Origin of the sequence: Streptomyces hokutonensis, assembly GCF_000376565.1 — a bacterium.
GTDB lineage: Bacteria > Actinomycetota > Actinomycetes > Streptomycetales > Streptomycetaceae > Streptomyces > Streptomyces hokutonensis.
The window spans coordinates 55,942-167,153 of sequence record NZ_BARG01000024.1 but is presented as its reverse complement, the minus strand read 5'-3'; the positions used below and the strand labels follow the sequence as shown (position 1 = coordinate 167,153).

At 70.9% G+C, this 111,212-nt stretch carries 106 protein-coding genes and 3 pseudogenes (2 of these 109 only partly in view); 36 read left to right on the top strand and 73 right to left on the bottom strand.

All coding sequences use genetic code 11. The annotated features are described in order from the left end of the window. The 5 genes from SSP08S_RS12755 to SSP08S_RS12735 form a co-directional block, all read right to left on the bottom strand. Positions 1–919 carry the 5' portion of an SDR family oxidoreductase gene (locus tag SSP08S_RS12755; RefSeq protein ID WP_019067986.1) on the bottom strand. It extends 95 nt beyond the left edge of the window, so 919 of the gene's 1,014 nt are visible here — the first part of the coding sequence; it begins with the start codon at positions 917–919; its stop codon lies off the left edge, out of view. 53 nt (positions 920–972) lie between these two features. Beyond that, positions 973–2,100, bottom strand: coding sequence for an enolase C-terminal domain-like protein (locus tag SSP08S_RS12750; RefSeq protein WP_019067985.1), 1,128 nt, complete (start codon positions 2,098–2,100; stop codon positions 973–975). Next, positions 2,100–3,911 carry a thiamine pyrophosphate-requiring protein gene (locus tag SSP08S_RS12745; RefSeq protein ID WP_019067984.1) on the bottom strand — a complete coding sequence of 604 codons (1,812 nt, stop codon included), beginning with the start codon at positions 3,909–3,911 and terminating at the stop codon, positions 2,100–2,102. Before SSP08S_RS12745 ends, SSP08S_RS12750 begins: the two co-directional genes overlap by 1 nt. An 11-nt stretch (positions 3,912–3,922) precedes the next feature. Next, the gene (locus SSP08S_RS12740) at positions 3,923–7,000 is read right to left on the bottom strand and encodes an FAD-binding and (Fe-S)-binding domain-containing protein (RefSeq protein ID WP_019067983.1); all 3,078 of its coding nucleotides are present in this window, start codon (positions 6,998–7,000) and stop codon (positions 3,923–3,925) included. Positions 7,001–7,141: 141 nt separating this feature from the next. Then, the gene (locus SSP08S_RS12735; protein WP_026178434.1) at positions 7,142–7,693 is read right to left on the bottom strand and encodes a type 1 glutamine amidotransferase domain-containing protein; all 552 of its coding nucleotides are present in this window, start codon (positions 7,691–7,693) and stop codon (positions 7,142–7,144) included. Positions 7,694–7,935: 242 nt separating this feature from the next. Between SSP08S_RS12735 and SSP08S_RS12730 the strand changes: the two genes are divergently transcribed. The 7 genes from SSP08S_RS12730 to SSP08S_RS12700 all read left to right on the top strand — a co-directional run bounded on the left by SSP08S_RS12730 (position 7,936) and on the right by SSP08S_RS12700 (position 12,402). Next, positions 7,936–8,118 (top strand): hypothetical protein, encoded by a 183-nt coding sequence (locus SSP08S_RS12730; protein ID WP_019067981.1) that lies wholly within the window; start codon positions 7,936–7,938, stop codon positions 8,116–8,118. After that, positions 8,115–8,567, top strand: coding sequence for an MrpF/PhaF family protein (locus tag SSP08S_RS12725; protein ID WP_019067980.1), 453 nt, complete (start codon positions 8,115–8,117; stop codon positions 8,565–8,567). Before SSP08S_RS12730 ends, SSP08S_RS12725 begins: the two co-directional genes overlap by 4 nt. Beyond that, complete coding sequence (locus tag SSP08S_RS12720) at positions 8,560–8,820, top strand: Na(+)/H(+) antiporter subunit B (protein ID WP_019067979.1); 261 nt, start codon at positions 8,560–8,562, stop codon at positions 8,818–8,820. The genes SSP08S_RS12725 and SSP08S_RS12720 overlap by 8 nt, the downstream gene beginning before the upstream one ends. Continuing rightward, positions 8,817–9,554 (top strand): MnhB domain-containing protein, encoded by a 738-nt coding sequence (locus tag SSP08S_RS12715; RefSeq protein ID WP_019067978.1) that lies wholly within the window; start codon positions 8,817–8,819, stop codon positions 9,552–9,554. The genes SSP08S_RS12720 and SSP08S_RS12715 overlap by 4 nt, the downstream gene beginning before the upstream one ends. Next, positions 9,554–9,901 carry a sodium:proton antiporter gene (locus SSP08S_RS12710; RefSeq protein WP_019067977.1) on the top strand — a complete coding sequence of 116 codons (348 nt, stop codon included), beginning with the start codon at positions 9,554–9,556 and terminating at the stop codon, positions 9,899–9,901. Before SSP08S_RS12715 ends, SSP08S_RS12710 begins: the two co-directional genes overlap by 1 nt. After that, positions 9,901–11,649, top strand: coding sequence for a complex I subunit 5 family protein (locus SSP08S_RS12705; protein WP_019067976.1), 1,749 nt, complete (start codon positions 9,901–9,903; stop codon positions 11,647–11,649). The genes SSP08S_RS12710 and SSP08S_RS12705 overlap by 1 nt, the downstream gene beginning before the upstream one ends. A 147-nt stretch (positions 11,650–11,796) precedes the next feature. Then, on the top strand, positions 11,797–12,402 hold the full coding sequence (locus tag SSP08S_RS12700; RefSeq protein WP_019067975.1) for a dihydrofolate reductase family protein: 606 nt from the start codon (positions 11,797–11,799) through the stop codon (positions 12,400–12,402). A gap of 33 nt (positions 12,403–12,435) precedes the next feature. Here the strand turns inward: SSP08S_RS12700 and SSP08S_RS12695 are convergent, their stop codons facing one another. From SSP08S_RS12695 to SSP08S_RS12635, 13 genes and pseudogenes are all read right to left on the bottom strand, one after another. Then, a complete protein-coding gene (locus tag SSP08S_RS12695) occupies positions 12,436–13,545 on the bottom strand; it encodes a sugar ABC transporter substrate-binding protein (RefSeq protein ID WP_019067974.1) in 1,110 nt (369 codons plus the stop codon). A gap of 198 nt (positions 13,546–13,743) precedes the next feature. Further along, a complete protein-coding gene (locus tag SSP08S_RS12690) occupies positions 13,744–14,520 on the bottom strand; it encodes an SDR family oxidoreductase (protein WP_019067973.1) in 777 nt (258 codons plus the stop codon). Further along, the gene (locus SSP08S_RS12685; RefSeq protein WP_019067972.1) at positions 14,517–15,476 is read right to left on the bottom strand and encodes an NAD(P)-dependent oxidoreductase; all 960 of its coding nucleotides are present in this window, start codon (positions 15,474–15,476) and stop codon (positions 14,517–14,519) included. Before SSP08S_RS12685 ends, SSP08S_RS12690 begins: the two co-directional genes overlap by 4 nt. Further along, positions 15,469–16,728: a Gfo/Idh/MocA family protein gene (locus SSP08S_RS12680; RefSeq protein ID WP_019067971.1), complete on the bottom strand. Its 1,260-nt coding sequence runs from the start codon at positions 16,726–16,728 to the stop codon at positions 15,469–15,471. Before SSP08S_RS12680 ends, SSP08S_RS12685 begins: the two co-directional genes overlap by 8 nt. Positions 16,729–16,753: 25 nt before the next feature. Next, entirely contained in the window at positions 16,754–17,533 is a 780-nt protein-coding gene (locus SSP08S_RS12675; RefSeq protein ID WP_019067970.1) for an HpcH/HpaI aldolase family protein, read from the bottom strand. Continuing rightward, the gene (gene iolD / locus SSP08S_RS12670; protein ID WP_019067969.1) at positions 17,530–19,497 is read right to left on the bottom strand and encodes a 3D-(3,5/4)-trihydroxycyclohexane-1,2-dione acylhydrolase (decyclizing); all 1,968 of its coding nucleotides are present in this window, start codon (positions 19,495–19,497) and stop codon (positions 17,530–17,532) included. Before iolD ends, SSP08S_RS12675 begins: the two co-directional genes overlap by 4 nt. Before the next feature lie 55 nt (positions 19,498–19,552). Beyond that, positions 19,553–20,986, bottom strand: a complete 1,434-nt coding sequence (locus SSP08S_RS12665; RefSeq protein WP_019067968.1) for an aldehyde dehydrogenase family protein — start codon at positions 20,984–20,986, stop codon at positions 19,553–19,555. A 43-nt stretch (positions 20,987–21,029) separates the two neighbouring features. Then, positions 21,030–22,034, bottom strand: a complete 1,005-nt coding sequence (locus SSP08S_RS12660; protein WP_019067967.1) for a sugar phosphate isomerase/epimerase family protein — start codon at positions 22,032–22,034, stop codon at positions 21,030–21,032. A 50-nt stretch (positions 22,035–22,084) separates the two neighbouring features. Next, positions 22,085–23,149, bottom strand: a pseudogene (locus SSP08S_RS12655) (LacI family DNA-binding transcriptional regulator); the annotation flags it as partial. A gap of 40 nt (positions 23,150–23,189) precedes the next feature. After that, positions 23,190–24,440, bottom strand: coding sequence for a sugar ABC transporter permease (locus tag SSP08S_RS12650; protein ID WP_019067965.1), 1,251 nt, complete (start codon positions 24,438–24,440; stop codon positions 23,190–23,192). Further along, entirely contained in the window at positions 24,437–25,219 is a 783-nt protein-coding gene (locus SSP08S_RS12645; protein WP_019067964.1) for an ATP-binding cassette domain-containing protein, read from the bottom strand. Before SSP08S_RS12645 ends, SSP08S_RS12650 begins: the two co-directional genes overlap by 4 nt. Continuing rightward, positions 25,216–26,340 (bottom strand): ABC transporter substrate-binding protein, encoded by a 1,125-nt coding sequence (locus SSP08S_RS12640; RefSeq protein WP_019067963.1) that lies wholly within the window; start codon positions 26,338–26,340, stop codon positions 25,216–25,218. Before SSP08S_RS12640 ends, SSP08S_RS12645 begins: the two co-directional genes overlap by 4 nt. Positions 26,341–26,628: 288 nt before the next feature. Next, positions 26,629–29,448: a SpoIIE family protein phosphatase gene (locus SSP08S_RS12635; RefSeq protein WP_019067962.1), complete on the bottom strand. Its 2,820-nt coding sequence runs from the start codon at positions 29,446–29,448 to the stop codon at positions 26,629–26,631. Between the two features lie 250 nt (positions 29,449–29,698). Between SSP08S_RS12635 and SSP08S_RS12630 the strand changes: the two genes are divergently transcribed. Next, entirely contained in the window at positions 29,699–31,231 is a 1,533-nt protein-coding gene (locus tag SSP08S_RS12630; RefSeq protein ID WP_019067961.1) for a hypothetical protein, read from the top strand. A 105-nt stretch (positions 31,232–31,336) separates the two neighbouring features. Here SSP08S_RS12630 and SSP08S_RS55245 read toward each other — a convergent pair whose 3' ends face one another. Both SSP08S_RS55245 and SSP08S_RS55240 read right to left on the bottom strand, forming a co-directional pair. Further along, on the bottom strand, positions 31,337–31,675 hold the full coding sequence (locus tag SSP08S_RS55245; protein ID WP_019067960.1) for a putative quinol monooxygenase: 339 nt from the start codon (positions 31,673–31,675) through the stop codon (positions 31,337–31,339). A gap of 33 nt (positions 31,676–31,708) precedes the next feature. Next, positions 31,709–32,722: an alkene reductase gene (locus SSP08S_RS55240; RefSeq protein WP_019067959.1), complete on the bottom strand. Its 1,014-nt coding sequence runs from the start codon at positions 32,720–32,722 to the stop codon at positions 31,709–31,711. A 184-nt stretch (positions 32,723–32,906) separates the two neighbouring features. Between SSP08S_RS55240 and SSP08S_RS12615 the strand changes: the two genes are divergently transcribed. Then, the gene (locus SSP08S_RS12615; RefSeq protein ID WP_019067958.1) at positions 32,907–33,278 is read left to right on the top strand and encodes a MerR family transcriptional regulator; all 372 of its coding nucleotides are present in this window, start codon (positions 32,907–32,909) and stop codon (positions 33,276–33,278) included. A 106-nt stretch (positions 33,279–33,384) separates the two neighbouring features. Here the strand turns inward: SSP08S_RS12615 and SSP08S_RS61695 are convergent, their stop codons facing one another. Together SSP08S_RS61695 and SSP08S_RS12605 are read right to left on the bottom strand one after the other, a co-directional pair. Continuing rightward, the gene (locus SSP08S_RS61695) at positions 33,385–33,528 is read right to left on the bottom strand and encodes a hypothetical protein (RefSeq protein ID WP_019067957.1); all 144 of its coding nucleotides are present in this window, start codon (positions 33,526–33,528) and stop codon (positions 33,385–33,387) included. An 11-nt stretch (positions 33,529–33,539) separates the two neighbouring features. Next, positions 33,540–34,292: an SDR family NAD(P)-dependent oxidoreductase gene (locus tag SSP08S_RS12605; protein WP_019067956.1), complete on the bottom strand. Its 753-nt coding sequence runs from the start codon at positions 34,290–34,292 to the stop codon at positions 33,540–33,542. Positions 34,293–34,431: 139 nt separating this feature from the next. Between SSP08S_RS12605 and SSP08S_RS12600 the strand changes: the two genes are divergently transcribed. Next, positions 34,432–34,854 carry a MarR family winged helix-turn-helix transcriptional regulator gene (locus SSP08S_RS12600; protein WP_019067955.1) on the top strand — a complete coding sequence of 141 codons (423 nt, stop codon included), beginning with the start codon at positions 34,432–34,434 and terminating at the stop codon, positions 34,852–34,854. A gap of 11 nt (positions 34,855–34,865) precedes the next feature. On the opposite strand, the gene SSP08S_RS12595 is transcribed toward SSP08S_RS12600, so the two are convergent. After that, positions 34,866–35,636 (bottom strand): class I SAM-dependent DNA methyltransferase, encoded by a 771-nt coding sequence (locus SSP08S_RS12595; protein WP_019067954.1) that lies wholly within the window; start codon positions 35,634–35,636, stop codon positions 34,866–34,868. Positions 35,637–35,830: 194 nt separating this feature from the next. On the opposite strand from SSP08S_RS12595, the gene SSP08S_RS12590 reads away from it, so the two are divergent. Together SSP08S_RS12590 and SSP08S_RS12585 are read left to right on the top strand one after the other, a co-directional pair. After that, positions 35,831–37,048, top strand: coding sequence for a sensor histidine kinase (locus SSP08S_RS12590; RefSeq protein WP_019067953.1), 1,218 nt, complete (start codon positions 35,831–35,833; stop codon positions 37,046–37,048). Beyond that, positions 37,045–37,677, top strand: a complete 633-nt coding sequence (locus SSP08S_RS12585) for a response regulator (RefSeq protein WP_019067952.1) — start codon at positions 37,045–37,047, stop codon at positions 37,675–37,677. Before SSP08S_RS12590 ends, SSP08S_RS12585 begins: the two co-directional genes overlap by 4 nt. On the opposite strand, the gene SSP08S_RS55235 is transcribed toward SSP08S_RS12585, so the two are convergent. The 3 genes from SSP08S_RS55235 to SSP08S_RS12570 form a co-directional block, all read right to left on the bottom strand. Beyond that, positions 37,605–38,021, bottom strand: coding sequence for a winged helix-turn-helix transcriptional regulator (locus SSP08S_RS55235; protein ID WP_019067951.1), 417 nt, complete (start codon positions 38,019–38,021; stop codon positions 37,605–37,607). The two genes, SSP08S_RS12585 and SSP08S_RS55235, sit on opposite strands and share 73 nt — an antisense overlap. 210 nt (positions 38,022–38,231) lie before the next feature. Continuing rightward, complete coding sequence (locus SSP08S_RS12575) at positions 38,232–39,023, bottom strand: SigB/SigF/SigG family RNA polymerase sigma factor (RefSeq protein WP_026178430.1); 792 nt, start codon at positions 39,021–39,023, stop codon at positions 38,232–38,234. 179 nt (positions 39,024–39,202) lie between these two features. Beyond that, positions 39,203–39,547 carry a helix-turn-helix transcriptional regulator gene (locus SSP08S_RS12570; RefSeq protein WP_026178429.1) on the bottom strand — a complete coding sequence of 115 codons (345 nt, stop codon included), beginning with the start codon at positions 39,545–39,547 and terminating at the stop codon, positions 39,203–39,205. Between the two features lie 134 nt (positions 39,548–39,681). Here SSP08S_RS12570 and SSP08S_RS12565 point away from each other — a divergent pair, with 134 nt between their 5' ends. Next, the gene (locus tag SSP08S_RS12565; protein ID WP_019067948.1) at positions 39,682–40,389 is read left to right on the top strand and encodes an anti-sigma factor antagonist; all 708 of its coding nucleotides are present in this window, start codon (positions 39,682–39,684) and stop codon (positions 40,387–40,389) included. A 27-nt stretch (positions 40,390–40,416) separates the two neighbouring features. Then, entirely contained in the window at positions 40,417–40,743 is a 327-nt protein-coding gene (locus tag SSP08S_RS12560) for a hypothetical protein (protein ID WP_019067947.1), read from the top strand. A 57-nt stretch (positions 40,744–40,800) separates the two neighbouring features. On the opposite strand, the gene SSP08S_RS12555 is transcribed toward SSP08S_RS12560, so the two are convergent. The 4 genes from SSP08S_RS12555 to SSP08S_RS12540 form a co-directional block, all read right to left on the bottom strand. After that, positions 40,801–41,475 (bottom strand): HAD family hydrolase, encoded by a 675-nt coding sequence (locus SSP08S_RS12555; RefSeq protein ID WP_019067946.1) that lies wholly within the window; start codon positions 41,473–41,475, stop codon positions 40,801–40,803. A 7-nt stretch (positions 41,476–41,482) separates the two neighbouring features. Continuing rightward, the gene (locus tag SSP08S_RS12550) at positions 41,483–42,448 is read right to left on the bottom strand and encodes an LLM class F420-dependent oxidoreductase (protein WP_019067945.1); all 966 of its coding nucleotides are present in this window, start codon (positions 42,446–42,448) and stop codon (positions 41,483–41,485) included. 52 nt (positions 42,449–42,500) lie between these two features. Continuing rightward, positions 42,501–42,845, bottom strand: coding sequence for a hypothetical protein (locus SSP08S_RS12545; protein WP_019067944.1), 345 nt, complete (start codon positions 42,843–42,845; stop codon positions 42,501–42,503). 543 nt (positions 42,846–43,388) lie between these two features. Then, the gene (locus SSP08S_RS12540) at positions 43,389–43,739 is read right to left on the bottom strand and encodes a ribosome maturation factor RimM (protein WP_019067943.1); all 351 of its coding nucleotides are present in this window, start codon (positions 43,737–43,739) and stop codon (positions 43,389–43,391) included. Positions 43,740–44,030: 291 nt separating this feature from the next. On the opposite strand from SSP08S_RS12540, the pseudogene SSP08S_RS63335 reads away from it, so the two are divergent. Further along, positions 44,031–44,713: pseudogene (locus SSP08S_RS63335) on the top strand (glutamate synthase-related protein); the annotation flags it as partial. 281 nt (positions 44,714–44,994) lie between these two features. Here the strand turns inward: SSP08S_RS63335 and SSP08S_RS61690 are convergent. Together SSP08S_RS61690 and SSP08S_RS12525 are read right to left on the bottom strand one after the other, a co-directional pair. Next, positions 44,995–45,171 (bottom strand): hypothetical protein, encoded by a 177-nt coding sequence (locus SSP08S_RS61690; RefSeq protein WP_158697161.1) that lies wholly within the window; start codon positions 45,169–45,171, stop codon positions 44,995–44,997. 131 nt (positions 45,172–45,302) lie between these two features. Continuing rightward, positions 45,303–46,577: a multidrug effflux MFS transporter gene (locus SSP08S_RS12525; RefSeq protein WP_019067942.1), complete on the bottom strand. Its 1,275-nt coding sequence runs from the start codon at positions 46,575–46,577 to the stop codon at positions 45,303–45,305. 86 nt (positions 46,578–46,663) lie between these two features. On the opposite strand from SSP08S_RS12525, the gene SSP08S_RS12520 reads away from it, so the two are divergent. Continuing rightward, the gene (locus SSP08S_RS12520; protein WP_019067941.1) at positions 46,664–47,158 is read left to right on the top strand and encodes a MarR family winged helix-turn-helix transcriptional regulator; all 495 of its coding nucleotides are present in this window, start codon (positions 46,664–46,666) and stop codon (positions 47,156–47,158) included. A 26-nt stretch (positions 47,159–47,184) separates the two neighbouring features. Here the strand turns inward: SSP08S_RS12520 and SSP08S_RS12515 are convergent, their stop codons facing one another. Beyond that, on the bottom strand, positions 47,185–48,360 hold the full coding sequence (locus SSP08S_RS12515) for a cytochrome P450 (RefSeq protein WP_019067940.1): 1,176 nt from the start codon (positions 48,358–48,360) through the stop codon (positions 47,185–47,187). 506 nt (positions 48,361–48,866) lie between these two features. Between SSP08S_RS12515 and SSP08S_RS12510 the strand changes: the two genes are divergently transcribed. Together SSP08S_RS12510 and SSP08S_RS12505 are read left to right on the top strand one after the other, a co-directional pair. Beyond that, a complete protein-coding gene (locus SSP08S_RS12510) occupies positions 48,867–51,410 on the top strand; it encodes a SpoIIE family protein phosphatase (RefSeq protein ID WP_019067939.1) in 2,544 nt (847 codons plus the stop codon). Positions 51,411–51,486: 76 nt separating this feature from the next. Next, positions 51,487–54,213 (top strand): SpoIIE family protein phosphatase, encoded by a 2,727-nt coding sequence (locus SSP08S_RS12505; protein ID WP_078532415.1) that lies wholly within the window; start codon positions 51,487–51,489, stop codon positions 54,211–54,213. A 267-nt stretch (positions 54,214–54,480) separates the two neighbouring features. Here the strand turns inward: SSP08S_RS12505 and SSP08S_RS64170 are convergent, their stop codons facing one another. From SSP08S_RS64170 to SSP08S_RS12490, 3 genes are all read right to left on the bottom strand, one after another. Further along, positions 54,481–54,606: a hypothetical protein gene (locus SSP08S_RS64170; protein WP_019067937.1), complete on the bottom strand. Its 126-nt coding sequence runs from the start codon at positions 54,604–54,606 to the stop codon at positions 54,481–54,483. 63 nt (positions 54,607–54,669) lie between these two features. Continuing rightward, positions 54,670–56,157 (bottom strand): FG-GAP-like repeat-containing protein, encoded by a 1,488-nt coding sequence (locus SSP08S_RS12495; protein WP_019067936.1) that lies wholly within the window; start codon positions 56,155–56,157, stop codon positions 54,670–54,672. 135 nt (positions 56,158–56,292) lie between these two features. Next, entirely contained in the window at positions 56,293–58,128 is a 1,836-nt protein-coding gene (locus SSP08S_RS12490) for a glycoside hydrolase family 15 protein (RefSeq protein WP_019067935.1), read from the bottom strand. Positions 58,129–58,284: 156 nt separating this feature from the next. Here SSP08S_RS12490 and SSP08S_RS12485 point away from each other — a divergent pair, with 156 nt between their 5' ends. The 4 genes from SSP08S_RS12485 to SSP08S_RS12470 all read left to right on the top strand — a co-directional run bounded on the left by SSP08S_RS12485 (position 58,285) and on the right by SSP08S_RS12470 (position 62,621). Next, positions 58,285–58,482 (top strand): hypothetical protein, encoded by a 198-nt coding sequence (locus tag SSP08S_RS12485; protein ID WP_019067934.1) that lies wholly within the window; start codon positions 58,285–58,287, stop codon positions 58,480–58,482. 69 nt (positions 58,483–58,551) lie between these two features. After that, complete coding sequence (gene sthA / locus SSP08S_RS12480) at positions 58,552–59,955, top strand: Si-specific NAD(P)(+) transhydrogenase (RefSeq protein ID WP_019067933.1); 1,404 nt, start codon at positions 58,552–58,554, stop codon at positions 59,953–59,955. A gap of 223 nt (positions 59,956–60,178) precedes the next feature. After that, positions 60,179–61,651 (top strand): APC family permease, encoded by a 1,473-nt coding sequence (locus SSP08S_RS12475; protein WP_019067932.1) that lies wholly within the window; start codon positions 60,179–60,181, stop codon positions 61,649–61,651. Between the two features lie 10 nt (positions 61,652–61,661). Next, the gene (locus SSP08S_RS12470; RefSeq protein ID WP_019067931.1) at positions 61,662–62,621 is read left to right on the top strand and encodes a hypothetical protein; all 960 of its coding nucleotides are present in this window, start codon (positions 61,662–61,664) and stop codon (positions 62,619–62,621) included. A 4-nt stretch (positions 62,622–62,625) separates the two neighbouring features. Here the strand turns inward: SSP08S_RS12470 and nicT are convergent, their stop codons facing one another. The 3 genes from nicT to efeU all read right to left on the bottom strand — a co-directional run bounded on the left by nicT (position 62,626) and on the right by efeU (position 67,278). Next, on the bottom strand, positions 62,626–63,789 hold the full coding sequence (gene nicT / locus SSP08S_RS12465) for a Nickel transporter NicT (RefSeq protein ID WP_019067930.1): 1,164 nt from the start codon (positions 63,787–63,789) through the stop codon (positions 62,626–62,628). A gap of 133 nt (positions 63,790–63,922) precedes the next feature. After that, complete coding sequence (gene efeB, locus SSP08S_RS12460) at positions 63,923–65,194, bottom strand: iron uptake transporter deferrochelatase/peroxidase subunit (RefSeq protein ID WP_019067929.1); 1,272 nt, start codon at positions 65,192–65,194, stop codon at positions 63,923–63,925. Between the two features lie 50 nt (positions 65,195–65,244). After that, positions 65,245–67,278 (bottom strand): iron uptake transporter permease EfeU, encoded by a 2,034-nt coding sequence (gene efeU, locus SSP08S_RS12455; protein ID WP_019067928.1) that lies wholly within the window; start codon positions 67,276–67,278, stop codon positions 65,245–65,247. A 219-nt stretch (positions 67,279–67,497) separates the two neighbouring features. Here efeU and SSP08S_RS12450 point away from each other — a divergent pair, with 219 nt between their 5' ends. The 3 genes from SSP08S_RS12450 to SSP08S_RS12440 are packed head-to-tail and all read left to right on the top strand — an operon-like array spanning position 67,498 to position 69,475. Next, on the top strand, positions 67,498–68,163 hold the full coding sequence (locus tag SSP08S_RS12450; protein WP_026178426.1) for a DedA family protein: 666 nt from the start codon (positions 67,498–67,500) through the stop codon (positions 68,161–68,163). Then, complete coding sequence (locus tag SSP08S_RS12445) at positions 68,163–68,768, top strand: phosphatase PAP2 family protein (RefSeq protein WP_019067926.1); 606 nt, start codon at positions 68,163–68,165, stop codon at positions 68,766–68,768. Before SSP08S_RS12450 ends, SSP08S_RS12445 begins: the two co-directional genes overlap by 1 nt. Further along, positions 68,765–69,475: a phosphatase PAP2 family protein gene (locus SSP08S_RS12440; protein ID WP_019067925.1), complete on the top strand. Its 711-nt coding sequence runs from the start codon at positions 68,765–68,767 to the stop codon at positions 69,473–69,475. The genes SSP08S_RS12445 and SSP08S_RS12440 overlap by 4 nt, the downstream gene beginning before the upstream one ends. A gap of 151 nt (positions 69,476–69,626) precedes the next feature. On the opposite strand, the gene SSP08S_RS12435 is transcribed toward SSP08S_RS12440, so the two are convergent. The 6 genes from SSP08S_RS12435 to SSP08S_RS55220 form a co-directional block, all read right to left on the bottom strand. Beyond that, complete coding sequence (locus SSP08S_RS12435) at positions 69,627–71,720, bottom strand: glycoside hydrolase family 36 protein (protein ID WP_043259421.1); 2,094 nt, start codon at positions 71,718–71,720, stop codon at positions 69,627–69,629. Positions 71,721–71,752: 32 nt separating this feature from the next. Next, positions 71,753–72,607, bottom strand: coding sequence for a proteasome subunit beta (gene prcB, locus SSP08S_RS12430; RefSeq protein ID WP_019067923.1), 855 nt, complete (start codon positions 72,605–72,607; stop codon positions 71,753–71,755). Positions 72,608–72,680: 73 nt separating this feature from the next. Next, a complete protein-coding gene (locus tag SSP08S_RS12425; protein ID WP_019067922.1) occupies positions 72,681–73,634 on the bottom strand; it encodes a lysylphosphatidylglycerol synthase transmembrane domain-containing protein in 954 nt (317 codons plus the stop codon). Continuing rightward, positions 73,631–75,112, bottom strand: coding sequence for a glycosyltransferase family protein (locus tag SSP08S_RS12420; protein WP_019067921.1), 1,482 nt, complete (start codon positions 75,110–75,112; stop codon positions 73,631–73,633). Before SSP08S_RS12420 ends, SSP08S_RS12425 begins: the two co-directional genes overlap by 4 nt. Positions 75,113–75,264: 152 nt before the next feature. Next, positions 75,265–75,936, bottom strand: a complete 672-nt coding sequence (locus SSP08S_RS55225; protein WP_369407089.1) for a patatin-like phospholipase family protein — start codon at positions 75,934–75,936, stop codon at positions 75,265–75,267. Between the two features lie 29 nt (positions 75,937–75,965). Continuing rightward, on the bottom strand, positions 75,966–76,352 hold the full coding sequence (locus tag SSP08S_RS55220) for a VOC family protein (protein WP_019067919.1): 387 nt from the start codon (positions 76,350–76,352) through the stop codon (positions 75,966–75,968). A gap of 135 nt (positions 76,353–76,487) precedes the next feature. Between SSP08S_RS55220 and SSP08S_RS12405 the strand changes: the two genes are divergently transcribed. Together SSP08S_RS12405 and SSP08S_RS12400 are read left to right on the top strand one after the other, a co-directional pair. Next, the gene (locus tag SSP08S_RS12405; RefSeq protein ID WP_019067918.1) at positions 76,488–76,988 is read left to right on the top strand and encodes a branched-chain amino acid transporter permease; all 501 of its coding nucleotides are present in this window, start codon (positions 76,488–76,490) and stop codon (positions 76,986–76,988) included. A gap of 23 nt (positions 76,989–77,011) precedes the next feature. Then, a complete protein-coding gene (locus SSP08S_RS12400) occupies positions 77,012–77,803 on the top strand; it encodes a thioesterase family protein (RefSeq protein WP_026178424.1) in 792 nt (263 codons plus the stop codon). 10 nt (positions 77,804–77,813) lie between these two features. Here the strand turns inward: SSP08S_RS12400 and SSP08S_RS12395 are convergent, their stop codons facing one another. The 11 genes from SSP08S_RS12395 to SSP08S_RS55215 all read right to left on the bottom strand — a co-directional run bounded on the left by SSP08S_RS12395 (position 77,814) and on the right by SSP08S_RS55215 (position 89,571). Continuing rightward, on the bottom strand, positions 77,814–78,890 hold the full coding sequence (locus SSP08S_RS12395) for an MSMEG_0565 family glycosyltransferase (protein ID WP_019067916.1): 1,077 nt from the start codon (positions 78,888–78,890) through the stop codon (positions 77,814–77,816). Continuing rightward, a complete protein-coding gene (locus SSP08S_RS12390) occupies positions 78,887–79,723 on the bottom strand; it encodes a carbon-nitrogen hydrolase family protein (protein ID WP_019067915.1) in 837 nt (278 codons plus the stop codon). Before SSP08S_RS12390 ends, SSP08S_RS12395 begins: the two co-directional genes overlap by 4 nt. Next, positions 79,720–80,571, bottom strand: a complete 852-nt coding sequence (locus SSP08S_RS12385; protein ID WP_019067914.1) for a carbon-nitrogen hydrolase family protein — start codon at positions 80,569–80,571, stop codon at positions 79,720–79,722. The genes SSP08S_RS12390 and SSP08S_RS12385 overlap by 4 nt, the downstream gene beginning before the upstream one ends. Then, positions 80,568–82,001, bottom strand: a complete 1,434-nt coding sequence (locus tag SSP08S_RS12380; RefSeq protein ID WP_019067913.1) for an MSMEG_0567/sll0787 family protein — start codon at positions 81,999–82,001, stop codon at positions 80,568–80,570. The genes SSP08S_RS12385 and SSP08S_RS12380 overlap by 4 nt, the downstream gene beginning before the upstream one ends. 4 nt (positions 82,002–82,005) lie before the next feature. Next, positions 82,006–83,106, bottom strand: a complete 1,101-nt coding sequence (locus SSP08S_RS12375; RefSeq protein ID WP_043259402.1) for an MSMEG_0568 family radical SAM protein — start codon at positions 83,104–83,106, stop codon at positions 82,006–82,008. Between the two features lie 10 nt (positions 83,107–83,116). Continuing rightward, positions 83,117–83,638, bottom strand: coding sequence for an MSMEG_0572/Sll0783 family nitrogen starvation response protein (locus SSP08S_RS12370; RefSeq protein WP_019067911.1), 522 nt, complete (start codon positions 83,636–83,638; stop codon positions 83,117–83,119). 37 nt (positions 83,639–83,675) lie between these two features. Further along, positions 83,676–84,491: an amidohydrolase family protein gene (locus SSP08S_RS12365; protein ID WP_019067910.1), complete on the bottom strand. Its 816-nt coding sequence runs from the start codon at positions 84,489–84,491 to the stop codon at positions 83,676–83,678. Positions 84,492–84,496: 5 nt separating this feature from the next. Continuing rightward, positions 84,497–85,813: an MSMEG_0569 family flavin-dependent oxidoreductase gene (locus tag SSP08S_RS12360; protein ID WP_019067909.1), complete on the bottom strand. Its 1,317-nt coding sequence runs from the start codon at positions 85,811–85,813 to the stop codon at positions 84,497–84,499. Continuing rightward, positions 85,810–86,115, bottom strand: coding sequence for an MSMEG_0570 family nitrogen starvation response protein (locus SSP08S_RS12355; RefSeq protein ID WP_019067908.1), 306 nt, complete (start codon positions 86,113–86,115; stop codon positions 85,810–85,812). The genes SSP08S_RS12360 and SSP08S_RS12355 overlap by 4 nt, the downstream gene beginning before the upstream one ends. Positions 86,116–87,193: 1,078 nt before the next feature. Further along, entirely contained in the window at positions 87,194–87,991 is a 798-nt protein-coding gene (locus SSP08S_RS12350; protein ID WP_019067907.1) for an SAM-dependent methyltransferase, read from the bottom strand. Continuing rightward, positions 87,988–89,571, bottom strand: a complete 1,584-nt coding sequence (locus SSP08S_RS55215) for a DHA2 family efflux MFS transporter permease subunit (RefSeq protein ID WP_245607869.1) — start codon at positions 89,569–89,571, stop codon at positions 87,988–87,990. Before SSP08S_RS55215 ends, SSP08S_RS12350 begins: the two co-directional genes overlap by 4 nt. A gap of 81 nt (positions 89,572–89,652) precedes the next feature. On the opposite strand from SSP08S_RS55215, the gene SSP08S_RS12340 reads away from it, so the two are divergent. Beyond that, positions 89,653–90,321 carry a winged helix-turn-helix transcriptional regulator gene (locus SSP08S_RS12340; protein WP_019067905.1) on the top strand — a complete coding sequence of 223 codons (669 nt, stop codon included), beginning with the start codon at positions 89,653–89,655 and terminating at the stop codon, positions 90,319–90,321. 124 nt (positions 90,322–90,445) lie between these two features. On the opposite strand, the gene SSP08S_RS12335 is transcribed toward SSP08S_RS12340, so the two are convergent. Further along, on the bottom strand, positions 90,446–90,757 hold the full coding sequence (locus SSP08S_RS12335; protein WP_019067904.1) for an antibiotic biosynthesis monooxygenase family protein: 312 nt from the start codon (positions 90,755–90,757) through the stop codon (positions 90,446–90,448). A 373-nt stretch (positions 90,758–91,130) separates the two neighbouring features. Here SSP08S_RS12335 and SSP08S_RS12330 point away from each other — a divergent pair, with 373 nt between their 5' ends. Next, positions 91,131–91,964, top strand: a complete 834-nt coding sequence (locus SSP08S_RS12330) for a hypothetical protein (protein WP_158697160.1) — start codon at positions 91,131–91,133, stop codon at positions 91,962–91,964. Between the two features lie 227 nt (positions 91,965–92,191). Here the strand turns inward: SSP08S_RS12330 and SSP08S_RS61035 are convergent, their stop codons facing one another. Continuing rightward, positions 92,192–92,575 (bottom strand): hypothetical protein, encoded by a 384-nt coding sequence (locus tag SSP08S_RS61035; protein WP_102133317.1) that lies wholly within the window; start codon positions 92,573–92,575, stop codon positions 92,192–92,194. A gap of 296 nt (positions 92,576–92,871) precedes the next feature. Between SSP08S_RS61035 and SSP08S_RS12320 the strand changes: the two genes are divergently transcribed. After that, entirely contained in the window at positions 92,872–93,342 is a 471-nt protein-coding gene (locus tag SSP08S_RS12320; protein WP_019067901.1) for a DUF3618 domain-containing protein, read from the top strand. 165 nt (positions 93,343–93,507) lie between these two features. Here the strand turns inward: SSP08S_RS12320 and SSP08S_RS12315 are convergent, their stop codons facing one another. The 13 genes and pseudogenes from SSP08S_RS12315 to SSP08S_RS12255 all read right to left on the bottom strand — a co-directional run bounded on the left by SSP08S_RS12315 (position 93,508) and on the right by SSP08S_RS12255 (position 105,274). Then, entirely contained in the window at positions 93,508–94,776 is a 1,269-nt protein-coding gene (locus tag SSP08S_RS12315) for a sulfate adenylyltransferase subunit 1 (protein ID WP_019067900.1), read from the bottom strand. A 2-nt stretch (positions 94,777–94,778) separates the two neighbouring features. Further along, positions 94,779–95,716, bottom strand: a pseudogene (cysD, locus tag SSP08S_RS55210) (sulfate adenylyltransferase subunit CysD). Then, a complete protein-coding gene (gene cysC, locus SSP08S_RS12305; protein ID WP_019067898.1) occupies positions 95,713–96,294 on the bottom strand; it encodes an adenylyl-sulfate kinase in 582 nt (193 codons plus the stop codon). The pseudogene cysD and the gene cysC overlap by 4 nt, the downstream one beginning before the upstream one ends. Beyond that, positions 96,291–97,418 carry a M20/M25/M40 family metallo-hydrolase gene (locus SSP08S_RS12300; protein ID WP_019067897.1) on the bottom strand — a complete coding sequence of 376 codons (1,128 nt, stop codon included), beginning with the start codon at positions 97,416–97,418 and terminating at the stop codon, positions 96,291–96,293. The genes cysC and SSP08S_RS12300 overlap by 4 nt, the downstream gene beginning before the upstream one ends. A 3-nt stretch (positions 97,419–97,421) precedes the next feature. Continuing rightward, entirely contained in the window at positions 97,422–98,297 is an 876-nt protein-coding gene (locus SSP08S_RS12295) for a [LysW]-aminoadipate kinase (protein WP_019067896.1), read from the bottom strand. Between the two features lie 33 nt (positions 98,298–98,330). Further along, entirely contained in the window at positions 98,331–99,356 is a 1,026-nt protein-coding gene (gene argC / locus SSP08S_RS12290) for an N-acetyl-gamma-glutamyl-phosphate reductase (protein ID WP_019067895.1), read from the bottom strand. Beyond that, positions 99,353–100,243, bottom strand: coding sequence for a lysine biosynthesis protein LysX (lysX, locus tag SSP08S_RS55205; protein ID WP_245607868.1), 891 nt, complete (start codon positions 100,241–100,243; stop codon positions 99,353–99,355). The genes argC and lysX overlap by 4 nt, the downstream gene beginning before the upstream one ends. A gap of 4 nt (positions 100,244–100,247) precedes the next feature. Further along, positions 100,248–100,424, bottom strand: coding sequence for a hypothetical protein (locus SSP08S_RS12280; RefSeq protein WP_019067893.1), 177 nt, complete (start codon positions 100,422–100,424; stop codon positions 100,248–100,250). Between the two features lie 52 nt (positions 100,425–100,476). Next, positions 100,477–101,436 carry a transketolase family protein gene (locus tag SSP08S_RS12275; protein ID WP_019067892.1) on the bottom strand — a complete coding sequence of 320 codons (960 nt, stop codon included), beginning with the start codon at positions 101,434–101,436 and terminating at the stop codon, positions 100,477–100,479. After that, on the bottom strand, positions 101,433–102,272 hold the full coding sequence (locus SSP08S_RS12270; protein ID WP_019067891.1) for a transketolase: 840 nt from the start codon (positions 102,270–102,272) through the stop codon (positions 101,433–101,435). The genes SSP08S_RS12275 and SSP08S_RS12270 overlap by 4 nt, the downstream gene beginning before the upstream one ends. Beyond that, the gene (locus SSP08S_RS12265) at positions 102,269–103,567 is read right to left on the bottom strand and encodes a DegT/DnrJ/EryC1/StrS family aminotransferase (RefSeq protein ID WP_026178419.1); all 1,299 of its coding nucleotides are present in this window, start codon (positions 103,565–103,567) and stop codon (positions 102,269–102,271) included. Before SSP08S_RS12265 ends, SSP08S_RS12270 begins: the two co-directional genes overlap by 4 nt. Before the next feature lie 59 nt (positions 103,568–103,626). Continuing rightward, the gene (locus SSP08S_RS12260; protein ID WP_019067889.1) at positions 103,627–104,688 is read right to left on the bottom strand and encodes a BtrH N-terminal domain-containing protein; all 1,062 of its coding nucleotides are present in this window, start codon (positions 104,686–104,688) and stop codon (positions 103,627–103,629) included. Beyond that, positions 104,678–105,274, bottom strand: a complete 597-nt coding sequence (locus SSP08S_RS12255; protein WP_245607867.1) for a beta-sandwich domain-containing protein — start codon at positions 105,272–105,274, stop codon at positions 104,678–104,680. Before SSP08S_RS12255 ends, SSP08S_RS12260 begins: the two co-directional genes overlap by 11 nt. 248 nt (positions 105,275–105,522) lie before the next feature. Here SSP08S_RS12255 and SSP08S_RS12250 point away from each other — a divergent pair, with 248 nt between their 5' ends. Genes SSP08S_RS12250 through SSP08S_RS55200 form a run of 3 tightly spaced genes read left to right on the top strand, consistent with a single transcriptional unit; the run spans position 105,523 to position 107,881 of the window. Continuing rightward, entirely contained in the window at positions 105,523–106,278 is a 756-nt protein-coding gene (locus SSP08S_RS12250; protein WP_019067887.1) for a sulfotransferase-like domain-containing protein, read from the top strand. A 32-nt stretch (positions 106,279–106,310) separates the two neighbouring features. Next, positions 106,311–106,859 carry a MarR family winged helix-turn-helix transcriptional regulator gene (locus SSP08S_RS12245; RefSeq protein ID WP_158697159.1) on the top strand — a complete coding sequence of 183 codons (549 nt, stop codon included), beginning with the start codon at positions 106,311–106,313 and terminating at the stop codon, positions 106,857–106,859. An 8-nt stretch (positions 106,860–106,867) separates the two neighbouring features. Then, complete coding sequence (locus tag SSP08S_RS55200; RefSeq protein ID WP_102133323.1) at positions 106,868–107,881, top strand: DMT family transporter; 1,014 nt, start codon at positions 106,868–106,870, stop codon at positions 107,879–107,881. On the opposite strand, the gene SSP08S_RS12235 is transcribed toward SSP08S_RS55200, so the two are convergent. Further along, positions 107,860–108,519, bottom strand: coding sequence for a LuxR C-terminal-related transcriptional regulator (locus SSP08S_RS12235; RefSeq protein WP_281176144.1), 660 nt, complete (start codon positions 108,517–108,519; stop codon positions 107,860–107,862). The two genes, SSP08S_RS55200 and SSP08S_RS12235, sit on opposite strands and share 22 nt — an antisense overlap. 404 nt (positions 108,520–108,923) lie before the next feature. Between SSP08S_RS12235 and SSP08S_RS12230 the strand changes: the two genes are divergently transcribed. Together SSP08S_RS12230 and SSP08S_RS12225 are read left to right on the top strand one after the other, a co-directional pair. Beyond that, complete coding sequence (locus tag SSP08S_RS12230) at positions 108,924–109,307, top strand: BlaI/MecI/CopY family transcriptional regulator (protein ID WP_019067883.1); 384 nt, start codon at positions 108,924–108,926, stop codon at positions 109,305–109,307. Beyond that, positions 109,304–110,197 carry a M48 family metalloprotease gene (locus SSP08S_RS12225; RefSeq protein WP_019067882.1) on the top strand — a complete coding sequence of 298 codons (894 nt, stop codon included), beginning with the start codon at positions 109,304–109,306 and terminating at the stop codon, positions 110,195–110,197. Before SSP08S_RS12230 ends, SSP08S_RS12225 begins: the two co-directional genes overlap by 4 nt. Positions 110,198–110,217: 20 nt before the next feature. On the opposite strand, the gene SSP08S_RS12220 is transcribed toward SSP08S_RS12225, so the two are convergent. Further along, complete coding sequence (locus SSP08S_RS12220; RefSeq protein ID WP_019067881.1) at positions 110,218–111,000, bottom strand: LysR family substrate-binding domain-containing protein; 783 nt, start codon at positions 110,998–111,000, stop codon at positions 110,218–110,220. Between the two features lie 58 nt (positions 111,001–111,058). On the opposite strand from SSP08S_RS12220, the gene SSP08S_RS12215 reads away from it, so the two are divergent. Next, positions 111,059–111,212, top strand: partial view of a DUF5997 family protein gene (locus SSP08S_RS12215; RefSeq protein WP_019067880.1) — the beginning only. Its footprint extends 230 nt past the window's final position; only the first 154 of its 384 coding nucleotides appear in the window; it begins with the start codon at positions 111,059–111,061; its stop codon lies off the right edge, out of view.

Sequence of the window (111,212 nt, the reverse complement as noted above, 5' to 3'; positions counted from 1 at the left end):
CCGCCTCGGCCGAGTGGGAGTGGGACGTCTCGTCGAAGGTGCCGTGTGCGCCGTAGTCGTGTTCCGGGGCTTCGTCCGCAGGGTGCCACAGGTTGGTCGGGCGGGTGCCGGAACCGCCCGCGTCGGTCTGCTGGGACGCATAGCCCGTGCGCGCGAGGTAGCGGTCCAGCAGGGCGGGCGCCAGTTTGTTGGCGAGGACGGTCGCGGCGGTGGACGCGCCGACGTAGTACTGCTTGCGGTGCGGGTGGTCCGCCGCGTTGACCACGGCCCGGGCCGCGACCTCGGGCTGGTAGATGGGCGGCACGGGCTGGGGATGCTTCGGCAGCCGGGACAACACCCAGGAGAACTGCGGGGTGTTGACCGCCGGCATCTGCACCACGGTGACGCTCACCCGGCTGTGCTGATGCATGAGTTCGGTGCGCACACTCGACGTGAAGCCGTTGACGGCGTGCTTGGCACCGCAGTAGGCGGACTGCAAAGGGATGGACCGGTCGCCGAGGGCCGAGCCGACCTGCACGATCACGCCGGCGTCCCGGGGGATCATCCGCTGGAGCGCGGCCCGGGTGCCGTGCACAAATCCCAGGTAGCTGACCTCGGTGACCCGCTTGTACTCGGCGGGCTCGATCTCCATGAACGGCGCGAACACCGACGTGAAGGCGTTGTTGACCCAGATGTCGATCGGCCCGAAGGCTTCCTCGGCGGCCACGGCCGCGGCCTCGACCTGTTCGGGGTCGGCCATGTCCGTGGGCACGGCGAGGGCACGGCCGCCCCTTTCCTCGACGTCGGCGACCGTGGCGTCGAGGCCCGCCTTGCCGCGCGCGAGGAGGACGACGTTCGCGCCCCGCTCGGCGAAGAGCCGCGCGGTGGCCCGGCCGATGCCTGCGCTGGCCCCGGTGATGACGACGGTCTGCTGGTTCATGCTCGTCCTTTTCGTCTCTGAGGGAGTCGTGTGTCCCGCAAGCCGAGGCCGGGTCACCCGGTCCGGTACTTCTCCGCCCGCTCGGCGCGGAAGGTCAGGCCGTGGCCGGGTGCGCCTTGGGCACCCGGGTGGATGCTGCCGCCCTGGGGGTCGAGGGTGCCGTCGAAGAAGAGGTCCTCGATGCGCGTGTGGTCGTGGAACCACTCCAGATGGCGCAGGTTGGGAATCGCGGCCGCCGCGTGCGCGTGGACGTGCGGGGCGCAGTGGCCGGAGAGTTCGAGTCCCGCCGCATCCGCGAGGGCCGCCGCGCGCAGCCAGACGGTGATGCCGCCGCAGCGGGTGGCGTCGGCCTGGAGGCAGTCCACGGCTCCGGCGCCGAGCAGGTGCCCGAAGTAGGCGAGGGTGTAGCCGTACTCCCCCGCGGTCACGTCGGGTGCGACGGCTGCCCTGATGTCCGCCAGGCCGGCCGGGTCGTCGGAGGAGACGGGCTCCTCGAACCAGGTCACGCCGTGCTCGTCGAGGTGGCGGGCCATCCGGATCGCCTGTTTCCGGCCGTACGCGCCATTGGCGTCGACGTAGAACTCCGTCGTGTCGCCGATGCCCCGTCGAGCCTGTGCGATCCGCTCGCGGTCCCGCCGCTCGGCCCGGCCCCAGGACTCCCCGATCTTGATCTTCACTCGGGGGATGCCCAACTCCTTGGTCCAGTGGCGCAGTTGACGGTCCAGCTGGTGCTCGTCGTACGTCGTGAAGCCGCCGCTGCCGTACACGGGGACGTCGGTACGGCTCGCGCCGAGCAGTCGTATCAGCGGCAGGTCGAGGAGGCGGGCCTTCAGGTCCCATAAGGCGATGTCCACGGCCGAGACGGCTCCGGCGATCAGGCCGGGCCGGCCGGCGTTGCGGACGGCCCGGCTCATCGCCTCGTTGGCGGCAGGCACGTCCCAGACACTCAAGCCCCTTACGACGTCGGCGAGTTGGTGTTCGACGACGTGGGCGGTCCCGGCGGCGCCGTACGTGTACCCGAGTCCCGTGGCGCCGCCCCCGTGCACCTGGACCACGATCATGGTGGTCGAGTCCCAGGTCAGTGTTCCGTCGCCCTCCGGCGCGTCGGTGGGGACGGTGTACGCGGCGGTCGAGACCCGGTCCACGAGCGGCTCGCCGCCCCCGGCGGTGTGCGGGGCCATCACTCCCCCGTTTTGTCCTGGCGCTGTTTGCCGCCGGGGAGCATGTCCTGGACCTTCGCCTTCAGGCCCTGGCGGATCATGCCGGCCCGGTCGCTGTCGCCCTTGAGGACGGCGGAGGCGGCGGCCTCGATCTGTTCGAGCGTGGCGTGCGGCGGGATCGGCGGTACGGCGGGGTCGGTGCGGAAGTCGATGACGAACGGCCGGTCGGCGGCGAGCGCCCGCTGCCAGGCGTCCTCCACGTCGCCGGGCTTCTCGACCCGTACCCCGTCGAGGCCGATCGAGCGGGCGAAGTCGGCGTACGGCACGTCCGGGAGGGCCTGGGAGGGCAGGAACTGCGGGGCACCTGCCATGGCCCGCATCTCCCAAGTGACCTGATTCAGGTCCTGGTTGTTGAGGACGGCGACGATCAGCCGCGGATCCTCCCACTCGGGCCAGTACTTGGCGGCGGTGATGAGTTCGGCCATGCCGTTCATCTGCATCGCCCCGTCCCCGACGAGCGCCAGCGCGGGACGGTCGGGGTGGGCGAACTTGGCGCCGATGACGTACGGCACGCCGGGTCCCATGGTGGCGAGGGTGCCGGACAGGGAGCCGCGCATGGTGCCGCGCATGCGCAGATGGCGTGCGTACCAGTTGGCGGCGGAGCCGGAGTCGGCGGCCAGGATGATGTCGTCGGGCAGGAGGGCGTCGAGGGTGTGCACGACGTACTCGGGGTTGATCGGGTCCGCGTCCACGGCGGCCCGCCGCTCCATGACGTCCCACCAACGGGCCGTGGCCATCTCGGTCTTCTTGCGCCACGAGCCGTGCTTCTTCGGTTTCAGCTGCGGCAGCAGGGCCCTGAGTGTCTCCTTCGCGTCCCCGACGAGGTTGACCTCGAAGGGGTAGCGCAGCCCGATCATGAACGGGTCGATGTCGATCTGGACGGCCCGGGTCTGCCCGAACTCCGGCAGGAACTGGGTGTACGGGAAGCTGGAGCCGATCACGAGCAGGGTGTCGCAGTCGCGCATCATCTCGTAGGAGGCGCGGGTGCCGAGCAGGCCGATCGAACCGGTGACGTAGGGGAGATCGTCCGGCAGCGCGTCCTTGCCCAGCAGTGCCTTGGCGACCCCGGCGCTGAGTACCTCGGCGATCTCCTCCACCTCGGCGCGGGCGCCGCGCGCGCCCTGCCCGATCAGGATCGCGACCTTCTCGCCCTCGTCCAACACCTCGACGGCGCGCGCGAGTTCCGAGGCGGGCGGGACCGGCGCGGAGTGTGTGAGGCCGAGGCTGGACGGCACCATCTTGAAGGCGTGGGTGGGCTCCGAGTAGGTCAACTCCTGTACGTCGGCGGGGATGACGACCGCCGTCACGGTGCGCTTGGCGTACGCGGTGCGGATGGCGCGGTCGATGACGTTGGGGAGTTGCTCGGGGACGGTCACCACCTCGCAGTACTCGGAGGCCACGTCCTTGTAGAGGCTCAGCAGGTCGACCTCCTGCTGGTAACTGCCGCCCATGGCACTGCGGTTGGTCTGCCCGACGATGGCGACGACCGGGACGTGGTCGAGCTTGGCGTCGTAGAGACCGTTGAGGAGATGGATCGCCCCGGGGCCCGAAGTCGCCGCGCAGACACCGACCTTGCCGGAGAACTTGGCGTAGCCGACGGCCTCGAACGCGGACATCTCCTCGTGCCGCGACTGCACGAACTTCGGCTTGTTGTCGGAGCGGCCCCAGGCGGCGAGGAGGCCGTTGATGCCGTCGCCGGCGTAGGCGAAGACATGGTCGACGTCCCATTCGCGGAGCCGCTGGAGAACGTAGTCGGACACCTTGATGGACACGGGGGTTCCTTTCATCGCGCTGATTGCCGGTTGCGCAGCCGGTAGGTTCCGGCCGCTGCCACCGCGAGGGCGGAGACCGCGGCGCCCGCTGCCAGCAGACGGCCGTCCCGGGCGGAGCCCTCGGGCCGGTCGGCGAGCTTCTCGGGGTGATCGGCGGGGAGGTGTTGTCCGTCGAGGGCGAGCGCCAGGGCCTCGGCCAGGTGCAGGGCGCGCCGGCCGGTGTCGCCCTGTTCGATCTGCGTACGGCAGCTGAAGCCGTCGGCGAGGACGAGTGCGCCGGGGGCGGTCTCCCGTACGGCGGGCAGTACCCCTTGCTCCGCCACGGTCATGGACAGGTCGTAGTGGCCTTGCTCGAAGCCGAAGTTGCCGGCGAGTCCGCAGCAACCGACGTCCAGGACACGGGCGTCGATCCCGGCGCGGCGCATCAGTTCGCGGTCGGCGTCGTCCTTCGTCACCGCGTGCTGATGGCAGTGGGTCTGCACGGTCGCCGACCTGGTGAGGGACGAGGGCTGCCAGTCTTCCGGTGCGTGGTTGAGGAGTTGCTCGGCGAAGGTCCTGAACTGCCCTGCCAGGCGCCGCACATCCTGGTCGTCGGGCAGCAACTCGGGGGCGTCGGCGCGGAAGACGGCCGTACAGGACGGTTCGAGGCCGATGACCGGGGTGCCCGCCTCAAGCCAAGGCCGCAGTACGTCGAGGGTATGGCTCAACACGCGCTTGGCGGTGGTGAGTTGGCCGGTGGAGATCCAGGTGAGGCCGCAGCACACGGACCGGGTGGGGACGGCGACGTTGAATCCGGCGTCCTCCAGGACCCGTACCGCCGACTTGGCGACGCCCGGGTGGAAATAGGTGCTGAACGTGTCCGGCCAGAGCAGGACGGTGCGCGGGTCGGCCGGGTCGGGTTCCGCGCTCCCCCGCCCCTGCCACCACTGGACGAAGGACTCCTCGGCGAAGACGGGCGCGTCGCGCTCCGCCGCCACCCCGGCGACGCGCTTGCCGAGGCGGGCGATGCCCGGGGCGCCGAGCGCGGCGTTGACGAGCCGGGGGGCCAACCGCGAGAGGCGCGCCCACACCGGCAGCCAGCCCATGGAGTAGTGCGCCGCCGGCCGCAGGCGTCCCTCGTAGTGGTGGGAGAGGAACTCGGCCTTGTAGGTCGCCATGTCGACCCCGACCGGGCAGTCGGACTTGCAGCCCTTGCAGGCCAGGCAGAGGTCCAGTGCGTCGCGGACCTCGGTGGAGCGCCAGCCGTCGGTGATCGCGGAGTCCGCGTGTCCGTCGAGCATCTCGAACAGCAGCCTGGCCCGCCCGCGCGTGGAGTGCTCCTCCTCGCCGGTCGCCCGGTAGGACGGGCACATCACTCCGCCTTCGTGGGTACGGCAGTTGCCGATGCCCACGCAGCGCAGCACCGCGCGGTCGAAGGAGTGGTCGTCGTCCGGGTAACTGAAGTGCGTGTCATGGCTGTTGGGGCGCCAGAGGGGTCCCAGGCGCAGGTTCTCGTCGACGCGGTGGGGGTCGACGACCTTGCCGGGGTTCATCCGGTTGTCCGGGTCGAACAGGGCTTTCACCTGCCCGAAGGCGGCCACGACCTCCTTCCCGAACATGCGCGGCAGCAGCTCGCCGCGCGCCTGCCCGTCGCCGTGCTCGCCGGAGAGCGAACCGCCGTAGGAGGCCACCAGATCGGCGGCCCGGAAGAGGAACTCCCGGAAGTTCGCGACCCCTTCGGCGGTGGTGAGTTCGAAGGGGATGCGCGTGTGGACACAGCCCTGCCCGAAGTGGCCGTACAGGGAGGGGTGGTCGTAGCCGAACGCGGCGAACAGCTTCTTCAGGTCGCGCAGATAGTCGCCGAGCACCTCGGGCGCCACGGCCGAGTCCTCCCAGCCCTCCCATGTCTCGCGGCCGTCGGGAGGCCGTGCGGTGACGCCGAGGCCGGCCTCGCGGGCCTTGAGCATCTTGCGTTCGCGCGCCGGGTCGTCGGAGAACGCGACCGTCGGATCGTCCTCGTCGCGTCCGAGCGCCCGGATCAACTCCCGTCCCTGCTCGTCGACTTCACTCTGGCTGTCTCCGGTGAACTGGACCAGGAGCCAGCTCTCGCCCTCCGGCAGCTCGCTCAACGAGTCGAGATAGGCGCCTTCTTCGCGCATCAGCTGGGCCATCCGCCCGTCGAGCGCCTCCAGTTGGGTCGGGCGGCTGTGCTTCAGCAGCCGGGGCACGTCGTCGGCGGCCGCGCAGATGTCGTCGTAGCCGAGGACGAGGAGGGCTTCGTACGGCGGCACCGGCACGAGGTCGAGTTCGGCGCGCAGGACGGTGACGAGGGTGCCCTCGCTGCCGACGAGCGCGCGGGCGAGGTCGAAGCCGTTCTCGGGGAGCAGCGAGTCCAGGTTGTATCCGGAGACGCGGCGCGGGATGCGCGGGAATCCGCGGCGTACGTCCGCCCTGGTGCGGTCGATGATCTGCCGGAGCCCCTGGTGGATCTCGGCGCGCCGGCCGCCGGCCGCGACGATCGCCTCGTACTCCTCGTCCGAGGTGGGGCCGACCCAGCAGCGGAGGCCGTCGTAGGTCAGGATCTCCAGGCGCCGGACGTTGTCCACGGTCTTTCCGTACGCCTGGGCGGAGCCGCCGCACGAGTTGTTGCCGATCATGCCGCCGAGCGAGCAGTGGCTGTGGGTGGACGGCTTGGGGCCGAACTGGAGGTGGTGGTCGGCGAGTTGGCGGTTGAGTTCGTCGAGCACGATGCCCGGTTCGACGACACAGGTGTGTTGGTCGGCGTCGACCGACACGAGCCGGTGGCAGTACTTCGTCCAGTCGACGACCACGGCGGTGTTGGTGCACTGGCCGCCCAGGCTGGTCCCGCCGCCTCGGGAGAGCACGGGTGCCCCGAATTCGGCGCAGACCGCGACCGCGTCGGCGCCGGCCTCGATCGTGCGCGGGACCACGACACCGATCGGGACCTGCCGGTAGTTCGAGCCGTCCGTGGCGTAGGCGCCCCGGCTGCCCGCGTCGAACCGGACTTCGCCGTCGACGCGCTCGCGGAGCAGCTTCGCCAGGGCACGAACGTCCAGGGCACTCGCCCCTTCGCGCGCCTCGATCACCATCGGCTCCCCTCTACGAGCGTCCTGATATGGCGGGCCGCTCGGCCGCGTTGGACGGGTTCCCGGTGATCGAGGCGGCTAACGCCCCAACCGATTCTCGAACGCTTGCGCTAATTGCCCTGCCCCGGGCCGACCCGAAGTGGGTCACCGAGAGTCCTTACGGGCCTTGGCGAACTCGGTGAGGAAGGCCGCGCAGAACGCCTTCAGGTCGTCGGGCCCACGGCTGGTGACCAGCGTGTTGGGTCCGTGACCGCAGACGCTCACCTCCTCGTCGACCCAGGTCCCGCCCGCGTTGCGGATGTCCGTGCGCAGACTCGGCCACGAGGTCAGCGTGCGGCCCGAGACCACGTCCGCCTCGACCAGCGTCCACGGCGCGTGACAGATCGCGGCGACCGGACGGCCCAGGTCGAAGAAGTCACGTACGAACGACACGGCGTCCTCGTCGGTGCGCAACAGGTCGGGGTTGGCCACACCGCCCGGGAGGACGAGGCCGTCGAACGTGTCGGCCCGCGCCTCGCGCGCCACGACCTGCACCGGGAACACGTCCGCCTTGTCCAGGTGGTGGAACGCCTGGATCTGTCCCGGCTCCGTCGACATGAGGACCGGCTCGTGGCCCTGGTCGGTGACCGCCTGCCACGGCTCGGTCAGTTCGATCTGCTCGACGCCTTCGGGCGCCATCAGGAATGCGATACGCACAGTGCTCCATCTCCTGCCTTGTGAGGCGTGGCATCCGCGTACCCGATGACCGGACGCCGACACGGCGGATCGTCCGATCGGCCTGCGCCTCTTCCCGGCCGGTTTCCTTTCGTCCGCTCAGGGCACTTCGGTTGCCAGGTCATCGCGAGCCGCCCGCCGGCGGAGGACTGGCGGTGCTTGGATGACGTAACGGAAACAACCCAACAAACAGGGCGAGTTGGACTCGTCGGCGGAGGTGCCCCATGAACCGGCGTACGACGCTCCTCGGCGTGGCCGAGGTCCTGGCGTGGTGGGCGGTCCTCGCCCTGCTGTGGCTGGTGTTCATCAGCGCGGTGAACACGCTGGAACTCGTCGTGGGGGCGTCGGCCGCGCTGGTCGGCGCGTTCGCCGCGTGGGGTACGCGCCGCGCGGTGAGCGGGTGGTGAACGGGTGGACGGTCGCCGCGACGGCCACGCTCGCGGCGGGCGTCGGGGCGGCGGCCTGGGGCGTGGCCACGGGCCCGTTGCGGCGCCGGGTGGTGGCACAGAACCTGTCCACCTCGCTTGCCTGCCCCGCTCTACTGCTTCTCTCCGAGGGCTACGACCGTCCGTCGTACGTCGATCTCGCCCTGCTGCTCGCCCTGTTGGGCCCGGTCGGAACCCTCGTCTTCGCACGGCTGCTCGCGGAGGACCTGGCGGCGGATCCGCCGCGCGCGTGGGGGCTGACGTACGCGGTCGCGGGGTTCGGCGGTGTCGTCGTGATCGCCGTGTGCGTGGCCGCAGGACCGGGGCGTGCGCTGGTGAAACTCCTGGTCGTCGGCGCTCTGTTGATCGGCGGGAACCTCACCGCGTCCCGTGCCCTGTCCGGCGGCTTCGCGGGGAGCCGGCGTGGATGATCCGCTGATCGTCGTGGCGCTGGTGCTGGTCGCCGTGTCCGCGACCGCCGCCGTGGCCGTCCGTGATCCCGCGCGGCAGGCGCTCGTGCTGGCCGTGCTCGGCACGGTCCTGGCCGTCCTGTTCACCGTGCTCCAGGCCCCCGACGTGGCGCTCTCCCAACTGGCCGTGGGCTCCGCCCTCACTCCCCTGCTGATCATGCTGTCCGTGCGCAAGGTCCGCCGGCCGCAACGGAAGAAGGAGGCTGATCGATGACCCGGCGGACACGACTGTTCGTCGCGGCCCTCGGCGGCACCGGCCTCGCGGTCCTCCTCGTCGCCGCCTGCTTCTGCCTGCCGAGGTTCGGCGGAGCACAACACCCGTACGGAGACCGGGTGGTGCGCGCCTCCCTCGCCCGGCACACCGCGAACACGATCGCCTCCGTCAACTTCGACCAGCGCGCCTTCGACACGCTCGGCGAGATGAGCATCCTCTTCGCGTCCGTCCTCGGCACCGTCGTCCTGCTGCGCCAGACTCGCGACGAACACCGCGCCGCACCCGAACCCGAGCAAGTCGCCGTCCCCGTACGCCGGTTCGCCCTCCTCGTCCTCCCCGTGGCCGTCGTCACCGGCCTGTACGTGATCGCGCACGGCCAACTCAGCCCGGGCGGCGGCTTCCAGGGCGGTGTCGTCCTGGCGACCGCCCTGCACCTGCTCTACCTGGGCGTCGACTACCGCGCCCTGGAACGCATCCGCCCGGTCGGCTTTTACGAGATCGCCGACGCCCTCGCCGCCTCCGCCTACCTCGTCCTGGGCCTCGCCGGACTGGTCGCCGGCACCGCCTTCCTCGCCAACTTCCTTCCCTACGGCACCTTCAACACCCTTTCCTCGGGCGGCACCGTCCCCCTCCTGAACGCGGCCATCGGCATGGAGGTCGCCTGCGCGGTCGTCGTGTTGCTCGCCCGTTTCCTGGACCAGGCCGTGGAGATCGAGAAGGGCGGCGAGAAGTGATGTCGGTGTTCCCGTATCTCGTCGCCGTCTGGGTGTTCCTCGTCGGCTGCTACGGACTGGTGACCAGCCGGAACCTCATCCACGCCGTGGGTTGTCTGGCGGTGTGTCAATCATCCACCTACGTCCTGCTGTTGGCCGTCGGCTACCGCGACGGCGCCACCGCTCCCGTCTTCTCCGACCTGAAGCCCGGCTCCCGCCCGGTCGTCGATCCGGTGGTCCAGGCCCTCGCCCTCACCGACGTGGTCGTGGGGGCCACGGTCACCGCCGTCCTGCTGGCCCTCGTCCTGCAGATCTCCAAACTCCACGGCACGGTCGACCCGGACGAACTCTCGGAGCTGCGCGGCTGATGCACCACCTGCTTCCGGTCCTCGTCGCCGTCCCCCTGCTCGGAGCCACCCTCCTGGTCGCCGCCGGACGCCACCTCTCCCGTGCCGTCGCCGAGACCACGGGCTGCTTCGTCGCCGCGGGCACGGCGGGACTCGCGATCGCGCTCCTCCTCAACTCCTCGCCTCCCATGACCGATTGGGTGGGCGGCTGGACTCCCCGGGGCGGCGAGGGCGTCGGGATCGTCCTCGTCGGGGACGGCCCCGGGCTCGGCATGGCCGCGCTCGCCTCGCTGCTGACGGTGGCGGCTTTGGCGTACTCCTGGCGCTACTTCGACGAGCCGCCGCGCCGTCACGCGGGCTCCTTCCCCGCCCTGATGCTGCTGTTCCAGGGCGGCATGTGCGGCTTCGCGATCGCGGGAGACCTCTTCGACGCCTTCGTGTTCTTCGAGTTGATGAGCGTGGTGGCCTACGCGCTGACCGGTCATCGCGTCGAGGAACCGAAGGCCGTCCAGGGCGCGTTGTCGTTCGGTGTCCTCAACTCCCTTGGTGCGTATGCCATGTTGACGGGCATCGCCCTGCTGTACGCCCGCACCGGCGAACTCGCGATGACGAAGATCGGCCAGGGCCTCGACCGCCACGGCGGCCCCGACGCCCTCACCCTCGCGGCCTTCGCACTGGTCCTGACCGGCCTGCTGGTGAAGGCCGCGGCCGTGCCGTTCCACTTCTGGCTGCCGGACGCGCACGCGGTCGCGCCGACCCCCGTGTGCATGCTGCTGTCGGGTGTGATGGTCGAACTCGGCGCGTACGGCGTCTGGCGGGTGTACCGGACGGTGTTCTCCGGCCCGGGCGGCATCCCGGCGTCCGACCTGGAGCGCGCCCTCGTCGTCCTCGGTGTGCTGACCGCCGCGGTCGGCGCGGTCATGTGCTGGTACCAGCGGCACGTCAAACGGCTGCTGGCCTACTCCACGGTCGCCCACATGGGGCTCTTCCTCATCGGTATCGGCAGCCTCGGCGCCGAGGCCGACGACGGAGTCGCCCTCTACATCCTGGGCCACGCCGGGGTGAAGGCCGCCCTGTTCGCCTGCACCGGCGTACTCCTCGACCGGTACGGCTCGGTGGACGAACACGCCCTGCACGGACGCGCCCGCGAACTGCGCGCAGTCGCCGTCCTCTACGTCGTGGGCGCGCTGAGCCTCGCCGGTCTGCCGCCCTTCGGCACCGGACTCGGGAAGGCGGTGCTGGAGGAGGCGGTGGGCGGCCCGCTGACCGTGCTGTTCGTCGCCGTGTCGGCGGTGACTGCGGGCGCGGTGCTCCGGGTCGCCGCGCGGGTGTTCTTCGGCCTCGGCTCCCGGCCCGGCGACGAGTCGTCGTACGAGACGACGGGCATCGGGGAGGAACCGGAGACCCGGCACCGGCTGAGCCGGGCGCCGGGCACCATGACCGCGGTCCCCGCCGTGTTGCTGGTCGGAGCCCTCGCCGTGGGCGCGGTACCCGGCTTCGCCACCGCGGTCGGGCACGCCGTGTCCGGCGCGGCCGCCCCCTCGCCGCACTGGACCCTCGCCGGGGTACTCCTCGGCCTCACCTCGACCCTGCTGGCCCTCGCCCTGGCCGCGCTCGCCGTGACCCACCCGAAGCCGCTCGGCGAGTCGTCATGGACAGTTCCGCTACGACGCCTGCAGTCCGGGCACATCGGCGACTACGTGGCATGGCTGCTGGTGGGCACGACGCTGCTGGCGGCGCTGGCGGCGCCGGGCATCCTGGGCGGCTGAGCAGATCGCCCAAAGGGATCGTCCAGGCGTCGGAGCGGGACTTCGGTTGCGGGTGCGCGCACCAGACCCCCGGTGACGCGCCACGGAAGTCCCACCGATGAGTTTCCGGCGGACGTGCGGTCTACCTGTCGACGAAAGGAGCGCACCATGCGCGAGATCATCGTTTGTACGTTTCTGACGCTGGACGGCGTCATGCAGGCGCCGGGCGGTCCGGACGAGGACGCGGAGAGCGGCTTCGAGCACGGCGGCTGGCAGAAACCGGTGGACGACGACGAGGTCGGGGTGGCCATCGCCGGCTGGTACCAGGACTCCGACGCGATGCTGCTCGGCCGCAAGACGTACGACATCTTCGCGTCGTACTGGCCGACCGCCGATCCCGCCAACCCGTTCACGGACCGGATGAACGGCATGCACAAGTACGTGGCGTCCCGGACCCTGACGTCCGTCGACTGGCAGAACTCCACGCTGCTGGAGGGCGACACCGTCGACGCCGTACGCGCGCTGAAGGCGTCCGACGGCGGCCCCATCAATGTCGTCGGCAGCGGCGACCTCGCCCAGACCCTCATGAAGAACGGCCTCGTCGACGAGTACCGGCTGACCATCCACCCGGTGATCATCGGCACCGGCAAGCGGCTGTTCGCCGACGGCGCCATCCCCACCGCGCTGGAGCCGGTCAGTGTCTCGACGACGAAGGGCGGCACCGTCGTCGGCGTCTACCGGCCGAACGGCAGGCCCAGCTACGACAGTTACTAGGCGGCGCGCGGTGCTGCGGCGCGCGAACGGTGCTCAGCCCCGGAGGCCGATCGCGGCGCAGGCCGTCGCGTACTTCGAGGTGCAGATGTCCTTGACGGAGTAGACGCCGTCCGCGATCACCGTGTCCTTGATGTTGTCCCTCGTGAGGGAGACGACCGGCACCAGCATCGCGGGGATCTTCTTCTCGGTGGGGCTGTCGACGGTGTCCCGGGTCAGCGCGTCGAACTGGATGTCGCGGCCCTGGACCTTGTACACCGCCATCTCCGCGGCGCGGGTGGCCTCCTCCAGGAACGGCTTGTACGCGGTCATGTACTGCTCGCCGGAGACGATCCGCTGCACGGCGTCCAGGTTCGCGTCCTGGCCGGTCACCGGCGGGATCTTCGTGGCGCCCGCGTCCTTGAGGGCCTGGATGACGGCGCCCGCGAGGCCGTCGTTGGCCGCGTAGACGGCGGCGATGTTGTCGAGGCCGACCGCCTGGATCGCCTTCTTCATGTTGGCCTCGGCGACCTTCGGCGACCACCCGGTGGTGTCGTACTCCTTGGCTATCCGGACCTTGTTCTCTAGTTCGCTGAGGGCGCCCTGCTTGTACTTGGAGTAGTTCGTGTCCTCGGGGTCGCCGTTCATCATGACGATCCTGCTCGTCGCCGCCTTGCTGCCGAGCGCCTCGAGGACGGCGCGGCCCTGGACCTCGCCGACGAGTTCGTTGTCGTGCGAGACGTACGCGGCGATCGGGCCCTGGGCGAGCCGGTCGTAGGCGATGACGGGGATGCCGGCGTCCTTCGCCTTCTGGACGTCCGGGGCGATGGCCTTGGCGTCCAGCGCGTCGACCAGGATGACGTCGACCTTCTGGGCCACCATCTGCTGGAACTGCCGGCTCTGTTTGTCCTGGCTCGCCTCGGCGTTGGCGTAGACGACCCTGCCCTTGCCGTGGGTGAGGGTGGCGACCTCTTTCTTGATGACGGGGTGGTCGAAGTCCTCGAAGCGTGCGGTGTCCTTGTCGGGCAGGAGCAGCCCCACCGTGATGTCGTCGCCCTTCTTGGGCGATGCGGAGCTGCCGCTTCCCCCGATGCCGTCGACGGCACCGCACGCGGTGAGCGCGAGGGCCGACGCCGAGGCGGTCAGAACCGCGGCGAGGCGGCGCACGGGGATGTGGCACAGGACAGGAGCGCTCACGTCAGGAGCCTTCCGGGTAAAAGGAGAGCGGGTAGCTGAGTGACTTTCGCGCGGCGCACCGGGCCGCGTCCTTGAGGAACTGCTTCCTCCACGACCTCCGACCGTCACCGGTGCACTTCCGCCACGCGGACCGGGCGGTGTTGGCGGAGGGATGGCGCGTGCGTGCCTTCAGTCGATGGCGCCGATGACGTTCTGGTCCCAGTCGACGACGGACCCGGTGACGACTCCGCTGCGGTCCGAGAGCAGGAAGACGACGAAGTCGGCGATCTCGTCCGTCCGGCCGAGGCGGCCCATGGGCAGGTTCTTCGCGGCCTGTTCGCGCCAGTCGTCGCCGGCGCCGTGGAAGGCGCGCTGGGTGGCGTCCTCGCCCTCGGTGTCCGTCCACCCGATGTTGAGCCCGTTGATGCGGATGCGGTCGAAGCGGTGGGCGTGCGCGGCGTTGCGGGTGAGCCCGGCCAGGGCGGCCTTGGCGGTCGAGTACGGCGTCAGGAAGGGCTGGCCGCAGTGCGCGGAGGTGGAGATGATGTTGACGATCGTGCCGGGGGCGTGCCGGGAGAGCATGTCGGCGACGGCGCCCTGCATCAGGAAGAACGGTGCGCGCAGGTTGACGGCGATGTGCGCGTCGAACAGCTCCGGCGTGGTGTCCAGCAGCGAACCGCGCGAGGTCAGGCCCGCGGAGTTGACCAGGCAGTCCACCCGGCCGAATCGGGCGACCGCGGCGGCCACCGACGCCCTGGCCTGCTCCACGTCGGCCACGTCGGCCCTGACGAAGGCGGCTTGGGCTCCCAGGGCGGTGAGTTCGGCGGCCAGTGCCTCGCCGGGCTCGGTCCGGCGACCGGTGAGAAGCACCGCCGCGCCCTCCCGGGCCGCGGCTCGGGCGACGGCGCCGCCGACTCCCTGACTGCCGCCGCTGACCAGCACCACTTTGTCGTCCAGCAGGGTCATCTCGTTCTCTCCTTGGCACAACTGGCGGGCATCCACCCGGGGTTGGCAAGCGCGGCCGGACGCCGTCCGGCCAGTACGTCGGCGACGCCTTGGGCCGCGTCGGTGTAGGTCGCGGCCTCGGCGCGGATGCTCATGCCCATCAGGTGCGGGGTGAGCAGTACGTCGGGGTGGTCGAAGAGCGGGTGGTGGGCGGGCGGTTCGGGGTCGTAGACGTCCAGGCCGACGCCGGAGAGGCGGCCGGCGAGGAGCGCGTCCTGTACGGCGTCGAGGTCCACCAGTCCGCCGCGACCGCAGTTCACCAGCACCGCCCCCGGCTTGACCGCCGTGAGGAAACGGCGGTCCACCAGGTGGCGGGTGGTGTCCGAGAGCGGCACATGCAGGGTGATGACGTCGCTGTGCGCGACGAGTTCGCTCAGATCGGGGCAGTTGACCGCGTCGGGAGGCGTGGCGAACGGGTCGTGGGCCAGCACCCGCATCCCGAAGGCCTCCGCGAGTACGCCGACCCGGCGCCCGATGCGGCCGTAGCCGATGATCCCGATGAGGGAGCCGGACAGGTCGCCGACCGGGATCTCCGCGCGCCGCGCCCACTGGCCCTCCCGTACCAGGCGGTTCAGTGGTCCGAAGCGTTTGATCAAGTGCAGGGCCATGCCCAGGACGCCCTCGGCGACGGCTTGGGAGCCGCTGTCCGGGGTGATGACCACCGCGATGCCGCGCGCGGTCGCCTCGGCCACGTCCACCAGGTCGACACCGACGCCGGTGCGGGCCAGGACACGGCAGTTGGGCATCCGGTCCAGTGCGTCACGGTCGACCACGGCGTCGGCACGGACGATCGCGCCGACGGCCGCGGCCAGGTCGTCCGGCCCCGGGTGGGGCACGAAGGCGGCCTGTCCCCGCAGTGGCCCCCGCACCAGCGCGGGGTCGACGCTGCCGAGGGCGACGACGGTGGGATCAGGCATGGCTCGCCCCGACGTGCGGCGTGCGCCCGTAGGCGGCGTCGGGGACGGTGCTGACGGGGTGCCAGCGTCCGTCCTCGGCCGAGGCGGCGACGGCGGCGAGGACCTCGGCGTCCTGGTGGGCGTCGTAGATGGTCGCGTTGCGCTGTTCGCCGCCGGCCAGCGCGGTGAGGAACTTCTTGGCCTCGATCACCTTGAGGTCGTCGAAGCCCATGCTGTTGGCCGGTCCTGGCTGGAACCGCGCGTAGTCGCCCATGGAGGCGTTGGCGAGAACGGTGGTGTAGCCGACGTTGGGTCCACCGCGCCCGAGGCACAGTTGCAGTTCGTTGAGCCGCTCGAAGTTCCAGGACGCGGAGCCGTCGGTGCCGTAGACCTCGATGGCGAGTCCGCACTGCGGGCCGACGATGACGCGGGAGGCCTCCAGGGTGCCGACCGCGCCGGTGGTGTGCGGGCCGTCGGCAAAGCGGACCAGGGCGGAGACGTGGTCGTCGTTCTCGACCGGTGCCATCTCGCCGTTCTCGATGACGGCGAAGTGGGTGCCGGAGCCCATGGGCAGGACGGGCCGCTCGGTGTACACGGTGGAGAGCAGTGAGCTGGCCTCGCGGATGGGTCCGACGACGTACTGGACGAGGTCGACGACATGGCTGAGCAGGTCGCCGAGTGCGCCGCTGCCCGCGAACTCGCGGCGGAAGCGCCAGGAGAGGGCGCCCTTGGGCTCGGCCGCGTAGCCGCAGTAGAAGACGGAGCGGACGTTGGTGATCCGGCCGAGCGTGCCGTCCGCGACCAGTTCGCGGATGCGCTCGACGGCCGGTGCGCCGCGGTAGTTGTAGCCGACCGAGGTCTCGACGCCGGCCGCGTGGGCGGCGGCGGCGACCGCGGCGGTCTCGGCGACACTGCGTCCGACCGGCTTCTCGATCCAGAACGGCTTGCCCGCCTCGGCGGCGGCGACGGCGATCTCGCGGTGCACGTGGTTGGGCCCGCAGATGGAGACCACGTCGACCTCGGGGTCGGCGAGGACCTCGCGGTAGTCGGCGGAGGCTCTGGCGTAGCCGAGCACGTCGCGGGCGTAGGCCGCGCGGTCGGGTGCGGTGTCGGCGGCGTGCACGAGTCTTGGCCGCAGGCCGAGTTCGGGGTAGACGACGGGGATGGCCTGGTAGGCGCGGGTGTGCAGCTTGCCCATCCAGCCCACGCTGATCAGGCCCACACCGAGCGTTGCCGCGTCCTCGGAGCCGTCGGATTCCTTGCCGTTGGTCATGGTTGTGCTCCAGGGTTGTGCGGGATCAGGACGCGGTGCGTGCCTGCTCGAGATGGGCGGTGACGGCTGCGGCGAGCAGGGTGGAGTCGGAGCCGATGGCGACGAAGGTCCAGCCTTCGGCGATGCGGGCCGCCGCTCCGGCGCCGTCGTTGACCAGCAGGCCGCACGACTTGCCGTGTGCCGTGGCGGCGGCGCGGACCTTGTCCAACGCGGCTGTGTAGACAGGCGAGTTGAACTGTCCGGGGACGCCGAGGTCGTGGCTGAGGTCGCGGGGGCCGACGAAGAGCACATCGGCGCCGTCCAGTGCGGCGATCTTGTCGACGTCGTCCAGGGCGGCGGCCGACTCGATCTGCACCACACCCAGGGGCCGGTCCTCCTCACGGTCCAGCGCCCCGGGGTCGAGACCGAAGCGGCAGGCCCGGTTGTAGGTGGCCACACCCCGGTCACCGGCCGGCGGATAGCGCAAGTGCCTTAGCGCGGCGGCGACTTCGTCCGCGCTGTCCAGCCGGGGCAGCATCACGCCGGCCGCGCCCAGGTCGAGCACCCGCCCGACGCGGATGCGGGCCGCCGACTCGACGCGGACGACGGTGGGCACCCCGTACGCGGCGGCGGCCGGCACGAGCGCACGCACCTGCTCCTCACCGCCCGCGCCGTGCTCCAGGTCGAGCAGCAGCCAGTCGACTCCGGCGGCGGCGCAGACCTCTCCCACGACGGGGGCGGCGGCGCCGACGAACGTGCCCACCGTCGGTTCCCCGGTGGCCAGTTGGCGACGCAGGCGGCCGTGGTCCAGTGGCGAGGGGATCATCCGAACCACCTCTGTTCGGCGAGCCCGGCCTCGTACTCGGCGCGCAGTGCGGCCACGGTCGGCTGTTCGGCGACCTCGGCCGGGGCGACGTCCCACCAGACGCCCGCGCCGGGCAGATCGGCGTGTGGGATGACGGGGACGACGATGACCACCGGGCCCTGGTGGTCCCGGGTGGAGTCGAGTGCCTCGGCGACCTCGTCGGCGGTGGTGGCCCGGAGCGCGCGGGCACCGAGCCCGGCCGCGACGCTCACCAGGTCTACGTCGAGATAGTCGCTCTCCAGACGGGCGGGCTTGCCGTCGGTGAGGTCCAGGGCGCTGTTGCGGTAGCGGAACTCGTTGCCGAACTCGGCGCCGTTGCGGCCCATTTGGAGGCGGTGGATGACCTGGTAGCCGTGGTTCTCGGCGACGACGATCGTGACGGCGGCGCGTTCCTGGGCGGCGGTGACCAGTTCGGTGGGTGACATCAGGAAGGTGCCGTCGCCGATGAAGGCGGTGACGCGGGCCTCCGACCGGGGTTCGGCGAGCCGGACGCCGATCGCGGCGGGCAGCTCGTACCCCATGCAGGAGAAGCCGAATTCGAGATGGCAGTGGCGTCCCTCGGTGGCGTCCCAGACCTTCTGCAGGTCGCCTGGCGGTCCTCCGGCCGCGGCGATGACGATGTCACCGGACCGCGCGTGCTCCTGGAGCACTCCGATGAGCTGGCCCTGGGTCAGTACCGCGTCCGTGTCGGTGACCACGTCGGAGTCGGCGGGCACTGAGGACTTGTTGAAGGGGACGCCCGGGTCGATGGCCTGGGCGCGCACCGGGACCCACCGGGCGTGCGCGGCTTCGACACGCTGCCGCCAGTCGGCGGGAGCGGCGATCCGCCGCGCCTCGACCTCGTCGGCGAGCGCGGCCAGGGCCCGCTTCGCGTCGGCCACGATGCCTATGGCGCCCAGCCGGCCCGCGTCCTGGACGTCCAGGTTGATGCTGGCGAAGCGGACGTCGGGGTGCTGGAAGAGCGAGTGCGAGGCGGTGGCGAAGTCGGTCAGCCGGGAGCCCACGGTAAGCACGAAGTCTGCTTCCCGCGCCAACTCGTTGACGGCGGGCGTGCCTTCGAGCCCGATGCCGCCGAGCTGCCACCAAGCACGCTGCTGCACCGCGCCCTTGCCGCCGAAGGTCTCGACGACCGGAACACCCGCCAGGTCGGCCAGCCGCTCCAACTCCGCTGTGGCGCCTGAGTAGTTGACGCCCCCGCCCGCGATGATCAGCGGTCGCTCGGCCTCGGCGAGCAGCTCCGCGACCTGCGCCACCTCGTCCGGGTCGGCGGCCGGCCGGCGGATCCGCCAGACCGTGTCGCGGAAGAGTGCGGTCGGGAAGTCGTACGCGTGCGACTGCACGTCCTGCGGCAGGGAGAGGACCACGGCGCCGGTGTGGGCGGGGTCGGTGAGCACCCGCATCGCCGCCGGAAGGGCCGTGAGCAGTTGCTCGGGCCGGGTGACGCGGTCGAAGAAGCGCGAGACGGGCCGGAAGGCGTCGTTGACCGAGGTGTCGGCCTCGATGGGGTGCTGCAACTGCTGGAGCACCGGGCCCTGACGGCGGGTCGCGTAACTGTCGCCGGGGAGCAGCAGTACCGGCAGTCGGTTGACGGTGGCCAGGCCCGCGCCGGTGACCATGTTCAGCGCGCCGGGCCCGATCGAGGCGGTGACGGCGAGGGTGGCGTGGCGCCGGGCGTGTTTGGCGTAGCCGGTGGCCAGGTGGACGAGGGCCTGTTCGTTGCGGCCCTGGACGAAGGGCATCCGGTCGGAGAACTGGTCGAGCGCCTGCCCGAGTCCCGCGACGTTGCCGTGGCCGAAGATGCCGCAGGTGGCCGGGATCAGCCGCCGCCGTTCGCCGTCGGCGTCGCTGTACTGGTGGGAGAGATAGGAGACGACGGCCTGGGCCACGGTCAGCCGTGTGGTGGGTTCGGGACGGGACGCACTCACGGGGAGCTTCCTTCCTTGCGTACGACGCTGTACGAGGGGCACGGACTGGGGGTGTTCACCAGGGGCGGCCGTGCAGGATCACGGTCTTGGCCTCGGTCATCTCCTCGACCGCGGCGCGCGGGCCCTCCTTGCCGATGCCGCTGCCCTTGAGCCCGCCGTAGGGCATCAGGTCGGCGCGCCACAGGGGGGTCCAGTTGATGTGCACGGTGCCCGCGTCGATCTCCCGGATGGCGCGGACGGCGCCACTGACGTCGCTGGTGAAGATGCCCGCGCCGAGCCCGTACGCGGTGCCGTTGGCCTGGGCGATGGCCGACTGCCAGTCCTCGGCGGTGCTGACGGCGACGGCGGGACCGAACAACTCGTCCTGGCTGAACGGTGATCCGGGGGCCACGTCCGCGACCACCGCGGGCGTGACGACCGCGCCGTCCCGCTCACCGCCGGTCAGCAGCCGGGCGCCGCCGGAGACCGCGTCGGCGATGGACGCGTGGACGCGTTCCGCCTCCTGCCGGGTGATCAGCGTGCCGATGCCGGTGTCCGCCGAGGCGGGGTCGCCGGTGCGGATGGCCTCGACCTTGGGCACCAGCGCGTCCAGGAAGTCGCCGCTGATCGCGGGGTGGGTGATGACGCGTTGGACGGAGATGCAGACCTGGCCGGCGTTGATGTAGCCGCCGAGGGCGACGGCGCTCGCCGCGGCTTCGATGTCGGCGTCCGGGAGTATCACCACCGGGCAGGACGCCCCCAGTTCCAGCGAGAGCTTCTTCACGCCGGCCACGCGGGTGATGTGCTCGCCGGTCCTGGTCGAGCCGGTGAAGGAGACCTTGCGCACCCGGGGGTCCGAGACCAGTGCGTCGCCGAGTTCCCCGCCCGGGCCGGTCAGTACGGAGAGCACGCCCTGCGGCAGGCCCGCCTCGACGAAGCACGCGGCGAGCGCGAGCGCGGTCAGCGGTGTCGTGCGGGCGGGCTTGAGTACGACGGCGTTGCCGGCGGCGAGTGCGGGGGCGAGTTTGTGAAGTACCAGCAGGGCGGGGTAGTTGAAGGGGGTGATGGCGACGACCAGTCCGCAGGGCTGGCGGACCGTGAACCCGATCTTGTCGTGGCCGGTGCCCCGGTTGGCGTCCAGCGGCAGGGTGTCGCCGTAGAGATGGGCACCCTCGAACGCGGCCAGCCGGATGATGTCGCCGGAGCGGCCCGCCTCGCCGGTCGCCTCGGTGATCGTCTTTCCGGTCTCGGCGCTGATCAGCCGCGCCGTCTCCGCCGCTCTCCGGTCGGCGAGCACGGCCGCACGGAACAGTATCCGCATCCGCTCGTGGGCGGGTGTCGCGCGCCAGACGGCCGCGCCCGCCTCGGCCGCCGCGAGCGCGGCCTCGACATCCTTCGGTCCGGCCACGGGTACGGTCCCCACGGCCGCGCCGTCGAACGGCGAGGTCACTTCCTCGGCCACGCCCGAGAGCGCGGGCGTCCAGGTACCGCCGATCAGCATGTCCACCATGACAACTACCAATCCACAGGGGTTACTTACGGGAGGTGAGGGCTCAGCGGTTGGTGCTGAACGCGGCGTCGAACTGCCGGTCGGAGGCCTCCGCTGCCACGGAGCGGACGAAGCGCAGCGCTTCCGGCGCGGCGGTCTCCCGGTCGAGGCCGACGTCCTCCCACTCGACGGAGAGCGGGCCGTCGTAGCCGAGGCGGTTGAGCGCGCGCATGATCTCCTCCCAGTCGATGCCGCCGCGTCCGACGGTGCGGAAGTCCCAGCCGCGCCGGGGGTCGCCGAAGGGGAGGTGGGAGGCGATGACGCCGTTGCGGCCGTTGAGGCGGCGGGTGGCGTCCTTGCAGTGGACGTGGGTCACGCGGTCGCCGTGGCCCTCCAGGAAGGCGACCGGGTCGACCTGCTGCCAGTGCAGATGGCTGGGGTCGAAGTTGATGCCGAACGCCGGGTGCTTCATGGCGTCGAGGGTGCGTTCGGTGGTCCAGTAGTCGTAGGCGATCTCCGCGGGGTGGATCTCCAGTCCGAAGACGACGCCCTCGGACTGGAAGACGTCCAGGATCGGGGTCCAGCGCTCCACGAAGTCGTCGTAGCCGGCGTCGATGGTCTCCGCGGAGACGGGCGGGAAGCCGGCCAGCATGTACCAGATGCTGGAGCCGGTGAAGCCGTTGACCCGGGTGACGCCGAGGGCGGCGGCGGCCCGCGCGGTGTCGGCCATCTCGGCGGCGGCCCGGGCGCGTACCCCCTCGGGTTCGCCGTCGCCCCATACGTGGGGCGGCAGTACGTCACGGTGCCGGTGGTCGAGGGGGACGTCGCAGACGGCCTGACCGGTCAGGTGGTTGGAGATGGCCCAGACGTCGAGGTCGTGGCGGTCCAGGAGGGCGCGCTGCCGTTTCACGTACCCGGGGTCGGTGACTGCTTGGCGGACGTCGAAGTGGTCGCCCCAGCAGGCGAGTTCGAGGCCGTCGTAGCCCCACTTGCCCGCCTTCTGTGCAAGTTCCTCGATCGGCATGTCGGCCCATTGGCCGGTGAAGAGCGTGACGGGGCGTCGGCTCATGGTGGAGGCTCCGATTCAGGCGTTTCCGGTGCGCAGCCGCAGCTGCGCCGGACGATCAGGTCGAGTGGCACCCGGGTCTCGGTGGGGTGCTCGGTCTTCGGTGCGACGCCGGACTTGCGGCCTTCGAGGGCGTCCAGCAGCATGCGCGCGCTGATCTCGCCGAGTTCGCGGTCGTGCCGGCGCAGGGCGGTCATCGGCGGGTCGAGCAGATCGCTGGAGACCGGGTCGTCGAAGGAGACCAGGGCGATGTCCGTGCCGACCTTGTACTGGTCGGCACGGAGTTGACGGAGCGCGCCGAGGGCGAGGGTGTCGCCCGCCGCGATGATCGCGGTCGGCGGCTCGGCCACCCGCATCAGTTCGGCCACCGCCTGCTGCGCGCTGGCCTCGGTCCACTCGTGGTCGCCGTAGGCCAGGTACTCCGGGGGCACCGGCAGCCGCCGGGCGCCCATGACGTTGCGGAAGGCCTCCAGGCGTTCGGTGGCGGGGGCGTGCTCCATCCGCTGGGTGCGGGCGGTGGGGCCGGGCGGCACGCCCAGGAAGGCGATCCTGGTGTGGCCGTGGACGACGGCGAGGTGTTCCACGAGGGTGGTCATGCCGCCGGCGTTGTCCGGGCTGACGTAGCCGAGGCCGGTGTCCGGGATGACGTGGTCGAAGAACACGACCGGTCCGCGGTCCGGGACGTACCCGCCGCTGGTGGCGACCAGCAGTCCGTCGACCTGGCGGTCCTGGAGGGTGCGCAGGGCGACGGTCTCGTGCTGGGCGTCGCGCTCGGTGTTCATCACGACGACCTGGTAGCCGGCGGCCTCCAGCACGTTCTGGGCGGCCTTGAGCACCGTGGCGTAGAAGGCGATGGCGATGTCGGGGACGACGACGCCGACGAGCATGGAGGACTGGGTGCGCAGGGACCGCGCCGAGATGTTGCGCCTGAAGCCCAGCGCGGTCGCCGCCTCGACGACCTTCTGCCGGGTCTCCCCCGGGATGCGGGGGTTGCCGTCCAGAGCCCGGCTGACCGTGGACACGGACACTCCGGCCATCGCGGCGACGTCCGTCAGGGTGGGACGGCGTCGGCGGGAGGGGTCGACCGGACCGGGGGTCTGGTCCTGGCTGGAAGGCATCGGGGCTCCTTACGAGGGCGGTCTCCGCGGCGGACCCGCGCTACTTGGTCGCTCGGGCGAAGACACTGCCACGGGTGAGGATCGAATCCACAGTCGCCGCGAGAACGAGGATGGATCCCTCGGCGACGTACTTGACCACCGTCTCCGCACCGATCAGGTCGAGGCCGTTGGAGATGGAGCCGATCACCAGGGCGCCGAGCAGGGCGTCCCAGACGCTGCCGCGCCCGCCGAAGAGGCTCGTCCCGCCGATCACGGCCGCCGCGATGGACTCCAGCAGCACCGTGCCGGTACCGGAGGAGGCCGACACCCCGAGCAGGCGTGAGGCGGCGAGGATGCCGCCGAGCGCGGCGAGCGCGCCCGCCAGGCTGAAGGCGATCATCTTGGCCCGGGCCACCGGGATGCCGGCCCGGCGGGCGGCGTCCGGGTTGGCGCCTACGGCGTAGAGGTGCAGGCCGAAGCGGGTCTGCGTGGTGATGTAGCTGAACACGATGAGCAGTGCGAAGAGGATCACCACGGGCAGGGGCACACCGAGATAGCTGTTGAGCACCGCCACGGCGGTGACGCTCGCGGCGCCGACCAGGATGCCGGGGGCGACGACCTCGCGCACCAGGCTCATGTCGATGCCCCGGCGCCGGGACTCGCCCAGGGCCAGCAGGCGCAGCAGGACGAACGCGACGATGCCCGCGGCCGTGAGCGCCCAGCCCAGGGCGGGTGGGAGGTAGGTGCTGGACAGGGTGGCGATACCGGTGCCGAAGAGGCTGACCTGTCCGGTGCCGCCGGGCAGCAGGACGAGGATCGCGCCGAGCAGCATGAGCTGGGCGCCCAGCGTGACGACGAAGGACGGCACCCCGAACTGGGTGACGACGGCTCCCTGGATCAGGCCGATCACCGCCCCGGCCGCGATCCCGGCCAGCAGGCCGAGCCAGGCGGGCCAGGAGTGGTTGACCACGAGGATCGCGGTGAGTGCCGCCGCCGCGCCGCTGTTGGCGGCGACCGAGAGGTCGATCTCGGCGAGCAGCAGGACGAAGACGATGCCCAGGGCGATCGTCGCGGTGACGACGATCTGCACCAGCAGGTTGGTGATGTTGCGGTTGCCCATGAACGCGCTGTCCTGGGCGGTGAAGAAGGCCCAGATCACGGCCAGCATGAGGACGACGGGGACGAATCGGTACCGTCCGGCGATGGCGTCGAGCATCTGCCGGCGGCGGGACTGGCGGCCTTCGACGCGCGCGACGGGCGGCGGGGAGGACGTGGCGGCGACGGCCGCGGGCGACTGGTTCGATGTGGTCATGGGGCCGAGATTCCTGTGATGGCGGCGACGAGCTGGTCCGAGCTGGTGGTGCGGTCGCTGTTGTCGAACTCGGCGACCTTGTTGCCCAGGCGCAGGACGACGATGCGGTCGGCGACCTCCAGGACGTCGCGCAGGGCGTGTGAGATCAGCACGATCGCGCAGCCGTGCTCGGTGCGCAGCCGGCGGATCAGGTCGAGTACGCCGGTGCTCTGCTCGACGCCGAGCGCCGCGGTCGGTTCGTCCATCAGCACGAGCCGCGGGTTGGAGAGGGTGGAGCGGCAGACGGCGATGGACTGCCGCTGGCCGCCGGAGAGACGGCCGACCGGGGTGCGCAGGGAGGGGATCTTCGCGCCGAGGCGGCGGATGGTCTCCTGCGCCCGGTGCTCCATGTCCGCGCGGCGCAGGCGCGCGCCGCGCAGGAGGGAGCTGGTCTCCTCCCGGCCGAGGAAGAGGTTCTGGACGGTGTCGAGGTTGTCGCAGAGCGCGAGGTCCTGGTAGACGGTCTCGATGCCGAGCGCGGTGGAGTCGACCGGGCGGCGCAGTTCGACGGTCTTGCCGTCGAAGCGGATCTCGCCCCCGTCGGCGGGCTGCAGCCCGGAGATGATCTTCATCAGGGTCGACTTGCCCGCTCCGTTGTCACCGACCACGGCCACGATCTCGCCGGGGCCGACGGTGAGGTCGATGCCTTCCAGGGCGTGCACACCGCCGAAGAGCTTGACCACCTGGCGGAGTTCGAGGAGCGGGGCCGCCGTGGTCACGGCGGCCGTTTCCTTGCTCATCCCATTTCCTTCTTGCAGGTGTCCGTCGCCGCGGTGGCACCCGTGCAGATCTGCTTCCAGGTCCATACGCCGTCCTTGACGAGCGTGGAGACCGTGTCGGCGTGCAAGTCCTGGACCGGGAGGAAGACCGCCGGGACGCCGGGCTTCATGAAGCCGTTGTCCACGTAGCCGGAGATGTCGCTCTTGGCGATCTTGCCGTTCTTGAGCAGCTGGACCGTCAACTCGGCGGCCTTGGATGCCTGCAGCTTGAACGGCTTGTAGACGGTGCTGTACTGGTAGCCGAGCAGGATGTACTGGACGGCCTGCAGGTCGGCGTCCTGACCGCCGATCACCGGCACCTTGCCGGTCAGCGACTGGGCCTTGAGCGCGGCGATGGCGCCACCGGCGGTGCCGTCGTTCATCACGACCACGGCGTCGATCTTGTTGCCGGTCTTGGTGAGGCACTGCTCCATCTCGGACTGCGCCTTGGCCGGGTCCCAGTTGGGCGTGTAGGTCTCGCAGGCGACCTTGACCTTTCCGGCCTTCACCAGCGGCTGGATGTACTGGTCCTGGCCCTTCTTGTACTGGGTCGTGCCGTAGTCGCCCTGGTTGCCGTAGATGCGGGCGATGACCTTGGGCTTGGCGGCGGTGCCGCCGGCGAGCAGCTTGGCGGCGTCCTGGCCCTGGTTCTGGCCGACCGACAGCGAGTTGAAGACGACCTGTGCCGCCGCCGGGCCGCCACGGGCGTCGTGGTCGTAGAGCAGCACCGGGACCTTGGCGACCGACGCCTTCTGGAGCGCGCCGCCGGCGATGTAGGGGTCGGCGGCGACCAGCACGATCGCGGAGGCGCCGCCCGAGATGGCGGTCTCGACCTGCTGGACCTGCTTCTGCGGGTCGTTCTCGGCGTTCTGGATGACGACCTTGGCGTCGGGCATCGCCTTCTTCATCGCGGCCTTGAAGTCGGGGCCGTCCTGAGTGGTGAAGCGCACGGTCGTGGTGTTGGGCAGCAGCATGTAGACGGTCTTGCCGCCACTCGCGCTCCCGCTGCCCCCACTGGAGCCGCAGGCGGCGACCAGAAGGGCCGCCGCCGGCAGGGCGGCCAGGCGTACGGCGATTCTTCGTGAACAGGGCAAACGGCGCATGGATGACACTCCTTCGTGAATCCGGCCCTCAGAGTGCGCAAACCTTTGCACCGAGGTTTCTGGCGGGTCAATACTTTGAGCCAAACAAGATGAGGGTGCCGAGATATCGTTTGCACAACGGCGAGCTGCGGCGACGCGGGGCACGCGAAAGAAGCGCAGGTTGTCGGCGTCTACCGATGAGTAGCGCCGTTGGCCGCCACTGCCCGAGAGGCCGTCGAGCGGATGTTTCGATTCGGACAACTGCCGTGAGCACGCATATGTCAGCCGCGTCGGCCGTATTCAGTCGTGTCAGCCGAGGGGCTGCGAGGCCCAGATGACCTTGCCGTGCGAGGTGTAGCGGGTGCCCCAGCGGTCGGCGAGCTGGGCGACCAGGAACAGACCGCGGCCGCCCTCGTCGGTGTCGGCGGCATGGCGCAGATGGGGTGCGGTGCTGCTGCCGTCGGAGACCTCGCAGATCAGGGTGCGGTCACGGAGGAGACGTACCTGGATGGGGCCCTTGGCATGCCGGATGGCGTTGGAGACCAGCTCGCTGAGGACGAGTTCGGTGGTGAAGGCGGCTTCGTCGAGTCCCCACTCGGACAGCTGCCGCAGAGCGGCGGCGCGGATGTCGGAGACGGCGGCGGGATCGTCCGGCACGTCCCAGCGCGCGATGTCCGCGGGCGGAAGGGCGCGGGTCCGGGCGACGAGCAGGGTGACGTCGTCGCTGCTGTGCGGGGTGGGGAGGGCGTCCAGGACGGCCCGGCAGGTCTGTTCCGGGGTTCGGTCGGGGTGGGCCAGCGCCCGGTGCAGGAGGTCGAGGCTGTCGTCGATGTCCCGGTCGCGGTCCTCGATGAGCCCGTCGCTGTAGAGCACGAGCTGACTGCCCTCGGTCAGGCGCAGCTCACCTGTTTCAAAGGGCAGGCCGCCCAGACCGAGGGGCGGGCCTGCGGGCAGGTCGGGAGTCTCCACCCTGCCGTCGGGGTGCACCACGACGGGCGGCGGATGGGCCGCGCGGGCCAGCGTGCAGGTCTGGGAGACCGGGTCGTAGACGGCGTACAGGCAGGTCGCGCCGATGATCTCGGCGTCGTCCGGTCCGCCGGTCCGGCTCCGGTCGAAGTCGATGACGAGGTCGTCGAGACGGGCGAGGAGTTCGTCCGGGGCGAGGTCCAGGGTGGCGAAGCTGTGGACGGCGGTGCGCAGCCGGCCCATGGTGACCGCGGCGTGCAGGCCGTGCCCGACGACGTCACCCACGACGAGCGCGACGCGGGCCCCGGACAGCGGGATGACGTCGAACCAGTCGCCGCCCACGTCGGCGCGGGCCGGCAGATAGCGGTGGGCGACCTCGACCGCGCTCTGTTCGGGAAGCTCCCGGGGCAGGAGGCTGCGCTGCAGGGTGAGCGCGGTGGCGCGTTCGCGGGTGTAGCGGCGGGCGTTGTCGAGGCACAGCGCGGCACGCGTGGCGAGCTCCGAGGCCAGGGCCGCATCGTCCTCCTCGTACGGTTCCGGCTGGGTCCGGCGGTAGAAGCTGGCCACGCCCAGAGTGACGCCACGGGCGATCAGGGGGACGGTGATCAGCGAGTGGATCCCCTGCGCGAGGATCCGCTCGACGCGTTCGGGATCCTGTGCCTTCCAGCCCGGCGCCGCACTCAGGTCGGCCTCCAGTACGGCCCGGCCGGCGGCCAGGCAGCGTGCCTGCGGGGTGGTGGCCAGGAAGCCGGCCACATGACCCACCGGGTACAGGGAGAGTCCCTCGTGGAACCCGTGCAGGGCGGTGCGGCGCAGCATGGTGCCCGGCTCGATCGCGCTGCCGGGTTCCTCCCCGCGCAGGACCGGCTCCGCCAGGTCCACCATGGCCAGGTCGGCGAGTTCGGGCACGGCCGCCCGGACGAGTTCCTCCGCGGTACGGGTCACGTCGAGGGTGGTGCCGATGTGCGCGGCGGCCTCGATCAACAGCCTCAGGCGTCGCCGCGACGCCACCGCGAGACGGCCGATCCCCTGCTCTCCCACGCTGATCAGCTGCACGCCCGTGGTGCGGCGGGGAGCGGCGGGCCCAGTGGCGCCGGGCATGTCGCGTGTTCCGGGCATCGGGTACGACGCCGGGTCCGGACGGCGTGGTCGCGGTGCTGGTGGGGTGTCGGCGCTCGCTCGCTGCGGACCGTCCGGCTGCGGCACCCCGACGGTGTCCGGCACACTCGGCGTGACGTGCTGGAGCGGGCCGTCAGGGAAGAGAGCCTCTACGGCGAACCCGGCAACGCCGGAGGCGGTCACCAGCGGCCTGCACAGCAACGTGGCGGTCAGACCGTGTCCCAGCGGCACCTCTACGGCGGCCCGGCGACCGGCCCCGACGAGCTCGGCGGCCTTCTCCCGCAGGATCGGCGGGGCTTCGTACCCGCCGCCGGGCAGCGCGCCAGGGGCCACCGGCGTTCCCGCGGAGTGGGCCAGTGCGTGCACCCGCCGTTCGGCCGCCACATACGTCCGCAGCAGGGCGCGTTCGCGCTCGCTCGCCAGCTCCAGGATCCGCCGTTCGATCGCGTGGCCCGCCTCGTACATGAGGTATTCGGCCTCCGGGGTGACATCGGCCACGTCGCACGCGAAGTCGATGACCCCTTCCAGGTGGCCGTCGAGGGGGTTGCGGATGGGCACGCTCACGCAGGCGTCGTGCTGGGTGTGCTCGGTGAAGTGTTCCGCGCCCAGGACGTGGCAGGGCCGCCGTTCGACCAGTGCCAGGCCGATGGCGTTGGTGCCGACCGCGTGTTCGGCGAAGCCGAAGCCGGGGGCGTCGGAGACGGCGTCGAGACGGCGGGCCAGAGACGGCTCGCCGACGCGGCGCATGAGTTTCCGCCCCTGGCTGTCCGCGAGTGACACCCGGGCCCGGGTGCCGGTGATCCGGGACTGCAGCCAGTCGAGCGTCGGCCCGGCCGCGCGGACCAAGGGGGCGTCCAGGTCGAGATCGGCCTCGTAGGGCGGGGCCCATCCGTCGGGGTTGATGGCCAGCAACTGACACCGCTGCCACGAGCTCAGGATGGCACCGCGCGGGCCTCCCAGAACGACCTCACCGGACAGCAACCTCTCCCTGGCCCGCGCCGTGACCAGGTCCGGGTCGCCCCAATCATCGGTCACCGGGATCACTTCCCTAAGCCGGCAGTGCAGACCGTCTTGATGCGCACCCCCGCCAGGACACAACACCACATTTCAATCTACTGCGGTGTCAATCCCCTCCGCGTGCGGCAGTCGCTCGATCGGGCGCTCCGGAAAGGGTCACGGAGCACCCGAACGTCAGCCGGCGGACACTCGCGCGCAACCTTCCGGTGTTCTGACGTGTCCACGTTGTGTGCTGACGATACGCAGAACATGGCGAACAGCGGCGGCCGCCGCTTTCGTGACCGCCGCCCTGGCGGTCACGACCCCGGCCGCGCATGCCGCCGCAACGACGCTCGTCCTGGACACCCAGGAGAACTACTACCTCCCCACCGAGGGCGAGGGCCCGAACCTGGACCTCGGCATCACCGCCTCGGGCGGGGATGCCCATGACGTCTCGGTCACGGTCGACGCCTCGTCCCTCGCCGGGAAGGCGACGATGGTGGTCACGGGGGACTGCGTGAGCACCGGCACCCTGAAGGTGAGGTGCGACGTGGGCCCGCTGTCGGGCAAGGAGTCGATCGACCCGTTCCTGCTGAAGCCCACCTCGGCCGCCAAGGCGGGCGACACCGGTGCCATCACCTACACCGCCACCGCCTCCGACGCGGCCACCGTGACGGGGAAGACGGACGTCCTGGTCGGCGGGCCGAAGCTCGTCGCCCGGTCCTACCCGGCACTGAAGGACATCGCGCCCGGCGCCGTCTTCGAGCGCACTCCAGCCTTCACCAACACCGGCAAAGCCCCCGCAGACAAGGGCGTCATGCTGCTGGTGCAGGACTCCGAAGGCGTCTCTCTCGCCCATGACCACTCCAACTGCCACTACGCGGACCGGCCCGAGGCCGGCGCCTGGTGCCGGTTCGACACCCCGGTCGCGCCCGGCGCGGCCTACGAGACGGCCGCGCCGCTGCACTACACCGCCTCCAAGGACACGATGTACGGCTACAACACCTATGTCGTGTGGCCGGTCGGCGGCACCGCACCCGACTCCTTCGACCCGTCCGGCTTCCCCGAGACCGGCACCGGCGCGCCGCTCGGCCTGAAGTCCGTCGCCTCCGGCTCCGGATTCACCGACTCCGGGTACGGCACCTTCGCCACCACCCAGCACGCCGACTACCAGGCGCTCGGTGACACGGTCGAGGGCAAGGTCGGTGAGACGGTGAGCATCACCGTGGGCGTGCGGAACAACGGGCCGGGCTGGATGAACTTCCGGTGGATGGACGCCGTCAACTCCGGCACGTTCGTGGTGACCCCGCCCGCCGGCACCACCATCACCGGCGCCCCCGGCCCGGACGAGCAGGGCGACCCCGGGCCGCGATGGAACTGCACACCGCGCAAGGCCGACGCGAAGAGCTACACCTGCGACATCGGCAGCACGGACTTCCGGCCGGGCGACTCCGTGACCCAGAAGTTCACGGTGCGGATCGACCGGGTCGTGCCCGACGCGCGGGGCAGCGTGCGGGCGGTGGAGAACCCCGAGTACCCCAATCGTGACGACGACGCGGCGAACGACACCGCCGCCATCGCGGTGAAGGCCACCGGCTCGGCGACAGCCAGCCCGTCGGCCGGCGCCTCCGCGTCCCCGTCGGCCACGGCCACCGCGAGCCCGTCCGGCTCCGGGGCGGGAACCAGCAGCGGGACGACGACCGGCGGCGGGCTCGCCGCGACGGGCGCGGACGGAGTCCTGCTGCGGGCGGGCATCGCCGCCCTGCTGGTGGCGGGCGGCGCGCTGGCGTTCCTGACGGCACGGAGGTCACGACTGCGGAGCGGCCGCTGACACCGTCGCCCGGGCATGTACTGCCCTGCCCGGCCCGCACTCGGGTCGGGCAGGCCAGGGCCCAGGGTTCGGCTGGAGCGGGTTGCGCCCGTTACCGAAGTCGGCTCAGGCCCGGGGGTCCTTCTCGTCGGCGTGGAATCCGCGTACCTCGTTGCGTATGCGCGGGCCCCACTTGGTGAGGAGGGCCGTGATCTCCGGTGTGGCGACATGCCGGTCGAGGGCCTCCTGGGACGCCCACTGTTCGAGCACGGTGACACTTCCGGCCGCCGCGTCCTCGACGCAGAACGAGATCATCACGTTCCCCGGGTTCGCGGCGGCAAGGGGGTACGACGTCGCCCGCGCCTCGGCGACGAACGTCTCGACGTCCTCGGCCGGGACGAAGACCCGCCCGGCGATGATGACGGTCGTCCGGACTTCGTCCTGGAGCGTGTTCGGCGTGTTCATCGGTGTTCCTCGTCCTTCGTGCTTCGTGTCCGGTCAGGCGGCGTACTGGTAGGCGGAGTAGGTGAGATAGCCCGTGTCGCCGCCCTGGTAGTACGTGGCCGGGTCGGCGGGCGCGAGCGGCAGGCCGGTGCGGAGCCGTTCGACGAGGTCGGGGTTGGCGAGGAAGGCGCGGCCGAAGCTGATCAGGTCCGCTCCGAGGGAGAGCCAGTGGTCGGCGGCGGCCCGGTCGGTCTGCTTGGGGCCCATCGGGAGCACCGGGTTGACGACCAGATTGCCCGGCCACGCGCGGCGCAGTCCGACCAGCACCTCCTCCTCGGCGGTCGCCTCCAGGTGCACGTAGGCGAGGTCGAAGCGCGCGAGTTCGGCGAGCAGAGCCGCGTACAGTTCCGGCACCTCCCTCTCCTCGACGCCCCAGAAGGTGCCGCCGGGGGACAGTCTGATCGCGGTGCGGGCGGCGCCCACGGCGTCGACGGTGGCGGCGACCGCCTCGACGGCGAAGCGGATGCGGTGGGCGATCGGGCCGCCGTAGGAATCGGTGCGCAGGTTGGCGTTGGACGACAGGAACTGTGAGATCAAGTAGCCGTTCGCGCCGTGCAGTTCGACGCCGTCGAAGCCGGCGTCCACCGCGCGCCGGGCCGCCTCCGCGTACGAGCGGGCCTGTTCGGGCACCTCGGAGAGGTCCAGGGCGCGCGGAAGCGGCGCCGGCTGCGGTCCCGTCGGGGTGAACACCTCGCCGGCCGCGGCGACGGCGGACGGTCCGACCGGCTGGAGGCCGGTGGTGTCGGGGTGCGAGACCCGGCCGCCGTGCATGATCTGGGCGAAGATCCGCCCGCCATTGGCGTGCACGGCGTCGGTGACGGGCCGCCAGGAGGCCACCTGTTCCTCGGTGTACAGCCCCGGGGTGCCCGGGTTGGACTGCCCGAGCAGGCTCGGTTGCACCCCCTCGGTGACGATCAGCCCGGCGCTGGCCCGCTGGGCGTAGTAGACCGCCATGGACGATGTCGCGAGGCCCCCGGCCCCGGCCCGGCCCCGGGTCATCGGGGCCATCACCACTCAGTTGGGCAGCTCCAGACCGCCGAGGCGGTGGCGGTCGAACAGCGTGGTCATGCGGCAACTCCTTCGTGCATCACGTATCGAAGGCCCGGGGAGAGCGGGCCCGACCGGTACGCTAAAACCTGACATCAATGTGAGCTGCAAGTCCTGAACCCAGGTCACCGTCAGGAGAGTTGAGATGCGGATCGGCGAACTCGCGGCGCGCACCGGAGTGAGTGTCCGTTCACTGCGCTACTACGAGGAGCAGGGACTGCTCGTCAGCACCCGCAGCGGCGGCGGACAGCGGCACTTCACGCACGACGACATCGAGCGGGTCGACTTCATCCAGCGCCTGTACGTGGCCGGGCTGTCCAGCCGCACCATCCTCGAACTGATGCCGTGCCGCTACGCGCCCAGCGACGAGAACTCCGACGCCGCACTGGACCGCATGGCCCAGGAACGCGACCGACTCTCCGCCCACATCAAGGAGTTGCTGCACACCCGCGACTCACTCGACGACCTGATCACCGCGGCCCGAGCCGACCGCGACGACCGCCGGACGGCGGCGTGAGGATGCGCGGGAACGCTGGAGATCCCTTGCAGGTCAAGGGCCTGATTGGTCCTCGTACAGCCCGACTTGGGGGCATCTCCGGAGCCGACGCCCCGCAGATCGGATGCTACGACGGTGCACTGATCGACGAGGGCCCTGAACTCGCCTCGGACCAGGGCCACTTCCCGCACTGTGTGGAATCCAGGGCCGCGACGACGAGGGTGATGCCGTCGGCGACGAGCCCTGTCCCACCGACGCCGAAGACGTTCACCGCGCCCCTCCTCAGCCGGGCAGCGCGCTGAGTTCGCCACCGTCGGCGTACAGGATGGAGCCGTTGACGTAGCTGCTGGCCGGGCCGGCCAGGAACGAGACGATGTCGGCGATCTCGCTCGGGTCGCCCGCCCGGCCGCGCGCGTTGGTCCTGTCCAGGAGCGCGGCGCGCTCGCCGAGCATCGCCGAAGTGCCTTCGGTGTGTACGGGGCCCGGAGACACGGAGTTGACCCGCACGCCCGAGGGGCCGAACTCGGTGGCCCAGTAACGGGTGAGGATCTCCACACCCGCCTTGGAGGCGCCGTAGGCCGCGCCGACCGGAGCGGGCGTGCGGGCCGCGCTCGACCCGAGCAGCACGATCGATCCCCGCCCGCGCGCGGCCATGCCGGGCGCCAGCGCGCCGACCAGCAGGAACGGGGCCCGTGTGTTGACCGCGATGTGCCGGTCGAAACTCGCGGCGTCGGTCGCGGCGGTCGGCGCGAACTCGTACAGGCCCGCGTTGCTCACCAGAATGTCCACGTCGCCGGCGCGTGAGGCCAGCCGCAGCGTGTCCTCGGCGTCGGTGAGATCGGCGGCGACGAAACGGGCGGTGCCGCCGTCGTGCGCGATCTCCTTCACCAGGGCCTCGCCCCGGCCCTGGTCCCGCCCGTGCACCACGACCTCGGCCCCCTGCCGGGCCAGGCTGTGCGCGACGGCCCTGCCGATGCCCGACGTCGCCCCGGTCACCAGTGCGGTGCTGCCCCGCAGAGCGGTGCTGATGTTCATCGCGGTCCCTCTCGTCGTTGTCATGACGCTTCGGCGTGCGGATCACACGCTCGGCGCCCTCTCGGAAACAACTATGCACAGCATATGTTCTGCTCACGAGAACATCTGTGAAGTAGCACTTAGGTGCTAGATTGAGTGGGTGAGCGCAGCGACTTCCGAAAACGACAAACGGCACGGCAAGGCCGAAGAGCCGACGCCAGGGGGGCCGCGCGGCCACCTGGTCCTGGTGGCCCTGGCCGGTGGCGAACCGCCCTCACAACTCGCCCTGGCCAAAGAGGTCAGCCTGGACCGCACCGTGATGACCTATCTGCTCGACGACCTCGAGGCACACGAACTCATCACCCGCAGGCCCGACCCCCGCAACCGACGCGCCCGCCAGGTCCTCATCACCGACACCGGACGCAGCAGGCTCAAGGAGGTACGACGCGGTCTGTCCGCCGCCGAAGCGCGCCTCCTCGCCGATCTGAGCGACCAGGACGCGGATCAACTGCGCACCCTCCTCTCGCGCGTCGCGCAGACCGCCCAGCGTGAGTCGATCGCCCCCGCGGAAGCGGACTGCTGAGCCGCAGGGACTCAGTGGGTGACCCGGAGCTTCGACTGGCCGTGCGGCAGCTGTTCCCAGTCCTCCATGAAGTGGGCCTTCAGGCCGTGTCGGGCAGCCAGGGCGACGAGGGTCTCGGTGCGGTAGTAGAAGTCCTCGCGCAGCACGTGGTGCTCCTCGCCCTCCGTGCGGTCGAAGGTGAAGTCGAACCAGCCGCCCGGCGCCAGAACACGGCCGACGTGGGCGAGGCACTCCTCGATGACCGGGAGCGGGGAGTGCGAGAACACGCTGTGCGCGTGGACGACGTCGAAGTGCGCGTCGGGCAGGAAGCGCAGGGTCAGGTCCTGTACGGGGGTGAGGGCGGGGAGCCGTTTCTGCAGGCCCATCTCCACGAGCGTGTCCTGCGCGGCGGCCAGGATGTCGGGCGAGATGTCGATGCCGTAGTAGTGCCCGGGGTCGAGGTGGCGGATGAAGCGCCAGCCGCCGCGCAGGTTTCCGCAGCCGATCTCCAGCATGCGGTGTTCGGGGCGCAGTCCGTGGCCGAGGAGGTAGTCGAACTGCATCGCGCCCAGGGCCAGCCAGCGTTCACGGCTGGCGCTGCCGACCGCCGCGTCCGGGTCGGCCCGGGTGTCGGAGCGCATCACGGCGCGGTAGTAGGAGACGTGGTCCGGGTGGCGGTGGCGCAGCCAGGCGTCCCGGGTGGCACGAGCAAGGTGGCGGGGCACGCGGTCGGGGTGGCGCAGGGCGTAGGCGATGCGGTGGCCGAGGGTGGCGCGGTTGGCGGTGAGGTTCTTGGTGGGCACGGGGGCGTCGCCTTCCGATCTCCGAGGTGGGTGGCGGGTGTTGATGCCAGCCTCGGTGCGGCGGCGGGGTGTCCGGCTCGGTCAAGGGGCGCTGATCCGGGGGCGGTTCGGGTGATCCGGATGTCAGCCGATCGGTTGATGCGCCATCCTGTCCTTCGCGTTAGACACGGAGGATGGGACACACGGGACGACGGATGACGGGACACATCGGTCCGGAGGAGCGGCTGTTGCCCGCGGTGGTGCACGCCGCGTTCTTCCTGCTGCTCGGCTCCTCGTTCGTACGCTTCCTGACCCGCGACCAGGGCGGAGCGCGCACCGGCTGGGTCCTCGCGCTGTACGCGGTCTTCTGTCTGCTGTACGTCCTCGGGCAGTTCCTGGCGCCGGCGCCGCGCCCGGGTTCGGCGCCCACCGCACGTCATCTGGCCTGGCTGGCCTCGGTGTTCGCGGTCTGGACCGTACTGCTCGCCCTCGCGCCGAGTGCCACCTGGTGCGCGATGCCGCTGTTGTTCGGCGGCCTGTACGCGCTGCCCGCGCGGCTCGCGGTGCCGCTGGCCGCCGTACTCACCGCGCTCGTCGTCGCCTCCGAGATACGGGTGGCCGACGGAGCGCTCAACCCCAACATGGTCGTCGCGCCGCCGGCTCTCGCGGCGGTCGCCACCGCCGTGCTGGTGCAGTTGCAGCGGCAGGCGGTTCGCCAGCGCGTCCTGATCGACGACCTGGTACGCACCCGCCGCGACCTCGCGGCCACCGAACGGCGGGCCGGCGTCCTGGCGGAACGGCAGCGGCTGGCCACGGAGATCCACGACACCGTCGCACAGGGCCTGTCCAGCCAGCAGATGCTGTTGCAGGCGGCCGAGCGTGTGTGGGAGGCCGACCCGGAAACGGCCCGAGAGCACATCCTCAAGGCCGCCGAGATCACCTCCCGCGGCCTCGCCGAGGCGCGCCGGTTCGTCCACGACCTGGCACCGGCCGACCTCGTCGAGCACTCCCTGCCGGTGGCGCTCGGCGCGCTCGCCGAGCGGGAGAGCGGTCCCGGCCTGACGGTGGAGTTCCGGCTCGACGGCGATCCGGGCCCGCTGCCCGAGCCGGTCGCGGCGGCCCTGCTGCGCATCGCCCAGGGCGCGTTGGCCAACGTGCGCGAGCACGCGGCGGCGACCCGGGCCGCGTTGACCCTGACCTGCCTGGACGACCAGATCTCTTTGGACATCGCCGACAACGGCCGTGGTTTCGACGCCACTTCTCCCCCGGCCTCCGCGCCCGGCCGGTCGCGCGGACACGGGCTGCCCGCGATGCGGATCCGGGCCCGGCAGTCGGGCGGCACGCTGAGCGTGGAGTCCGCCCCCGGCGAGGGCACGGTCGTGTCGGTCGCCGTACCCGTCGTCCGTGATCCCCGTGAGGAGCTCGTGCCGTGAACACACCCGCACCCGTACGTCTGTTGCTGTGCGACGACCACGCCGTCGTACGGGCCGGGCTGCATGCGCTGCTGTCCAGCGCCGACGGCATCGAGGTGGTCGGTGAGGCGGGCAGCGGCGAGGAGGCCCTCGCCCTGGCCGCCCGGGTCCGTCCCGACGTGGTGCTGATGGACCTCCAACTCGGCGACGGCATGGACGGAGTGACGGCCATCGGGAAACTGACCGCCGACGGAGGCCCTCGCGTCCTCGTCCTCACCATGTTCGACACCGACGCCGACATCACCCGCGCCGTCGAGGCGGGCGCCACGGGCTACCTCCTCAAGGCCGAACGCCCCGAGGAACTGTTCACCGCGATCCACAGCGCCGCATCCGGTCGTACGGCACTCTCCGCGCCGGTGGCCGACTGCCTCATGGCCCGGATGCGCAACCCGCACCCCACCCTCTCCGAACGCGAGCAGGAGATCCTCGGCCAGCTGGCCCGCGGCCTGGGCAACCGGGACATCGCCCGGGCTCTCTTCATCAGCGAGGCGACGGTCAAGACCCATCTCGGGCGGATCTACGGCAAGTTGGGGGTGGAGACACGGGCCGGGGCGGTGTCCGTCGCCAAGGAGCGAAGGCTGCTGTCGTAGGCCCGTTGGCTGTTCTGGATCTCTTCGCTGTGCTCGACGGTCCAGCCGTAGAGGTGCCCGAACGGCTCGCACAGGGACTCGCCCAGCGGGGTGAGGGAGTATTCGACGCCGACCGGTGAGGTCGGCAGGACTCCGCGCTCAATCATGCCGTTCCGCTCGAGGCGGCGCAGCGTCTGGGTGAGGACGCGCTGTGTCACGCCTTCCAGGCCGCGCTTCAACTCATTGAAACGGGTGGGTCGTTCGAGGAGCGCCATGACCATCATCGACCACTTGTCCGCGATCTGGTCGAGGATCGGCCGACTGGGGCAGTCCGCCCGGAAAACGGTTCGTGTTCCGGCGTCCACTCCGTGCACCGCCTCAGGGACGCGCAGCGCCTGCGCGCGAGTCAGCCGGACTCCGGTTGATCCTCTCCGGTTGTTTGAAGCGGGCTCAGCCCGGTAGTCCGAAGAGGGCGGCCGGCTGCCCAACCGCTCCCGGGAGGGTTCGGCAGTGAGCCCGCCACCGGCCGCCCCGGGAGCAGTCCCGAGGGGCGGCCGGCCTCCGCTCCCGGCACGCTAGGCGGCGTCGGCGAGCACCTTCTTGCGCACGGTGGCGCAGGAGTTGCTGATCAGCCGGGAGACGTGCATCTGGGAGACACCGAGCTGTTCCGCTATGCGGCTCTGCGTCATGCCTCGGAAGAAGCGCAGGTAGAGGATGGTGCGTTCACGTTCGGGCAGGGTGCGCAGGGCCGGCTTGACCGCCTCCCGGTCGACGACCAGGTCGAATCCGGCGTCCCACTCCCCCAGCAGGTCGGCGAGCGTCACCGCGGCGTCCTCGCCCGGTGACTCTGCGTCGAGAGAGAGGGCGGCATAGCTGTCCAGCGCCTCCAGACCGGCGCGTACGTCCTCCTCGCTCAGCTGTGTGTACGCGGCGATCTCGGCGATGCCCGGGCGCCGCTCCGCACCCGTCGCGGACAGGTCCTGCAGGGCGACGCGCACCCTGTTGCGGAGTTCCTGGACGCGCCGTGGGACGTGCAGGGCCCACATGTGGTCGCGGAAGTGGCGCTTGATCTCGCCGGTGACGGTCGGGACGGCGTAACTCTCGAAAGCGTGACCGCGATCGGGGTCGTAGCCGTCGACGGCCTTGACGAGGCCGAGCGCGGCAACCTGGCGCAGGTCCTCGACGGGCTCGCCCTTCCCCCGGTAACGGCCGGCGATACGGTCCGCCATGGGCAGCCAGGCCCGGACGAGTTCGTCGCGCAGGGCGTCCCGTTCCGGTCCGTCCGGCAGGTGCGAAAAGCGTGCGAAGGCCGCGGCGGTGCACGGTGCGTCGTCGTGCGGACGGTGCTTCCTGGTGACTGTGTCCATGGTGCTCACAACTCCCTCCAGGGGTTGTCGACCGGACGGTCCCCATGGGAGCGAGCACGCGCTGAGCAGGCGAAACACACCCGCGATCCGGCGTACACCGGCTCCCACGGACGTGCCTCCTGTCCGAAGCACTCATTTCTGCGCCTTCCCGCACCGCACGTGCCGAAACAGGCGCACGCCTACGACGACACCGATCCGGACGACCGCGGCTGTCCGTCACGCTGCGCGTCGTGCTGCGCGAGGGCGGAAAGCAGCGCTTCGACGGTCATGCCGGCCTCGGCCGGGTGCCGCAGGATGGTCCCCGGGACGATGCGGTACGCATTGGTCCGCCCTTCCCGGGTGTGGGTGAGATAGCCAGCCTCCTCCAGATCGGAAATGATCTTCTGGACCGCCCTCTCGGTGAGCCTGCACCGTGCGGCGATGTCCCGGATGCGGGTGCGGTGGTCCTCGGCGATCGCGGCAAGCACCCGGGCATGACTGGTGAGGAACGTCCATCCTGTGTGCGTCTCGGCTACTCCACCCATGCAGCCCATCATAGGGCGTAGTGTTCACGCATCCAAAGACGCGAAATAAATTTCATGTATCTCTTGACGTGTTTCATGGGCCGGATGAAACTTGTACCGGCAGAGGACAGACAAACGCTTCGGGAGCGACTGCCATGCCGGAACACGAGCCTCCCGTGGGAGTCGACCCGTCGGCTCTCCTGCAGATCGTGACGCGTCCGGCCGGGGGCCGGACGGTCGTGGCGGTCTCGGGCGAGATCGACATCGACACGGAACAGACGATGCAGCGCGCCCTGCGTCTGGCACTGGCCCGGTCGTCGCAAGGCGTGGACCTCGACCTGGCCGAGGTCGGCTTCTGCGACTGTTCCGGACTCAACGCCCTGCTGCGCGTACGCCGCACCGCCCTGGCGGACGGCAAGACGGTCACTGTCCGGACCGCGAGCCCGGGGGTCGAGCGACTGTTCGCCCTCACCGGCACGTCAACGCTGTTCTCTCCCGCCCGTGCCCCCGTCAACGGGGTGATCGTCCACGACTGGCACGAACATTCCGCCGCGACGCACGACCGTACGGAGGAGGACGAGGTGTCCGACGAGGCCGAGGAACTGCGCCTCGAAGTCGTCCAGCTCAAGCGCGCCATGGTGACCCGGCCGGTCATCGACCTGGCCCGCGGCGTCCTGATGGCCTCTTTCGGTCTCAGTGCCGAGGACGCCTGGAGTGTCCTGGTCGACGTCTCGCAGCACACGAACACCAAACTCCACCAGCTCGCCGAGGAGCTCGTCGACTCGGTCAACGGGCCACCACTGCCCGACCATGTGAAGCAACGGATCTCCACAGCCGTCGCCGAGGTCTCACGCCCGGCGTAGGGCGAACGTCCGGAAAGGAGCAACGCGATGCCGGCAGGATCGAGCAAGAAGCGGGAACGGCAGTACGAGCACGTAAAAGAGAGTGCCGAGAGGCGCGGTGAGTCCACGCGCCGGGCGAAGGAGATCGCCGCGCGGACGGTGAACAAGGAGCGCGCCCGCTCCGGCGAGGCGAAGACCTCCAGCAAGACCTCCACGCGTGATCCGAAGTCGGCCTCTCAACGCGGCGGGCTGCGCTCACACAGCGGCGCCGAGGGGCCCACGAAGGACCAGCTCTACGCGGAGGCGAAGAAGCGCGACATCCACGGCCGGTCCTCCATGAACAAGCGGCAGTTGCAGAAGGCCCTCGGCCGCTGATCACGACGCCCTGCGGATCATGGAAACGGCATGGCGTTTCGCCTCCGAAGGCCCAGGTCACTCCATGTCGGCGAAGACGCCGGAGTCCAGATGCCCGAGGAGGTCGGCCGGGTCCCGGTACACCGCGCGGGCACCGGCGGTCTCCAGGTCCGCGCGCGGGATGCCGCCGGACAGCACCGCTACCGGGAGCACTCCGTCCCGTACGGCGGCCTTCATGTCCCAGACGGTGTCACCGACGAACACGGCTCGTTCGCTGGGTACTTCGGCGAGTTCCCTGGCCCGCCGCACGGGGTCGGGTGCGGGTTTGCCGTCACCGACGTCGTCCGCGCTGGCCGCTCCGAGGATGACGTCGTCCGCGTCGATGGCACGGCGTAGGGCGGAGAGTTCCGCGCCGCTCGCCGAGGTCGCCAGGACGATCGTCCAGCCCCGCCCGGCCAGGGCGCGCAGCAGGTCGCCCGCCGCGTCCAGCGCCGGGAGCCGCTCGAAGTACGTGGCGTACAGGGCGTGATGGGCCGCGGTGAGCTGCTCGTCCTCGGCGGGATCGCGGTCGCCGCAGCCGAGGAGGTGGTCCAGCAGGTCGCCTCCACTCAGACCCACGGACCGGTGGATGTCCCGCATGGGGACCTGGTGGCCCGCCTGCCGAAACGCCTCCCACCAGGTCACGACGTGCAGGTGGTTGGTGTCGACGAGCGTCCCGTCGACGTCGAAGATCGCGGCGCGTTCCGTGGTCATCGCGCGCTCACAACTCGCGGAGGGCGGGGAGCAGTTTCTGTTCGGCCCATTCCAGGTACGGTTCCTGGTGCTCGCCGCCGATCTGGACCAGGGCGACCTCGGTGAACCCCGCGTCGACGTAGGGGCGTACGGCCTCGACGACCGCCTGCACGTCGTCGCCGCAGGGAATCGACTCGGCCACGTCCTCCGGCCGTACGAACTGCGTGGCACCCTCGAACGCGGCGGGGCCGGGGAGTTCGGAGTTGACCGGCCAGCCACCGCCGAACCAGCGGAACTGGTCGTGGGCGCGGGCGATGGCCGCGTCGCGGTCGGTGTCATAACAGATGGGCAGCTGACCGACCTTGGGCTTGCCGGTGCCGCCGTGGTCCTCGAAGGCGGAGATCAGTTCCGGCCGGGGTTCCGTCGCGATCAGCAAGTCGGCCAGGCGGCCCGCGAGTTCGCACGAGTGGTCGCCGGAAACGGCTGCACCGATCGGCGGGGGCGCGTCGGGCAGATCCCACAACTTGGCGTTCTCCACGTCGAAGTGGACACCGTGGTGGTTGACGTTCTCCCCCGCGAAGAGCGAGCGGATGATCTCGACGGCCTCCTCCAGCTTCTCCAGCCGGACGTGTGCGGCGGGCCAACCACCGCCCACCACATGCTCGTTGAGGTTCTCCCCCGAGCCCAGGCCCAGACGGAACCGTCCCTGGGAGAGGAGTTGCAGCGTGGCGGCCTTCTGGGCGACGACGGCCGGGTGGTAGCGGGTCGTCGGGCAGGTCACGTAGGTCATGAGGGGGATGCGTTCGGTGGCCTGTGCGGCAGCGCCGAGCACGCTCCACGCGTAGGAGGCGTGGCCCTGGGACTCCAGCCAGGGGAAGTAGTGGTCGGACGTGACCGAGAAGTCGAAGCCCGCGTGCTCGGCGCCGACCACGTGGTCGACGAGTTCTCGCGGGCCGGCCTGCTCGGTCATCATCGTGTAGCCGATCTGCACCATGTCGCTCAACTCCTCGTGGGTCGCAGTCGCGCGAGGACGGCTTCCCGTCCCGTCACCGCTTCGTCGTGAGCCGCAGGTCGACCTCCTTCTCCTGGTCTCCTGACGCGGCGCCCCAGTGGTCGACGGCGAACGCCGCGCTCAGGGCCTCGAACAGCTGGTCCACGGCGACGTAATCGCCCTGGAGCGTGGCGGAGACCGAACCCTCCAGCGGAACGGAGTCGGTCGGGATCGGCTCCCGCGCCGGCTCGAACTCCGCGCTCCACACCGGGGAGTGGTCGCCCGGCTGCTCCTGGGGGATGTCGTGCGAGGAACGGTCGGTCGGGAACGCCGTGCGCAGGACGTCGAAAACAGCGGTGGCGTCCTTCTTGGACGCTCCGGTGAGGGACACGGTGGCCATCAGCTCACTCTCCTCGAACTTGAATACGGGGGGACATGTGAAATCGGAGATCAGAGGGATCCGTTCACGGGGGGAGCGACGGCACACTGCCGAGCGGACCCCGCCTCGACTCCCTCGGGCGCGCGCGGGTCGTCAACCCGTCGATTCGTCGGGCACGGGATGCCCTGGACGTGCGCTGCCGGAATGCGCGCCGCCCCTCCGCCCGGTACCGGCCTCGTCCGTGTCGGGGATCCCCGGGTCGGGGTTCTGCGGATCACGGCCCTCCGGCTCGCGCTGCTCCTCGGCGCCGGCCTGCTGATCGGGCAGATCCCTCGGTATCGGCTTCGGTTTCGGCCCTCCTGTGTTTCCTGGGGCCTCCGGGCGACGCTCGCTCACGGCGTTTCTCGCTTCCTCGCGCGGGGTGGGTGTCGGACACGGGTACCCCGACGGCCGACGATGATGCGGACCCGGGCGTTCCGGACCCTGGGGTCCGGGACCGGGCAGGGCGAAGGGCGGGCACCGGCAGCACGCCGGTGCCCGCCCCTGTGTGCCGCGGAGCGACGGTCAGGCTCGGTGGTCTCCGTAGTAGCCACCGACCTGCTCGTGGTACCCGGCGTCACCGATGTGCTTGTCCTTGTCGAACTCGGGGGAGTTCTTGATCTCGTCCTTGGTGCGGCCGACGTGGATCGTCCGCTCCGCCACGTCGACGGACGAGATGACACCGGCAGGGAGCAGCACCTGCTTGCCGAAGATCCACACTCCGGTGTCGACGACGATGTACGCGGCTCCGACATCCTCGGAGTGCTTGTCGACCTTGCCGATCGAGCCGTCGCTCGCCTCGACCTTGAACCCGGTCAGGTCCATCCCCGTCTGGTGGCCGGACTCGGCCTGATAACCCCACATGTTGTCCGTCATGCAAAACCTCCCCTTGCTGTGCGTGAATACCGAGGAAGCCCGTCCGCTATTCCGGTGGGCGACCCTCGGCAGGTCGGGTGCCCATCGTTTTCCGTCCTACACACTCATCCATTTATTAATGGCGAACCCTGCGCCGCCGAATATCAGGACGAGAAAAGTACAAGAATCAACACAACTGTTTTGAGACGGGCCGAGCGGGTTACACGGGGACGTGCCGAGAACCGGAATCGTCGCGGTGACCCGACACGCCCGGTGCCCGGACACCCGCCCCGCGTACGGATCGGGAGCCCGGAGATCGGTACCGGCTACTTCGACTACCGGACCCTCGACGAGGACTTCGATGCCGGGCAGTTCGCCGAGAAGGCGTCGGGCGAGAACGTCGAGTGCGTGTCGCTGGAGCTGCCGCAGGTGATGCGGGAGCTGTCTGGCAGCAAGCCGACCGGTTTCAAGCTGTGCGTCGGTTCACGGCGCCAGTTCCTTCTTCGTCCACGGCGCGGAGGGGCGGCACGGGTGCGGCGCCGCTCGAGTTCGCCGACCACATCGGCACACCGCTCACCGAGGGCTTGATGACCGTGCACAACGCGCTGGTCGGCGCGGGCCTGCGGGGCCGGATCCAGATCGGCGCGAGCGGCAAGATCGCCACCCGGGCCGACCTGGTCAAACGTCTGGTCCAGGGTGCCGACTACGGCAACGCGGCCCGCGCCCTTACGTTCGCGGTCGGCTGTATCCAGGCCCAGCGCTGCCACACCAACACCTGCCCGGTCGGCGTCACCACCCAGGACCCGCGTCGAGCCCGCGCCCTGGATGTCGGCGACAAGGCCGCGCGCGTACGCCGCCTCCCGGGGGCCACCATGGGCAGCGCCCTCCAGATCATGGCCTCCATGGGAGTCACCGAGTGGCTCTCCCCCGGCCGACCGCTGGTCGAGCCGCCCGCCGACTGGAAGGCCACCGACCTCGACCGCTTCACCATCTGAATCTGATTCGACAGCCCTCCGCGATCCGAGAGGTGAATTCGCGCACCGCTCATGGCCATGCCCGCCCGGGATCCGAGAAAGGCGATCAGGGGCGGGCTGTGGTCATGGCCGACCGTGCGGTACAAGGGGCACGGGTCAGCGGCGACGCAGCATCATCACGACAGCGACGATGACAATGATGAGGACGACAGTACCCAGGCCTATGTACACGATTTTCTCTTTCCGTCGGGGAGCGGCACCAACCGGCACCGCAGAAACCCGAGTGCCCCCGACAAAGCATTTCAGCCCGCCCCGGTGAATTTTTTGCCCAGGGGTGCCGCGTTGGAGCCGTGTTCGGAGGTAGGCGGTGCGCCATGGGTGAATTCCTGGCCCTGCTGTCCGCCTTGGGCTTCGGAGTCGCGCGCTTCGTCAACGGCCTGCTGTCCCGGCGGATCCACGGAATGACCGTCGCCCTCCATGCTCACGCTCTACGGCGGGCGCCGGCCCATGCCGACCGGTGTCCGGGCGGCCGCTGTAGCGGCCGGCATGGTGCTGTACCTGGAAGCCACCACACACCAGCTCCTGGCCGCACCCACCGTTTCTGGTCCCTCTACGCCGTCGCCGTCGGCTCCCCCCGCCCCTCCCAGGGCCTGGCCAGCCCCACCAGAGCAACTCCCGCCGCCACCACCGCGATCAGCATGATCACCGCCATCGGCAATGAGCTGTCCTCCCCGAACAGCCCGACCAGCGGCGCGGCGAGGGCGCCGAACAGGAACTGCAGGCCGCCGAGGAGGGCGGAGGCCGCGCCGGGGGCGCTGCGGCCCAGACTCTGGCCGATGCTCAGGGTCGACGGGAAGACCATGCCGATACCGCCGGCCGTGACGAACAGGCTGATCCAGGTACCGGCCAGGGTCTCCCCCACGGTCAGCACCAGCACGACCTGCATGACAGTACCGACCCCGGCGACGCCGACCGCCGCCACGAGGAGGGTGTTCAGCCGTACGCGTCCGGCGAGTCGGGAGAAGGCCGCGCCGGCGATCAGCATGGCGACGGCGTTGCTCGCGAAGATGAGGGAGTACGTCGTGGCCGACACCCCGTGCAGGTTCTCGAAGACGAAGCTGGAGCCGCTGATGTAGGCGAACAGCGCCGCCGAGACGAACGCGAGGACGAGGACGTACCCCATGAACGTCCGCCCGCCGAGCAGCGCGCCCATCGCGCGGAAGGTCTGCCCGATCCCGCCCGCGTGCCGTCGCTCCGGCGGCAGGGTCTCGGGGACCTTGCGGACCACTCCCAGCAGCAACAACCCACCCATCACGGTCAGTACGACGAACACCGCGCGCCAGGTCGACACGGCCAGGATCGCCCCGCCGAGTACCGGTGCGGCGACCGGCGCGACGCCCATGATCTGGGAGAGCACCGCGAAGTAGCGCGGCAGTTCGGCGCCGTGGAAGCGGTCGGTGAGCACCGCGCGGGCCAGCACCATGCCGGCCGCGCCCGCCAGGCCCTGGAGGAACCGGGCGCCGGCGAGCAGGCCGACATCGGGCGCGAGGGCGCAGGCGACGGAGAAGACCGTGAACGCCGCCGTCCCGGACAGCAGCAGTCCGCGGCGGCCGAGGCTGTCGCTGATCGGGCCGATGAGCAACTGCCCTACGACGAGTCCGGCCAGGAACGCGGTCATCGTCAGCTGGACGGCCGAGCTGCTCGCGCCGAGCGCGTCCCCCATCGCGGGGAACCCGGGGACGTACATGTCGGTCGCGAGCGGGGCGACCGCGGTCAGCGCGGCGAGGACGGCGACCAGGGCGACGGCGGTGCGCCGGGTCGGGTCGACGGAGTCCGGTGCGGCGGGGCGCGCGGCAGCGGAAGGGGAGGGGGACGGCGATACCATGGCCGTAACGGTAACCGATGGTTCACCGGTTAACAATGACGGCCTCAAGCCCCGACCGAAGTCCCGGAAGCGAGAAAAAGAGCCGCATGTCGCCCTCCCCCACCGACGTCCGCGCGCAGTGGACCGAGCACAACCCCGGTCTCGACACCTCCCCCATGGAGCTGATCGGCCTGCTCAAACATGCCACCGGGCTCCTGAACCGGGCGGTGGAACCCCTCTACGCGGGCGCCGCGCTCACCGCCCCCGAGGTCGACATGCTGATCCCGCTGCGCCACGCCACCGAACCGGTGATCGCCCGCAGGCTCGCCGAGTGGCTGGGCCTGTCCCGTGCGGGGGTGAGCAAGGCCCTGGGCAAGCTGGAGAAGCGCGGTTTCATCGCCCGTACCCCGAATCCGGCCGACCGGCGGGCCGCGCTGGTGACCATCACCCCGGCCGGAGCCAAGGCCGTGGACGACCTGTTCCCCCGCCAACTGGCCGCCGAAGTGCACCTGTTGGCGGGCCTGGGCGAGGACCGGGACCGGGTGCTGAACGCGCTGGAGCGCCTGGTGGAGGTCATGGAGCGCCAAGTCGGCCGCGAGTGAATGACCCTGACGAAACGTCAGAACCGTCAGAACGCGGCGTCCCACCGCACATGAAGCGTCGGCGGCTTGCGGAAGACCAGCCCGTGCGGAGCCGTCGGGTGGTCCGGGTCGAGGCGCAGGGACGGGAGCCGTTCGAGCAGGTGGCGGAGGGCGATCCGGGTCTCCAGGCGGGCGAGGTGCGCGGCGAGGCAGTAGTGCGGGCCGTGGGCGAAGGCGAGTTGGAGGCGGGCGTTCTCGCGGCGGACGTCGAAGCGGTCGGGGTCGGGGAAGACCGCCGGGTCGCGGTTGGCGCCGGTGAGGGAGACCGTGACCAGGTCGCCCTCGCGGATCGCGGCCGGGCCGAGGACGGTGTCCCGGGTGGCATAGCGGTCCACGACGGCCGCGCCGGGTTCGAGGCGCAGCGATTCCTCGATCGCGCCGTCGAGGAGGCCCATGTCGGCGCGGACGAGGTCGAGTTGGTCGGGGTGCCGGAGCAGATGCAGCAACCCGTTGGTGATCATCGCTTCGGTGGTCTCGATACCGCCGAACATCAACACGGCGGCGTTGGATGCGACTTCGGGCACCGTCAGCTGCCCGGCGGCCGAGACCAGGAGTGAGGCTCCGCCCCGGTCGGCGACGGTGGCTTCGACGGCCGCCCGCAGTTCCGCGTAGGCAGCCGTACCGGCCGGTCCCGCCTCGTGTCCGGCGGTGATGTCCGAGACCGACTGCACGATGGCGTCGTACCAGGAGAGCACGGTGGTCGGGGTGGTGCCGGTCAGTCCGAGTGCGTGGGTCACTACGGCGACCGCCAGCGGGCCGGCGAAGGCGCGGCGCAGTTCACCGGCGCCCGCCGGTCGCAGCTCGGTGACCAGCCGGTCGGTCTCCCGCTCGATGAACGAGGCGAAGCCGTCCCGTACTTCGCGTGGACGGAAGGGCGCGTTGAAGGGTTCGCGGTGGCGGGTGTGCCGCTCCCCGTCGAGGGACAGCATGCTCGGGCCGACGACCTGGGCGGTGGAGAAGCGGGGGTCGTCCACCGTGAAGGTGGTCGCGTCCCGCATCACGTCGAGTGCGAGGTCGCGCCGGGTCACCAGCCAGCCGTCCAACTCGGGCAGCCAGGACACGGGTTCGCTCTCGCGGAGCCGCGCCAGCCGTGGATGCGGGTCGCGGGCGAGTTCGGCGAGCGTGGTCCCCGCGCCGAGCGGGTAGGCGGCGACCGTACTCATCGCGCTCCAGGTCGGGACAGAGGGAAACTGGCCATGACCGAGGCTAACAATCCGGGCGCGGCCGGCCGCTGGTGGGGCCGTACGGCGAGACGACCGTCACCGCATGCCACCCCCCACTCACCGTGTGTTCTGCCGTCTCGCCCGTTACCGCCGACGAATACGGGCAACAGATCGAATTCGCCCCGCGAGGGGCGGAGTTTGCGCCATCCTGAACGCCACGGGACGCGGACCCGGTCACAGGAGCACGCCGGGCCTCAACTCCCCTGTCACAACTGCGCACTTAACGCCCCGAACCGGCACCCTCGGCCCGACCCGACGACACCGCGCCACGCCCAGTACCCGACACCGACACTTGAGTCACTCTTGATCACTTCATCAGACACCTACGGACCGGCGATACCCGTGCCCCACCAGCCCATCCCGTCCGCCCAGGTGACCCCGGCCGCGTCCTGGCGCATTCTTGCTGTGTCACCCACCCGGCGCCACAGGGACGAGGTAGAGCCCCGATGACTGGGAGTGCCCAGCGCGAGAAGGGGACGCCCGGACGGCTCGCCGAGCTGCTCATCGACGCCTCGACGGAGGCGATCGACGCGGCCGACGGCCACTCCGGGGGCGTCTACCTGCGGTCGAGCACGCCCGGACTGCTGCGCCTCGCCGTGCTGGCGGGGCTGCCCGGGCCGCTGTTCCGCCCCTGGAACCGGCTGAGCGTCGACAACAAGTTCCCCGTCGCGGACGCCTTCCGGCTCGGCGTCCAGGTGGTCCTGCCGAACGCCGCGGAGTGCATGCGCCGCTACCCCCAGTTCGCCGCGAGTCTGCCCTTCCAGTTCGGCTCGCAGTACGTGCCGGTCATGAGCGGGCCGACGACGTACGGCGTGCTCACCGTGCTCCGGCCGTCCGCCGCGGACACCACCGAGGTGCTGTCCGGCCTCGACCGCATGACGCGGCTGGCCGAGGAGCTGGGCGCGGCGCTGCGGGACCTGGAGGACGAGCACAAGGACGAGGACGGGCCGTGCGTCGCCTGGGACGGTGAGCCGGTGTGCGTCCGGACGACGGCCACGCACCGCGCCGAGGGCCGGATGGCCCGCTTCCGGTGGGACCCGGCGACGGCCGTCGTGACCGGGGACAGCGCCCTGCACACGCTGCTGGGCGTCGAGCCCGGAGAGTCCCCTGGCACCGCCCAGGCCATCGCGGACGCCCTGGCCCCGGGCGACACGTACCAGGTCATGGCGGCGCTGCGGGCGACCGCCGCCGGGAAGCCGCCGCCGCTGCCCCTGCGGGTGCGGGCGGCGGACGGCTCGGCGCGGCTGCTGGAGCTGTGGACGCCCGCCAGCGGTCCCGTCCCGCCCGGCGGCGGGCACCCGGTCAGCGGTGTGGTCCTGGACCCGGGCCCCGCCCCGGTCGCCGACAGCGCGGCCGACCTGCTGCCGGACGGCGTGTTCTGCCTGGACCGGCTGGGGCTGGTCACCTATGCCAATCCGCGTGCCGCCCAGCTGCTGGGCTGCCCGCGCGAGGAGCTGCTCGGGCGCCCGCTGTGGGAGGGCGTGCCCTGGCTGAACCAGATCGGCTGCGAGGACCAGCTGCGCGGCGCCCTGCTGTCGCTGGGGACGGTGAACTTCCACGTCCGGCGTCCGGAGGGGCAGAAGCAGCCGCCGGAGCCGTACGAGGGCGACTGGCTGGCGCTGGCGATCCATCCGGGCCACGACCAGCTGACCTGCACGGTCGCGCCGTCGACCCGGGTGTCGGGACCGCCGATCCCACTGGTGCCGGTGCACCCCGAGGGGGCCGACGTCCCGGGGAACGGCGTCACCTCGCTCGCTCCGCTCTACCGGCCGATCGTGCTCGCCATCGCGCTGACGGAGGCGGTCACCGCCCGCCAGGTGTCCGCGGTGGTCATGAAGGAGCTCCTGCCCGCGTTCGGCGGTCGGCGCCTCGCGATCTACCTGCTCCAGGAACGGCATCTGTACCTGGCCTGGGAGACCGGCTTCCCGCAGGGCTTCCTCGCCCCCTTCGACGGGGTCGGCCTCGACACCCGGCTGCCAGGGGTCGAGACCCTCACCACCGGACGCCCGCTCTTCTTCGACTCCATGCAGCAGCTCGCGGAGGCCTACCCGGGCATCCCGCTGGACGCGGAGGTGGGGGCCCGCGCGTTCCTGCCGCTGATCGCGTCCGGGCGCCCGGTCGGCTCGGCCATCCTCGGCTTCGACCGGTCCCGCAGCTTCAGCTCCGAGGAGCGCGCGGTGCTCACCGCCCTCGCCGGACTGATCGCCCACGCGATGGAGAAGGCCCAGCGCTACGACTCGGAGGCCGCCCTCGCCCGCGGCCTCCAGCAGGCCCTGCTCCCCCGCCGGCTGTCGGTCCACCCGCAGGTGGAGACAGCCGGCCGCTATCTGCCGGGCACCCAGGGCATGGAGGTGGGCGGCGACTGGTACGACGTCGTCGAGTCCGGCGACGGTCTGGCGCTGGTGATCGGCGACGTCCAGGGGCACGGTGTCCAGGCCGCCGCCACCATGGGTCAACTCCGCAGCGCGGTAAGGGCGTTCGCGCTCGGCGACCGGCCGCCCGACGAGGTGATGAGCGGCACCAACCATCTCCTCATCGACCTCGACCCCGGCCAGTTCGCGAGCTGCTGCTATCTGCGTCTCGACCCGGCGAGCGGGCTGGTCCAGGTCGCGCGGGCCGGGCATCCGCCGCCGCTGATCCGTACCCCGGACGGCCGTACCCGGGTCTGGGACATTCCCGGGGGCGTCGTACTCGGGGTGGACCCGCACGCGCAGTACCCCGTGACGGAACTCCAGCTGGAGCCCGACTCCATCCTGGCGCTCTACACCGACGGCCTCGTCGAGCGGCCCGGAGTCGACATCGACGACGGCATAGCCGCCCTGCGGGTCGCCCTCGCGAAGGCGGGCGGTCCCGCCTCGCGGCCGGGCGGGCGTTCCCTCGCCGGTGTCGCCGACCGGCTCACCACGGCGGCCCGGCACGCGGCCGACCGTCCCGACGACATCGCGCTGCTGCTCGCAGCCCGGCGCGCCAAGCCCGGCAGGCACCCTTGATCCCGGTTCGGCCCCGGCCTGTCACCGGGTGTGATGCCCCTCGCCTCCTGAGGTCGGGCAGTGTAGACATGGGCTCATGGTCCGCCTGACGGGTCGGCCAAGGGCCCGGTCGACCCACCGCCCCGACGGTCTGCGCGCACAGCGCCCGTACGACCGTGCCCGTCGGGCGCGCGAACACCGGCACCGACGGACCGGTCTGGCCGGCCGCAGCGTCGCCGGGCAGGTGTTCGTGCTGCAGGTGGTGATCGTGCTGCTGCTGGTCGTGTCGGCCGTGGTGGCACAGGTCCTCCAGGTGCGGCACGACAGCACGCAGGAGGCCCGCAACCGCTCGGTGGCGGTCGCCGAGACCTTCGCCAACGCGCCGGGCACGGTCGCGGCCCTGAAGAGCGCCGACCCCACGGCGATCCTCCAGCCCAGCGCCGAGGCCGCCCGCAAGACGTCCAAGGTCGACTTCATCGTCGTCATGAACACCGACGGGATCCGCTACACCCACCCCAAGCCGGACCGCATCGGCAAGAAGTTCGTCGGGGACATCGCCCCCGCGCTGGCCGGGCGGGTCGTCACCGAGGAGATCACCGGCACCATCGGACCGCTGGTGCAGGCCGTGGTGCCGGTCAAGGGCCCCGGCGGCAAGGTCGTGGGCCTGGTGTCGGCCGGGGTGACGAAGGCGAACGTCGGCGGCACCGCCGACCAGCAGCTGCCGCTCCTGCTGATCGCCGCCGGAGCGGCCCTGATCCTCGCCACCGGCGGCACCGCCCTGGTCAGCAGACGGCTGCAGCACCAGACGCACGGCCTGGGCCCGCACGAGATGACCCGGATGTACGAGCACCACGACGCGGTCCTGCACGCCGTGCGGGAGGGCGTGATCATCGTCAGCGGAGAAGGCCGGCTGCTGCTCGCCAACGACGAGGCGCGCCAGCTGCTCGACCTCCCCGAGAACGGCGAGGGACGCCTGGTCCTCGACCTCGGACTCGACGCAGAGATGACCGCCCTGCTGGCCTCCGCACGGGTCGCGACGGACGAGGTGCACCGCGTCGGCGGCCGGCTCCTCGCCGTCAACCAGCGCCCCACCGACCTGGAGGGCGGCCCGCCCGGCAGCGTCACCACGCTCCGCGACTCCACCGAACTGCGCGCCCTCTCCGGCCGCGCCGAGGTCGCCCGCGAACGCCTCAACATGCTCTACGACGCCGGAGTGGGCATCGGCACCAGCCTGGACGTCACCCGCACCGCCGAGGAACTCGCCGAACTCGCCGTCCCCCGCTTCGCCGACTTCGTCACGGTCGACCTCTACGACGCCGTCCTGAGCGGCGAGGAACCCCAGCCCGGCACCGAGCTGCGCCGCACGGCGTACAGCGGGGTCCGCGACGACGCGCCGCTCTACCCGGTCGGCAAGCAGATCCAGTTCGTGGAGTCCGCCCCGCAGGCGCGCAGCCTCGACACCGGTGACGCCGTCGTCGAACCCCGGCTCGGCGAGGCCCCCGGCTGGCTCACCCAGGACCCGGAGCGCACCGCGCAGGTCGTGGAGTACGGCATCCACTCGCTGATCACCGTGCCACTGCGGGCCGGCGCCCTGATCCTGGGCGTGGTCAACTTCTGGCGCTCCGACAAGCCCGAGCCCTTCGACTCGGAGGAGCTGGCCCTCGCCGAGGAGCTCGTCGCCCGCGCCGCCGTCTCCATCGACAACTCCCGCCGCTACACCCGCGAACACGGCATGGCGGTGACCCTCCAGCGCAGCCTGCTGCCCCGCCGCCTCCCCGAGCAGACCGCCCTCGACGTCGCCTACCGCTACCTCCCGGCGAAGGCAGGGGTCGGCGGCGACTGGTTCGACGTACTGCCCCTGTCCGGCGCCCGCGTCGCCCTGGTCGTCGGCGATGTCGTCGGCCACGGCCTGCACGCGGCGGCCACCATGGGACGACTGCGCACCGCGGTCCTCAACTTCTCCGCCCTCGACCTGCCACCCGACGAACTCCTCGGCCTGCTCGACGAGTTGGTCGGCCGCATCGACCAGGACGAGACGACCGAGGACAGCGGCGCCCCGGTCACCGGAGCGACCTGCCTCTACGCCATCTACGACCCGGTGTCCCTGCGCTGCACCGTCGCCCGCGCCGGCCATCCGCCCCCGGCGCTGATCCGCCCGGACGGCACCGTCGAGTTCCCCGACGTCCCCGCGGGCCCCCCGCTCGGCCTCGGCGGACTCCCTTTCGAGACCGCCGAGTTGAAGCTCGAAGAGGGCAGCCGGCTGGTCCTCTACACGGACGGGCTGGTCGAGGACCGGGAACGCGACATCGACGTGGGCCTCGAGATGCTCCGCACGGCACTCACCCGGGCCGGCGACTCCCCCGAGGACACCTGCCGGGCCGTCCTCGACTCGGAGTTGTCGGTACGACCAAGCGACGACATCGCGCTCATCGTCGCCCGCACGCGCGCCCTCGGCGCCGACCGCATCGCCGAATGGCAGGTGCCGTCCGACCCCGCGGCCGTCTCCGACATGCGCGCCTCGGTCACCCGCCAGCTGACCCACTGGGGCCTGGACGAGCTCACGTTCACCACCGAACTCATCCTCAGCGAACTGGTCACCAACGCCATCCGCTACGGCAACGACCCCGTCCGCGTCCGCCTGTTGCGCGACCGCACCCTCATCTGCGAGGTCTACGACGGCAGCACCACGTCGCCGCATCTGCGGTACGCGGCGATGACGGACGAGGGCGGCCGGGGCCTGTTCCTGGTGGCCCAGCTGTCGGAGCGCTGGGGCACCCGGTACACCCCGGCCGGCAAGGTCATCTGGGCCGAACAGGCTTTGTGAGCCCTGGACTTCGCCGAGAATCTCCGCCATCGCCTCGGAGTCGTCCACGAAGACCGCGATCAGCAGCGGCTCGCCCGCCGCCTCCTACTCGAGGATCCGGGACGAAGGGTTGACGGCCATCGCCTCCCGCCACCAGGACGGTTTGCGCGATCCGGTGCGGCGCAGCTCGGCCGGGAGGGCGACCTCGGCTCCGCGCGGAGCGGGCGTCCACGTCAGCCGACCGTCCGCGCCCTTCGAGAGCCGTCCGGGTCGCCAACGGCCGTCCCGCTAGGGCCACTTCAGCATGCACAGCGGTCCGCTTCCGGTCCGCACGGCCCGGCGCAGTCCCACCCTCCGCCTGCCCCAGTCGGTGACGAACCCGACCAGCACGAGGACCGCTGTCGCCATCAACATGCGCACATCAAACCAGGTGGCACGCGGTGCCCGCACCGGCTGCGGGCACCCGCGCACTCCCCCTTACTCGTCGATGGCCGACCCGAACCCGGCGCCCTTCGCCGCGCCTCCGAGGTCCGCCGCGCCGTACAGCGAAGAGCCCTCCGCGAGCAGGCCGTTCGGGCCCGCAGGCAGCAACCACACATAGCCGTCACCGGAGTTCTCGCCCGGGGCGGAGGCGACGAGTTCGGCACGGCCGTCGCGGTTCGTGTCGGCCAGGCGGACCTGGGAGCCCCAGGCGTCGTCTGCCTCGGCGGTGCCGGGGATGTTCGCGGTGTTCTGGTCGAAGGACTGCGCGCCGGTGGCGGTCACACCGTCACGCGAACCGCGCAACAGCCATACGGCGCCCGCGTCCTGGACGGTGCCCACGTCCTCGCCGGGCGCGCCGACTGCAACGTCCGCGTAGCCGTCGCCGTTCACGTCACCGACGGACAGGTCGTTGCCCCAGGCGTCGCCGTGCTCCGAAGTGCCGGGCACGCCCGGGGAGTTCTGCGACCACCAGTCCGCGGGGCCGGTGGGGCCCTCCGAACTGCCGTAGTACACAGCGATCTTGCCGCCGTCGTCGCCCTCGGCCTTGTCGTCGGCGCTGCTGAGCTGGCCGAGGACGAGGTCGTCGAAGCCGTCGCCGTTGATGTCGCCGGAGGCGGTGCCGAGGCCGCCGTTGAGGTCCTGACGGTACGTCAGCGAGGTCTCGCCGCCCGCGTAGAGGGCCGACCAGCCCTGCTGGTAGTCGTCGTCGGGGCTGTAGCCGGAGATGACGAGGTCGGCGAAGCCGTTGCGGTCGTAGTCGCCGGTGGTGAGGTAGGCGGGCTGGAGGCGGTGGCCGCCGGGGTGGGTGGTCGTGTTCAGGGCGCCCATCGTGTGCAGGATGCCGGTGTGGTAGGTGAAGATCTGGGCGCCGTTGTTGTCGAGTACGGCCATCTCGTCGGTGTCGGTCGCTCCGGTGAAGCGGGCCGCCGCGACGGACTGGCCGAACCGGTCGCCCGCCTTCGGGGTGGCGGAGGTGAAGGAGTCGTTGGTCTCGGCTCCGAGGCCCGCCTTGGAGCCGTAGAGGACGGTGACGCGGCCCGCGTTCTCGACGGTGCCCTCGTCCTCGCCGGGCGCCCCGATGATCGCGTCGTCGTAGCCGTCGCCGTCCACGTCGCCGGTGGCGATCGCCTGGCCGAAGGAGTCGTAGGTCTCCGAGGTGCCGGGGACGCCGGGCGTGGACTGGCTGATGACGGCCGTACGGCCCTTGGGGACCGTGGTGTTGGTGGCGATGCCGTTCGGGGCGCCGTACTGCACGGTGACGTAGCCGGCACCCTCCTTGCCGTCGACGGTGCCGCCCGGCGCGCCGATCAGGACGTCGTCGTAGCCGTCCCCGTTGAAGTCGCTGTTGCGGTCGACGGCGCTGGTGCCGCCCGGGACGCCCGCGTAGCTGGCCGGGGCGGCGACGATGCCGGCGCCGGCCAGGAGCAGGAAGGTCGCGGACGCGACGGCGGCGGAGACTTTCTTGCGTGACACGTTCGTCATGATGTGTTCCCCCGTGGGTCAAATTTGTTGCGGTCAGGGGGTTCGACACGAGACATGCCAAGGGAGTTGTGGTGCCGAGGTGTGCTGTGACACCTCGGTGACGATTGTTGCGCGCCCCGGATGAACTCAGCCGGATCAGCCGAGCGCCCGGTCCAGGTTGAACGCGGCGCTGATCAGGGCGAGATGGGTGAACGCCTGGGGGAAATTGCCCTGTTGCTCGCCGGTGCGGCCGATCTCCTCGGCGTACAGGCCGAGATGGTTGGCGTAGGTGAGCATCTTCTCGAAGGCGAGGCGGGCCTCGTCGACGCGGCCGGCGCGGACCAGGGCCTCGACGTACCAGAAGGAGCAGATGGAGAACGTGCCCTCGTCGCCGCGGAGTCCGTCGGGGCTGGCCTGCGGGTTGTAGCGGTAGACGAGGGAGTCGGAGACCAGTTCCTCGGTCAACGCGTCCAGTGTGGAGAGCCACTTGGGGTCGGTGGGGGCGATGAACTTCGCCAGCGGCATCATCAGCAGCGCGGCGTCGAGGACGTCGCTGCCCTCGTACTGGACGAAGGCCTGGCGGGTCTCGGACCAGCCGCGGTCCATGATGCGGCGGTAGATGGTGTCGCGGCAGCCGCCCCAGTACGGCAGGTTGGCGGGCAGGCCGCGGCGGTTGGCGAGACGGATCGCGCGCTCGATCGCCACCCAGCACATCAGGCGTGAGTAGAGGAAGTTCTTGCGGCCGCCGCGGGTCTCCCAGACGCCCTCGTCGGGCTGGTCCCAGTGGACGCAGACCCAGTCGACCAGGGCGCACACGTCGTCCCACTGGGCGCTGGAGATGGGCTCGGCCCACTTGTCGTAGAGGTAGATGGAGTCGATCAGGGCGCCGTAGATGTCGAGTTGGAGCTGGTCGGCGGCGGCGTTGCCGACGCGGACCGGGGCGGACTTCTGGTGGCCCTCGAGGTGGGGGAGTTCGCGTTCGGTGAGTTCGGTGCGGCCGTCGATGCCGTACATGATCTGCAGCGGTCCTGAGGGGTTGCCGTCGCCGGGGCTGATGTAGCGGGACACGAACTGCATGAACGCCTTGGCCTCGCCGGTGAAGCCGAGGCGCAGGAGCGCGTAGACGCAGAAGGCGGCGTCGCGGATCCAGACGTAGCGGTAGTCCCAGTTGCGCTCGCCGCCGAGCTGTTCGGGGAGGCTGGTGGTGGGGGCGGCGACGATCGCTCCCGTGGGGGCATAGGTCAGCAGCTTGAGGGTGAGGGCGGAGCGGTGGACCATCTCGCGCCAGCGGCCCCGGTAGCGGGACTGGGACAGCCAGCGGCGCCAGTAGGCGACGGTCGTGTTGAACTCGTCCTCGGCCTCCGTGCGCGCGCAGTTCCGGGGCGTGACCTCGCCGTCGACCTGGTCGAGGGCGAACACCTCGGACTCGCCCTCGTCGAGTTTGAAGTCGGCCCACACGTCGACCTCGTCGCACTCCAGGGGCACGGTGGCGGTCAGCGCGAGGGATTTCTCGGCGGACTCGAAGAGGGCCACGTCGCCGACCATCCGCGCGGTGTGCGGGCTGGCGCCGTAGTCGAACCTGGGGGCGACGCGGGTGCGGAACGGGACGGTGCCGCGCACGCACAGCACGCGCCGGATCAGGCGGTGCCGGGCGGACTCGTCCGTCTCGCCGGTCACCGGCATGAAGTCCTGGACCTCGCCGACGCCGTCCTCGGTGAAGAACCGGGTGATCAGGACGTTGGTGTCGGGGAAGTAGAACTGCTTGGTGCGGGCGGGCACGGCCGCGGCGAGTTCGAAGGAGCCGCCGCGCTCCGCGTCCAGGATCGCGGCGAAGACGCTGGGGGCGTCGAAGGACGGGCAGCAGTACCAGTCGATCGTGCCGTTGCTGCCCACCAGGGCCACGCTCCGCAGATCGCCGATCAGTCCGTGCTCGGCGATGGGCAGATATCCGGGTCCGGTGGGGGTGTCCTGGTGGGGTGGGGTCTCGACCATCGCGGCAGCCTCCCTGGTTCGGGCCCGCGCGGGCCGGTTCCCAGCTTAGGTTCACGTTCTCGTTCGGCCACTCTTCCGGATGCACACTGGGGGTGGACGGGTAATCGTGGGAAATGGGATCTACGGCACGTGTCCGGTCCCAGGCGAGGAGGCACCATGTCGACAGCACGACCCGATGAAGACGCCGAGCGCGCAACCCCGGACGCCCTGCTGCACACCCGCACCGGTACCGAGGTGGCCCCGGAGGACGTGGTCCTGGCGGCCGGGCGGGATGTCACTCCGGCGAGTCTGGAGTGGGCCAGGCGGAAGATCGAGACGGAGGGGGCGGCCGCGCTGGACAAACTGCTTCCTTAGCGGTCCTGTGGGCACCTGGTTACCCGTTCACCCTTTCGGAGAGGGCGCTCCGGCTGACAGACTCCGGAGGTGCCCGACTTCGACATGCTTGTCATCGGTTCAGGACCGGGTGGCCAGAAGGCCGCCATCGCCGCGGCCAAGCTCGGCCGCCGGGTCGCCGTCGTCGACCGCCCCGACATGGTCGGCGGGGTCTCCATCCATACCGGCACCATCCCCTCCAAGACGCTGCGCGAGGCGGTGCTGTATCTCACCGGCCTCACCCAGCGCGATCTGTACGGGCAGAGCTACCGCCTCAAGGACGACATCACCGTCGGCGACCTCACCGCGCGGACGCAGCACGTGGTCAGCCGTGAAGTCGACGTCATCCGCAACCAGTTGTCCCGCAACCAGGTCTCGCTGTTCGCCGGCACGGGCCGCTTCGTCGACCCGCACACCATCGCCCTGACCGATGTCACGGGCCACGAACGGCTGTTGACCGCCGAGAACATCATCATCGCCACCGGTACGCGTCCCGCGCGGCCGGACACCGTCGAGTTCGACGGGCGGACCATCATGGACTCGGACAACGTGCTGGACCTGCCCAAGGTCCCGCGGTCCATGGTCATCGTGGGCGCCGGCGTCATCGGCATGGAGTACGCCTCCATGTTCGCCGCGCTCGGCAGCAAGATCACCGTGGTGGAGAAGCGCGCCGGCATGCTCGACTTCTGCGACCTGGAGGTCATCGAGTCGCTCAAGTACCACCTGCGGGACCTCGCCGTGACCTTCCGCTTCGGGGAGACCGTGGCCGCCGTGGAGCGGCACACCAACGGCACGCTGACGGTCCTGGAGAGCGGCAAGAAGATCCCGGCCGACGCCGTGATGTACTCCGCGGGCAGGCAGGGTCTGACCGACGAACTCGACCTGGACAAGGCCGGTTTGTCCGCCGACCGGCGCGGCCGGATCGACGTCGACGAGAACTACCGCACCGCGGTCCCGCACATCTACGCCGTCGGCGACGTCATCGGCTTCCCGGCGCTCGCGGCGACCTCGATGGAGCAGGGCCGTACGGCCGCGTACCACGCCTGTGGCGAGCCGGTGCACCGGATCGACGACCGGCAGCCGATCGGCATCTACACCATTCCGGAGATCAGTTTCATCGGGAAGACCGAGGACCAACTCACCGAGGAGTGCGTTCCGTTCGAGGTCGGCATCTCCCGCTACCGCGAACTCGCGCGCGGCCAGATCATCGGCGACTCGCACGGCATGCTGAAGCTGCTGGTCTCCCCCACCGACCGCACCCTGCTCGGCGTGCACTGTTTCGGGACCGGTGCGACGGAGCTCATTCACATCGGCCAGTCGGTGATGGGCTGCGGCGGAACGGTCGACTATCTCGTGGACGCGGTCTTCAACTACCCGACGCTGGCGGAGTCCTACAAGGTCGCCGCCCTCGACGCGACCAACAAACTGCGGCAGATCGACCGACTCGGCGACTGATCGTTCACAGGAGATTACTCGCTGGTCAATCTTGAAAGGTCAAGAGCTACGGCTATCATCACACCCACACACGGTGTGACCGTCCGCCGACGCAGCGGTTAAGCGGTACCCGCCATTCCCTTTCGTTGTTCCGACCGGCCAGGGACCCGAGGCCACCCCTCTCCGGGTCCGGGGCCGGTCCGCTCAACTCCGCACGTCGTGCAAGACGGAAAGCAGCGCAGCCATGAGCAACAACAGGGGCAGAGGGCTACAGGCCAACGCCCTCGGCACGTTCGACACCGTGGTGATGGCCGTGGCGGGCAGCGCCCCGGCGTACTCGCTGGCCGCGACCACCGCGGTCCTGGTGGGGGCGGTGGGGCTGGCCAGTCCGGCGGCCCTCCTCTACTGCGCGATACCCATGCTGGGCATCGCGCTGGCCTTCAGCTATCTGGGCCGGATCGACGTGAACGCGGGCGCCAGCTACTCCTGGGTGGGGCGCACCCTGCATCCCTTTCTGGGCTTCATCAGCGGCTGGGCGCTGGTGATCTCCGCGACCATCTTCATGGTCGCCGGGTCGCTGCCCGCCGGGTCGATGACCCTTTCCCTCTTCGATCAAAGCCTCGCGGACAACACGGCGTTGTCGACGGTCGTCGGCGCCGCCTGGTTCGTGATCATGCTGCTCGTGGTGCTCGGCGGCGCCCGGCTCACCGTCCGGGCCCAGCTCGTCATGTCCGGTGTGGAGCTGGGCATTCTGGCGCTGTTCGCGGCCCTGGCCCTCGTCCACACCGGCAACGCCCGCGTCTTCGACTGGTCCTGGCTGGGCTTCAGCCACTTCGACGGGGTGTCCGGCTTCGCCTCGGGCGCGCTCATCGCCGCGTTCTACTACTGGGGCTGGGACGTCACCAGCAACCTGAGCGAGGAGACCCGCAACAGCCGTCGTACGACCGGACTCGCGGGCCTGATCGGCGTCGGCATCGTGTTCCTGCTGTTCGAGGTGTTCACCATCGCGGTGAACGTCATCCTGTCCTCGCGGCAGATCGAGAGCAACGACGCGAACGTGCTGGCCGTGCTCGGGGACGAGATCTGGCCGGGCTGGGGCGGCAAGCTGCTGATCGTGTCGGTGATGCTGTCCACCATCGCGACCCTGGAGACCACGCTCATCCAGGTCACGCGGTCGCTGTTCGCGATGGGCCGGGACCGTACGATGCCGGCCGCGCTGGGCCGGGTGCACCGCACCTGGAACACGCCCTGGGTGGCGATCGTCGTGGTCGGCGGGGTGGCGCTGGCGATGTTCATCGCCTCCAACGCGCTCGGTTCGGTGGGCGAGATCCTCGCCGACGCGATCTCGGCGATCGGTCTGCAGATCGCCGTGTACTACGGCCTTGCGGGCCTCGCGGTGGTCGTCGCCTACCGCAAGATGCTGTTCAAGTCGGCGGGGAACTTCCTCTTCGGCGGGCTGTGGCCGCTGTTCGGCGCCCTGTTCATGTTCTGGATCTTCGTCGAGTCGCTGAGCAGCCTGAGCACGGCCGCGATCGCCATCGGCATCGGCGGCCTCGCCGTGGGCCTGATCCCGATGCTCTGGTACTGGAGGCAGGGCAGCGACTACTACCGGCCCTCCCGACTCGACGCCACGCACACCGTGGAGACGGACTACGTCCCCGACGACTTCGTGCCCGAACAGTCCCGGGTCCACCAGGGTCTCCCGACGGACTTCTGAGGGGCACCCGATGGCGCGAGACCGCTACACCCCCGACTTCGACCCCGACTGCGGGGACGCACCCCTCAGTTCGGCCCGGCAGGACATCGTCATCGGCCGCTGGCAGGGCCTGCGGGACCTGCTGCGGAACACCGGCGCGCACTGGCTCGCCCGCGGCCACCGCGTGCGGATGCTCGCGCAGGCCTGCGCGAGCAGTTCCACGGTGGAGTCATGGCTCGCCGCCGAACCCGGCAGCGGCGACGCGCTCACCCTGCGGGCGGCCACGGAGACGGCCCGGGCCTTCAACCTGGCCATCGCGGCGGGCCGGGGCGTGCCCATCGACCGCAACCGCATCGACGCCGCCGTCATGGCCTGCCTCCAGGCCGCGGAGACCTATCCGGACGACCCCACGCCGTGGATCTCCCTGATCTCCGTCGCCCGCCTCTACCCGGCGGGCGTACGGCGGCAGGAACTCGCCCGCTGGTGGGACGAGTTGCACCGGCGCGACCCCTACAGCGTCGAGGGCCACCTCCAGGTCCTCCACTACTACTCCTCCCGCTGGCACGGCAGCCACGGCCTGATGTACGACTTCGCCCGCGACGCGGCGGGCGTGGCACCGCCCGGCTGCGCGCTGCCGGTGCTGGTGCAGTACGCGCGGGTCGAGGAGTACCGCTTCGCCCTCAACTCGGCCCTGGGCCAGCAGGCCTCCGTGGGCCTCGGCCAGCACTGGACGCACGACGGCGCCGTCAGCGACGTACGCCGGACCTGGCAGCGATGGATCGCGGCCCGCGAGGAGGGCGCGATCCCGCCCGGCGAACTCCGCGACCTCAACTACCTTGCCCACGCGGCCTGTTACGCGGGGACCAAGGACGTGGCGGCAGCCGTGCTCGGCATGATGGGGCGTCGGGCGACGCCGACTCCCTGGTCGTACACCGGGGACGCGGAGAGGCAGATCCTGAAGTGGCGGAAGGATGTCGGAGTCCGGTCCTGACGGCCTACTCGGCGGACCGCTCCGCCGGCTGGGCCAGGGCCGCCGTCCACTTGTCCTCGATCCGGCCGAACTTCCACACCAGCAGGGCCACGGCCCAGGTCGCGAAGAAGAGGCCGACGATGACGAAGCCGATGACGTTGAGGTCGAGGCCCGCGACCCAGTCCCAGAAGAAGCCGTGCAGGTCGAGCTTCTCGGCGAACAGGCCCAGGAGTTCGACCGTGCCGATGATCAGGGCGACGGCGACGGACAGGCCGGTGATCGTGAGGTTGTAGTAGACCTTGCGGACCGGCTTGGAGAAGGCCCAGCCGTAGGCGAAGTTCATGAACGTGCCGTCGATCGTGTCCAGCAGCGACATGCCCGCGGCGAACAGCACCGGCAGGCACAGGATCGCGTACCAGGGCAGGCCGGACGCCGCGCCCGAGCCCGCGAGGACCAGCAGCGCGATCTCGGTCGCGGTGTCGAAGCCCAGGCCGAACAGCAGGCCCAGCGGGTACATCTGCCAGGACTTGGTGATCGACTTCATGAAGCGGCCCAGGATGCGGTTCATGAAGCCGCGGTTGTTCAGGTGCTCCTCCAGCGCGGCCTCGTCGAAGTCGCCCGAGCGCATCTGGCGGAACACCTTCCAGATGCCGACCAGGATGACGAGGTTGATGCCGGCGATGACGTAGAGGAAGGTGCCCGAGACGGTCGTACCGATGAGGCCGGTGACGTCGTGGAGTTGGGAGTTGTCGTCCCGGACCGGGCCCGCCAGTGCCTTGACGCCGAGGGAGAGCAGGAGCGTCAAGCCGAAGACGATGCTGGAGTGGCCGAGCGAGAACCAGAAGCCCACCGACAGGGGGCGCTTCCCCTCGCTCATCAGCTTGCGGGTCGTGTTGTCGATGGCCGCGATGTGGTCCGCGTCGAACGCGTGCCGCATGCCGAGCGTGTACGCGGTGACGCCCATGCCGATGCCGAAGGACTTCTCGCCGACGCTGTAGTGCCCCGGCGCGACGATCCACACGAGGGTGAACCAGCCGATCACATGCAGCGCCAGGATGAAGCCGGCCATCCCGCCGACCCTGGTCCACTCCTGCCGCGTCATGGACGTACTCACGCGGTGCCAGACCGACGGCCGCGAGGTCGCGGCCGTGACGGGGAGGGTCGGAGCGGACTCGGGGGCGGCCGTCATCGAGGGGTCTTTCTGCCGGGGACGAGGTCGCGGACTGCAACCTCGTGCCATCCTCCCGTACCTGCAACCCATTCGCAGTAACGCTCGGCAAAGCCCACGGCAGGTCTTGCCCAAGGGAAGGGAAAGTTCCTGGTCAGGTCGCCAGCAGACCCCGCCCCAGCCAGTCCTTGGCGTCCCGCACACCGGGCAGCGCGTAGAAGTAGCCGCCGCCCGTCGGGGAGATGTAGTCGACCAGGGGTTCGTCGATCAGCCGGGTCTGGGTCGCCTCGAACTGCCGCTTCACGTCCTGCTGGTAGCAGCAGAAGACCAGGCCCATGTCGAGGTTGCCGACGGTGTCGATGCCCCTGTCGTAGTTGTAGCCGCGGCGCAGGATGCGCGAGGTGTCGGTGGCCGCGGTGCGCGGGTTGGCGAGCCGGATATGGGCGTCGAGCGGGATCGCGTTGCCCTTGGGGTCCTTGGCGTACTGCGGGATGTCCGTCTCCGTGGCGCCGTCCAGCGGGGCTCCGGTGTCCTTGCGGCGGCCGAACATCAACTCCTGTTCGCTCAGCGAGACCCGGTCCCAGAACTCCACCAGCATGCGGATGATCCGGATCACCTGGTAACTGCCGCCGCTCGCCCAGGCGGGCTCGCCCTGTCCGTCGCCGACCCAGATCAGCCGGTCGGTCTCGCGCGCGGACTTCACGTCCGGGTTGGCGATGCCGTCCTTGAAGCCGAGCAGATTGCGCTGGGCGCCCGTGGGGCGCGGGGCGTTCTGGAAGCCGTCGATGCGCCACTTGATCTGCATGCCGCCCCGGGTGTGCCGGGCTATGTCGCGCAGCGCGTGCAGCACCGTGTCCTGACGGGCGGCGCACACCTGGAGCGAGAGGTCGCCGTGGCACTCGGCGGCACGCAGGTTGTCGTTCGGGAACGTCCTCATCGGGGTCAGCCGGCTCGGCTTGGCCTTGGCGAGGCCGTAGCGGTCGTCGAAGAGGGACGCGCCCACGCCGACGGTCACCGTGAGGGCGTCGGCGGGGACCTCCGGTCCGAGGATGCCGTTGTCGGCGGGCGGCGCGCCGACTCCCAGGTCGGCGGGGGTGCCGCCGGAGGTGAGGAAGCGGGCCCGTTCGGTGATCGTGCGCAGCAGGTCGGCCAGTTCGGCGCGGTTGTCGGCGATCACGTCGAGGGAGACGAAGGTCGCGGCGGCCGGCGCGGGGGTGAGGATGCCCGCCTGATGGGCGCCGTGGAAGGGCACCTTCGCCGCGTTCGTGGTGTCCGCGGCCTGCGCCTGGGCCGTGCCGCCGGTCTCGGCGAGCGCGAACGCCCCGCCGGCCAGCACCGCTCCGGCGGCCCCGGCACCGAGCGCCGTCCGGACGAAGGAGCGACGGCCGGCTCCGGCCGGGCAGCCCGGGGTTTCGGCAGTGGACATCGGACGGTTCCCTTCACTACGGCCAGTGCTGTTCGTGTTCTCGGTGCTCATCAGGCGGACTTCCTGATCTCCAGGAGGTCCGGCACCGGTGCCAGGTCCTCCAGCAACTGCCCGGTGGCGCCGTTGAGTCGAGCCCTGTCCGGCCGGCTCAGCTGCTCGACGGGGGTCCAACTGCCGCCGTGGTGCGCCGAGTCGAGCAGCTTCTGCAGCCGGGCCACTGCGGCGTCGACGGTCGGAAGCAGCGTCGAGGACTCCTTGGTCAGCAACGGCCTGAGTACGGTGAGGAGTTCACGGGTGCCGGCGAGGTTGCTGTCGACGGTCGCCAGGTTCGTGCCACTGCCCTCGTCCGTATCGCCGGTGAGCTCGAACTGCAGGGCGTTCTCCAGGATTTCGTGGGCCCGCAGCGGGAGGTCGCCCGGGTCGAAGTCCTGGGTGGGGAACGCCTTGCGCAACCCCACGACGGCGGTGGCGAGTTGCTGCGCGGGCACCTTCAACTCGCTCGCCGACTGCCCGTGCCACAGCCCGTACTCGATGCGGTGGAAGCCCGCGAAGTCCTTGTCTTCGACTCCCCCGGCCAGCCCGTCGGCCCGGCCGTTGATCTTCTTGTCGAAGTCCTCGAAGGTTCCGTAGGCGGCACCGAGCGAGGAGTAGGTGCGGTGCGCTGTCAGCCAGTCGGTGCGCGCCTTGCCGAGGTGGTTGCCCGCGATGTCGGCGCTGAGCTGCCGGGTCTGGGTCCCGAGGGTGGCCAGGCCCTGATCGACGTACACCTTGTAGGCCTTGAGCGGCGCGGCCAGGTCGTTCTCGGAGACGGGGACGACCGCCTTCACCGTCCCTCCCCCGCCGCTGACGTGCACGGTGGCTGAGGTGACGGCCTTCGCGCCGGTGGGGACGCAGCGCCAGGCGTACGAGCCGCCCGCGACGGTGGCGACCAGGTCCCGGGTGGTGCCCGGCGCCAGGCCCTCGACCTCGCCGTAGACCGCGCCGGTGGCCGGGTCGATGAGATAGACCTCGGACGTCTTGTCGCCGGTGTTGTGCATCTGGAAGGTCTGGCGTCCGGTGGCGGGCGCGGTGAAGCCCTTGCCGCACTCCGTCTCCGAGACGGCGACCGTCTGGGAACTCGCGGGCTTGGGCCGGGCGAAGGCGACGACGAGCCCGGCCACGACGGCGGGTACGGCGACCACGGCGACGGGGACCACCCAGACGGGGCGGCTGCGCGGGGACGACACGGCCTCCGGTGCGGGCGTGGGGTCCGGCTCCGGTTCCTTGATCCGCTCGCCGCGAACTCCCCCCAGGAACAGCGGCAGAACCACGGCGAGATAGCCGACGTAACCCACCACCTGGAGCCAGGTCATCGTGGGCATCAGGTTGAACACGCCCTGAATGAGGGTGCTGTACCAGGAGCCCGCGTCGACGCTGCCGCTGAGGTCGAAGGCGTACGTGGTCAGGCCGGGCAGGACACCGCCCTCCTGGAGGTCGCGCAGGCCGTAGCCGAGGACGCCGGCGGCGATGACGACGAGGACGACGCCGGTGGCGGTGAAGAACTTCGTCAGGTTGATCCTGAGGACCCGGCGGTACAGCCCCCAGCACAGGCCCGCCGCGAGGACGAGGCCGACGGCGGCGCCGGTCAGGGGGCCGGAGGACTCGCCGGCCGCGCGGGCGGTGGTCCACAGGAAGAGGGCCGTCTCCAGGCCCTCGCGGCCCACCGCGAGGAAGGAGGTGAGCATCAGGACGCCCGCGCCCATGCCGAGGGCGCCGGTCACCTTCTCCCTGATCTCGCCGGAGAAGGTGCGGGCCGAGCGGCGCATCCAGAACACCATCGCGGTGACGAACGCGACGGCGATCACGCTGAGGACCCCGCCGAACGCTTCCTGGGCGGTGGCGGAGAGGTTCGCCGCGGTGAACGTGAGCACGGCGCCGAAGCTCAGCGCGAGGGCGATCGCGGCCAGCACGCCGGTCCACACCTGCGGCAGACGGGACTTGGCGTCGGCGCGGACGAGGGTGGCGACCAGGATCGAGACGATGAGTCCCGCTTCCAGCCCCTCCCGCAGCCCGATCAGAAAGCTCGGAAACGCGTCGTCCCACATTGGGTGCGACCCCTCCTGGGTTAGTGAAGGCATGCCTTACTTCGCGGACCATCATGACTACATGCGTGTAGTCCGTCGGTCATGAATCGGCAACGACCGGGCAAAAGTGCGGAACTCCTCGCGCGCTGCGATCGTCTACAGTTGAGTAGACCGTCTACAGATTTGTAGTCAGAGATGGATGTCGTACGGGACATCCGACCGGCGAAGGGGCTCGCGACGATGACCACACCCTTGGACCTGGCGTCCCAGCTCGCCGTCAACGTGCTGGACGCCAAGTCGCTGCTGGCCGCCTTCGGTGTGCTGGGGGTCGGCGTGGTGATGTTCGCCGAGACGGGGCTGCTGATCGGGTTCTTCCTGCCCGGCGACTCCCTGCTGTTCACGGCGGGCCTGCTCTGCACGGGCGGCGCGGACAGAGCCGTGAAGCTGTCGCTCCCGCCCCTCCTGGTCGCGGCGGCGGTGGGCGCGCTCGCCGGAGCGCAGTGCGGCTATCTGCTCGGCCGGAAGGCGGGCGGCGCGCTGCTCACGCGCAGCCGCTCGACCCGCCTGCACGAAGGCGCCCGGCGCGCCGAGGAGTTGCTCGACAGATACGGCCACGCGAAGGCGGTCGTGCTGGCCCGCTTCGTGCCCGTGGTGCGGACGGTGCTCAATCCGATGGCGGGCGCGCTCGGGGTGCCCGTCCGGACGTTCACCGTGTGGCAGGTGGTCGGCGGCCTGGTGTGGAGCCTGGGACTGACGCTCGCCGGTTACGCGCTCGGTTCCTCGGTCCCGAACGTCGACAAGTACCTGCTGCCCATGGTCGCGGTGATCGTGGTCGTGTCGCTGCTCCCCCTCGCCGTCGAGGTCCGCCGCTCCCGCCGGGCGGCCCGGGCCGGGGAGGCGCACTGATGATCCTCGTCGCCTTCCAGGGGTCCTCGATCGACGGCTCGGCCTACGAGGACGTGGTCAACTCGGCGCAACAGGCGCCCGATTGGCTCGACGACACGGTCACGGCCTGGTCGACGTACGGGCTCGCGGTGTTCGCCCTGCTGATGCTCGTGGGCTGGTGGCGGGCGCGCCGGGTGGGTGCCGAGGCGGCGGTGACGGCGCTGGCCGTGCCGCTGGTCGTGGTGGCCGTCTACGGGATCGACACCCTGCTGAAGTCACTGGTGCGGGAGAACCGCCCCTGCCAGAGCCTGCGGGTGGTCACACTGGAGGCCTGTCCGGCGCGGGGCGACTGGTCCTTCCCCAGCAACCACGCGACGATCGCGGCGGCTGCGGCGGTCGCCCTGTTCTTCGTCTCCCGCCGGCTCGGCGCGCTCGCGGCGGTGGCCGCGCTCGCGATGGCGGTGTCCCGGGTGTGGGTCGGGGTGCACTATCCGCACGACGTCGTGGCGGGCGTCCTCGTCGGTACGCTCCTCGCGTTCGGCGCGATGGTCCTGGTGAGGCGCCGCCCGAAGTCCCTGGCACGGCGGATCACGGCCGGCCGGCTGCGACCGCTGGTGGTGTCATGAACCGCAAGGACATTGCCGAGCTGGCGGGCAGTGTGGGCGTGGGCGCCTGGACCGCGTTCGGTGTGCTGAGCATGGTCGTGATCGGGCGGGAGGGCGTTCCGCTGTTCACGGACGAGGACCTGTTGTCGTGGTCCGTCGCCCACCGCCCGGACGTGGCGGTGGCGGTGGCCCGCGGTGTGAGCGCCACCGGCACGGGCGTCGTCCCGTACGCCCTCGTCGTCCTCGCCGGACTCCTCACCGGCCGCACCGTCCGGCGGCGGCTGCTCGCCGCGGCCCTGGCGGCGGCCTGCCTCGCCGCCGGGCAGGGACTGCGCTACGGCGTGATGACTCGGGTCGCGCGCCCCCGCCCGCCGGTGGCCGACTGGGCCGGACATGCCTCGGGCTGGTCGTTCCCCTCGGGCCACACCACCACGGCGGCGGTCACCGCCGGGCTGGTGATCCTCGCGATAGGTGTGTGCGCCCCGCACGGACGGACCGCGCTCTGTCTGGCCGTCGGCTGCTGGGGCGCGCTGGTCGGACTGACCCGGGTGTATCTGGGCGTGCACTGGTTCACCGATGTGCTCGGCGGCTGGCTGTTCGCCGTCGGCTGGCTCGGTGTGTGCCTGTGCGCGGCGGCCCGGTGGCTGCCGGCGTGGCTGCTCGCGGACTCGCCGGACGGGGCCGTACCGCCGCGGGAGGAGCATGCGTCCCGGGGGCATGTGTCGTAACCGGTCGACGTCTGCGGGCAGGGTCGGCCCGGCATCGCCGGTTGAACGCGCCTTCCCGACGGCATGCGCGCCGGCTCTGTTCCCCGACGATCACCGATGCGTCATCCCTGCCACGCCGGACCGTCGGGTCAACTGCCGCCAGGTCTGCGGGTCAACTGCCGCCCAGCCGAACGAGAACGGCGGTACCGGCCCGGGGCAGCGACACCGTCAACCGCCCCTCGGCCGCGTCCCACTCCACCCCGGCATCAGCGGTCGCCGGATACAGCACCACGGGGTCGACAGGAGCGCCGCGCAGGTGGGGGACGGCGAGCGCGCAGTCCGTGGCGCTGTCCGACTCCCGCCGCCAGACGGTCACATAGGTGGACCGCGCGCCCCGGAGCCCCTGCGCGATCCACTCGTCGTCCCAGCCGGGCAGACCCAGCGGCCAGAACGGATGCGCGGCAGCGATCTCCGCCCTGAGGTCCTTGTAGACGGAGAGCGCCGAGCGGACGAGGTCGAACCGCTCGTCATCCATGCGGTTGAGAAAACCGGACAGGTGGATACGGCCCAGCAGCGCGCCGGTGAGGGTGAAGGCGATCTCGTCCGGGCTCTGGTCGGGCTGGGGGTAGGCCCACACGGCCGCCTGCTCGGGGGCCGCGGCGGTGCCGGCCGAGGCGGCGATGGGCGGGTAGCGCAGCGGGTCCTGCTGGTCACTGGTGGACTGGAGCTGCGCCACGGCGAGTTGGGCGTAGTCCATGCGCAGCCCGCCCGATCCGCAGTTCTCCAGGACCAGTTGGGGATGACGGTCGAGGAGTCCGGCCATCCAGTCGAGGTGGGCGCGGTGGTGACCGAGCAGTCCCGCCCCCGCGCTCTCGGTCCCGTGTTCCGTGCCGGGCCCGATGTCGATGTTGTAGTCGAGCTTCAGATAGCCGACGCCCCACTCACCGACGAGCCGGTCCACGACCTCGTCGAGGTGGGCGCGGGCGGCCGGGTGCCGCAGGTCCAGGTGGTGCCGTCCGTGTTCCGTGACGCGCAGCCCGCCGCGCCGGAAGAACGCCTCGGGCGGCAGGGAGTCGGCCAACGGGCTCCGGACGCCGACGACTTCGGGCTCCAGCCACAGCCCCGGCGTCATGCCGTGCTTCCTGATGGCGTCCAGGACCTCGTGAATACCGCCCGGGAAGCGGGCAGGTGCGGCCTCCCACGCGCCGACGGAGTCCCACCAGCCCTGGGCATCGTCGTCGTACCAGCCCGCGTCGATCACGAACACCTCGGCACCGGCGCCCGCCGCCGCCTCGACGAGCGGCAGGAGCCGTTCGGTGGTGGGGTCGCCCATCAGGGTGTTCATGTAGTCGTTGTAGATCACCGGGAGTCGGCGATGGTCGGGGTGGTCGCGACGGATGGCGCGGCGGTAGTCGGTGAGGGTCGCGAAGGCGGCGTCCAGGCCACCGGTCTCCGCACGGACGAGAACAGCCGGGACGGTACGGAACTCCTCGCCGGGGGCCAGGGTCTGGTGCCACTGATGGTGGGCGTCATCCGGACCGAACAGGGCGACATAGGCCGCGCCTTCGCGCTCTCCGGTCTCGAAGCGCCAGCCCGCGCTGGACTCGATCTGCCACAGCCACGCCCCGCCGTCGCGGTCGGTGAGCGCGGCGACCGGCAGGTGACGCCCGGTGGACCAACTCCCTTGCGAGTAGCGCTCGAAGCAGCCTCGCCCCTCATGCCCGTGCACGGATCGGTTCAACGCCACGACCTCGTCACGGAACCGCGCCCGGCGCCAACGGCATTCGGCGAGCCAGCTGTTGTCCGCCCAGTGCAGAGTCAGGCCGTCAACTCCGGTGCCGGGGTCGGAGATACCGCCGAGGATCAGCGTCGTCACGCTCTCCAACCGGACCGGCTCGACGCCCTCGTTGACCAGCCGTACGCCCGCACGGAGGAAGCCGACGCCCGCCTCCAGGGTGACCTCGGCGGCCAGCCCGGTCACGGGGTCCGCCAGCCGGATCGTCGTACGCTCCGTACTTCCGTCCCGTACGGTCCGGTGGTCCTGGTGGGCGAGGCGTTCGCCGATCGCCGTCTCGATGAAGCGCTCCCCCGACCACAGGCGCCCGTGCCCGGTGGCGGTGACCTCGACGAGCGGCACCAGGCGGTCCCAGTCCTGACCGGGCGCTCCCAGCCGGACCGCTCCGGAGGCATCGACGAGGGCGTGCAGCCCGAGCGTCGGATGCGACCAGACGCGTGACGGCTCGGTTGTTCCTACGGCGCTGCTCAACGCGTTCTCCGCTTCCACCGGGACAGTTCGGTTCAGGGTGCGACGGTCGGTCCGTCCGGGTGGCTCCGACGCTGTTCGACCATCTCGCGGGTCAGCGCCTCGGTCTCCGGTTCCGGCAGCCGCTCGAAGCCGTCCTCGGTGATGACCGACACGATGGGGAAGATACGGCGGTTGATGTCGGGGCCGCCGGTGGCCGAGTCGTCGTCGGCCGCGTCGTACAGGGCCTGCAGCGCGGCCAGGGCCGCGTCGCGCCGGGACATGCCCTGCTGGAACAGTTTCTTCAGGGCGCCCCTGGCGTAGGGGGAGCCGGAGCCCTCGGCGTGGAAGTCCGGCTTCTCGTAGGTGCCGCCGACGACGTCGAAGGTGAAGATACGGCCCTTGGCGCCCTCGGGAGCGGCGGGGTCGTAGCCGACGAGGAGCGGTACGACGGCGAGGCCCTGCATGGCCTGGCCGAGGTTCTGGCGGATCAGGCCGGCGAGGCGGGTGGCCTTGGCGTTGAGGGTCATCGGGATGCCCTCGATCTTCTCGAAGTGGGTCAGCTCGACCTGGTACAGCTTCACCATGTCGACGGCGAGTCCGACCGTGCCGGCGAAGGCGACCGCCGTGTAGTCGTCCGCCGGGTGGACCTTCTCCAGGTCGCGTTGCGCGATGACGTTGCCCATGGTGGCCCTGCGGTCGCCGGCGATCAGCACGCCGTCGCGGTAGGTGAGCGCCAACACCGTGGTGCCGTGCGGGAATTGGCCGTCCTTCGCGCGGACGCCGTCCGGGAAGGGGCGGCGGGTGGGCAGCAGCGCGGGCCGGTGCGCGGCCAGGAAGTCGGTGAAGGACGAGGATCCGGGAGTGAAGAACTCCTCCGCCAGCCGGCCGTCGTTCTCGTTCCCAGCCATGCAACTCCCCCTCGCCCGTGGGTCGACAACGGTCTCCTACCTGAACCGGCGGGACGGGAAACGCCGTTCGGTGTCAGAGGTCCTTGCGGCGGACGAGTACCCCGAGCACCAACAGGCCCGGGATCAGCGGCAGCCAGACGGTGAGCAGGCGGTAGCCGAGGACGACGGACGCGGCGGCCGACGCCGTGGTTCCCGAGGCGGTGAGGGCGAAGACCAGGGCGGCGTCGAGGGAGCCGATTCCGCCCGGGGTGGGCAGCAGGGCGGCGGCGCTGCTCGCGGCGAGATAGAGCAGCGCCACCCGGGCCGGGGACAGCGGCAGTTCGACGGCCTGCGTGACGCAGATCAGCACCAGGGAGTGCAGCGCGGCGAAGGCCAGCGAACCGCCCCACAGGGCCACCGCCCGCTGCGGCCTGGCGTGCACGGCCCGGATGTCGGCCAGCACCGCCGCGAGGGCACGCCGACACCGGGGCCACAGCGGGCAGTTGAGCAGTACGGCCACCAACGCGACGACGGCGAGTACGACTCCGACCACGCCCATGGAGATGTGCGGGACGCGCAGCACACCCGGGCAGGCGGTGGCGAGGACGCCGATGAGCACGATCCGGACGACCACACCGGCGGTCGCCTTCACGGCGAGGGCGCTGGCCGAGCGGCCGACCGGGAGCCCGCAGCGCATCAGGAAGCGCAGGTTGACGGCACCGGCGCCGAGCCCGGCGGGCAGCACGTGGTTGGCGGCCGACGCGGCGAACTGCGCGGCCACCAGCCGTCCGCCGGGCAGCCGTTGGGGCACCGCGCCCTGCTGGGCGAGCGCCGAGGACACCCAGGTCCCGAACGCGGCCGTCCCGGCCACCAGCAACCACCCCTGATCGGCGACGGCGAGCCGCCCGGCGCCGTTCGCGAGCACGGGCCAGTGCCGCCGGAGCAGACAGACCACGGCCACGAGCACACAGAGCGTCAACGCCCCCTGCCAGTAGGCGTGTCGGCGCCGGGTGCCGGTCGTCGCGGTGAGGTCGGGAGGTGCCGTCATGCGCCTCCGCCCGTCTTGGTGGTGGGAGCGACGCGGATGTCCAGTGTGCCGTAGTGGTGGACGGACCAGTCGTGGGCGTACGCGGGTGGGCGGCCGCCGGCCGGTGTGATGTCGGCGACCGGCATACGGCGGGCGGTCCGGTCGATGACGGTCCGGCTGGAGTTGGCGTTGTGCCCCTCGGTCGAGGCGGAGGCGCAGCCCGTGTAGAAGGCGACCGGGATGGCGTCCTGGCCGGTGAGCAGGCAGGGTCCGCGCACACCCAGGCGGTGGAGTTCGGCGGCGGCGCGGGACCAGTCGCGGTGCTGGGCGTTCGTACGGCTCACCGTGTGTTCCAGGACGGCGAGTTGGACCGCCAGATGCCCGGCGAGCCCCACCGCGAGCAGGGTCACCGCGACCCGCCGCCACGCTCCGGTCGGCCTGGTGACCAAGTGGATCAGCGCGTCGGCGACCGGAATCGCCACCAGCGCGTAGGCGGGCAGCAGGAAGCGCGGGGCCGCGTAGCCGATCATGAAGAGATACGGGAAGGCCGCCGTCGCGGCGCAGGCGAACGGCACGAGGGTGGGCGCGGTGCGCCGGGCGCGGACGGCGACGACCAGTCCGGCGACGGCGAGCACGGGCAGCACGAGCCACCAGACGTCGACCGCCGGGTTGGGCATGGCACCCGTGCACGGGCGGCACAGGGCGCGTCCGCCCAGGCTGCGCAGCTGGTCGACGACCGCGAGGTGGAAACCGAGTCCGCCCTCGATCGCCGAGGCGTCGTGCAGCCGCTGCGTCAGACCGCCGTAGCTGACGTACGCCTCGACCACCCACTCCAGGGCCCCGGAGGCGAGCCCGGCCAGAAGGACGGTGAGCAGCCGCCAGTGGCGCGCGAAGAGGCAGAGGGCGAGAAGGGGCAGGGTCGCCCACACCGCGTCGGTCGGCCGCATCCACGCCATGAGGGACGCGCTCGCCGCCAGGCCCCACAGCGTCGAACGGCCGGCGTGGTCGGCGCGGGCTCGCAGGAAGCAGCCCGTCGCGGCCAGGGCGCCCACGGCGACCCAGTAGTTGGGCATGGCCTGCGGGCCGTAGAAGAGCGTCACCCAGAGGGAGGCGAAGAGGGTGCCCGCCAGGGCCAGGACGCGGACGGGGAACAGGGTGCGCCAGGTGCGGAGTGCGAGGAAGAGGGCGAGGCCGGAGAGGACGGCGAGGTAGACGCGGAGCAGGGTGGTGGACGAGGACCAGGACGTGATCGGTGCGACCAGGAGGGAGATGCCACGGGACCGGGGTGCGCTGAAGAAGGCGGCGGGCGCGTGCGCGCTGATCTGGCTGACGTACACGGTCTCGTCCCAGCCGAGGCCCAACCCGGGGCGTACGAGCACCAGTTGGGCCAGGGTGAAGGCGACGGCCACCAGCGCGATGGGGTACTCCGAGCGGCCGGACGCGGTCGGCGGTCCGGGCCGCCGGGTCCCGGCGAGTGTGGCGTACGTGCTGCCGGACATGACCCACCCTCCCCCCTACAGTTTGTAGGGTTACCGGCACCCTACAGCCTGTAGGAGTGGAGGCGGGAGCCGGGGAAAACATGGACAAACTATCCCGGCGTGGGAGTGGTCGCGGCCTGAAATTCGGCCAAGCGACTGACAGCCCTGTGCGCTCAGGCCCGGCGCCAGGGCTCGGGCCGTGTCCGACCGGTGGGCGTCGGCCGGTCTGACACGGCGGTGAGACGGTCGAGTTCTGCTTCGGCCTGGCGCAGGCCGAGGGCGTAGGCCTCAGTGGCCGCCTGCGGATCCCTGGCGTCGACCGGCCCGTCTTCCTCCCAACGGTCGGTCCGGGGTGCGGCGGCCGGGTTGAGGTGGTTGGCGATCCCGCCGTCGATGTAGCGGCGCCCCTTGAGGGTGACGGTCGGATCGATCATCGGAACGGCGCAGCTGGACGCCACCGCTTTCTGCAGCGGCACACCGGACTCGGGACCCCACACCACCAGTGCACCGGTTTCGGCGTCGACGGCGGTGCAGTGGTGGGCGCCGGGCGGGGGCAGGCCGGTGAACGCTTCATACAGGCCCAGATAAGCCTGCTCATCGATCGTCTTCGTTCCTTCGGCGGCCTTGGCGATCGAGCGCAGCCCCTGCTCGGGATCGGTCTCCGGGTCGGCCTGCCAGATGGCGGTCATGAAGTTCTGGAAACCCGCGGCCAACTGCTCGGCGCCCACGAGTTCGGCCACGGCCGCCATCCTGGCCCGCACGGCCGCGACATCGGTGCGGGAGGCCGCCAGGGCCCCGACCACCGAACCGGCCGAGGTGCCGAGAATCACCTCGGCCTCGGCCAGATCGGGCCCGGCCGCACGCAGGCCCGCGCTCAGCCCAGGGTGGTGATGCAGAACGGATGACCGGCGGGGTCCAGCAGGACCCTCCAGAGATCAGGCCGAGGCTGAGTCGCCGCCGCGACAGCTCCGAGGGCGAGCAGTCGTGTCTGGGCGGCGTCCAGGTCGTCGACGCCCAGTTCGAGATGGGCCTGCTTCTCCTGGAGGGGGTCCGGCCAGGTGGGACGCCGGTAGCCGGCCGGCCGGTTGAAGTTCAGTCCGGTCGAGCCCTCCTTGCCGAGCAGGATGAAGTCGTCGCTGGAGAAGCGCACGGGCAGGCCGAGGACCTCGCCGTAGAAGCGAGCCAGCTCGGCGGGGTCCGGGCAGTCGAACGTGACGGACGTGTAGCGGATCGCCGCTGCGGAAGTGGTTTCGGTACTCATGGAAACGACGCTATGCCGGGATCAGGACAGGTTCTGTCCGGGTCATGGGTCGATACTCCGAGATGTGATCAGTACCTCCGCCCGTCTGCTGCCCCGGTCAAGGGACTGGAGTTCGCCCTGTGCGTTCTGTTCACCGTGCTCACCCTGGACGCGTTCCGCTCCCGCGAGGAGCTGCCGTCCCTGCTGCTCGCGGGGGCGACCGTGACCGTCGTCCTCGTCCTCACCGCGGGCCCGGCGATGTTCACCGCGCTGTTGCTCTTCGTCGGCCTGCTCCTGGCCCGCACCTCACCACGGCCCGGAAGGTCGCCGATGCCCAGCACCTCGTACCTCATCGCCGTGCCGGCGATCGTCTTCACCATCACGCTCGTCCTGCGGGCCGTGCCCTTCGCCATGCTCGGCCGACTGCGCGACTCGGCGATCGTCGCGCGCCCGGCGGTGTGGATGCCGGTCGGCATCCTCGCGATCCCGGCCGTGACCGCACTGCACGGGAGCGTCACGACCGACCCGCACGGCGCCTGGTACGCACCGCTCGCCGTCGCCGTCACCATCGGCGTCCACCTGGCCTGCGGCCGCCGCACCATCCTCGGTGTCGGCGCCGGAACGGCCGTCTACGCCGTCATGCCCAACACCCTGTGAACACCCCTTTGGAGAAACGTCCGTTGACCCCCGACAGCTACTTCGAAGCCACCGACGACCACCGCTACAAGCCGACGGCCCACGTGAGCGGAGCCTGGGACCCCGACGAGCAGCACTTCAGTCCGCTGGGCGGGCTCGTCGTCCACGCCCTCGACCGCCACCGGGCGGCCGGCGCGGACACCGGACTGGTCCTCTCCCGGATCAGCTACGACATCCTCGGCCGCCTCGCCCTCGACGAGTGCGAGATCGAGGTGGAGAACCTCCGGCCCGGCCGGACCATCGAACTCCTCGAAGCGGTCGTACGGATCGCCGGCCGCCCGGTGGTCCGGGCCCGCGCCTGGTATCTGGCCGCACTCGACACCACCGCGGTCGCGGGCGGTCCCGACGACCGGCTCGCCCCGCCGGAGTCACTCGTCCCGTGGCGCATGTCCGACCTGTGGCCCGGCGGCTACATCGCCTCCGTGGACGTCCGCCCCGTGGCACCGCCGCAGCCAGGCCGTACGACCGCCTGGATCTCCACGCCGCTCGACCTGGTCGCCGGCGTTCCGGTCAGCCCCCTCGCGTCCTATGTGGCGCTCGTCGACACCGCCAACGGCATCGCCGTCCGGCAGCCGCCCACCGCGTGGATGTTCCCCAACGTCGACCTGACCGTCCATCTCCACCGCCAACCACGCGGCGCCTGGACGGGGTTGGACACCGAGGTCACCTTCGGCCCCTCCGGTCAGGGCCTGACCGGCACGGTTCTGCACGACCTCGACGGTCCGGTCGGACACGCCTCGCAGATCCTCACGGTCCGCCCGCTGCCGGGGGCATGAACGCGTCCGGTCAGCTGAGGGAGCGGTACAGGGCCAGATGGCGACGGGCCGCCTCGGACCAGGTGTGAGCGGCGGCCAACTCCTGTCCGGCGGCCCGTCCGGCCGGGTCGTCGACCGTGAGGGTGTGGCCGAGCGCGGCGGCCAACTGCGCGGGCGTGGCGGCGAAGTGGGCCGCCGGGCCGAAGACCTCGCGCAGCACGGGAAGGTCCCGTACGACCAGGGGGACGCCCGCGGCGAGCGCCTCCATGGCGGCCAGACCGAAGCCCTCCTTGAGCGAGGGAAAGGCGAACGCGTCGGCGGCGGCGACCAGGGCGGGCAGTTCGTCGTCGGGTACCGGGCCCAACACCACTGGCTCCACGCCGAGTTCGTCCGCCCGCCGCTCCCAGCGGGCGCGGTAGTCGCGGTAGTCGAAGAGGGTCTCGCCGCCCGCGATCACCAGGCGTACGTCGGGGTGTTCGGCGCGCAGCAGGGCGTAGGCCTCCAGCAGATCCAGGGAGCCCTTGCGGGGTTCGATGCCGCCGACGGTCAGGACGTAGCGGCCCAGCCGGGAGCGCCAACTCGACCTCGCCGTCGGGTCGGTGGCGGCGAAGCGGTCGTAGGCCACCCCGTTGGCGATCACCTCCGCCGACAGGCCCCAGCCCGCCCGGAGTTCCTCCGCCACAGCCGTCGACACGCAGATGTGCGCGTGCGGCTCGACGATGGCCCGTTCGTGGCAGGCGGCCAGCTCGGGGGTGGTGAAGTGGTCGATGTGGTGGACGGTGCGGACGCAGCGGCCGACGGCGTTGGCGCTGATGCAGTCCTGGGCGTGGACGATGTCGTACGGGGCGGGGTCGAAGGCGTCGCGGAGGGTGGCGATGGAGCGCCGAACCCGTTGGCCGACCGTCTCGTCGGCGGGGCCGTCGGCGAACGGCACGATCCGCAGCCGTACCGCAGGGGAGACGGGCCGGAAGAAGCCCGTGTCGCCGCCCCGGCCCAGGGTCCACACCGTGACGTCCTCGCCGAGCGCCGCGAGGGCCTCCGCGAGGGCGAGGGTGTGGACGACCCCGCCGCGCGGCTTGGTGGAGTAGCTGAGCAGGGCGATCTTCACGTCCTGGACTCCCGGTAGGCGGTGGGGCGGCGTTCGTCGAGGTGGCGCAGGACGCGGCGGGCCCGGTCGGTCTCGGCGGCGACGTCGAGTTCGGCGACGGCGAGGCCGGCCTTGGACCAGGTGCGGGCGAGGATGTCGCCGCCGGGGCCGACGACCTTGGCCTGGCCGAGGAAGCGCATGCCGCCCATGGCGCCGGTCTGGTTGGAGGAGGCGAGGACGACCTGGTTCTCGGCGGCCCGGGCCTGGTCGTAGAGGTCGAAGAGCTTGGCCTGGCGGTCCTGGGCCATGCGCGGAGCCCGGTTGGTGATGGACGTGGGCCAGGCGGACAGGCAGGCGAGGATCTCGGCTCCGTCCAGGGCGAGGGAGCGGGCGGACTCGGGGAAGGTCTTGTCGTAGTCGATGAGCATGCCGAGGCGGCCGACCGGGGTGTCGAAGGCGTCGAAGCGATCGCCGGGCGCGTAGGCGGCGACCTCGCCGGCCGGGAGGTGGACCTTGCGGTGCCGGCCGAGGATCCCGTCGCCGCTGACGCAGACGGCCGCGTTGAAGCGCTCGTCGCCCGCGTCCTCGCAGTAGCCGACGCACACCACCATCTCGGCCGCCAGCTTGGCGACTTGGAGGATCAGCGGGTCGTCGGGCTTGAGGGCCGGCGGCAGTGCCTCGGGGTCGGGGTGGCGCAGATCGGCGAGGTAGCCGCCGAGGGCGGCGTCGGGCAGCACGAGCAGCCGGGCGCCGGCGGCACGGGCGTCGTCGACGAGCTTGGCGATGCGGGCCAGGTCGAACTCCAGGTCGCGGCCGAAGTGGGCGGCCACGGCCGCGATCCGGATCATGCTCATGCGCTGACTGCTCCTGCGTACGTATAGGTCTCGGGCCGCCGGTCGCGCAGGTGCCCCATCGACCGGCGGGCGGTCTCAAGGGCCTGTGCGACGTCGAGTTCGGCGACGGCGATGCCGGCCGCCACCCCCGTGTCGGCGAGGATCTCGCCGCCGGGGTCGACGACCTTGGCACTGCCGACGAAGCGTAGCGACCCGAAGGTGCCCGCCTGGTTGGCCGACAGCCACACGATCTGGTTCTCCAGGGCACGGGCCCGGTCGAACAGGTCGAACCGCCGCTTCCAGCGGTCCTGTTCGAGGTCGACGGCCGCGTTGGTGCGCGCACCCGGCCACGCCGACACGCACACCCCGATCTCGGCGCCGTCCAGCGCCAGCGCCCGTGCCGACTCCGGGAACGCCTTGTCGTAGCAGATCATCATGCCGATCCGGCCGACCGGAGTGTCGAAGGCGTGGAAGCGGTCGCCGGAGGCGTACGACGCGTCCTCGCTCAGCGGCTGATGGACCTTGCGGTGGTTGCCGAGGACGCCGTCGCCGGTGACGCAGACGACGCTGTTGTAGCGGCGGCCGTCCCCGTCCGCCTCGCAGTACCCGGCGACAACGGTCATCTCCCCGGCCAGGGCGGCCAGTCGGCGGATCTCGGGGCCGTCGAGGGCGAGGGCGGGCGGCCCCTCGTCGAGTTCGGCGGAGTCGTCGAGGCTGAGGAGATACCCGCCCAGGCATGCCTCCGGGAGAGCGAGCAGTCGTACGTCCTGTTCCCGGGCCTCCTTGACCAGCCGTTCGGCGATCGCGAAGTCCTCTTCGAGGTCGCGGCCGAACTCGGCGGCGACGGCGGCCATGCGCAGGGTGCTCATGCGGGTCCCATCCCGGTCACGGTGGAGGTGACCGCTTCGGTGATCTCTCCGTCGGGCCAGCGCAGCCCGACGCCTTCTCCTGCCGTGAGTTCGCCGCAGACCGCGCCCGTGGCGGGCCCGGCGGGCAGCGGCGGGGCACCCGGTGCGTCGGCGGTGAGCATGGCCCAGCCGGGGAAGCAGGTCAGCCAGTCGCCGACGGTGGCTCCGGCGTCCGGTCGCGGTACGGCGGCCACGTCGAGCACCGCCCGGCAGCCGCTCGCCTCGGCGAGCATGCCGAGGGTCCCGGCGATCCCGGCCATCGACACGTCCTTGGCCGCGGCGGGCCGGGCGGCGGCCACCGCACCTGTCATGGCGCGCAGTTCGTCGCTACGGCGGTGGGTCGTCGAGTCCCACTGGCGACCCCGGTATCCCGGTCGCCAGCCGCCGCCCAGGTCGGCCGTCAGCCGTACGGCGTGCCCCGGCCGTCCGCCGCCGCCCGGCACCGGGTGCGCGGTACGGCCGAGCGCGGTCACCGACAGGGCGGCGGGAACGCCGAGCTGAGTGTGGCCGCCGAGGACCGGGATGCCGTACGACCGTGCCGCGCGGGCCAGTCCGTCCAGCACCCGGGCCGCGTGCCCGGCGTCCCTGGCGCCGAGGGCGTCGAGCAGCCCGAGCGGTGAAGCACCCATCGCGGCAAGGTCGTTGACGTTCACCAGGACCGAGCACCAGCCCGCCCATTCCGGGTCGCGCTCGACCATGGAGGGCACGATCGCGTCGCACGCGGCGATCACGTCGGTGCCGGGGAGGGGTGTGCCGTCGTCGCCGACGAAGCCGGGCGGAGCGGGAAGCGCGGCGAGCAGGGGACCCAGGGCGGACTTGGTGGCCGCCGTCTGCGCCGCGATGCGCCCGATGGGCCACCGCATCAGCGTGTGCGGTGTGCTCGCGACCTCGGTCGGTCGTACGGATCTCCAGCCCAGCCGCCGGAACAAGGGCTCGTTGCGCGCCTGGACGGTCGCGTCGAAGCGCAGTACGCCCTCTGCTTCCGCCCGAGCACACGCGGCTCGCACCAGCGCGGCCCCGATGCCCTTGGGGCCACGGGCGTCCGGCGTGACGACGAGTCGGCCGCCCGCCCACCAGCCGAGGTCGGGGCCGTCGGCGACCGGCCCCAGCCGTACCCCGCCGAGGACCGTGCCGCCGGCGTCCTTGGCGACCAGCACCAGCGTGCGCGGATCGTCGTCCCGGTCGTCCAGGTCGTGGCCGTGGAAAAGCTCCTGCTCGTGGACGAAGACCTCCCGGCGCAGCCGCCGGTAGGCGGCCAACTCGCCCTGCCCACCGGCCTCTTCGACATGGAAGGAGGTCGCACGTGCGAGGGTGCTGCGGTCGCCCAGCAGAGCCAGGATGTCCTGCGGCCGCTCGGTCGCCGTCGGTGTCGGGGATCCGTCGAGGAGCACGCCCTCACCCGCCTGCTGTCGGCAGCACGCTGCACGCCCCGCAGGCCGCGCACCCCGCCTTCTGGTCGGCGCCGCGCATCCCGGCGGCCATCAGTTTGGCGGCGACGCCCTCGGTGACGTAGCCCAGCAACTCGGCGCTCGGTGCGGCTGTTCCGTCGCGGGCGGCGAGTGTGCCCTGCATCGGCCGGAAGGGGACGACGAACGGGTACACACCCCGGTCGATCAACTCTCCTGCCCCCGCGATGAGTTCGTCGGGATCCTCACCGAGTCCGACGAGCAGGTAGGTGGAGACCCGGTTCGGGCCGAAGATCCGCACCGCCTCGTCCCAGGCGGCCTCGTACTCGGCAAGCGGGACGGACGACTTGCCGGGCATCCAACGCCGGCGCACCTCGTCGTCGAGGGACTCGGCGTGGATGCCGATCGCGGTGGCCCCGGCGTCGTGCAGACCGCGGATCCAGGCGAGGTCGCCGGGCGGTTCGCACTGCACCTGGACGGGCAGCCCGGGGACTGCCTTGAGGACAGCGCGTACCGACCGGACCAGGGCGCGGGCGCCGCGGTCCGGGCCGGTGGTCGTCCCCGTCGTCATGACCATCTGTTTGACGCCGTCCAACCGCACGGCGGCCTCGGCGACCTCTGCGAGCTGCGCCGGGGTCTTCGCGGCCACCGTGGCGCCGGAGCGCAGGGACTCCTCGATGGTGCAGAAGCGGCAGCGATCGGATTCGGCGTAGCGGATACAGGTCTGGACGACGGTGGTGGCCAGGACGTCGGCGCCGTGCAGGCGGGCGATGTGCTCGTAGGGGACGCCGTCGGCGGTCGTGAGGTCGTAGAACCTCGGACGCTGTACGGGGGTCAGGGTGAGGCCAGTGTCTTTGAATGTCCCGGTGTCCTCGCCGAGCCAGACCCGGCCGTCGCGCACACGGTACGGGCTGGCGGGGTTGGTGGGCAGGGCCGCGTTGGCACCGCCCACGAGAACGTGGCCGTCGTCGCTGGGTCCCGCGCCGTCGGGACGCCGTACGGGGGCGTCCAACGCGACCCCGCGCAGGGCGAGTTCGGCACGGGTCATGATGCGGACGTCCACGGCTGTCGATCCGGTGCCAACGCTCATGGCGGGCCCCTTACAGCTGGTAGGTGGAGTTGATGATGGCGCCCTTGCGCGCGTAGTGGATCAGCGCGTCCTGGACGTCGAGGGGGTGGGTGGGGATGACGCCCTCGATGAGGTCCTCCTCACGGGCGCCGTGCAGAGACAGCCCGAAGCGGCAGCAGAAGACCTTGCCGCCCTCGGCGATGAACGTCTTGAGCTGGTTGTTGATGTTGTGCTCGCCCGGGAACGCGGAGTTGCCGGTGGTCGGGAAGCCGCGTGTGGCAAGGCAGTTGAGGGAGCCCGGGCCGTAGAAGTAGATGGCGGTCTCGAAGCCCTTGCGCAGGGCGCGGGTGGCCTGGAGGACGGCGACGAAGGACACGGACGACTCGTGGGCGATGCCGTGCACGAGGGTGAAGTAGGTCTCGCCGTCCTCGGCCTGGTAGTCGGGGAAGACCTTGGTGGAGCCGTAGATGCTGGAGCCCTCGGGCAGGGAGGGGTGCGGGATCTCGTCGAGGGACTTCTGCTCGACGTCGCTGAGCTGGACGGTTTCGGACATGGCTGTCTCCTTGTGGGTACGGAAGGGGGCGGGACGGTCAGTCGTAGAGCGCGGCGAAGGTGTCCCGGAAGACCAGGTCGCCCAGGGCACCGCCGCCGGTCGCCGCGGCGAGACGGGCGTACTCGCCCGCGAAGTCGCCCCACGGCTGGTCGCTGGCGAAGAGCACCCGGTCGTGACCGATGCCGCGGCGCTCGATCTCCTGGGCCAGCCAGCGGGGAGTGAAGCCGATGGCCCAGGAGAGGTCGGTGTAGACGCGCTTGCCGGCGGTGATCCAGTCGAAGAACCGGGAGCCGGCGAGCTTGATGTGGCCGCTCATCCCGCCGCCGAAGTGCACGAGATGGACAGGGACTTGATCGGCATACCAGTCGACCAGATGACCGACCTCGTCGATGTCGGAGGCGGCACCGGGAGAGGTGTGGACGTGGACGACGAGGCCGTGCCGCGCGGCGGTGGCGAAGATCCGGTCGAGCTGCGGGCGGCAGGCCGGGTCCGTGGGGCGGCCGCCCAGCAGGAAGCTGAGCTTGAGTGCGCGGACCCCCTCCTCGCCCGCCAACTCCATTGCCCGCACGGTGCGTTGCTCGTCCTCGGGGCGCGGCGAGACCCACAGGCCCGCCCGGATCCGGTCGTCGGACTGCGCGGCCTCGATGGCCAACTCGTTGAAGGAGAACGCGATCGCGGGGTCGGGGACGCCGTAGTTGGGGATGACCAGGGCGCGTTCGGTGCCCTCCGCGTCCAGGTCGGCGATCAGTTGCTTGACGGTGGCGCGAGCGGTGGTGTCGGGATTGACGGGTGGGCCGCCGTAGAAGGGGTACGCGGGCAGGACGCCGATGTGGCGGTGCGCGTCGAAGACCATGGCCGTCAGCCGATCGGGAGGGCGGAGGCGAGCGCGCCGGGCGCGCCGGTGAGGGTGCCGCAGACGTCGGCCAGGCGGCGCGAGGCGTCGATGTGGTTCGCCAGGAACTCCGCGTCCCTGCCCACCGCCTCGAAGCGTCCCGAACCCCACGAGTGCTGCCAGGGCAGGCCCAGGAAGTACAGGCCGGGCACGCTGGAGACGCCCCGCCAGTGCATCGGGTAGCCGCGGCCGTCGAAGACGGGGATCTCGATCCAGCGGTGGTCGCGGGTGAAGCCGGTCGCCCAGACGACGGAGGTGACACCGGCCGCCGCGAGGTCCAACTCCCCCGGTTCTCCGTCCGGTTCCCACACCGGTACGTACCGGGCCTCCTCGGGTGCCTCGATGCCGTTGGCCTCGATGTGCGCGTCGATCGCGTCCTTGATGCCCTCGGCCACCGCGTCCGCGTGATCGAGGTTCACCTTCAGGTCGTCGGCGAACTCCAGCCGTTCGACGCCGACTTCGGTCAGCCGGCCGTACAGGCGCATCCCGTCGCGGGCGAAGGCGCGCAGATCGATGTCGCGGCCCCCGTCCCGTCCGGTGACGTAGTGGTTGACCCGCAGGCGCACCGCGTCGGCGTCGTCGAACCCGTCGATGCTCTTGGCGTAGTGGCCCATGTCGTCCAGCCAGGCCACGCAGTCCCGGCCGCGGTAGAAGCGGGCGACCCGGGGCGCGCTGCCGACCGCGAGGTGTACCTGTCGGCCTGCGAGGTGCAGGTCTTCGGCTATCTGGCAGCCGGACTGGCCGGTGCCCACCACGAGGACGGCGCCGTCGGGGAGTTGGCCGGGGTTGCGGTAGCCGGAGGAGTGGAACTGGGCGACGGCTGCGGGCAGCCGTTCGGCGGTCCTCGGGATCCGCGGCCGGTGGTAGGGGCCGGTCGCGACGACCACCTGGTCGGCGGTGAACTCCCCCGCCGTGGTGGTGACTTCGAAGACGCCCGTCGCCGAGCGGCGCAGCCGGGTCACGGCCACCCCTTCCACCAGCGGCGGCCGGAAGGCGGTGACGTACTCCTCCAGGTAGCGCACGATCTCGTCGCGGACCATGAAGCCGTTCGGGTCGCTGCCGGCGTAGGGGTGGCCCGGCAGTCTGCACTGCCAGTTGGGGGTCACGAGGCAGAAGGAGTCCCAGCGGCGCTCCCGCCACTCGTGCCCCACCCGGTTCGCCTCGACGACCACATGCCCGACACCGCGTTCGCGCAGACCGTGGCTGATCGACAGTCCCGCCTGGCCGCCGCCGATGACGGCGACGGTGTGGTGGGCCCCGGCGAGGCGGGGCTCCGCGCTCACCTCGGGCTCCCGTCGGCGTCGAGCAGCGCCTCGACCGTGACCTTGGCTCCGGCGGGGAAGGCGCGGACGCGCACCGTCTCCTCGATCTGCTCCAACTGGCCCGAAGCGCCCGTGCAGTGGAAACCGAACTTCTCACGGACCCGCTCACCGGCGATTCCGAGCGCTGTTCGACTGCGCTCCAGGAAATCCGCCAGTTCGTAGGTGTCGCCTGCCGCGAAATACTCCTCGACGACTGTCGAGGGGGAATAGCAGCGCTGGGTCGTATCATCGGGCCAGCGCACATCGAAATACATCTCGGGCATGACATCCTCCATGCCTGGCGCCGAGGTCTTGCGCCTCGCCGCTGCTTGTGACCATTACTTCAGCCACCTCCGGTTACCGAACCAAGTCATCCGGAACAAAGCGGAGTTACGGAACCCTCACACCGAACCTGGCCTGGCCCACACGGATTTGCCTCAGAGACAAATTCCCATCCGTTTGCGGTGGTCGAGGAGATCTACGGGACGGACCCCGCCATTCGTCGGGGAAATTCCGCTAATCGGCGCCTTCGCACAGCAGCGTTGAGATTGGCGCAGTTGAACCATCCGCTCCGCGGGCCGTTCTTGAACGCGTCGACGCGCTCGGCGGCGGTGTGGACGCCGGGCGGGTTCTCGTAGGTGAGGCAGACCGGAGCCTGCACCACCGGAGCGCGGCCGTGGGCGCGTGTCCAGAGACAGGGGTTGGCGTCGGCGCCCTGCAACGAAGTCCCGCAGCGGTTCGCTCCACCGGCAAGACCCGGGCCACGCGGCGCGGGTCTTCCCGGCGACGGCGTCCTGGTCGAGTCCGGACCGGGGGTGTTCACCCCGCCTCGGCCTCGACCGCTCGGCGCACCCAAGGCCGACATGCTTGCCCCAACCGCAACGACGAGCCCGACTTCACTTCAACTTGCCGTTCTCTGCTAGGAGTTGGCCTACCGCTCGGCGGACGGCCCTGTGCCGGTGACATGAACCCCATTCGGCACGATGGTGAGCCATGGGTCCTTGCGCCTGTCGACCTCCAGCGGGCCGCCGACCGGCCTTCGAGGATGCGACTCGGCAGGTGGCTTTCGCCCACCGCACGGTGGAAGGCGAAGCAGTCGACCGCCGGCACACCGGAAGCACTCCAGAACCCGACCGCGGTGGCGAACGGCTGGCTGGACGAGGCATCCGCGCGGGTGAACGCAGCCGAACAGGCCGACACCGACGAGGAATCGCCTGTCTCGGTCAGCAGACTGCCGCTGTTCCACCGGTTCCGCCGCCGCTCCGCGAAAGCCGTCAGGATCGGCTTCTACGCGGCGCCACTGTTCCTGCGCTTCCGGGCCGTCTCCGCGGACTCTGCGGGCCAACGCCAGGGGGCCAAAAGTCAGGCTTGGTCGGCGTCCTTGGTGAAACAGCCGCGCCAGACTTCGAGGGAACCGTCTGCGAGCGCGGTGGCGTAGTTGATGACGCGGGTATAGCCGTCGTCGAGGAGCATCGGCAGTGCGGGGCCGGCGGGCAGGCCGTCCGCGAAGGTCCTGGTGATCCAGTCCTGGACCCATGTCGACTCGTTCGTCCACTCGACCTTGGTGAACCCCGCGTCCTTGACGGAGGCGAGCAGGGTGTCGGCGGGCACGACGAAGCTGTCGGTGCCGTCGAGTGACCAGGGCATGGGCCAGGGAAGGTCGGCCTGGTGTGGTCGGCAGACCTCCCAGAGAGCCAGGCGTGCGCCGGGGGCGAGGCGTTCGGCGATGTGACGGAACCAGGTGGTCTTGTCCCGCACGTTCATCTGGACGTGCATGGTGATCGCGGCGTCGAAGGGCGGATCGGGCTGGAAGCCGGCTATGTCCCCCGCCTGAAACTGGACGAGGTCGCCGAGTCCGGCCCTCACGGTGAGGTCGCGTGCGGCGTCGACGTAGGACGGGGTGATGTCGATGCCGACGACGTGGTTGCCGGTGCGGCGGGCGATCTGGCGTGCGGGGCCGCCGAATCCGGAGCCGACGTCCAGGACGACGTCGCCGTGCGCGAGGGCGAGGGTGGGGATGAGCAGTTCGACGGCGCCGGCGCCGCCGATGTGGAACTGATCGAGGTTGTCCAGGGCTCCGTCGGCCGCGGCGTCGAGATCGCGGTGGTCGCTCAGGAGTCGGTCGACGGTCTGGCGGACGGCGGATTCTCCGTAGGTCATGACACCGGGTCCTTCCGGTAGTTGGTGGTGTCGGCCGACCCGGCCGGCCGGTGTGCCGGTCCGGGTTGCTGCGGGGGCTGGGCGGGCAGGAAGACGGCGGCGAGCAGCGCGCCGGCGACTGCGACGACTCCGGCCACGACGCACCCGACGCTGAGACCGTGGTCGAAGGCGCTGGTCGCGGCCTGCCGTACGGCCTCGGCCACGGCGGGCCGGCCGTCGGCGGCGAGTTGGCCGGAGACGCCGAACGCGGCCCCGACGGACTGATGGGCGAGGTCTGTCAGCGCGGCGGGCAGTGCCGGGAGAGCGGTGTCGAGCCGGGCGCCGTACAGCGAGGCGTACACGCTGCCGATGACCGCGACGCCGAGGGTTCCGCCGAGGAGGCGGGTGGAGTCGTTGACGGCGGACCCCACTCCGGCCTGGTCGGCTGCGACCGCGCCCATGATGGACTCGGTCGCGGGTGCGGAGGTCAGGCCCATGCCCAGGCCGTAGACGACCATCTGGGCGGCGATGACGCCGTAGCCGAGGGTCGGGGAAATGTCGGAGGCGACCCAGAAGTAGAAAGCCGCCTGGAGAGCGAGCCCGGCCGTGACGACAGCCTTGGTGCCGGCCCGGACCGCCAGCCGTGTCCCGAGGGTCGATCCGACGGCGACGGAGACCGCGACGGGCAGCAGGTGGACGCCGGTGGACAGGGGGCTGTACGTCCGGACGAACTGGAAGAACTGCGTCATCAGGAAGATGAACCCGAACAGCGTGAAGAACGCGATCGTGACCGAGGCGCTGGCGGCGCTGAAGCGCATGTCCTTGAAGAGCCGCACGTCGAGCATCGGCTCTTCGGCGCGGCGCTCGCCGACGATGAACGCGATGAGCAGGAGCACGGCGCCGGCGAAGCCGGCGAGTGACGCCGGCGATGCCCAGCCGCGGTCCGGGGCCTCGATGATGGTGTAGACGAGCAGCCCCATGAATCCCCCGGACAGGACAAGGCCCGGGAGGTCCAGGCGGTGCGGCAGGGGATTCTGCGACCTCGGGACGAACACTGCCACCAGGACGATGACGGCCAGGGACACCGGGCCGAGGGCGTAGAAGATGCTCGACCAGCTGTAGTGCTTGAGCAGGAAGCCGCCGGCGATCGGACCCAGCGCGATGGCCATACCGGCCGTCGCACCCCACAGGCCGATGGACAGCGCGCGCTCTTTGCGGCTGGTGAAGACGCCGGTGAGCAGTGAGAGCGTGGCCGGGAACGTCATCGCGGCCCCGAGGCCCATCACGGCCCGGGCCGCGATCAGCTCCGCCGGGGTGTCGGCGTATCCCCCGGTGAAGCTGGCCAGGCCGAAGACCAGTAGGCCGGCCAGGAGCATGCCCTTGCGGCCGAAGCGGTCGGACAGACTGCCCGAGGTCAGCAGCAGGGCGGCGAACACGAGGTTGTAGGCATCCACCACCCATTGCAACTGGGCGGTGGAGGTGCCCAGTTCACGTATCAGCGTCGGCAGGGCCACGTTGACCAGAGTGGTGTCGAGGTTGATCACGAACGATGCCGCCAGGAGTGCGACAAGCACGAGCGGTTTCGACGGTGCACGAGTCATGGTGGAAGATTAAGCACAGGTGGTAGATTTTTTCTACCACTCGATTTGAAAACTAAACCACCGACGGTCTACGCTTGGCGCATGCGGAGCTATGGCCAGTACTGTTCGATCGCCCGGGCCCTCGACGTCGTGGGAGACCGCTGGACGCTGCTGATCGTCCGGGAGCTGCTGCTGCGCGGTCCGTGCCGGTTCACGGACCTGAAGAACGGGCTGCCGGGCGTCGCGGCGAACCTCCTCTCGACCCGCCTCAAGGAACTCGAGGCCGCCGGACTGATCACCCGCGAGGACGCGCCGCCGCCGGTCGCCACCGCCCTCTACGCCCTGAGCGAGACCGGCCTGGAGCTGGAGCCGGTACTGAAGGCGCTCGGGCTGTGGGGTCTACGGTTCATGACCGTCGAGCGGCCGGACGACGCGTTCCAGGCACAGTGGCTGGCCTACGCCCCGGCATGGTTCACCACCGACGCCGATCCCGACGCCCCACCCGCGGTCATCCAGCTTGTCGCGAACGACGAGGCGGCCGTCATCGAGCTGAGAGGCGGCCAGGTCCATACCCGGCTCGGCCGCGCCGCCGACGCGGACCTCGTCCTGGACGGACCGCCCCGTGCGGTCCTCGGACTGCTCAGCGGCATGCTCGATGTCGAGCGCGCGGGTGGGCTCGGCCTGGTCATCCGTGGCCGACGCGACCTGCTCACCCGCCTCCGCCCGCTCGCGCAGGAACCGGCGCGCACTCAGGACCAGGCAGTCCAATGAGCAGCGACTCCGACCGGCCGGCCACGATCGCGCACACGATGCCCGGGGCCGACGACGCACCCTGAAGGTCCGCCGTTGCGCACCTGCCCGAGCCGTACGTACGTTCAGCGGTTCTTCCCGAGTCTCAGCCCGGTGAGACCAACGCGACGCGGTGGACCTCGACTTCGAACACCGCCAGTGCGGGGTCGGCGCCCACTTCGCGGAAGAGCCGGGGTGCCGGCGGGCCACCCGGGGCGGCGCGCACGACATCGAGGGCGGCGCGGTCCCGCCACAGCGACTGGATACGCCAGCGTCCGTCCTGCCCTCTCAGCAGTTCGGTCCGCACCAGCCCGTCGGGCAGTGGACGGGTCACCAGCTCGCGATAGGCCGCGACGAAGCCGGCTTCGCGTTCGGGAGCGACGACGGCACTGACCTCGCTCAACACCTGTCCGGTCATGACCCTCATCTCCTTCACTTCCACCCTACGGCCGGGCCTCGGGAGCCGCCCTCGCAGCACTCCGCCGGGCCGGAGCCGACGGCCGCCCCTCACGCTCGCCCGATGCGGGATTCGACGTGGTCGAGCATCGCGTCCGGCGCACGCTCCAGGCGCCGTTCTCGGCGACGAGAGCGCCGGGAGGCGCCCGCAGGTCTCGCCCGAGCACGGCAGCGGTCCGTTCACCGGAACAGCGCTCGACGGTGGTACCGGCGAATCCCACCGTGGTTCATGCGCAGCCGGCGCCGATCCCGCGCCGTTGCGTGACGTCCGCTGCCGGTCAGCGGCAGGCCGGGCGCGGGCGCGGGTCGGTGTCCACAACCGAAGGGGACATGACTTGAGATCACGAAGAATTCTGGCCCTCGTCGCGACACTTTTCGCGGCCGGGTTACTGTTCGCCACGTCGGCGGCGGCGTTCGCGCCGGTGAACTTCACCCAGCGCTGGGCCAATCTCACCGGTCAGGCGTACGACCAGGTGGCGGGTTCGGTCAGTTGCCCGGCGGGCATGAAGGCCGTCTCCGCGGGAGGAGGCAACGCGAACCTCGCGAGCGTCGGCCTGACACCGAACGGCAGCGGCGCCTTCGTGGTGGGCGTCCTGAACAATCCCAACTACCTCTACCTGCCGCTCGTCGCCGACTGCGTCCCGGCGGCACAACTCGCCGGGAGCACCTCACGGTCGGTGACGTTCCAGGCCCACACCGGGAACGTCGGTGACTACGTCCTGTTCAGCCAGACCGTCACCTGCCCCACGGGGACGTACGCGTTCGGCGGCGGCGGCTACTTCGTGGACAGTTCGGGCTCTCCGACACCCGCGGGTTTCAACATGCAGACCGACGCGCCGACGGCGGACCAGACCGGCTGGTCGTTCGCCACCTTCGCGCGAAGCGGTGTCGACACGCTGGTCGTGACGACGCAGTGCGCGCCCCTGCCGGCCCCCACGCTGGTGTCCACGCCGTACTCCGTCAACGGCTCGGCCGGCGGCTACGGCAACTGCCCCGCCGGACATGTGCCGTTGTCGGGCGGCGCCTCCCTGGACCCGCCCGTCCAGAACAGCAGCCTCGTCTACACGGAGGTCGTCCGGAACACGGCTCCGAACCTCTCCGGGTGGTACGCCTCGGCATCCACCAACTATCCGGGCGTCGTCCTGCGCGTCATCTCGCAGTGCCTGTGAACGGCGTAGCCCCACCCGCGGCACGACGGACAACGCCGCGCGGGCCCGGCCCGTCGGCTGACCGGCTCATGTGACGCCTGCCCTGGTCCCGCCGGCCCCGTACGGGGCCAGGGCAGCCTGGACAGGGTGCCGGTCCGCAGGGTCTGACGCGTATATACGGGAGAGCGGTCGCGGAGGGCTACGGCGAAGTCTGGCTGCGAGGTTGCGTCCACGGGGACCGGGGGCTGTCACGGTGGCGTCGTACGGCCCGGTCGGGCTGGGGGCGCCGCAAGAGAACCGTGTGGTGATCGAGTTCCCATGTGCCCCAAGTGCGCCTCGGGCTGCGGAGGTTCAGGGACGGCGCGCATGCCGACGAACGGGTTGCGCCAGAAACGGGGCCTGGGGGTGCGCCAGTTGCGCCGCAGGGCGAGGACGCGCAGGCCGAAGGCGAGGGCGGCGGCCGGGGCCGTCCACTCGTCGAGGAGTTGGAGGTGATGCAGGACAGTGACGCTGAACAGGCCCAGGGCCGCCGCGTCGAAGAGGTCGAACGCCCTCTCGTGACGCTGCGGGCGCGCGCTGAGGAAGACCACCAGGCCGCCGACGATCGGCGCGCAGCAATAGCCCGGGGGCACTGAACGCCACGGGGCGTACGCCCATCACCGGCAAAGGCCAGGATGCCCACCAGATTCATCACGTACTGCACGATGCCTATCACGCCCTCGAACGACATCCGCGCGCTCCTGTCCTTGCGGCACCGTCTGCGTGCATCGTGCGCGCTCGACGGCCGCTGCACCCGCGCTCCCGCGCGCCCCTGCCCAAGGCGGTGAGGCGCCGTTGCCCGGGTACACGGACAGAGGATCAAACGGTGGCAGGAGAAGGCCGACAGCGTCGAGGCCGACGTAGCCGAAATCAGGGAGAAGGCACAGCGATGACCCAGGACAAGCCGCACACCGGCGACGAGGCAGCACCCTCCGCGGAGGAACTGCGCCAGCAGGTCGAGGCGACCCGCGAGGAACTCGGCGAGACCGTCGAGGCGCTCGCGGCCGAGGCCGATGGCAAGGCCCGCGCCCGGGAGAAGACGGACGCGGTCAGGGAACAGGTCGGGGAGAAGGCGGCACAGGCCAAGGCCCAACTGCGGGACACAGCGGCACGCGTGGTCCATGAGGTGCAGGACAGGACACCGGAGCCTGTGCGGGCGAAGGCCGCCGCGGCCACGGAGCAGGTCCGCGACAAGGCGGCTCACGCCGGTCGGCTCGCCTGGGAGAAGACCCCGGAGCCGGCCCGCGAAAAGGCCGGCCAAGGTCTGCGGGCGGCACGCGCCAACAGCGCCCCGCTGCTCGCCGCGGCGGGCGCGTTCATCGCGCTGCTGCTCATCCGGCGCTCCAGGAAACACCGCTGAAAGCGAGCAGCTCCGGAACCGGCTCGGCCACGACGACACCCCCAACTCAACCTACGAACAGCGCACTTGGCCCGGCTGACCACTGCCCCCGGCGTCCCCCGCAACCCGAACCCGGGCGAACACCGACAAGCAGCCGGCCTCCAGAAGGAAGACACGTTCCTGACCTCACCGATCGGCAGCCGCGCACATCCCCGCCGCGAGGACGGCCCCGTCGGCGGGACTGATCAGGAGGAAGGAACCGGTGAGGCGGGAGTCGGCGTACGCGTCGAACGGCAGTGGCTCGGCGGTGTGCAGCACCATCGAGCCGATGTCGTTGACGGCGAACTCACCGGGGTCGGTCTCGCGGGCCAGGCCATGGGTGAGGTCGATGCGGTGCGGGAGTTCCCGTACGACGGCCTTGACGGTACGGGTGCCGTGTTTGAGCAGGACACGCGAACTTACTTTCAGCGGACGCTCGTTGAGATGACAGACCGTGGCCTGGACGTCCTGCGTGGTGGCCGGTGCCTGCGCGCTGGGAGCGATGAGGTCACCGCGTGAGATGTCGAGGTCGTCCTCGAGGAGAAGCGTCACCGACTGCGGCGCCCGGGCCCGGTCGACCGGCGTACCGAGGGCGTCGATACCGGTGATCGTGCTGGTGAGACCGGACGGCAGGACGGTGACCGGGTCGCCGACGCGCAGCACACCGGAAGCGATCTGCCCCGCGTATCCCCGGTAGTCGGGGTGCTCGGCGCTCTGCGGACGGATGACGTACTGCACGGGGAAACGGGCCGCCGCACTCGCGAGAGCGGTGCCGACGGGAACGGTCTCCAGGTGTTCGAGGACGGTCGGCCCGCCGTACCAGTCCATGTGCGCGGACGGTTCCACGACGTTGTCGCCGGCCAGTGCCGAGATGGGGATCGCGGTGATCTCGGGTATGCCGAGTTCGCTCGCGCAGGCCGTGAACTCCTCGGCGATGGCGGCGAACACGGGCTCGCGGTAGTCGACGAGGTCCATCTTGTTGACGGCGAGGACGACGTGCGGGACGCGCAGCAGCGCGGCGATCGCGGCGTGGCGGCGGGTCTGTTCGACGACTCCGTTGCGGGCGTCGACGAGGATCACCGTCAGCTCGGCCGTGGAGGCACCCGTCACCATGTTGCGGGTGTACTGCACATGGCCGGGGGTGTCGGCGAGGATGAACCGGCGACGCGGGGTGGCGAAGTAGCGGTAGGCGACGTCGATGGTGATGCCCTGTTCGCGTTCGGCGCGCAGGCCGTCGGTGAGCAGTGCGAGGTCGGGGCCTTCCTGGCCTCGGTTCGCCGACGCCCGCTCCACGGCCTCCAGTTGGTCGGTGAGGACCGACTTGGAGTCGTGCAACAGCCGTCCTACGAGCGTGGACTTGCCGTCGTCGACGGAGCCCGCGGTGGCGAAGCGCAATGTGCCGATGGTGGTCCCCATGATCAGAAATACCCCTCGCGCTTGCGGTCCTCCATGGCGGCCTCGGACAGCTTGTCGTCGGCCCGGGTGGCGCCCCGCTCCGTCAGCCGGGAGGCGGTGATCTCGGTGATGACCTGCTCGACGGTGACGGCGCCGGAGTCGACCGCGCCGGTGCAGGACATGTCGCCGACGGTCCGGTACCGCACCTGACGCTTCTCGACCGTCTCGCCGACACCCGGCCCGCCCCAACTCCCCGGTGTCAGCCAGAGTTCGCCCCGTCGGAAGACCTCCCGCTCATGGGCGTAGTAGATGTCGGGGAGGTCGATGCCCTCGCGTGCGATGTACTGCCAGACGTCCAGCTCGGTCCAGTTGGACAGCGGGAACACGCGGACGTGCTCGCCGGGCGCGTGCCGAGTGTTGTAGAGATTCCACAGCTCGGGCCGCTGGCGGCGCGGGGTTCCCACTGCGAGAACTCGTCCCGCAGCGAGAACACCCGCTCCTTCGCGCGTGCCTTCTCCTCGTCCCTACGACCGCCACCGAAGACCGCGTCGAAGCGCTCGCTCTGGATCCTCTCCGTCAACGGCACGGTCTGGAGCGGATTACGGGTCCCGTCGGGCCGTTCCCGCAGCACACCGCGGTCGATGTAGTCCTGTACGGAGGCCACATGGAGGCGCAACCCGTGCTTTTCGACCGTGCGGTCCCGATATTCAAGGACCTCGGGGAAGTTGTGTCCCGTGTCCACATGCAGCAGCGAGAAGGGAACCGGCGCCGGAGCGAACGCCTTCAACGCCAGATGCAGCATGACGATCGAGTCCTTGCCGCCGGAGAACAGAATCACCGGCCGCTCGAACTCACCCGCCACCTCACGGAAGATGTGGACCGCCTCCGACTCAAGGGCGTCCAGGTGCGGCAGTTGATACGGGTTCTCCGTGCCGGCCGTGTGCTTGGCGGCGACAGTCATGCCAACTCCTTTCGCACGAGCAGCGCGTGCAGCGCGTCCACTGATTCGACGACCCGCTGGGCGTGTGCGTCGATCCGCAGATCGGGGTGGGCGGGCTCCTCGTAGGGGTCGTCCGCGCCGGTCAGTCCGGAGATCCGGCCGGCCGCCTGCTGGGCGTACAGGCCTTTGACGTCGCGCTCCGAGCAGACCGACGCCGGTGTCGCGACATGCACCTCCAGATACCTCGTCCCGGACTTCTCGTGGCGGCGGCGGACTGAGGACCTGGAGTCCGCGTACGGCGCGATCACCGGCACCAGGACCATCACCCCGTTGCGCGCCAGCACTTCCGCGACCAGGCCGATCCGCTGGACGTTGAGATGCCGGTCCGCGCGGGAGAAGCCGAGCCCGGCCGACAGGAACCTGCGGATCTCGTCGCCGTCGAGCACCTCCACCCGCCGCCGGTCGTGGCGCAGTCGCTCCGCCAGCGCGGCGGCGATGGTGGACTTGCCCGCGCTCGGCAGCCCCGTCAGCCATACGGTCGCGCCGGGCCAGCAGGTGCAGAACTCCGGCTTCGCCAGGACCGGTTGCCCAACGCTCATGACGCACCCCCGAGTTCACCGGCGGCACCGGCCCGCAGGGTGGTCAACTCGCCCAGTGCCGTGGACAGGACGGCGATACCGCGCAGGTAGTCGTCGACGAGGATGTGCTCCTCGTCGGAGTGGTCCAACGCGCTGTCCCCGGGGCCGTAGGTCGCCATCGGGATGTCCCAGACCTCGGCCAGGGTGTTCATGTCGGAGGTGGCGGTCTTCAGCGTCGGCCGGGGAGTCCCGCCGAGGCCCCGGATCCCCGCGCTGAGAGCGCGCGCCACCGGCCCGCGCCGCTCCGCCTCCACCGCCCGCACCCCGTTGACGACCGCCAACCTGCCGTCCCTGCCCCGGACTTGGTCCCGTTCCCGCAGAGCGGCGACGAACCCGTCCTGGTCGAACCCGACGGGCGTACGGATGCTCACGTACAGCTCCGCACCGGTGAGGTCCCCGCGCATCCCCACCAGGGTCGCGCCCGGGGTCGCGAACGAGGCGTGCCCCTGCTCGGGTCCGAGCAGCTCCAGCACGTCCTGCCAGAACGCGGCGGCGGATTCGGTGGCCTTCTCGACCGGGTTGCTCGGGTGCGTGGCGGGGCAGGCGACCCGGTACTCCAGGTCCAGCTTCCCCTTGTACCCGATGACGATCCCCGGCCACCCGCTGGGCTCCCCCACGATCAGCGCGTCCGGCCGCGCGAGGGTCCGCCCGATGTGCACCGCTCCACGCGACCGCGGGGTCTCCTCCTCCACGACTCCCACGACCACGAGCTGTCCGGGGAAGTCGCGGTGGGCGGCGACCGCGCGCACCATGGCCGCGAGGGGCCCCTGGGCGTCGGCCGCGCCACGGCCGTGCAGTCGGCCGCCTTCGAGGTGTACGGCCAACTGCCCCGGGACGGTGTCCATATGGCCCAGCAGCATGATGCGCGGGCCGGCGCGGACCGGGGTCTCGCCGATCACGTTGCCCGCGTCGTCGATGCGGGCGGTGAGTCCGAGTCCCCTCATGACGTCGGCCAGATGACGAGCCAACGGGCCTTCCTCGCCGGACGGGGAGGGGATCTCCAGCATGGACCGCAGCATGTCGACGGCGGCGCCGGGATCGGTGCCTGCGAGGGCGGCGGGCGGGACAGCGGTTTCGGTGATCATCGGTCACTCCCTGTCTATTCCGGGCAATTCCTGTTCCTGATCGGGTTGTTGACTGGACGTCAGTCGTACGTCCGTCCCGGCGCCGCGCAGCGCCTCACCGACGGCCCCCTCGCTCCGCCCGTCGGCGACGGTCACCTGTCCGACGCCGCCGAGCAACGCCTCCCGGGCGGCGACGAGTTTGAGCGCCATACCGCCCCGGGCGAACTCCCCCGGCGCGCCCGCCCTGGCCACTTCGCAGTCGGCGAGCACGCTGTCCTCGTCGTCCGGGTCGGCGAGCACACCGGCCGCTCCGGTGAGCAACACCAGCTGGTCCGCGTCGAGTTCGGCCGCGAGCGCCGCCGCGACACGGTCGGCGTCCGCGTTGACGGGCGCACCGTGCTCGTCGGAGGCGGGCGGCGACACGACGGGGACGTACCCGTGCGCGAGCAGGGTCGCGATCAACTCCCCGCGTACTGCCTCGATCCGGCCGCTGTGGTCGTCGCGCACGACCACGGTGCGCCCGTCGACGACCGCCTTCTGTCCCTTCTTGCGACGGGTCAGCACGAGTCCGCCGTCGAGACCGGTGAGGCCCACGGCGGGGATGCCCCTGCCCAGCAGCTCGCTCACGAGCTTCGGCTTCACCGAGCCGGCCAGCGCCAGCGTTACCACGGCCAGGGTTGCTTCGTCGGTGTGCCGGGCCGAGACCCCGTCGGGCGAGACCAGGCGCCGCTGCGGTACGTCGAGTTCGCCGGCCAGCCGGTCGATCTCGGCCGATCCGCCGTGCACCACCACGAGACGGTGGCCCTCCTTCACCAGACCGGCGACATCCGCGCAGATACCGGCGGCGTTCACATCGCTGTTGCCGCCGCATTTGACGACGACCAACCGGGGCGCGCCCATGGTCGGTTCTCCCTTCACGCTCGTGCACGGTCCTCACACCGGGTGCAGCCCGGGGAAGGACAGTCCGTACGATTCGGGCCAGCCCATGCGTACGTTGAGGCACTGCACGGCGTTGCCCGCGCCGCCCTTGACGAGGTTGTCGAGGGCGGCGACGACCACCAGGCGACGCGACGCGTCGTCCCATGCGTGGCCGATGTCGCAGTAGTTGGAGCCGAGCAGGATCTTGGGCTCGGGATAGCGGTACGTGCCCCGCTTGTGGGCCACCAGGCGGACGAACGGCTCGTCGGCGTAGGCCTCGCGGTACGCCGCCCGTACGGCCCGCTCCTCGACGCCCTCCGGCACCTCGGCGTGGCAGACGATCTGCACGCCCCGCACGGCCTCGACTCCGGTCGCCGTCATCCGGGCGTCGAGGCCGGTGTGCTGGGCGACTTCGGCCTCATGCCGATGGGTGGCGGGCGCGAACACCCTTAAAGCGCCGCTGCGTTCGGCGTGCAGGTTGGAATCGCCGGCGGAGGCGCCCGAACCGCTGGATCCGGTACGGCCGTCCAACAGCACGGGCGAGAGCGCGAGTTGGCGGGCGGCCAGCGGGTGCAGTGCGAGGATCGCGGCGTTCGCCATGCAGCCCGGGACACTGATCAGCCGTGCGGTGCGCAGCCGGTCGCGGTGCAGTTCCGGTATGCCCGGGACGAACCGGTCGAGCAACTCCGGTGCCTCGTGCGGCACTCCGTAGTAGCGCCGGTACACGTCCGGGTCGCGCAGCCGGAAGTCGCCCGAGAGGTCGATCAGCAGGTCCGTGCGGTCCGCCCAGTGCCGTACGAGATCCACGGTGGACCGGTGCGGGGTGGCCAGGAGGACCACGTCGCAGTCGTCGGCCCGCTCGGGGGTGGTGAAGGTGAGGTCGGTCGCCGAGCGGAGGTTGGGGTGGACGCTGTCGAGGCGTTTGCCGGGGAAGCGGGACGACACGGCGGCCGTCAGCTCCACCTCGGGGTGGCCGAGCAGCAGCCTGAGCAGTTCGCCGCCGATGTATCCGGCGGCACCGAACACCGCGGCCCGGATCATGCGTCCACCCCCCTGCCAGTTCCCCTGTCTGTCCCCAACACCAGGCGCTCCACGATGACTTCGGCGACGTCGACGCGGCCCTCGTGTGCCTCCTGGAAGCCCTTGAACTCCACTCCGTGGTTGACCTCGAGGACCTGGAGGCCGCCGTCCGCGTCCTCGACGAGATCGACTCCCGCGAGGTCCGCGCCGGTCTCCCGGGCCGCGGTCGCCGCGAGTTTGGCGAGGTCGTCGGTGAGGGGGCAGGCCGTGGTCGTCGCGCCGCGTGCCACGTTGGTCCGCCAGCCGTCCGACCTGCGGTACATGGCGCCGATCGGAGCGCCGCCGACGACGATCACTCTGATGTCTCGGTCGGGCTTGTCCACGTACCCTTGCAGATAGGCCAGTTGGGCCAGCGGCGACGGCAGTGCCTCGCTGTACTCAAGCACCGTGCGCAGCGCGGCGGCGTCCGGGAGCAGGGCGACCCGCCTGCCCCAGGAACCCACCAGGGGTTTGAGGACCACCGGATAGCCGATCTCCTCGGCCGCCTCCTCCGCGGCCTGTGCCGTGAGGGCGAGGGCGGCGGGCGGTGCGGGGATCCCGGCGGCGCGCAGCGCGAGCGAGGTGCGCCACTTGTCTCCGCACGTCTCGATGGCCGTGGCGGAGTTGACGACGGTGACGCCGGCGGACTCGTAGGTGAGGGCCGCGTAGAGGGCCTTGGTCGCCGAGATCTCCCGGTTGAGCACCAGGTCCCACGGCGGCGGGGTGTCGTGCAGGTGGTGTTGGACGGTCCGGGTGTCGATGGTCGTACAGGGGACGCCCCGGCGGTCCAGGGCCTCCAGGAGGCGCTTCTCCTCGAAGCGCATCCTGGAAGCCAGCAACGCCGTCCTGGGCGCTGTGGAGGAGACCACCGCGTCACTCCCCCCAGTCCTCTTCGACCTCGGGGGCCAGGGCGAGGAGCAGCGGCGCGGTGGCCACGACCTCCAACTCGCTGCGGCACTCGGGACATTCGATGACCTCGCTGGCGCGGACGGTGTCACCGACGTTCACCGGGCCGTCGCACTCCGGGCAGGTCTGGGTAGCGGTCGTCATGAACTCGCCTTTCTCTGTTGGGTGTTGATGGGGCTTGGGTGGTGACGGATCGTCAATTGGCTTCGAGGGCGGCGGTCACGGCGGCTGCGGTGCGCGCGGCCGTGATGCCGTAGTGGTCGAGCAGGTGCTCCTGGCCGCCGACCGTGTCCGAGAACTGGTCCGGCATCCCGATCCGCAGCACGCGCACCGGCTGCCGTTCGGCCAGGGCCTCGCAGACCGCGCCGCCGAGGCCGCCACTGCGCCAGTGCTCCTCCACGGTGACGACGAGCGAGGCGCCCGAGGCGGCCGTGCAGAGGGACTCGGTGTCGAGCGGGCTCAGGGTGTGCATGTTGAGGACGGCGGCGGAGACGCCCGACTCGCCCAGCAGACCGGCGGCTTCGGTGCAGGCGGCCACCGGGTACGGGCCGCAGCCGACGAGGACGACATCGCCGCCCTCGCGCAGCCGCTGGGCCCGGCCGATGACCATCGGCTCGTCGCCCGGGACGGCCGGGGTTGCCTTGCGGCCCAGCCGTACGTAGAGCGGGCCCGGCAGGTCGAGGCTCTGCTCGACCACGGCGGCGGTGGCGGCGGCGTCGGCGGGCACGACCACCGTCATGGTGGGCAGTGTCCGCATGACGGCCAGGTCCTCCAACGCGTGGTGCGTGGGCCCGAGATGGCCGGCGGCGAGGCCGCCGTGCGTCGCCATGATGCGTACGGGCAGCGCGGGATAGGCGATGTCCACCTTCACGGCCTCCAGCGCCCGCGAACTGGCGAAGCCCGCCATGGTGTTGACGAACGGCATGCGCCCACCGAACGCGAGGCCCGCGGCGATGCCCATCAGATTGTGTTCCGCTATGCCGAGGTTGAGGTACCGCTCGCCCGCCGCCTCGATGTGAGCGGCGCCGAACAGCCCGGTGTCGGTGTCCAGGCACATCAGCCGGGGATCGGTCCCGAGCAGCGGGATCAGCCGGTCGCGATAGGCCTCACGGGTCACGGCGGGAGCCGCTGGGGCAGGGGCCGCAGTGGTGGTCACCCGGTGTCCTCCTTCCTTGAACGGCCCAGTACGGCACGGGCCTTGGCGTGGTTGCGCGCGGAGAAGGTGACGTAGTGGCACGCGGTGCGCCCCTCCAGGAACGGCAGACCGCGGCCCTTGACGGTGCGGGCGATCAGGACGCTGGGGCGGCCCGGTTCCCACGGCGCCGTGCCGAGGGCGCGCACCAGCGCCGCGAGGTCGTGGCCGTCGGCCTCCTGGACGGCCCAGCCGAAGCCGCGCCAGCGGTCGGCGAGGGGTTCCATGGCGGCGATGGAGTCCGTGGGACCCGTCAGCTGAAGGGAGTTGCGGTCCACGACGGCGACCAGCCGGTCAAGTCCCAGTGAGGCAGCACCGATTGCCGCCTCCCACACCGAGCCCTCCTGGAGTTCGCCGTCGCCCATGAGGACGAACGTCCTGCTGTCGCGGCCGTCCAGGCGTGCGCCGAGGGCGAAGCCGCAGCCCAGCGCGAGGCCGTGGCCGAGCGACCCGGTGGCCGCCTCGACACCGGGCACCGCGCGGACCGGGTGGCCCATCAGCCGGCTGCCGGGGCGGCCATAGCTCGCGAGTTCGTCGACGGGCAGGAAGCCGCGCTCGGCGAGGGTCGCGTACAGGCCGACGGCGGCGTGCCCCTTGCTGAGCACGAAACGGTCCCGCTCGGGGGCGTCGGGCCGGGCCGGATCGACGTTCATGACGTCGAAGTAGAGGGCGGTCATGATGTCGGCGGCCGAGTACGCGCCGCCGAGATGGCCTCCCTCCGGGCCCGCGCACATGTCGGCGATGTGCTCGCGGACACGGGTGGCGCGCTCGCGCAGTTCAACGGGACCGGCCGCCGTCATGCGCTCACCCCCGCGAACTGCCCCACCACGTCGAGGTGTTGCCAGGCCTTCTCGAAGGCGTCGGCGTAATGGTCGAGGAGTTCACCGCTGCCGGGGTTGAGATGCCGTTTCTGGAGGGTGAAGGAGTCGCGGAGGACGGCACGGGTGACAGGGTGGTGGTCGTCGTGCACAGGCGGGGCCGCGTCCTCGAGTGCCGCCCAGGGATAGCCGTGTCCGAAGCCCGTCCGGTCCCGGAAGACCGTCTGGTCCGGCAGCGGCATCAGCTGGTAGCGCGACATCGGTACCCCCTCCGCCCGCAGCACCCGCCGCAGCGCGTCACGGAAACGCTCCGGAGTGGCACCGGGCAGACCGGCGGCGGCCGGGTCGAGGCGGAAGCGCAGGATGTGCCAGACATGGGTGGTGCCGGGCGGCGCGGTGGGCACGGTCAGGCCCGGCAGCTCGGAGATCCGGTCCAGGAAACGGGTGATGGTGCCCTGCCGGGAGCGCTCGTAGTCGTCGAAACGGGCCAACTGCGCCCGGGTGAAGGCCGCTTGGAGGGCGTTCATCTTGTGGTTCCAGCCGAGCCGGTGGGAGACGTAGTCGCGGTCCCTGCCGCTCTCGATGTCCTCCCCGAACTGCCGTGCCCGGCGCGCGGACTGCGCGAGCCCTGCGTCACCGGTCACCAGCAGACCGCCCTCCCCGCAGGTGGGTATGTTCTTGGTGACCTGGAGGCTGAACGCCCCCATGTCCCCCAACCCGCCCACGGGACGCCCCCGGTACGTCGCTCCGGGCGCCTGCGCGGCGTCCTCGATCACGGCGAGGCCGTGCCGGCGCGCGATCCGCTCGATCCGGTCCATGTCGGCGGGGGCGCCGTGCAGATGGACCGGGATGATCGCGGCGGTCCTCGGAGTGATCCGCCGCTCGATGTCGTCCGGGTCGATGTTGAAGGTCACCGGGTCGATGTCGGCGAAGACGGGCACGGCCAGGTTGTGCAGCGGGGCGAGTCCGGTGGCGATGAAACTCAGCGCGGGGACGATGACTTCGGCGCCCGGTCCGACGCCGAGAGCGGCCAGGGCCAGCGAGAGCGCCGCGGTTCCGTTCGCCACGGCGACACAGTGACCGTGGCCGAACCGCTCGGCCCACTCGCGCTCCAGCAGACTCACCGGTGTCTCACCGTCGGTGTCGGAGACCAGCCGACCGCCGTCCAGCGCGTCGAGCACGGCCTTGCGGTCGTCGTCCTCGATCACCGGCCACTCGACCTGGCGCCGTGCCGGTGGTACGGCGGCTGTTCCGCCCAGTACTGCGAGCTTGCTCATGTCGTCCTCTCGGCTCGGCTCGGCGTCGGTCGTCGAAGTGGTGTGCGGTGAGCGGGAGTTCACAGTTCGTCCAGGGCCCGCTGGACGGATTCGACCGCCTCGGTGTGGCGCCAACGCAGGACTCCCGCGTGCCGGCGCAGGTCGTCCGCCGCGGCGGCCGGGTCGTCGAGTCCGTGGGCGGCGGTGATCCGCAGCGGGGTCCACGCGTGGGCCACGCTCTCCACGGCCCGCCCGGCTCCCGCCAGCGCCGGTGACCGCCACGCTGCCCCGCGGTCGCGCAACAGCTCGCCGTGCAGGGCGGCTTGGGCCTGCATGCCCCAGCCGAAGGGGTACAGCTCCTGCAGCGCGCGCACCTCACCGGCCCGCGCCCGGAAGGTCGACTCGCGGAGAAAGCCGTCGAGTCCGGCCAGTCCACCGAGTCCGGCGACCGTGCCGGGGTCCTCGAACCGCTCAAGGTTGGCCCGCAGCCAGCCGGCGAGTCGCTCGGGACCGGGGTCGGCGCCACCGCCTCGGAGGGATCCGACCGACACGGACAGACAGCGGCGGCTGATCTCCGAATCGCTGAAGAACGCGTCCTGCCGGTCCTGCGGGTTCGCGGATCCCCAGCTGTTCAGGAAGTCGTCGAGCGGGATCGGCCCCTGGAACGCGGGCGGCATCGCGTCGGAGACATGGACAAGACCGCGCCGCTCGTCGAGGCCGTGGACGACGAGCAGATGTGCGGCATGGACATCGCCGAAGGCGGGCCTGAACGGGAGGAAGAAGTTGTCCACGGCGGCGATGACCAGCCGCCGCTCCGCCATCGCCTCGCGCAGCTCGCGCAGCGGATCGTCCGGGTCCGCCGGGCACCACCACGAGGAACTCACGTCGTGGTGGGGGAAGAGGCTGCGGCCCAGGTCGCCCTCGTGGCGGCAGGGGTAGTAGAACTCCTCCGACCGCACGTCGTTCGGGATGTACAGGAACTCCCAGCCGGCGCCGAGCGCGACCAGCGGGTTCATCCCGGCTCGGGCCAGCACCGACGCGAAGGTGGACTGGAGGCAGCTGATCGGGTCCCGGTACCAGAGGACGGGTGCCTCGGTCGGTACGGGGTCGGTCACCGCGGGCGTCGCGAAGTCACTGGTCATGGCCGGCCTCCGGGACCGCGGTCCGTTGCAGAGTGGCGGCGAAGACATGGACGGCGGCATTGCGCGGCAGCCGGAATCCGCTCAGGTCGGCCCGGCGGGTGACGGGGACGCGTTGGGACCACAGCATGGCCGAAACGCCCCGCTGGACATGGTGCGGATAGTGCATCGTCGGCGTCGCGAACGCGGTTGTCTCGCCGAACCACGCGGGTGCGGCCCAGAAGTCCGAGACGCGCAGCCACTCGGGATCGACGCTGCCGTCCGCGAAGTGCATCTCCACCGCGTCCTCGGCCCGCCGTTCGGACGCGGTCAGCAGGTGCAGCCAGTCGAAACGCCCCGCCTCGACCGCGATGAACTGCCCGTCGCAGCGCGCATTGTCGTCCCCCACCCCCACCCGCGGAAAACGGAACGGAACACCGCCGACGCTCACCGGAGCACCCGATTCCGGCAGGTGTTCCGCCGGGAACGAGTTGCCCCAGACATTGAACGCACCTCGCGAGGTGTGCCCGGCGGCGGAAATACCGACATTGTTGGCGTACGGCGCCATGTCTACGGCGCGATAGGCCGAGCCGGCCGAGGTATCGATCACGATCACTCCCCTGCTCGTAGGGACCTGCTCAAAGGAATCTCGACTCCGTGGAGTCAAACACCCGCAGCGCCCGGCCACCTCCCCGAGACGATTACATCGCCGTGCCAATTTCGAGGACGGCAACGACCGTGCGGCCAATAATCCGACGAAGGACCGCAGCTCACGCCGTAATCAAAATGATGACGCCGGACGCACCCTTCAACAACGCACGACCTCGGTGCTACGGTCCAAAAGCGAAAGGAGGACCGATGAACAATTCGGACCCGACCGGGAATCCGCGCATTATCGCGATGTGGAGCGCACCCCGATCCCGTTCCACGGCGTTCCTCCGCATGATGATGGAACGCGAGGATCTCACCACGCTGCACGAGCCCTTCTCGCACCTGGCGGACTTCGGTTCGACCGAGGTCGCGGGACGCGCGATCGAAAAGGAGACGGAACTGATCGAGGCCATCCGTGAACTGGCCCGGACCACTCCGGTCTTCTTCAAGGACACGACGGACTTCCGCTTCCCGGAGGTGCTGGCGGACCACCGCTTCCTGACGGAGGCCCGGCACACGTTCATCATCCGGAAGCCGGACGAGGTCATCGCCTCCCACTACGCGCTCAACCCCGATGTCACGGCCGACGACATCGGCTTCGGGCGACTGCACGAACTGTTCGAGGCGGTCGGTACGGCGACCGGGGACGTACCCGTGGTGGTGGACTCCGACGATCTGCTCGACCGCCCCGCCGAGACCGTCAGGGCGTACTGCGACCGGGTGGGCCTCCCTTTCCTGCCCGACACGCTGAACTGGGAGACCGGGATGCGCGAGGAGTGGCGCAGGGCCCCGCAGTGGCACCAGGACGCGGGCCGGAGCGCCGGCTTCACCCGCGCCGCCCGGGAGTACGAGTTCACCGTGGACAACCATCCGACGCTGGCGGACTTCCACCGCCGGCAGCTGCCGTACTACGAGGCGCTGTACCGGCACCGCCTGTCACCGCAGGGCCAGCCTCACCGTTGACACTCATGCATGACTCATGCATGGTCGATGGTATGGACGCTTCATCGGACGGTCGTACCGGGAACCTGCTGGGAGCTCTGGTCACCGCGCTGGGCGACGCGCAGCGGGTGGCGAGCGAGAGCACGTCCGGGCAGAGCGGGGCCACGCCGGCCGCGCTCACGTACCTGTTGCAGGAGCCCGGCGCGGGCATCGACCGGATCTCCGGGCCGCTCGGTCTGACGCAGTCCGCGGCCACCCGTCTGGTGGACCGGCTCGAACGCGACGGCAAGGCACGCCGGGAACCGGGTGCCAACGGCCGGAAGGTGGCCATCTTCCTCACTCCTGAGGGAACACGCGAGGCGAAGCGGCTACTGGAGCTGCGCGGCGGCCTGATGGATGACGCGATGTCCGTCCTCGGGCCGCGCGAGAGAACGGTGCTGACCGGTTTCCTGGAACGGATGCTGGCCCATCTGACGACCGACGCCGATCACGGACAGCGCATCTGCCGCATGTGCGCCCTGGACGAGTGCCCCAAGCAGTCGTGCCCGGTCGACACGGCGGCCGGCCGCGCGGTCGTCATCCCGACGAAAGGACCGCCATGAACGGCGTCATGAGCGACCGGCTCCGGCTCCGTCCGGCGCGCGACAACGCGGCGCACAGCAGGTTACGGCTGATCGCCGTGGTCGGGCTGCTGCTCGTCACGGCCGTCTGGGGCGCCACATTCCTGGTCGTCAAGGACGCCACCGTGGGCATGCCCGTCTTCGACTTCCTGACCTGGCGGTTCGCGCTCGCCGCAGTGGTGATGGCGGCGATCCGCCCGTCGGTCGTACGGCGTATCGACCGGGGCACGCTGGCGCGCGGCGCGGGTGCGGGATTCCTGCTGGGGATGTCGTACATCCTCCAGACCCTCGGCCTCCAGCACACATCCGCGGCCGTCAGCGGATTCCTGACCGGTCTGTTCGTGGTGATCACGCCTCTGCTGGCCTGGGCGCTGTTCCGCCAGCATCTGTCCCTGACGGCCTGGACAGCTGCCCTTACGGCGGCTGGGGGCCTGGCGCTGATCACACTCAACGGCGTCTCGTTCGGCTCCGGGGAGACACTCACCCTGCTGTGCGCGGTCTTCTTCGCGCTGCACCTGCTGGCGCTGGGCCGCTGGTCCCCGGGCCGGGACGCCTACGCCCTCACCGTGGTCCAGCTGACGACGGCGTCGCTGATGTGCCTGATCGGCGCGGCCCCTCACGGTGTACGACCGCCCCAGAGCGGCAGCACCTGGTCGGCGGTCCTCGTCACGGCGGTGCTGGCCTCGGCGTTCGCGTACATGGTGCAGACGTGGGCGCAGAAGCATGTGACCGCGACGCAGGCCGCGGTGGTCCTGACCATGGAGCCGGTCTTCGCGGGCCTGTTCGCCGTACTCGTCGGCGGCGAACGCCTCACGGTCTCCACGCTGGTCGGCGGGGTGCTGGTGGTGACGGCGATGTTCCTGATCGAGGTGCCGGGTTCGGAGTCGGCGGAGCCCGAGGAATCTGAAGGATCCAAGGGATCCGACGAACCGTCGGCCGGGTCGGACGCGGAACAACCGCGAGGTGACTCTCGCAGCGGCTCTCAGAGCAGGCCGGCGCTATGAGCGAAGGAGACGAGCTGAGCGCGGTCCCGCACGTTGAGCTTGTGCCGCAACCGATAGATGTGGGTACGGACGGTCGCCGAGCCGATGACGAGCTTCGCCGCGATCTCCTCGATCGGCAGCCCCTCCCCCACGAGCACGAGAATCTCCCGCTCGCGCGGGGTCAGTGACTCGACCTGGGGATCCGGGTCGCGATCCGGCCCGAACTCCCGGCTCCTGAACCAGCGGACGAGCCGTCCGGTCACATGGGGCGCGAGCATGACCTCGCCCCTGGCCGCCGCCCTGACCGCGGTGAGCAGCATTTCGCGCCCGGTCTCCTTTTCCAGGAGGGTGATCGCTCCGGCCCGTAACAGAGTCTCGATGACCCGGTCCGTCATATCGCTGGCGAAGACCACGACCCCGGGCCGCCCGTCCCGCTCCTGCGCGTTCTCCCGGATCACCCGGTGAACGAAGTCGATCCCGTCCATGCCTTCTGGATTGAGGTCGGTTATCAGCACGTCCGGCTTTAATTTCCGGGTCATCACGAGACATTCGACAGCACTGCCGGTCGCGGAGACTCTCGCCACGTCCGGCGCCTCGGAAAGGAGCGACTTGAGGCCGTCCCGCACGACAGGAACCGAATCGCACACGAGCACTGTCATTGCCATTGATCCGCGTCTCCCGACTCTCCCGCAACATTTTCCGACACCGACGGCCGACATAATTTGTTAACGAGCATAAGATTAAAAGTTACACGGTCGCAACCAAGTGCGTGCAAAGGCATGCCACCCGCGAAGTGAATCGACAGGAAAATCGCGGAACGGATGGATTCGGCGATCGCCGATCATGCCGGCGCCCGCCACGGACAACGGCGACAGACAACGAACATCGGCCGATTCTCTGCTGCCCCATCACCCGGCCGACACGCTCTCCGGAATCGGCACCATAGAATTTCGGCCACCGAAAGATCGCAAAGCCGGTCGCGCGGTCACGCCCGCCGGATCGGGAAAATACCTTCGTCGGCAGGCGATGCGTGGTGCACCCTACAGACTGTAAGGTGACGCCCATGGCTGGCACAGACCCGCGGGCCCGGGCGGAACGGCGCAGCGCCGGTGAGCTGGAGAGCGAGGTCCTCGCCGCGCTCTGGGCGACCGACCGCCCCCTGACACCGGCCGAGATCCAGGCCGAGATCGACGGCCCGCTCGCCTACAACACCGTGCACACGATCCTCAAGCGGCTCTACGACAAGGGGCTCGTGCTGCGGGACGCGGACGGGCGGCGCGGGGCGTACCGACCGGCGAAGAACGCGGCCGAGCTGACCGCCGAGGCGATGCACGAGGCGCTGGACCGGGGGCCGGATCCGATCGCCGCGCTCCAGCAGTTCGTGAGCGGACTGCGGCCCGAGGAGGAGAAGGCGCTGCGCGACCTGCTGGCCGGGGGCGCGGGATGAGGTTCGACGTCTACACGCCGTTGCCGCTGTCGCTGCTGCTCGCCGTGATCAGCCCGGCGATCGGCAGCCGGGTGGCTCCGGCGCTGGCCGCGCGGGTGCTGACCGCCGCCGCCGTGGTGACCGCGGCGGCCACCTGCTGGTCGCTGTTCCTGCTGGCGGCGACGCTCGTGGGGGACGCTCCGCCGGTCGTCGCCGAGGCCCGGCAGGACGGACACCGGCTGGCCGAACCGGTGCCCGAGGTCATCGGGATCGCGGCCTGTGTCGCCCTCGCCGTGCTCCTCGTGTCCGTCCAGGGCGCCGTGAGCGCCGACCGCCGTACGCGACGGGCCCTGCGGCGGCTGTGCGAGGGGCACCCGGCGGACACCGAGCTGATCGTCGCCGCCTCCCCCGAGCCGCAGGCGTTCGCCATCCCCGGCACACCTGGCCGGATCCTGGTCACCGCGGGCATGCTGAGCGCCCTCGAGCCGGCGGAGCGCCGGGTCCTGCTCGCCCATGAGCGCGCCCATCTCGCCCACCGGCACGCCCTGTTGGTGACCGCGACGACGCTCGCCGCCGCGGCCAACCCGCTGCTGCGACCTGTGCGGGGCACGGTCGCGTTCCTGGTGGAACGGTGGGCCGACGAGCGCGCGGCGGACGCGGTCGGCGACCGCGCCACCACCGCCCGCGCCCTGGCCCGCGCCGCCCTGAGCTCCGAACACCCGCGCCCCGCCTGCGCGTTGGGCTTCACGGACCGTGCGGTCACGCGGCGGATCGCGGCGCTGCAGGCCTCCCCGCCGCCCCGGCTGTTGCCGCTCGCCGTGGCAGTCCTGGCTCTGGGCGCGCTGCCCGCGCTGGGTGCGGCGGACGCGACGGACGATCTGTTCCGGATGCTGGCGGGAGTACTCGTCTAGGCGGCGAGGGGCAGTTGCCGTCAGCGGCCTCGGGGCTTGCCGCGCTTGGTTCCCTTGGCGCCGCCGGAGGAGCCGCGCGGATTCTTGCCGGTCGCGCCGGTCCTGCCGGTCGTTTTGCCTCCAGAGGGCTTGCGACGCGCCGGGGCCGCTTCGGTGCGCTTCCCCTTCGTCTTCGGCTGGGCCGGTGGCGGGGTACGGCCCCGAGTGCTGTTGACCGTACGGCCCCGGACGATGCCGATGAAGTCCTCGACGAGGTCGGTGGTCGCGTCCTCGGGCCAGGACAGGGCGACGTCCGACTGGGGGGCGTCCACGACGGTCCGGTAGGTGAGGTCCTTGCGGTGGTGCAGCCGGGCCAGGGACTGGGGGACGTAGAGGATGCCGATGCCGGACGCCACGTGGTCGATCGCGTCCTCGGTGGTCGCGGGACGCTCGAACGCGGGCTCCCCTGGCGGTTGTTCCCAGCCGAGGACGTCGTCGAGGGGGTGCAGGACCACCTCGTCGGCGAGCTCGTCGAGGGACACTTCGTCGGCCGCCGTCACGATGTGGTCCTTGGGAGCCACGGCCACGGTCGCCTCGGTGTAGAGGGGGATCGCGCTGAGGACCGTACGGTCGACCGGCAGCCGTACGAGTCCGGCGTCGGCCTCGCCGCGCCGCAGTACGTCGGACGCCTCGGCGGCCGGGACCGGTACGAGGACGAGGGGGACGTCGGGCCGGCGCTCGTTCCAGATCCGCACCCACTTGGCGGGCGTCACCCCGGGGACGTACGCGAGCCGGAACGTGGGGGATGCTTCCGAGCCTGTCACCCCGCAAGGTTACCCGCCGTGGTCGGAGGCCTCTTACACGGTCGATACTCTTGACGGTATGAGTTCGCACCAGACCACCCAGACGATGAAGCCCGCCACGGCGGCGAAGAAGCTGGGTGTGTACCTAGAGGCCACACCCGCCGAGTTCCAGGAGGGTGACGTCTCCCGCGCCGAGTTGAACGAGCTGCAGGCGAACCCGCCCCAGTGGCTGC

Bases quoted from the DNA above. Each gene is read 5' to 3' on its own strand.
- SSP08S_RS12615 (WP_019067958.1), top strand. From the start codon at position 32,907: ATGCGGATCGGCGAACTCGCGGCGCGCACCGGAGTGAGTGTCCGTTCA.
- SSP08S_RS12700 (WP_019067975.1), top strand. From the start codon at position 11,797: ATGCGCGAGATCATCGTTTGTACGTTTCTGACGCTGGACGGCGTCATG.
- efeB (WP_019067929.1), bottom strand. From the start codon at position 65,194: ATGTCCACTGCCGAAACCCCGGGCTGCCCGGCCGGAGCCGGCCGTCGC.
- SSP08S_RS12495 (WP_019067936.1), bottom strand. From the start codon at position 56,157: ATGACGAACGTGTCACGCAAGAAAGTCTCCGCCGCCGTCGCGTCCGCG.
- SSP08S_RS12505 (WP_078532415.1), top strand. From the start codon at position 51,487: ATGGTCCGCCTGACGGGTCGGCCAAGGGCCCGGTCGACCCACCGCCCC.
- SSP08S_RS12250 (WP_019067887.1), top strand. From the start codon at position 105,523: ATGAACAATTCGGACCCGACCGGGAATCCGCGCATTATCGCGATGTGG.
- SSP08S_RS12385 (WP_019067914.1), bottom strand. From the start codon at position 80,571: ATGAGCACCCTGCGCATGGCCGCCGTCGCCGCCGAGTTCGGCCGCGAC.
- SSP08S_RS12690 (WP_019067973.1), bottom strand. From the start codon at position 14,520: ATGACCCTGCTGGACGACAAAGTGGTGCTGGTCAGCGGCGGCAGTCAG.
- SSP08S_RS12315 (WP_019067900.1), bottom strand. From the start codon at position 94,776: ATGGGGACCACCATCGGCACATTGCGCTTCGCCACCGCGGGCTCCGTC.
- SSP08S_RS12590 (WP_019067953.1), top strand. From the start codon at position 35,831: ATGACGGGACACATCGGTCCGGAGGAGCGGCTGTTGCCCGCGGTGGTG.
- SSP08S_RS12425 (WP_019067922.1), bottom strand. From the start codon at position 73,634: ATGACGGCACCTCCCGACCTCACCGCGACGACCGGCACCCGGCGCCGA.
- SSP08S_RS12470 (WP_019067931.1), top strand. From the start codon at position 61,662: ATGGCGCGAGACCGCTACACCCCCGACTTCGACCCCGACTGCGGGGAC.
- SSP08S_RS12685 (WP_019067972.1), bottom strand. From the start codon at position 15,476: ATGCCTGATCCCACCGTCGTCGCCCTCGGCAGCGTCGACCCCGCGCTG.
- SSP08S_RS12450 (WP_026178426.1), top strand. From the start codon at position 67,498: ATGACCACACCCTTGGACCTGGCGTCCCAGCTCGCCGTCAACGTGCTG.
- prcB (WP_019067923.1), bottom strand. From the start codon at position 72,607: ATGGCTGGGAACGAGAACGACGGCCGGCTGGCGGAGGAGTTCTTCACT.
- SSP08S_RS12390 (WP_019067915.1), bottom strand. From the start codon at position 79,723: ATGAGCATGATCCGGATCGCGGCCGTGGCCGCCCACTTCGGCCGCGAC.
- SSP08S_RS55245 (WP_019067960.1), bottom strand. From the start codon at position 31,675: ATGAACACGCCGAACACGCTCCAGGACGAAGTCCGGACGACCGTCATC.
- SSP08S_RS12740 (WP_019067983.1), bottom strand. From the start codon at position 7,000: ATGGTGATCGAGGCGCGCGAAGGGGCGAGTGCCCTGGACGTTCGTGCC.
- SSP08S_RS12715 (WP_019067978.1), top strand. From the start codon at position 8,817: ATGACCCGGCGGACACGACTGTTCGTCGCGGCCCTCGGCGGCACCGGC.
- SSP08S_RS55220 (WP_019067919.1), bottom strand. From the start codon at position 76,352: ATGAGTACCGAAACCACTTCCGCAGCGGCGATCCGCTACACGTCCGTC.
- SSP08S_RS12270 (WP_019067891.1), bottom strand. From the start codon at position 102,272: ATGACGGCGGCCGGTCCCGTTGAACTGCGCGAGCGCGCCACCCGTGTC.
- SSP08S_RS12300 (WP_019067897.1), bottom strand. From the start codon at position 97,418: ATGATCACCGAAACCGCTGTCCCGCCCGCCGCCCTCGCAGGCACCGAT.
- SSP08S_RS12660 (WP_019067967.1), bottom strand. From the start codon at position 22,034: ATGAGCCGACGCCCCGTCACGCTCTTCACCGGCCAATGGGCCGACATG.
- SSP08S_RS12565 (WP_019067948.1), top strand. From the start codon at position 39,682: ATGCCGGAACACGAGCCTCCCGTGGGAGTCGACCCGTCGGCTCTCCTG.
- SSP08S_RS12675 (WP_019067970.1), bottom strand. From the start codon at position 17,533: ATGATCCCCTCGCCACTGGACCACGGCCGCCTGCGTCGCCAACTGGCC.
- SSP08S_RS12545 (WP_019067944.1), bottom strand. From the start codon at position 42,845: ATGGCCACCGTGTCCCTCACCGGAGCGTCCAAGAAGGACGCCACCGCT.
- SSP08S_RS12340 (WP_019067905.1), top strand. From the start codon at position 89,653: ATGCGGAGCTATGGCCAGTACTGTTCGATCGCCCGGGCCCTCGACGTC.
- SSP08S_RS12260 (WP_019067889.1), bottom strand. From the start codon at position 104,688: ATGACCAGTGACTTCGCGACGCCCGCGGTGACCGACCCCGTACCGACC.
- SSP08S_RS12510 (WP_019067939.1), top strand. From the start codon at position 48,867: ATGACTGGGAGTGCCCAGCGCGAGAAGGGGACGCCCGGACGGCTCGCC.
- SSP08S_RS12665 (WP_019067968.1), bottom strand. From the start codon at position 20,986: ATGGTGGACATGCTGATCGGCGGTACCTGGACGCCCGCGCTCTCGGGC.
- SSP08S_RS12605 (WP_019067956.1), bottom strand. From the start codon at position 34,292: ATGAACATCAGCACCGCTCTGCGGGGCAGCACCGCACTGGTGACCGGG.
- SSP08S_RS12645 (WP_019067964.1), bottom strand. From the start codon at position 25,219: ATGAGCAAGGAAACGGCCGCCGTGACCACGGCGGCCCCGCTCCTCGAA.
- SSP08S_RS12705 (WP_019067976.1), top strand. From the start codon at position 9,901: ATGCACCACCTGCTTCCGGTCCTCGTCGCCGTCCCCCTGCTCGGAGCC.
- SSP08S_RS12750 (WP_019067985.1), bottom strand. From the start codon at position 2,100: ATGGCCCCGCACACCGCCGGGGGCGGCGAGCCGCTCGTGGACCGGGTC.
- SSP08S_RS12355 (WP_019067908.1), bottom strand. From the start codon at position 86,115: ATGCCCGAGATGTATTTCGATGTGCGCTGGCCCGATGATACGACCCAG.
- SSP08S_RS12525 (WP_019067942.1), bottom strand. From the start codon at position 46,577: ATGGTATCGCCGTCCCCCTCCCCTTCCGCTGCCGCGCGCCCCGCCGCA.
- SSP08S_RS12640 (WP_019067963.1), bottom strand. From the start codon at position 26,340: ATGCGCCGTTTGCCCTGTTCACGAAGAATCGCCGTACGCCTGGCCGCC.
- SSP08S_RS55215 (WP_245607869.1), bottom strand. From the start codon at position 89,571: ATGACTCGTGCACCGTCGAAACCGCTCGTGCTTGTCGCACTCCTGGCG.
- SSP08S_RS12225 (WP_019067882.1), top strand. From the start codon at position 109,304: ATGAGGTTCGACGTCTACACGCCGTTGCCGCTGTCGCTGCTGCTCGCC.
- SSP08S_RS12245 (WP_158697159.1), top strand. From the start codon at position 106,311: ATGGACGCTTCATCGGACGGTCGTACCGGGAACCTGCTGGGAGCTCTG.
- SSP08S_RS12295 (WP_019067896.1), bottom strand. From the start codon at position 98,297: ATGGGCGCGCCCCGGTTGGTCGTCGTCAAATGCGGCGGCAACAGCGAT.
- SSP08S_RS12490 (WP_019067935.1), bottom strand. From the start codon at position 58,128: ATGGTCGAGACCCCACCCCACCAGGACACCCCCACCGGACCCGGATAT.
- SSP08S_RS12555 (WP_019067946.1), bottom strand. From the start codon at position 41,475: ATGACCACGGAACGCGCCGCGATCTTCGACGTCGACGGGACGCTCGTC.
- SSP08S_RS12550 (WP_019067945.1), bottom strand. From the start codon at position 42,448: ATGGTGCAGATCGGCTACACGATGATGACCGAGCAGGCCGGCCCGCGA.
- SSP08S_RS12235 (WP_281176144.1), bottom strand. From the start codon at position 108,519: ATGACAGTGCTCGTGTGCGATTCGGTTCCTGTCGTGCGGGACGGCCTC.
- SSP08S_RS12350 (WP_019067907.1), bottom strand. From the start codon at position 87,991: ATGACCTACGGAGAATCCGCCGTCCGCCAGACCGTCGACCGACTCCTG.
- SSP08S_RS12540 (WP_019067943.1), bottom strand. From the start codon at position 43,739: ATGACGGACAACATGTGGGGTTATCAGGCCGAGTCCGGCCACCAGACG.
- SSP08S_RS12265 (WP_026178419.1), bottom strand. From the start codon at position 103,567: ATGAGCAAGCTCGCAGTACTGGGCGGAACAGCCGCCGTACCACCGGCA.
- SSP08S_RS55240 (WP_019067959.1), bottom strand. From the start codon at position 32,722: ATGGCCCCGATGACCCGGGGCCGGGCCGGGGCCGGGGGCCTCGCGACA.
- SSP08S_RS12335 (WP_019067904.1), bottom strand. From the start codon at position 90,757: ATGACCGGACAGGTGTTGAGCGAGGTCAGTGCCGTCGTCGCTCCCGAA.
- SSP08S_RS12710 (WP_019067977.1), top strand. From the start codon at position 9,554: ATGTCGGTGTTCCCGTATCTCGTCGCCGTCTGGGTGTTCCTCGTCGGC.
- SSP08S_RS12280 (WP_019067893.1), bottom strand. From the start codon at position 100,424: ATGACGACCGCTACCCAGACCTGCCCGGAGTGCGACGGCCCGGTGAAC.
- SSP08S_RS12570 (WP_026178429.1), bottom strand. From the start codon at position 39,547: ATGGGTGGAGTAGCCGAGACGCACACAGGATGGACGTTCCTCACCAGT.
- SSP08S_RS12650 (WP_019067965.1), bottom strand. From the start codon at position 24,440: ATGACCACATCGAACCAGTCGCCCGCGGCCGTCGCCGCCACGTCCTCC.
- SSP08S_RS12730 (WP_019067981.1), top strand. From the start codon at position 7,936: ATGAACCGGCGTACGACGCTCCTCGGCGTGGCCGAGGTCCTGGCGTGG.
- SSP08S_RS12680 (WP_019067971.1), bottom strand. From the start codon at position 16,728: ATGACCAACGGCAAGGAATCCGACGGCTCCGAGGACGCGGCAACGCTC.
- SSP08S_RS64170 (WP_019067937.1), bottom strand. From the start codon at position 54,606: ATGTTGATGGCGACAGCGGTCCTCGTGCTGGTCGGGTTCGTCACCGAC.
- SSP08S_RS12515 (WP_019067940.1), bottom strand. From the start codon at position 48,360: ATGAGTACGGTCGCCGCCTACCCGCTCGGCGCGGGGACCACGCTCGCC.
- SSP08S_RS12445 (WP_019067926.1), top strand. From the start codon at position 68,163: ATGATCCTCGTCGCCTTCCAGGGGTCCTCGATCGACGGCTCGGCCTAC.
- nicT (WP_019067930.1), bottom strand. From the start codon at position 63,789: ATGACGGCCGCCCCCGAGTCCGCTCCGACCCTCCCCGTCACGGCCGCG.
- SSP08S_RS12475 (WP_019067932.1), top strand. From the start codon at position 60,179: ATGAGCAACAACAGGGGCAGAGGGCTACAGGCCAACGCCCTCGGCACG.
- SSP08S_RS12560 (WP_019067947.1), top strand. From the start codon at position 40,417: ATGCCGGCAGGATCGAGCAAGAAGCGGGAACGGCAGTACGAGCACGTA.
- SSP08S_RS12375 (WP_043259402.1), bottom strand. From the start codon at position 83,106: ATGAGCGTTGGCACCGGATCGACAGCCGTGGACGTCCGCATCATGACC.
- SSP08S_RS12230 (WP_019067883.1), top strand. From the start codon at position 108,924: ATGGCTGGCACAGACCCGCGGGCCCGGGCGGAACGGCGCAGCGCCGGT.
- SSP08S_RS12320 (WP_019067901.1), top strand. From the start codon at position 92,872: ATGACCCAGGACAAGCCGCACACCGGCGACGAGGCAGCACCCTCCGCG.
- argC (WP_019067895.1), bottom strand. From the start codon at position 99,356: ATGATCCGGGCCGCGGTGTTCGGTGCCGCCGGATACATCGGCGGCGAA.
- cysC (WP_019067898.1), bottom strand. From the start codon at position 96,294: ATGAGCGTTGGGCAACCGGTCCTGGCGAAGCCGGAGTTCTGCACCTGC.
- SSP08S_RS12420 (WP_019067921.1), bottom strand. From the start codon at position 75,112: ATGTCCGGCAGCACGTACGCCACACTCGCCGGGACCCGGCGGCCCGGA.
- SSP08S_RS12575 (WP_026178430.1), bottom strand. From the start codon at position 39,023: ATGGACACAGTCACCAGGAAGCACCGTCCGCACGACGACGCACCGTGC.
- SSP08S_RS12520 (WP_019067941.1), top strand. From the start codon at position 46,664: ATGTCGCCCTCCCCCACCGACGTCCGCGCGCAGTGGACCGAGCACAAC.
- SSP08S_RS12440 (WP_019067925.1), top strand. From the start codon at position 68,765: ATGAACCGCAAGGACATTGCCGAGCTGGCGGGCAGTGTGGGCGTGGGC.
- SSP08S_RS12370 (WP_019067911.1), bottom strand. From the start codon at position 83,638: ATGTCCGAAACCGTCCAGCTCAGCGACGTCGAGCAGAAGTCCCTCGAC.
- SSP08S_RS12365 (WP_019067910.1), bottom strand. From the start codon at position 84,491: ATGGTCTTCGACGCGCACCGCCACATCGGCGTCCTGCCCGCGTACCCC.
- SSP08S_RS55200 (WP_102133323.1), top strand. From the start codon at position 106,868: ATGAGCGACCGGCTCCGGCTCCGTCCGGCGCGCGACAACGCGGCGCAC.
- efeU (WP_019067928.1), bottom strand. From the start codon at position 67,278: ATGTGGGACGACGCGTTTCCGAGCTTTCTGATCGGGCTGCGGGAGGGG.
- SSP08S_RS61690 (WP_158697161.1), bottom strand. From the start codon at position 45,171: ATGGAGGGCGACGGTCATTCCGTGGATCCGCCGGGACAGCAGGCCGTT.
- SSP08S_RS12485 (WP_019067934.1), top strand. From the start codon at position 58,285: ATGTCGACAGCACGACCCGATGAAGACGCCGAGCGCGCAACCCCGGAC.